This window comes from Pseudomonas sp. (genome assembly GCF_033723075.1).
Taxonomy (GTDB): domain Bacteria; phylum Pseudomonadota; class Gammaproteobacteria; order Pseudomonadales; family Pseudomonadaceae; genus Aquipseudomonas.
The window spans coordinates 1-97,218 of record NZ_JAWVXU010000017.1; the positions used below are offsets into that span (position 1 = coordinate 1).

General features: G+C 60.9%; 72 protein-coding genes, 2 tRNA genes, 1 other RNA gene, 2 pseudogenes and 1 riboswitch. Of the genes and pseudogenes, 42 read left to right on the forward strand and 35 right to left on the reverse strand.

The annotated features are described in order from the left end of the window. Positions 1 to 148 (forward strand): annotated as a pseudogene (locus R3355_RS18700) (formyltetrahydrofolate deformylase); the annotation flags it as partial. 72 nt (positions 149 to 220) lie between these two features. Here R3355_RS18700 and R3355_RS18705 read toward each other — a convergent pair. The 9 genes from R3355_RS18705 to glaH all read right to left on the reverse strand — a co-directional run bounded on the left by R3355_RS18705 (position 221) and on the right by glaH (position 13,842). Beyond that, positions 221 to 1,180 (reverse strand): helix-turn-helix domain-containing protein, encoded by a 960-nt coding sequence (locus tag R3355_RS18705; RefSeq protein ID WP_318962571.1) that lies wholly within the window; start codon positions 1,178 to 1,180, stop codon positions 221 to 223. Between the two features lie 96 nt (positions 1,181 to 1,276). Then, positions 1,277 to 3,367 carry a hydantoinase/oxoprolinase family protein gene (locus R3355_RS18710; RefSeq protein WP_318962572.1) on the reverse strand — a complete coding sequence of 697 codons (2,091 nt, stop codon included), beginning with the start codon at positions 3,365 to 3,367 and terminating at the stop codon, positions 1,277 to 1,279. 20 nt (positions 3,368 to 3,387) lie between these two features. Further along, positions 3,388 to 5,133 carry a hydantoinase B/oxoprolinase family protein gene (locus R3355_RS18715; protein ID WP_318962573.1) on the reverse strand — a complete coding sequence of 582 codons (1,746 nt, stop codon included), beginning with the start codon at positions 5,131 to 5,133 and terminating at the stop codon, positions 3,388 to 3,390. Positions 5,134 to 5,472: 339 nt separating this feature from the next. Continuing rightward, the gene (locus tag R3355_RS18720; protein ID WP_318962574.1) at positions 5,473 to 6,651 is read right to left on the reverse strand and encodes a porin; all 1,179 of its coding nucleotides are present in this window, start codon (positions 6,649 to 6,651) and stop codon (positions 5,473 to 5,475) included. Between the two features lie 144 nt (positions 6,652 to 6,795). Then, a complete protein-coding gene (locus R3355_RS18725) occupies positions 6,796 to 8,157 on the reverse strand; it encodes an allantoin permease (protein ID WP_318962576.1) in 1,362 nt (453 codons plus the stop codon). A 311-nt stretch (positions 8,158 to 8,468) separates the two neighbouring features. Further along, the gene (gene gabD, locus R3355_RS18730) at positions 8,469 to 9,917 is read right to left on the reverse strand and encodes an NADP-dependent succinate-semialdehyde dehydrogenase (protein WP_318962578.1); all 1,449 of its coding nucleotides are present in this window, start codon (positions 9,915 to 9,917) and stop codon (positions 8,469 to 8,471) included. 76 nt (positions 9,918 to 9,993) lie between these two features. Further along, on the reverse strand, positions 9,994 to 11,361 hold the full coding sequence (locus tag R3355_RS18735) for an aspartate aminotransferase family protein (protein WP_318962579.1): 1,368 nt from the start codon (positions 11,359 to 11,361) through the stop codon (positions 9,994 to 9,996). 169 nt (positions 11,362 to 11,530) lie between these two features. Next, complete coding sequence (lhgO, locus tag R3355_RS18740) at positions 11,531 to 12,772, reverse strand: L-2-hydroxyglutarate oxidase (RefSeq protein ID WP_318962581.1); 1,242 nt, start codon at positions 12,770 to 12,772, stop codon at positions 11,531 to 11,533. 92 nt (positions 12,773 to 12,864) lie between these two features. Then, a complete protein-coding gene (glaH, locus tag R3355_RS18745) occupies positions 12,865 to 13,842 on the reverse strand; it encodes a glutarate dioxygenase GlaH (protein ID WP_318962582.1) in 978 nt (325 codons plus the stop codon). Between the two features lie 169 nt (positions 13,843 to 14,011). On the opposite strand from glaH, the gene csiR reads away from it, so the two are divergent. Then, positions 14,012 to 14,722 carry a DNA-binding transcriptional regulator CsiR gene (csiR, locus tag R3355_RS18750; RefSeq protein ID WP_318950613.1) on the forward strand — a complete coding sequence of 237 codons (711 nt, stop codon included), beginning with the start codon at positions 14,012 to 14,014 and terminating at the stop codon, positions 14,720 to 14,722. Between the two features lie 212 nt (positions 14,723 to 14,934). On the opposite strand, the gene R3355_RS18755 is transcribed toward csiR, so the two are convergent. From R3355_RS18755 to R3355_RS18780, 6 genes are all read right to left on the reverse strand, one after another. Beyond that, the gene (locus R3355_RS18755; protein ID WP_318962583.1) at positions 14,935 to 17,904 is read right to left on the reverse strand and encodes an SPOR domain-containing protein; all 2,970 of its coding nucleotides are present in this window, start codon (positions 17,902 to 17,904) and stop codon (positions 14,935 to 14,937) included. Between the two features lie 15 nt (positions 17,905 to 17,919). Beyond that, a complete protein-coding gene (locus R3355_RS18760; protein WP_318962585.1) occupies positions 17,920 to 18,789 on the reverse strand; it encodes a molecular chaperone in 870 nt (289 codons plus the stop codon). A gap of 85 nt (positions 18,790 to 18,874) precedes the next feature. Further along, on the reverse strand, positions 18,875 to 19,345 hold the full coding sequence (locus R3355_RS18765) for a DUF4402 domain-containing protein (RefSeq protein ID WP_318962587.1): 471 nt from the start codon (positions 19,343 to 19,345) through the stop codon (positions 18,875 to 18,877). Between the two features lie 121 nt (positions 19,346 to 19,466). Then, on the reverse strand, positions 19,467 to 20,021 hold the full coding sequence (locus tag R3355_RS18770; RefSeq protein ID WP_318962589.1) for a DUF4402 domain-containing protein: 555 nt from the start codon (positions 20,019 to 20,021) through the stop codon (positions 19,467 to 19,469). A gap of 140 nt (positions 20,022 to 20,161) precedes the next feature. Continuing rightward, positions 20,162 to 20,249, reverse strand: a riboswitch (cyclic di-GMP riboswitch). Between the two features lie 314 nt (positions 20,250 to 20,563). Beyond that, positions 20,564 to 21,142: a plasmid pRiA4b ORF-3 family protein gene (locus R3355_RS18775; protein WP_318962591.1), complete on the reverse strand. Its 579-nt coding sequence runs from the start codon at positions 21,140 to 21,142 to the stop codon at positions 20,564 to 20,566. Between the two features lie 9 nt (positions 21,143 to 21,151). After that, entirely contained in the window at positions 21,152 to 22,027 is an 876-nt protein-coding gene (locus R3355_RS18780) for a helix-turn-helix transcriptional regulator (RefSeq protein ID WP_318962593.1), read from the reverse strand. 139 nt (positions 22,028 to 22,166) lie between these two features. On the opposite strand from R3355_RS18780, the gene R3355_RS18785 reads away from it, so the two are divergent. From R3355_RS18785 to R3355_RS18820, 8 genes are all read left to right on the forward strand, one after another. Next, entirely contained in the window at positions 22,167 to 22,835 is a 669-nt protein-coding gene (locus R3355_RS18785; RefSeq protein ID WP_318962595.1) for an OB-fold protein, read from the forward strand. Positions 22,836 to 23,066: 231 nt separating this feature from the next. Continuing rightward, positions 23,067 to 25,037, forward strand: a complete 1,971-nt coding sequence (locus R3355_RS18790) for a class I SAM-dependent DNA methyltransferase (protein ID WP_318962596.1) — start codon at positions 23,067 to 23,069, stop codon at positions 25,035 to 25,037. Beyond that, on the forward strand, positions 25,027 to 26,430 hold the full coding sequence (locus R3355_RS18795) for a restriction endonuclease subunit S (RefSeq protein WP_318962597.1): 1,404 nt from the start codon (positions 25,027 to 25,029) through the stop codon (positions 26,428 to 26,430). The genes R3355_RS18790 and R3355_RS18795 overlap by 11 nt, the downstream gene beginning before the upstream one ends. Continuing rightward, on the forward strand, positions 26,427 to 29,804 hold the full coding sequence (locus tag R3355_RS18800) for an AAA family ATPase (protein WP_318962598.1): 3,378 nt from the start codon (positions 26,427 to 26,429) through the stop codon (positions 29,802 to 29,804). The genes R3355_RS18795 and R3355_RS18800 overlap by 4 nt, the downstream gene beginning before the upstream one ends. Then, entirely contained in the window at positions 29,801 to 31,096 is a 1,296-nt protein-coding gene (locus R3355_RS18805; RefSeq protein ID WP_318962599.1) for an McrC family protein, read from the forward strand. The genes R3355_RS18800 and R3355_RS18805 overlap by 4 nt, the downstream gene beginning before the upstream one ends. Before the next feature lie 37 nt (positions 31,097 to 31,133). Next, positions 31,134 to 35,921, forward strand: a complete 4,788-nt coding sequence (locus R3355_RS18810; protein ID WP_318962600.1) for a DUF3320 domain-containing protein — start codon at positions 31,134 to 31,136, stop codon at positions 35,919 to 35,921. 75 nt (positions 35,922 to 35,996) lie between these two features. Further along, positions 35,997 to 36,980, forward strand: coding sequence for a Fic family protein (locus tag R3355_RS18815; RefSeq protein ID WP_318962601.1), 984 nt, complete (start codon positions 35,997 to 35,999; stop codon positions 36,978 to 36,980). 94 nt (positions 36,981 to 37,074) lie between these two features. Continuing rightward, on the forward strand, positions 37,075 to 40,236 hold the full coding sequence (locus tag R3355_RS18820) for a type I restriction endonuclease subunit R (protein ID WP_318962602.1): 3,162 nt from the start codon (positions 37,075 to 37,077) through the stop codon (positions 40,234 to 40,236). Between the two features lie 197 nt (positions 40,237 to 40,433). On the opposite strand, the gene ssrA is transcribed toward R3355_RS18820, so the two are convergent. Then, positions 40,434 to 40,821, reverse strand: a transfer-messenger RNA (tmRNA) gene (gene ssrA, locus R3355_RS18825). A 150-nt stretch (positions 40,822 to 40,971) separates the two neighbouring features. Between ssrA and R3355_RS18830 the strand changes: the two genes are divergently transcribed. Further along, a complete protein-coding gene (locus R3355_RS18830) occupies positions 40,972 to 43,887 on the forward strand; it encodes an ATP-binding protein (RefSeq protein WP_318962603.1) in 2,916 nt (971 codons plus the stop codon). A gap of 7 nt (positions 43,888 to 43,894) precedes the next feature. On the opposite strand, the gene R3355_RS18835 is transcribed toward R3355_RS18830, so the two are convergent. The 4 genes from R3355_RS18835 to R3355_RS18850 all read right to left on the reverse strand — a co-directional run bounded on the left by R3355_RS18835 (position 43,895) and on the right by R3355_RS18850 (position 50,108). Next, a complete protein-coding gene (locus R3355_RS18835; protein WP_318948503.1) occupies positions 43,895 to 44,140 on the reverse strand; it encodes a hypothetical protein in 246 nt (81 codons plus the stop codon). 115 nt (positions 44,141 to 44,255) lie between these two features. Further along, entirely contained in the window at positions 44,256 to 47,063 is a 2,808-nt protein-coding gene (locus R3355_RS18840) for an FAD-binding and (Fe-S)-binding domain-containing protein (protein WP_318962604.1), read from the reverse strand. A gap of 91 nt (positions 47,064 to 47,154) precedes the next feature. Beyond that, positions 47,155 to 48,300 (reverse strand): FMN-dependent L-lactate dehydrogenase LldD, encoded by a 1,146-nt coding sequence (lldD, locus tag R3355_RS18845; RefSeq protein WP_172151637.1) that lies wholly within the window; start codon positions 48,298 to 48,300, stop codon positions 47,155 to 47,157. A 113-nt stretch (positions 48,301 to 48,413) separates the two neighbouring features. Next, positions 48,414 to 50,108 carry an L-lactate permease gene (locus tag R3355_RS18850; RefSeq protein WP_318948505.1) on the reverse strand — a complete coding sequence of 565 codons (1,695 nt, stop codon included), beginning with the start codon at positions 50,106 to 50,108 and terminating at the stop codon, positions 48,414 to 48,416. A 314-nt stretch (positions 50,109 to 50,422) separates the two neighbouring features. On the opposite strand from R3355_RS18850, the gene R3355_RS18855 reads away from it, so the two are divergent. Further along, positions 50,423 to 51,205 carry an FCD domain-containing protein gene (locus R3355_RS18855; protein WP_318948506.1) on the forward strand — a complete coding sequence of 261 codons (783 nt, stop codon included), beginning with the start codon at positions 50,423 to 50,425 and terminating at the stop codon, positions 51,203 to 51,205. A gap of 72 nt (positions 51,206 to 51,277) precedes the next feature. Here the strand turns inward: R3355_RS18855 and smpB are convergent, their stop codons facing one another. Further along, positions 51,278 to 51,760 (reverse strand): SsrA-binding protein SmpB, encoded by a 483-nt coding sequence (gene smpB / locus R3355_RS18860; RefSeq protein WP_172151651.1) that lies wholly within the window; start codon positions 51,758 to 51,760, stop codon positions 51,278 to 51,280. Between the two features lie 109 nt (positions 51,761 to 51,869). Here smpB and R3355_RS18865 point away from each other — a divergent pair, with 109 nt between their 5' ends. The 3 genes from R3355_RS18865 to R3355_RS18875 are packed head-to-tail and all read left to right on the forward strand — an operon-like array spanning position 51,870 to position 54,055. Further along, on the forward strand, positions 51,870 to 53,273 hold the full coding sequence (locus R3355_RS18865; RefSeq protein ID WP_318962627.1) for a sodium-dependent transporter: 1,404 nt from the start codon (positions 51,870 to 51,872) through the stop codon (positions 53,271 to 53,273). A gap of 34 nt (positions 53,274 to 53,307) precedes the next feature. Next, the gene (locus R3355_RS18870) at positions 53,308 to 53,742 is read left to right on the forward strand and encodes a type II toxin-antitoxin system RatA family toxin (RefSeq protein ID WP_318948508.1); all 435 of its coding nucleotides are present in this window, start codon (positions 53,308 to 53,310) and stop codon (positions 53,740 to 53,742) included. After that, the gene (locus tag R3355_RS18875; protein ID WP_318962605.1) at positions 53,735 to 54,055 is read left to right on the forward strand and encodes an RnfH family protein; all 321 of its coding nucleotides are present in this window, start codon (positions 53,735 to 53,737) and stop codon (positions 54,053 to 54,055) included. The genes R3355_RS18870 and R3355_RS18875 overlap by 8 nt, the downstream gene beginning before the upstream one ends. A 62-nt stretch (positions 54,056 to 54,117) precedes the next feature. Here the strand turns inward: R3355_RS18875 and R3355_RS18880 are convergent, their stop codons facing one another. After that, positions 54,118 to 54,636, reverse strand: a complete 519-nt coding sequence (locus R3355_RS18880) for an outer membrane protein assembly factor BamE (protein WP_318948510.1) — start codon at positions 54,634 to 54,636, stop codon at positions 54,118 to 54,120. A gap of 97 nt (positions 54,637 to 54,733) precedes the next feature. Here R3355_RS18880 and fur point away from each other — a divergent pair, with 97 nt between their 5' ends. Continuing rightward, complete coding sequence (gene fur, locus R3355_RS18885) at positions 54,734 to 55,138, forward strand: ferric iron uptake transcriptional regulator (protein WP_318962606.1); 405 nt, start codon at positions 54,734 to 54,736, stop codon at positions 55,136 to 55,138. 164 nt (positions 55,139 to 55,302) lie between these two features. On the opposite strand, the gene recN is transcribed toward fur, so the two are convergent. After that, a complete protein-coding gene (gene recN / locus R3355_RS18890) occupies positions 55,303 to 56,976 on the reverse strand; it encodes a DNA repair protein RecN (RefSeq protein ID WP_318962607.1) in 1,674 nt (557 codons plus the stop codon). 154 nt (positions 56,977 to 57,130) lie between these two features. Here recN and grpE point away from each other — a divergent pair, with 154 nt between their 5' ends. From grpE to R3355_RS18930, 8 genes are all read left to right on the forward strand, one after another. Next, the gene (gene grpE, locus R3355_RS18895; protein ID WP_318962608.1) at positions 57,131 to 57,700 is read left to right on the forward strand and encodes a nucleotide exchange factor GrpE; all 570 of its coding nucleotides are present in this window, start codon (positions 57,131 to 57,133) and stop codon (positions 57,698 to 57,700) included. Positions 57,701 to 57,799: 99 nt separating this feature from the next. After that, positions 57,800 to 59,716 carry a molecular chaperone DnaK gene (gene dnaK, locus R3355_RS18900; RefSeq protein WP_318962609.1) on the forward strand — a complete coding sequence of 639 codons (1,917 nt, stop codon included), beginning with the start codon at positions 57,800 to 57,802 and terminating at the stop codon, positions 59,714 to 59,716. A gap of 184 nt (positions 59,717 to 59,900) precedes the next feature. Continuing rightward, positions 59,901 to 61,034, forward strand: coding sequence for a molecular chaperone DnaJ (gene dnaJ, locus R3355_RS18905; RefSeq protein ID WP_318951366.1), 1,134 nt, complete (start codon positions 59,901 to 59,903; stop codon positions 61,032 to 61,034). Positions 61,035 to 61,123: 89 nt separating this feature from the next. After that, positions 61,124 to 61,927: a 4-hydroxy-tetrahydrodipicolinate reductase gene (dapB, locus tag R3355_RS18910; protein WP_318962610.1), complete on the forward strand. Its 804-nt coding sequence runs from the start codon at positions 61,124 to 61,126 to the stop codon at positions 61,925 to 61,927. A gap of 210 nt (positions 61,928 to 62,137) precedes the next feature. Next, the gene (gene carA, locus R3355_RS18915) at positions 62,138 to 63,286 is read left to right on the forward strand and encodes a glutamine-hydrolyzing carbamoyl-phosphate synthase small subunit (RefSeq protein ID WP_318951368.1); all 1,149 of its coding nucleotides are present in this window, start codon (positions 62,138 to 62,140) and stop codon (positions 63,284 to 63,286) included. A 35-nt stretch (positions 63,287 to 63,321) separates the two neighbouring features. Continuing rightward, a complete protein-coding gene (carB, locus tag R3355_RS18920) occupies positions 63,322 to 66,543 on the forward strand; it encodes a carbamoyl-phosphate synthase large subunit (protein ID WP_318962611.1) in 3,222 nt (1,073 codons plus the stop codon). Next, positions 66,540 to 67,016, forward strand: a complete 477-nt coding sequence (gene greA / locus R3355_RS18925; RefSeq protein WP_318962612.1) for a transcription elongation factor GreA — start codon at positions 66,540 to 66,542, stop codon at positions 67,014 to 67,016. Before carB ends, greA begins: the two co-directional genes overlap by 4 nt. Beyond that, positions 66,994 to 67,428 (forward strand): DUF4149 domain-containing protein, encoded by a 435-nt coding sequence (locus tag R3355_RS18930; protein WP_413243538.1) that lies wholly within the window; start codon positions 66,994 to 66,996, stop codon positions 67,426 to 67,428. The genes greA and R3355_RS18930 overlap by 23 nt, the downstream gene beginning before the upstream one ends. Positions 67,429 to 67,472: 44 nt before the next feature. On the opposite strand, the gene R3355_RS18935 is transcribed toward R3355_RS18930, so the two are convergent. Continuing rightward, positions 67,473 to 67,784 carry a YhbY family RNA-binding protein gene (locus tag R3355_RS18935; RefSeq protein ID WP_318962614.1) on the reverse strand — a complete coding sequence of 104 codons (312 nt, stop codon included), beginning with the start codon at positions 67,782 to 67,784 and terminating at the stop codon, positions 67,473 to 67,475. 103 nt (positions 67,785 to 67,887) lie between these two features. On the opposite strand from R3355_RS18935, the gene rlmE reads away from it, so the two are divergent. The 16 genes and pseudogenes from rlmE to R3355_RS19015 all read left to right on the forward strand — a co-directional run. Continuing rightward, positions 67,888 to 68,511 carry a 23S rRNA (uridine(2552)-2'-O)-methyltransferase RlmE gene (rlmE, locus tag R3355_RS18940; protein WP_318947908.1) on the forward strand — a complete coding sequence of 208 codons (624 nt, stop codon included), beginning with the start codon at positions 67,888 to 67,890 and terminating at the stop codon, positions 68,509 to 68,511. A gap of 196 nt (positions 68,512 to 68,707) precedes the next feature. Next, entirely contained in the window at positions 68,708 to 70,621 is a 1,914-nt protein-coding gene (gene ftsH / locus R3355_RS18945) for an ATP-dependent zinc metalloprotease FtsH (RefSeq protein WP_318962615.1), read from the forward strand. Between the two features lie 8 nt (positions 70,622 to 70,629). Next, complete coding sequence (gene folP, locus R3355_RS18950; protein ID WP_318962616.1) at positions 70,630 to 71,481, forward strand: dihydropteroate synthase; 852 nt, start codon at positions 70,630 to 70,632, stop codon at positions 71,479 to 71,481. A 20-nt stretch (positions 71,482 to 71,501) separates the two neighbouring features. Then, positions 71,502 to 72,839 (forward strand): phosphoglucosamine mutase, encoded by a 1,338-nt coding sequence (gene glmM, locus R3355_RS18955; protein WP_318962617.1) that lies wholly within the window; start codon positions 71,502 to 71,504, stop codon positions 72,837 to 72,839. Positions 72,840 to 72,902: 63 nt separating this feature from the next. Then, positions 72,903 to 73,658 (forward strand): triose-phosphate isomerase, encoded by a 756-nt coding sequence (tpiA, locus tag R3355_RS18960; protein ID WP_318962618.1) that lies wholly within the window; start codon positions 72,903 to 72,905, stop codon positions 73,656 to 73,658. 4 nt (positions 73,659 to 73,662) lie between these two features. After that, positions 73,663 to 74,043 (forward strand): preprotein translocase subunit SecG, encoded by a 381-nt coding sequence (secG, locus tag R3355_RS18965; RefSeq protein WP_318947901.1) that lies wholly within the window; start codon positions 73,663 to 73,665, stop codon positions 74,041 to 74,043. A 25-nt stretch (positions 74,044 to 74,068) separates the two neighbouring features. Beyond that, positions 74,069 to 74,154 (forward strand) — tRNA-Leu (locus tag R3355_RS18970). 97 nt (positions 74,155 to 74,251) lie between these two features. Beyond that, positions 74,252 to 74,328 (forward strand) — tRNA-Met (locus R3355_RS18975). Between the two features lie 129 nt (positions 74,329 to 74,457). Continuing rightward, a complete protein-coding gene (rimP, locus tag R3355_RS18980; protein ID WP_238042397.1) occupies positions 74,458 to 74,916 on the forward strand; it encodes a ribosome maturation factor RimP in 459 nt (152 codons plus the stop codon). A gap of 47 nt (positions 74,917 to 74,963) precedes the next feature. After that, positions 74,964 to 76,445 (forward strand): transcription termination factor NusA, encoded by a 1,482-nt coding sequence (nusA, locus tag R3355_RS18985; protein WP_318947897.1) that lies wholly within the window; start codon positions 74,964 to 74,966, stop codon positions 76,443 to 76,445. A 26-nt stretch (positions 76,446 to 76,471) separates the two neighbouring features. After that, the gene (infB, locus tag R3355_RS18990) at positions 76,472 to 78,961 is read left to right on the forward strand and encodes a translation initiation factor IF-2 (protein WP_318962619.1); all 2,490 of its coding nucleotides are present in this window, start codon (positions 76,472 to 76,474) and stop codon (positions 78,959 to 78,961) included. A 119-nt stretch (positions 78,962 to 79,080) separates the two neighbouring features. Continuing rightward, positions 79,081 to 79,488, forward strand: a complete 408-nt coding sequence (gene rbfA, locus R3355_RS18995) for a 30S ribosome-binding factor RbfA (protein ID WP_318947893.1) — start codon at positions 79,081 to 79,083, stop codon at positions 79,486 to 79,488. 4 nt (positions 79,489 to 79,492) lie between these two features. Beyond that, the gene (gene truB, locus R3355_RS19000; RefSeq protein WP_318947891.1) at positions 79,493 to 80,410 is read left to right on the forward strand and encodes a tRNA pseudouridine(55) synthase TruB; all 918 of its coding nucleotides are present in this window, start codon (positions 79,493 to 79,495) and stop codon (positions 80,408 to 80,410) included. Positions 80,411 to 80,558: 148 nt separating this feature from the next. Continuing rightward, a complete protein-coding gene (rpsO, locus tag R3355_RS19005) occupies positions 80,559 to 80,828 on the forward strand; it encodes a 30S ribosomal protein S15 (protein WP_318947889.1) in 270 nt (89 codons plus the stop codon). A gap of 174 nt (positions 80,829 to 81,002) precedes the next feature. After that, positions 81,003 to 83,108, forward strand: coding sequence for a polyribonucleotide nucleotidyltransferase (pnp, locus tag R3355_RS19010; RefSeq protein WP_318962620.1), 2,106 nt, complete (start codon positions 81,003 to 81,005; stop codon positions 83,106 to 83,108). An 879-nt stretch (positions 83,109 to 83,987) separates the two neighbouring features. Then, a pseudogene (locus R3355_RS19015) lies at positions 83,988 to 85,316 on the forward strand (sigma 54-interacting transcriptional regulator); the annotation flags it as partial. Between the two features lie 126 nt (positions 85,317 to 85,442). Here R3355_RS19015 and R3355_RS19020 read toward each other — a convergent pair. The 6 genes from R3355_RS19020 to R3355_RS19045 form a co-directional block, all read right to left on the reverse strand. After that, entirely contained in the window at positions 85,443 to 86,702 is a 1,260-nt protein-coding gene (locus R3355_RS19020; protein WP_413243539.1) for a hypothetical protein, read from the reverse strand. Between the two features lie 39 nt (positions 86,703 to 86,741). After that, positions 86,742 to 87,470 (reverse strand): hypothetical protein, encoded by a 729-nt coding sequence (locus R3355_RS19025; RefSeq protein ID WP_318962621.1) that lies wholly within the window; start codon positions 87,468 to 87,470, stop codon positions 86,742 to 86,744. Between the two features lie 38 nt (positions 87,471 to 87,508). Continuing rightward, entirely contained in the window at positions 87,509 to 88,204 is a 696-nt protein-coding gene (locus R3355_RS19030; protein ID WP_413243540.1) for a C39 family peptidase, read from the reverse strand. 68 nt (positions 88,205 to 88,272) lie between these two features. Beyond that, positions 88,273 to 89,064, reverse strand: a complete 792-nt coding sequence (locus R3355_RS19035; RefSeq protein WP_318962629.1) for a hypothetical protein — start codon at positions 89,062 to 89,064, stop codon at positions 88,273 to 88,275. A 46-nt stretch (positions 89,065 to 89,110) separates the two neighbouring features. After that, positions 89,111 to 89,689: an adhesin gene (locus R3355_RS19040; RefSeq protein WP_318962622.1), complete on the reverse strand. Its 579-nt coding sequence runs from the start codon at positions 89,687 to 89,689 to the stop codon at positions 89,111 to 89,113. A gap of 1 nt (position 89,690) precedes the next feature. Then, positions 89,691 to 90,206, reverse strand: a complete 516-nt coding sequence (locus tag R3355_RS19045) for a hypothetical protein (protein ID WP_318962623.1) — start codon at positions 90,204 to 90,206, stop codon at positions 89,691 to 89,693. A 545-nt stretch (positions 90,207 to 90,751) separates the two neighbouring features. Between R3355_RS19045 and R3355_RS19050 the strand changes: the two genes are divergently transcribed. Then, positions 90,752 to 91,117: a BON domain-containing protein gene (locus R3355_RS19050; RefSeq protein WP_318947878.1), complete on the forward strand. Its 366-nt coding sequence runs from the start codon at positions 90,752 to 90,754 to the stop codon at positions 91,115 to 91,117. Positions 91,118 to 91,307: 190 nt separating this feature from the next. Next, on the forward strand, positions 91,308 to 91,505 hold the full coding sequence (locus tag R3355_RS19055) for a CsbD family protein (protein WP_318947876.1): 198 nt from the start codon (positions 91,308 to 91,310) through the stop codon (positions 91,503 to 91,505). A gap of 56 nt (positions 91,506 to 91,561) precedes the next feature. On the opposite strand, the gene R3355_RS19060 is transcribed toward R3355_RS19055, so the two are convergent. The 5 genes from R3355_RS19060 to R3355_RS19080 all read right to left on the reverse strand — a co-directional run. After that, complete coding sequence (locus R3355_RS19060; RefSeq protein ID WP_413243541.1) at positions 91,562 to 91,879, reverse strand: DUF2845 domain-containing protein; 318 nt, start codon at positions 91,877 to 91,879, stop codon at positions 91,562 to 91,564. Positions 91,880 to 91,915: 36 nt separating this feature from the next. Further along, a complete protein-coding gene (locus tag R3355_RS19065; protein ID WP_413243542.1) occupies positions 91,916 to 92,212 on the reverse strand; it encodes a DUF2845 domain-containing protein in 297 nt (98 codons plus the stop codon). Between the two features lie 10 nt (positions 92,213 to 92,222). Further along, complete coding sequence (locus R3355_RS19070; RefSeq protein ID WP_318962624.1) at positions 92,223 to 95,147, reverse strand: DUF748 domain-containing protein; 2,925 nt, start codon at positions 95,145 to 95,147, stop codon at positions 92,223 to 92,225. Between the two features lie 102 nt (positions 95,148 to 95,249). Further along, complete coding sequence (locus R3355_RS19075; RefSeq protein ID WP_318962625.1) at positions 95,250 to 96,266, reverse strand: class I SAM-dependent rRNA methyltransferase; 1,017 nt, start codon at positions 96,264 to 96,266, stop codon at positions 95,250 to 95,252. Positions 96,267 to 96,395: 129 nt separating this feature from the next. Further along, positions 96,396 to 97,218 (reverse strand): acetyl-CoA C-acyltransferase (locus tag R3355_RS19080; protein ID WP_318962626.1); only part of this gene is annotated, 823 nt, incomplete at its 5' end.

The window sequence follows — 97,218 nt, forward strand, 5'->3', positions numbered from 1 at the left end:
GGAGTCGGTGGACCACGCCCACTACCCCGAAGACCTGGTCGCCAAGGGCCGCGACATCGAGTGCCAGACCCTGGCCAAGGCGATCGCCTACCACCTCGAACGGCGGGTGTTCCTCAACGCCAACCGCACCGTGGTGCTGCACGCCTGAATCCTAGGGTGCGTGGCCGCATAGGCTGTGCGCACCGATGATGAAGCGCGATGCCGGTGCGCACGGCGCACCCTACTTGGCGGACAGCCTTGCACGGACTTCGCTGGCGGTGCAGCCGAAGTGCTGGCGAAAGCTGCGGGTGAACTGCGCCTGGTCGCTGAAACCCCAGTGCAGCGCCAGTTCACCAATCGACAGGTGGCAGTGCGGGTCGTGCAGGCGCCGGTTGATGGCTTCCAGGCGCTGCAGGCGGATCCACTCGCCGAGGCTGTACGGGGTGCCGGTGAACAGCTTGTGCAGATAGCGCACCGACAGGCCGCAGGCGGCGGCGACCTGCTGCGGGGTCAGGTCGGACGAGCACAGGTGTTGCTCGACGTAGTGTTCGATGCGCTGCAGGTGCAGGGCGGCCAGGTTCGAGCTTTCGCTGTTGAGCACCCGTTCGTCCTGGCGCAGGGCCATCAGCAGGGTCGACAGGGCCTGTTCCAGCAGCATGTGGCGGGCGGCCTGGTCGCACTCGTCGAAGCGCGCCGCGCACATCGCCAACTGGTCGACGAAGATCCGCCCGAGGCTGCGCTTGGCATCGAAGCAGAAGCGCGTATAGCGCTCGGCGCCGCGTAGCTGGCCATGCAGGGCGCGTTCGGGCAGCTTGAAAACCCAGAGGTCGTTATCGCTGGCGTAGTGGAAACGGTAGGGCGCATCGCCGCGCTCGAAGATGAAACCGCCGGGCTGGCAGTGCAGTTCGCGGCCGTCCTGCTCGAAATGTACTTCGGCGCGACGCGGCACTGTGACCAGGTAGCAGGCTTCGCGGTCGTCGCTGACCTGGGCCTTGCTGCGCGAGTAGCCGAGCTGGCTCGAGCGCAGGCGCGACAAGGTCAGGGAGGTGCTGTTGGTTTCCCAGATTCGCAGGCTGCCGCTGAAACTGGCGTTGGGGGCGAATTCCAGCGACAGCGGGAAATAGGTGCTGCCGATCGCCTCGGCCCAGCGCGGTTGGCGTTCACTGTCGGGCCAATAGCGAGTGGAGAGTTGGTGTGCCATGGCCGGCCCTCGTGTGTTGTTATTGTGAGGACGGCGCCGATCAGTAGAACTGCCGGCGCCGCTGATTTGCCATCATTTGCCAATGCTTACCAAGGGTCAATCGCCGGGTGTCAGCCGGTAGGTGGCCGAGGGCGCCAGGGTGGCCTGCCAGCCTGGAGGCACGACGATGTTGGTGGTCGCTTCCTCGATCACGCAGGGGCCCTGGATGGTCTGCCCAGCCTGCAACCGGTCGCCGTTGTACACCGGGGTGTCCTGCCAGTCGTCCTGGGCGCTGAACAGCATCGGCCGGTGACCGGCCGGGCTGGCCGCGGACGGTTCGGCCGGGATGACCAGCTCCGGCATGGGCGGCCGTTGCAGGCGGGCGATCACCGAGCACTCGAGGTTGACCAGCTCGATCGGGCTGTCCGGTTCGCTGTAGGAAAACAGCGCCTTGTGCCGCTGGTGGAAGGCTTCGCGCAGCGCCGCCAGACTGCTGCGGTCGAGTTGCTCGCAGCTCAGCTCGACGTTGCATTCGTGGATCTGCCCGAGGTAGCGAATCTCCAGGTTGTACTGGCAGTCGACCCGGTTGCCGGTGCTGAAACCGTCGTCGCGCAGGTTGGCCATGCCGCGCTCGCGCAGGTCGTGCAGGGCCAGGTTGAGCTGCTCGAGGTCGACGTGCGCATCATCCAGGCGCATCGGCAGGGTGGTCAGTTGGTCGTAGCGGATGTCCGAGAGGATCTGGCCGAAGGCGCACAAACCGGATGCCACCTTGGGGATCAGCACCACCTTGCTGCCGATTTCCTCGGCCAGGCGCATCACGTGCATGCCCGCCGCGCCACCGGCGCCGATCAGGGCGAAGTCGCGCGGGTCATAGCCGCGCTCCACCGACACCCGGCGGATGCCGCTGACCATGTTCAGGTTGACCAGGGTGATGATGCCGATCGCCGCGCGCTCGACGCTGATGCCCAGCGGTTCGGCGATCTTGCTCCGAATCGCGTTGATCGCGGCCTGGCGGTCGAGGCGGATGCTGCCGCCGAGCAATGCGCCGTCGGCCAGGTAGCCGAGCGCCAGGTTGGCGTCGGTCACGGTTGGCTCGCTGCCGCCCTTGCCGTAGCACACCGGGCCGGGCGTGGCGCCGGCGCTGCGCGGGCCGACCTGGAGCATGCCGAAGTCGTCGAGGTGGGCGATCGAACCGCCGCCGGCGCCGAGGGTTTCCACCTGGATCATCGGCACGCCGATGCGGTAGCGCAGGAAGTCGCTGTCCTTGCTGAAATTGGTGCGCCCGCCCTTGCTCAGGGTGATGTCGAACGAGGTGCCGCCCATGTCGACGGTGATCACGTTGTCGATGCCGAAGGGTTGCGCCACGCACAGACCGGCCTGCGGTGCCGAGGCGGGCCCGGAGTTGATCGCATTGACCGCGCGCTCGCGCATCACGGCACCGGGCGCCAGGCCGCCGTTGGACTGGAAGTAGCGGGTCGGCTGCTGCGCGCCCAGCTCCTCGAACAGCGCGTCGATGCGCTCGATATAGCGGCCCATCACCGGGCTCAGGTAGGCGTTGACCACGGTGGTGGAGGTGCGGGTGTATTCGCGGATCTGCGGGAACACCTCGTGGCCGCTGCAGACGAACACGTCCGGCAGGGCAGCGCGGACCATTTGCATGGCGCGCTGTTCGTGGCTCGGATTGCGCACCGACCAGACGAAGGAGATCGCCACCGCCTGCACCTGTTGCTCGCGGAAGTAGTCGATGGCGGCCAGGATCGCCGCCTCGTCCAGCGGGCTGTACTCGCGGCCGTCGCTGAGCACGCGCCCGCCGATCGGCCGGCGCAGGTGGCGCGGCACCAGCATGTACGCCGGCGGATAGGTGGCGTCGTAGCGGTGGCCGTCTTCCTTGTGGCCGAGGCGGATTTCCAGGCTGTCCTCGTGGCCGTCGGTGCACAGCAGGCCGACCTTGACCCCGGTCTTCTCGATCAGCGCGTTGAGCGCCACCGTGGTGCCGTTGATGCACAGATCGCAGTCGGCAATGATCTCGGCCGGGCTGCGGCCGATGGCATCGGCGATCTGCGCCAGGCCGTTGCGGATCGCCAGGGTGCCGTCATGCGGGGTGGATGGCGCCTTGAACAGCTGCACGTTGCCGTTGCGGTCGGCGAGGATGAAATCGGTGAAGGTGCCGCCGGCGTCGATGCCCAGGCGATATTGTTGCTTAGTCATGCTCTGATCCTCTGCTGTGCTCATTGCGCGGCGCGCTGGGCGCGGGTGGCGGCTTCGTCGAGTTGGCCCTGGCTGTCGATGACCACGCCGTATTCCAGGCGCGCGCCTTCGCGCGAAACCAGGCCATTGCGCACATCGGCCAGTACCGCGGCCAGCGGCCGGCGCAGCGGGTCGCCATAGCCACCGCCGCCCGGGTTGACGTTGATCACCCGTTCGCCCGGCTGGGCGGTCAGCAGGGTGTTCTGGATGTAGTGGGTTTCCTCGCCGTCGGCATGCCGGTGGATCAGGCGGCCGAGCTTGGGCTCGAGCAGCACGTTCTTCGCCCCGGCCGCACCGGCAGTCGGCAGTTGGCGGCCTTCGCCGAAACCGACCACGGTCATGGCGTGTTCGAGCGGTTCGATTTCCAGGCGGGTGCCGGAGCCGCCGCGGAATTCGCCGGCGCCGCCACTATCGGCCATCAGGCTGTAGCGGTGGATCAGGATCGGGTAGGAATACTCCAGCAGCTCGATATCGCCGGACATCAGCGCGCCGAAGCAGCACAGCGGGCCGCAGGCTGGCCAGCCGTCCATGGCCTGGTTGGCGCCGGCGCCGGAGATGATCGAGGCGAGGACCATGGTCACGTATTCGTCGTTGCCGTTGCGCGGGTCGTGGCCGGCGATGTTGATCCCGCTGGCATGCCCCCAGGAGGCGGTCACCCGCTCCGGTGCGGCCTGCTCCAGGGCCAGGCGTACGGCGTCGGCAAGGGTTTCCATCGGCGTGGTGGTGCTGTTGACGTGCGGCGCCGGTTCCTGGGCGTTGCACAGCGTGCCGGGTGGGCCGAGGTCGACACTGATGCAGCGGTACAGGCCTTCGTTATAGGGCGGTGGCACCTGGGCGAACATCATCAGGCCGAGGTAGACGCCGGAGATCGAGTTGCCCTCGTAGGAGTTGATGAAGTAGGGCACCTGGGGCGGGCTCTCGATCAGCACATGGGCTTGGTCGCCACGGATTTCCACCCGCGCGGTGATTGACAGTTCGCCCAGGCCGTGGCCGGAGTCTTCGAGTACCGCGGTACCCGAGTAGCAGCCGTCCGGTACCTCGCGCAGCAGGGCGCGCATGTGGCGGTCGGCCATGTCCTTGAGTTCGCCGATGCAGGCGCGCACCTGCTCGACGCCATAGCGCTCGAGCAGCTCGATCAGGTGACGTTCGCCGACGCTGCAGGCGCCGTACTGGGCATTCAGGTCGCCTTCCTGGTAGGCGCGGGCGCGCATGTTGGTCAGCAGCAGGTTGACTACGTCCTCGCGGCGCTTGCCCTGGGCCCACAGCTTGACCGGTGGGATGCGCAGGCCTTCGGCGTAGATTTCCTTGGCATCCGGGTTGTAGCCGGCCGGCACCGGGCCACCGATGTCGGTGAGGTGGCCCTTGCAGACGGTCCAGAACACCAGTTCGCCCTGGTAGAACACCGGCTTGTACATGCAGCAGTCGAGGATGTGACTGCCCTTGTAGGCCGGGTCGTTGTGATAGATGACGTCGCCCTCGGCGATGTCATCGCCGAAGAAGCCGGCCACGCATTTCATCGCCGGGATCAGCGAGCCGAGGTGGATCGGGATGTCCTGGCCTTGTAGGATCATTTCCGGGAGATGGTCGAAGAGGGCGTTGGAATAGTCGTGGGCGAGGTTGAACACGCTCGAACGACTGGTCTTTTCCAGCGTCAGGGTCATTTCTCGCTGGGCGGTTTCGAGCGCACCGCGCACGACTGCCAGGGTGATCGGATCTACTGTGTTCATGGGTCACCACAAATCTTGTTTTTGTCCGGGTGAGGGCCGTGACGGATGTCTTGCCCACGTCACTAAAGCTACGCGCCGGCCTGGCGCCTGGCTTGTCGCCGGGTGCACCGTTTATTGGCGTGCAGTGCACTGTCCGCGCGGGATCAGGCGGCGGTGCGGGTGGGGTGTTCTCCTGCAAAAGCAGCCTGCCACGTGCCCGGTTCGGGTAGGGTGCGCCGTGCGCACCGCTGACAGCCTGCACGGCGGCGTCACCCCATCCGAGCTGGGTCCAGGTCACAAAAAAGGCCAGCACTAGGCTGGCCAAGACAGGAACGTGAGCATTCGTCCTGTGAGATGTCCTTAGAAGTAGTAACCGATGTTGGTGTACAGCTGGTTCTCCCAGCGGTCGCTGCCGCCGGCGCCCAGGCTCTGGGTGTAGCTACCACCGCCGATATAGGGGTCGTGCTTGCCGTGCAGCCATTCGACGGCGATCCACAGGTCTTTCAGCGAGAAGGAGGTGCCGAGGATCAAGCGCTGGGAATCCTCGAAACTGGACTCGTCCTTGTCGAACAGGCTGTAGTTGCCATAGACCTTGGCCCCGGAGAACCAGCCGAAGGTGCCGGCAATGTCGTAGCTGAGGTCGGCCACGTACAGATCGCCCTTGGCCGCGACGTTGAAAGTGCCGTCGAAACTGCCGAAGCTGACCAGTTCGTCGCTGCCGGGGTTTTCCGGCGTCATCTCCTGGCGGGTGGCCTGCAGTTGCACGCCCCAGGGGCCGTTCTTGCCCAGGTAGTGCACGGCCAGGGCGTTGCGTCGGCCGCTGTCGCCGGTGTCCTGGTTTTCCAGCGACGAGGTCAGCAGCGAGGCGCCGATCTCCGATTGCCAGGCACCGAGCTTGAGGTTGCGCGCCAGGCGTCCGACCAGGATATCGCGCTCGTGGTTGTCGCTGCCATCGACCACATAGTCGTCGGCCGTGGCGACGCTGGTGGCATAGGTCCGGCCGCCGCGGCTGGTGCCCTGGCCCTGGTCGGCGGGGCGTAGGTAGTAGCCGAGCTGGAGGTTCCAGTCACCCTGCTGCTGGATGTATTTGACGCCCAGATCCTGGATGTCTTCGAGGCCGATGACGTTGCCCAGCGACTCGAAGAAGGTGCTGCCGAAGTAAGGCTGCAGGCCAAAGGGGATCTTGTTCAGGCCGACCTGGAGCTGGCGCGACTCGTCGAACTTGTAGCCGATCCAGGCGTATTCGGCGAAGGAGATATCGCCGATCTTGTCGGTGTAGTCGTAGGGATAGGCATCGCCGTAGAAGCGGTACTTGGCCGCGCCTATCCAGCTGTCGGAGTTGTAGCTGGCGGTGAGGAAGGCGGTATCGAAGCTGAGCTTCTCGATGTCGCGGTCGGGGTCGTAGTCGACGCGCGCGCGCACCGCGCCGCCGATATCGAGGTTGTCGTTGATCGCGACCGCGCCGGCCGGCAGGGCGATGACTGCCAGCAGCGGCAGGGCGCCGAGGGCGGGGAGGGTGCGGTGGTTGAACAGGTTCATGGAGCTACTCCTTTGCGTTATCTGTCTTGTTTTTTTGCAGCGCAGCGCCAAGCCGCGGCGGGGTGCCGAGGCTTGCGCTGAATCGGTGAGTTCGCTGCCGCGAGCGGCCAGGGCAAGCCCCGGCAGCTATGGACGAGCGTGGTGTCAGCTGCAGCTGGCGCGGATGAACCAGCTGCGTTTGGCGTTGCCCAGCAGCAGCCAATAGGCGCCGAAGGCGCTGATGAAGGTCACCGGCGCCGAGTAGGACGCCAGCGCCGCACCGTCGACGTTGAGCAGGACGATGCCCAGGCCGGCGGCGAAGAACCAGGCGGTCAGGCCGCAGGGGTTGAACGAGGTGACGCGATCCGGCTGGTACTCCAGCTTGCCGTCGAACAGCTGGTCGTACTTCGGCGAGAAGATGTGGGCCAGGGCGATCGCCACCCAGGCCACTACGAAGATGCTCTGGTAGGCCAGGGCTTGCAGGATGTAGCTGAACACGTTGAGCAGCATCAGGGCGTACACCACCATGCCGACCACCACGGCCCAGACCATGTAAGGCACGCCGGCCAGGCCAAAGCGGCTGAAGAAGGCCTGCATGTTGCTGGCCGCCATGAAGAAGTTGGCGGTGTTGATGCGGGTCTGGCTGACCCAGACGAACAGCAGGCCCCAGATGCCCATCAGCTCGACGATGGCGAGCACCACCGAGACCTCCGAGAGACCACCCTGAGTCGGGATGGTCGCGGCGAGGAAGATGCCGACCAGACCGTTGATCAGGAAGGTGAAGATGTAGAACGGCAGGCCGAAGTTGAAGCTGGCGTGGTAGCCGGCATCTTCCTGGCGGCCGAAGCGGGCATAGTCCCAGGTGTACATCATGAGAATCCAGACGCCCATGAAGTAGGTGAAACAGTCCCACCAGCCATTGCTCACCGGCCCGCTCTCAGGCCCCATTTCCAGCCAGGCGGAGCTGTAGCCGTATTCGCCGACCGCCATTACCACCACGGCGATCAGGCCGAGCAGGTAGAGCGGCAGCAGCACGCCGTTGAACTTGTCCAGCCAGGTCTGCACGCTGCCGAACACCAGCGGCACGCTGTACAGCACCACCAGCAGGTAGGCCTGGTTGAGCGTGAGGCCGGACACATAGTTGTGGATGGCGATGGCGATCACCGAGCCTTCGAACACGCTGTAGTAGATCGCGGTGGCGAAGAAGATCAGGGTGGCCAGCGCCGCGCCGGTACGGCCGAACAGCACGCGGGAGAACAGGGCGACCGACAGCCCGGTCTTGATTGCATAACGGGCGATGACGCCGTTGATGGCCGCATAGGTGATAACGGACAACAGCAGGCCGATGATGGCGTTCTGCGTGCCGAAGTTCATCGCCAGGGTGGCGGACACCACCAGCCAGAACATGGCGCTGCAGATGGCCCACCAGGCCATGGTTAGCGAACCTTTGCTCATGCGTTGATTGTCGGGGACCGCCACGAGGGCGCAGTCGGCGCTGTCGCCGTGCTTCTTGATATTTCCGGCCATGACTCTTCTCTTGTTGTTGTGCGAGGGGGTGGAGTCATGATGGTAGGGAGGCGGGCGGATAAAGAATTGCTGCTGGCGGCCCTGTCTTTTGTCATCCAGTGAACTGGCTGTGTCGCCGCCCAGGGTGTGCCGGAAAAACTGTAGGGTGCGCCGTGCGCACCAAGGTGAAAGGAGCAAGTGCGTAACCAGGATGCAATTTGGGAAAGTCTGGTACCTGAATAACCGCTCCCGGATTGCATCCGGGCTACAAAAAATGCTGCTCACCTGGTCAGGTGAGCAGCATCGCGGGTGAAGCCGTGACCAAGGTCAGCTCAGATACCGAGGCACAGGTACTTCAGTTCGAGGTAGTCCTCGATGCCGTACTTGGAGCCCTCGCGGCCCAGGCCGGACGCCTTGACCCCGCCGAACGGCGCCACTTCGGTGGAGATCACCCCGGTGTTGATACCGACCATGCCGTACTCCAGCGCTTCCGCCACGCGGAACACCCGACCCAGGTCACGAGCATAGAAGTAGGAGGCCAGGCCGAACTCGGTGTCGTTGGCCATGGCGATCACCTCGGCCTCGTCCTGGAAGCGGAACAGCGGCGCCAGCGGGCCGAAGGTCTCTTCCTTGGCCACGGCGGCATGCTTCGGCACGTCGACCAGGATGGTTGGCTCGAAGAAGCTGCCGCCGAGGCTGTGCGGCTTGCCGCCGGCCACCAGCCTGGCGCCTTTGCCGAGGGCGTCGGCGATGTGTTCCTGGACCTTGGCCACCGCCTTGGCGTCGATCAGCGGGCCGGTGGTGGTGCCGTGTTCCAGGCCGTTGCCGATCTTCAGCTTGGCCACGGCCGCTATCAGCTTGTCGACGAAGGCATCGTACACACCGTCCTGGATATACAGGCGGTTGGCGCACACGCAGGTCTGGCCGTTGTTGCGGTACTTGGAGATCAGCGCGCCTTCCACGGCGGCATCCAGGTCGGCGTCGTCGAAGACGATGAACGGCGCGTTGCCGCCCAGCTCCAGGGACACCTTCTTGATATCCTGGGCGCATTCGGCCATCAGCTGGCGACCGATTTCGGTGGAGCCGGTGAAGGTCAGCTTGCGCACGATCGGGTTGCCGGTCAGCTCGCTGCCGACTTCGCCGGCGCTGCCGGTGACCACGCTGAACACGCCGGGCGGAATCCCGGCCTTTTCCGCGAGAGCCGCCAGCGCCAGGGCGGAATACGGCGTCTGCGAAGCGGGCTTGAGCACCATGGTGCAGCCGGCGGCCAGGGCCGGACCGGCTTTACGGGTGATCATCGCCGAGGGGAAGTTCCACGGGGTGATGGCCGCGGTGACGCCGATCGGCTGCTTGAGCACGATGATGCGCTTGTCCGGCTGGTGGCCGGGAATGGTGTCGCCATAGATGCGCTTGGCTTCTTCGGCGAACCACTCGAGGAAGGAGGCGGCGTAGGCAATTTCGCCCTTGGCTTCGCTCAGCGGCTTGCCCTGTTCGATGGTCATCAGGCGGCCGAGGTCGTCCTGGTTTTCCATCATCAGCTCGAACCAGCAGCGCAGCTTACTCGCCCGTTCCTTGGCGGTCAGTGCGCTCCAGGCCGGCAGGGCGCGCTCGGCAGCCTCAATGGCGCGACGGGTTTCCGCACGGCCCATCTTCGGTACCGAACCGATGATCTCGCCGCTGGCCGGGTTGTTCACGGCGATGGTCTGGCCACTGTCGGCGTCGAGCCATACCCCGTCGATATAGGCTTGCTGGCGAAACAGGTGGGCGTCTTTCAGTTGCATGGCGGGCTCCGGTTGTCGGTGGCTGCGGTCTATTGTTGTAGTCGCTTCGATAGGCAGGCCTGCGGCCTGCCCGGGTTCAGCGGATCCATTGGCTGGTGTCGTCGAGGGCCTTGGCGAAGCGCTGCAGGATCAGGCCGATCTCCGCTTCGCTGACGATCAGCGGCGGGCAGAAGGCCACGGCATCGCCCATGGCGCGGGTGATCATGCCGTGCTCCTGAGCCCGGGCGGCCATGTGCCGGCCGAGGGTGCCGAGGCTCTGGTACGGCGCCTTGCTGGCGCGATCGCTGACCAGTTCGACCGCGGCGATCAGGCCGCAGCCGCGGATCTCGCCGACCAGCGGGTGGTCGGCAAACTGCTGCAGGCCGCTGTGCAGCAGCTGGCCCATCTGTGCGGCGTGTTCGACCAGGCACTCTTCTTCGATGATCTTGAGGTTTTCCAGGGCCACCGCGGTGGCCACCGGATGGCCGCTGCCGGTGAAGCCGTGGCCGAGGGTGCCGAGGTTCTGGCTCTGGTCGGCGATGCCCTGGAACACCCGGTCGTTGATCAGGATCGCGGCGATCGGCTGGTAGGAGGACGACAGCTGCTTGGACAGCACCATGATGTCCGGCTGGATGCCGAAGGTCTGGCTGCCGAACATCTGCCCGGTCCTGCCGAAGCCGCAGATGACTTCGTCGGCGATCACCAGGATGTCGTGGCGGCGGCAGACCCGCTGGATCTTCTCCCAGTAGGTGCGCGGCGGCACTATCACACCGCCGGCGCCCATCAGTGGTTCGCCGATGAAGGCGGCAATGGTCTCCGGGCCTTCGGCGAGGATCTTCTGTTCCAGTTCGGCGGCCAGGCGGTCGGCGAACTGCTCCTCGCTCTCGCCGGGCTGGGCGCAGCGGTAATGGTGCGGGCAGCCGACATGCAGGAAGCCCGGCAGCGGCAGGTCGAAGCCGCGCTGGTTGCCGGGCAGGCCGGTCAGGCTGGCGCTGGCCACGGTGATGCCGTGGTAGCCGTTGACCCGGCTGATGAACTTCTTCTTGGCCGGTCTGCCAAGGGCGTTGTTCAGGTACCAGACCATCTTGACCACGGTGTCGTTGGCTTCGGAGCCGGAGTTGGTGAAGAACACCTTGCTCATCGGCACCGGCGCCATCTCGATCAGTTTTTCGGCCAGCTCGATGCTCGGCCGGTGCGACTTGTGGCTGAACAGGTGATAGAACGGCAGGCTGCGCAGTTGCTGCTCGGCGGCGGCGATCAGGCGCTGGTTGCTGAAGCCCAGCGCCGCACTCCACAGGCCGGACATGGCCTCGATGTAGCCCTTGCCCTGGTCGTCATACACATAGATGCCTTCGCCGCGTTCGATGATCAACGGGCCGACCTCCTGGTGCAGGCGGGCATTGGTGTAGGGATGCAGTTGGTACTGGATGTCTTTTTCCGGCAACGAGGAAACTGGCTGGTTCATGGCACGCTCTCGAGGTGAGTGGCCAGGCGCGGCTGGCCTGGCGATCAAGTGGTTTGGTTGTTCTTATGAGTGCCCGCGGGCAGGCGCATGAGCCACAGGCTACGTGGCGGAAGGGGCGCCTGGATTGTCGCTGGGTGCAGCGTTTTTTCGCTCCTGGTGTACTGCCGGCCTAGGCGTGTGCCGCCGGTTCTTGCCGGGTCTTGTTGAAACCCGGCAGGGCCAGCAGTTGCGCGTCGACCTGTTCGATGATGTAGGCGCCGATCGGCAGCGCCGAGGTCGCCGCCGGCGACGGGGCGTTGCAGACGTTGACGCTGCGTCGGGTGTTGCGGAACAGGAAGTCCTCGATCAGCTTGCCGTCCCTGGACACCGCCTGGGCGCGCACCCCGGCCGGGTAGGGCTGCAGATCCTTGACGGTGAGGCTGGGGCAGTACTTGCGCACTTGCTGCAGATAGCCGCGCTTGAACAGCGAGTTCTTCATCTCGCTCAGGCCGGGGCGCAGGTTGTCGCGCAGCACCTTGCGGATGCCCGGGTCGCCGAGCATGGCCAGGGTGTCGGCCAGGGAGAAATCGCGCTTGCGGTAGCCCTCGCGCTTGAGTGCCAGCACCGCGTTCGGGCCGACGGTGACGCTGCCGTCGATCATGCGGGTCAGGTGCACGCCGAGGAACGGCATGGACGGATCCGGGATCGGGTAGATCAGGTGGTTGACGATGCGGTTGTGCTGTTCCGGCAGGCGATAGTATTCGCCGCGGAAGGGGCAGATGCTGAAACCCGGATCGAGCCCGAGCAGGCGCACCATGCGGTCGGCCATCAGCCCCGAGCAGGTGATCATCAGGCGGCAGCTGAAGTCGCCGGTCGCGGTCTGCACCAGCATTTCCGTGGGGCGCTCCTGCAGGCCGACGACCTCGCAGGCATAGCGGATTTCGCCGCCGCGCTGCTGGAACTCTCGGGCCATGGCGGCGGTGACCTCGGCATAGTCGACGATGCCGCTGGAGGGCACGAATATGCCGCCGATGCCGCTGATGTTCGGTTCACTCTCACGCAACTCGCCGGCGCTCAGCCAGTGCCGCTCCAGGCCATTGGCCGCGGTGCGTTGCCACAGCGCCTGCATGCGCTGCATTTCCAGTTCATTGGTCGCCACCAGCAGCTTGCCGCAGGCGTCGTAGCGAATGCCCTGCTGATCGCAGAAGGCCTTGGTCGCGCGGTTGCCCTCCAGGCAGAACCTGGATTTCAGGCTGCCCGGCGTGTAATACACGCCGGCGTGGATGACGCCGCTGTTGTGGCCGGTCTGGTGCATGGCCGGCGCCGTTTCCTTCTCCAGCAGCAGCATGCGGCTGTCGGGATAGGCCTGGATCAGCTGCATGGCGGTGGACATGCCGATGATGCCGCCGCCGATGATGATGAAGTCGTACATGCCGTTGCCTGCGATCTTGGGGTGGTTGTCCGAGAGTGCCGGCCTTGCGGCCGGCAGGCTCCCGACAGAACAGCGGGGTGACGGGCGCCGATTCACTGGCGCGGGTTGCGCAGCACCTTGGCGTGGGTGAAGTAGCCGCGCTGGCGCATCAGTTCCCGGCGCAGGCCGGGGTGGGCGGTGAAGCGGTCGCGGCCGTGCAGCCAGAAGTGGTTGTTGATCAGCAGGAAGCTGCCCACCGGCACCGGGACCGACAGCTTGTGCTGGCTGGTTTCCAGCGATTCGCACAGATCGGTCAGCCAGTTGCCTTCCTCGAAGTTGCGTGGCTGCACGAACTGGTCGATGTAGCTGATGATCGGCCGGCCCTGGTTGTCGGTGTCGAACACCGCATGGAACACATCCTTGTCGACCTTCTTGCTCGGCGGCGCGGTCCAGCGCATGTCGCGCCGCGCCAGCGGGTGGCTGTTGAAGGCCTGCAACTGCTCCCAGTCATCCAGGTGCAGCAGCAGGGAATTGCCACCCTCCATGTGCTGCTCGTCGATCTTCATCATCAGCACGTAGTCGGTGTCCTGCTCGACGAAGGTGCCGTCGGTGTGCAGTTCCATCACCCGGTGCGGCTGGCGCAGGTAGCTGTCGGAGTTATCGACGTTCTCCACCACGAAGCGTGCGTAGTACTGGCCGCTCATGGCGTCGTAGTTGGAACGGCCGAACAGGTGGGCCACGGCCGTGGCCAGTTTCACCATGTCGTCGGCCTGCTCCACGCTATCCAGGCCGTGCGGGGTGATCAGCAAGCCACCGCTGTCGCGATCGACCAGGGTGTTGATCAGCAACGGCTGCAGGGTGCCTTCGCACAGTTCGTCGAGCAGCTTGGCCGCGCGGAAACGCAGGAACGACTTGTACTCCAGGGCCTGCACCGGCCATTCGGCCATGGCCGCGAGAAAGGCCTCGACCGTGGAGTGGCTGAAGGTCAGTTGCAGCAGGCGCGGCGAGTACTGGCTCGGGGCGAGGGTGAAACCCTTGAGCTCCTGCGGCAGCGGGACAACTAGATCTTTGACGGGAACAAAGCTGGTCATGGCGATTCTCCTGGGCGGGGAGTGCGGCGGTGTGGACGACGTAATGTCGATTAAGATTGAAAATATCGACATTTTAAAAATGTGTCAATAAAAGTGTGGCATGCGGATGCAAGCAGCTCTTGTCGATTGATTCGGTATGATGGCGGGGTATGCCAAAGGGGCTGTTCAGATGGAAGCACCAGTTTTTCGGGAAAACTTCGCCGTGCGTGGCTATGACGTGCTCAAGCGGGACATCATTCGCGGGCTGTTCAAGCCCGGCGAAAAGCTGCTGATGAGCGGTTTGAAGGAGCGCTACGGGCTGGGCGTCGGACCGTTGCGCGAGGCCTTGTCACAGCTGGTGGCCGAGCGCCTGGTGGTCGCCATCAGCCAGCGCGGCTATCGGGTCGCGCCCATGTCGCTGAGTGAGTTGGCGGACATCTACGACGCCCGCGCCAACCTCGAGGCCATGCTCCTGACCCTGGCGATCGAGCGCGGCGACGACAGCTGGGAAGCGGAAATCCTCGCCCGCGCACACACCCTGGGCAAGGTCGTCGAAGTGCGCAACGCCGAAGAAATGCTCAGCCTCTGGGATGCCCGGCACAAGGCCTTCCACGAGGCCATAGTGGCGGGCTGTGGCTCGCCGCACCTGTTACAGGTGCGTGCGTCGCTGTTCGATCAGGCCGAGCGCTATCGCCACCTCTGGTTGCAGCACACGGTATTTTCCGAACAGGCATTGCAGGCCAAGCGGCATGAGCATGCGGTGCTGGTCGAGGCGATCCTGGCGCGCGATGCTGAACGGGCCAGCCGCATCATGCGCGAGCACCTGCTCGGCCCGGTGCCGATCATCAGCGAACTGATGCAGGCGCAGGGGCTGGCGGGCCAGCAGGCCAGATCGGCATAGCGCACCGCCTAGCGGCAGGCGGCAGAATTTCCCCCTTTCTAGCCTTCCGCTGGCGCCTCTGGCACGAGAGCGGTCTCGCGCCAGCTACCGCCGAGCGCCTGGTGCAGGTTCACTACGCAAGTCGGCGCTCAGGTCGCCAGGTCGTCGAGGCTGTCGGGCAACGCGGTGGTTTGACGGCGACTCGCAGATGGGGCTCCGGCCAGTTCGGCATGTCACTGTATTTCAGCGTACTGCCGCAGCCAGGGTGAGGCGGTGGCCAGGGCCGGGGGGAGTTGTTGCAGTGCGGCCCGGGCCTGCCGGTCGCTGGTAAAGCTGCCATAGACGACCGAGTACCAGGGCGAGCCGCGGTGCTGGCTGCGAAAGTAAGCCGCTGTATCCGTCAGGTCATGGCGCTCGATGTAGTCTTGTACCGCTGCTTCTGAGCTTGCCGCCATCAGCTGGATAGTGAAATTCGTAGCGGGTTGCCCCTGCACCCAGGATTCGCTGTGCAGCCGCGCTTGACCCCTGGGTTGTGCCGCACCCTGGGGATTTCGCGGTGCGGGCCGGATCGGCTGCGACTCTGACAGAGGCTGAATTATCAGATCCATACCGCTGATAAAGGCGCCGTCGCCCGACACGCTCAGTTGGCGGCTGCCCGTCGTGTCCGTCAGGCCCAGACGCTGCAGTTGTTGGGGGGAGATTCTCAACCGGTAATCCCCTGCGACCACCCCGGTGACGATATAGAAGCCGTCCCAGCTGCTGGTTGCCTCGGCCACTGTCTCCTGCTGGTCGTTCAGCAGTTCCAGCTTCAGGTCGCCGATACCGCGCTCGACACCGCTCTCCAGAAGGTAAACCGTGCCGTCGATCTCCGTGGTCATGCGCACCGGAAACTCCAGGCGGGCCACGCCACCCGGGCGTGGCAGCAGGCGCATACCGCCGATCTCCGGCGCCCATTGCGGGTCGATCAGCGTCGCGGTGTCTACCCCGATGTCGACATATTGCCTGACCGGCAAGTGATCGATGTGGGCAATGCCGGCTGCATCCGTGCGGGCCTGATGCCTGCCGCCGTTGACCGTGAAGCCTGCCCCCGGCAGCGGCTCTTCGCCCGGGTCCATCACGCCGTTGTTGTTGTCATCGAGGAACATGCGTACCGACGCCGCGCCGCTGTTGGCCATGGGCCGGGCGTCGAACAGCCAGTCGGAGCGGCGCGGATCCCGGCCCATGGCGATAAAGAATTGAGCGCCGACGACGATCTCGCCGGTGTCCAGATAGCTGGCATTGACGCCCAGCCCGTAGCGGCCCAGGCTTTTGGTAAAGCCAGCGCTGTACTGCGTTTGCGGTGACTCGAAGGCGTGCGCCACGCCCAGGGTCAGGCGGTAGCCGTCTGCCAGGTATTTATCGGCGGAGAGTGCCAGCGTCGAGATATCCCCGCCGGAACCCAGGGTGTAATCGACCTGGCCGCGTAAACCCATATCGCGCACACGGCGGCTGATCTGCAGGCTGCCCAAGGCCTGCTCGACGTCGCCGGAGGCGCGCCAGCTCAGGGTGTTGGTGAGCGCCGTGTGGTAGATGTAGGCGGAAATACGGGCGCTGACATCGGTATCGGTCATGCCGGACTCCCGTTCGTCCCGCGTTGCCGTCAGGGCCACCGGCAGGCGCGAGCGCGACCCTAGCGGCACGGAACTGCTGAGCCGGAGTTCGTCGCGGGTGCGAATGGGGTCGCTATAGTCGAGAAACACCTCGCTGTTGAAATCGTTCAGCTGTGTGCGGCTGGCATCCACCGCCACGCCGCGGATGCGGGTCTGTAAGCCGAGCTCGGCCAGCGAGCCGCCGTCCTGCGCCTGGACAAAGTCACCGCTGATACTCATGGCCTGCCAGAATGTGCGTAGCCCAAAGGTCGAGTACTGTTCGTCCACGCTACCGGCCGGTGCGCGGATGAATCCGGCCGATGCGGACAACGAACGCGTGAGGCCCAGGTCGAACTGGCTAATAGAGCGCGCTTGCCCGTCGTCATCGCGGTGCTCGGTAAGGCTGTACTGGAACTCGCCGGGCTTAACCATGGATTGATCCAGGGAGAAACTCTGCTGTTCCACCCGGGTCTGGCCCAGCGGACCGTTGAAGACCAGGCGGAAGTCATTGCGGCCATAACTCAGCGGCTGGTCTTCGAATCGATAACGACCCTCGGCGTCGGCCCGCTGGAACTCAATCAGGGCATCGTTGTAATAAAGCTCCACGTCCCAGCCCGGCGGTAGATCCCCTTCAAAGGTTTGACGGTCAAAGCTGGTTGGCCGTGTCAGCGGACGATTGCTCAGGCTCACGCCCTCGCCACTGCTACCTCGGCTGATATTTTCTACACTCGGCGTCGAGAGACTACCGAAACTGAAAGAGCGGGCATGCAGTGGGCCCAGCAGGTTGCCGGCGGGGTCGTGGCGGCCGAACGTGGCCCGCACATCGGGGCTCGGCTCCTGTTTGCTGCTGGAGAAATACAACGATGACTCCATGCCCAGCAGGTCGCCGGTGAGAAAGGCCGTGTAGCGCGCGTCGGTCTGGGTGCTTGCATCGTTCTTGCGCAGTTCGGTGGCGAAGGTCTGATCCACAAAAGGCATGCCCAGCAGCCGGTAAGGCTGCTCATGATGCGGATAGCCGGGATCCTGATAACCACTGCCCATGCCCACCTGCTCGCCGAGGTGTTCGCGCTTGAGGCGGGACTGCAAGGGCAGGGGTTCGAGAGCTTGAACGCGCAGGGAGAGGCTGGAATGGTCGATCTCGAGCTCAAGCGGTAGCCAGCGCTCGAGCAGGGATTCGGCCACATACAAATCATCCGGCTCGACCCGCACCAGCGCCGGATCGAACGTCTCGCCGATCCCGGCCCGGGTAACCCTGGCTTCGCCCAGGTTCAGGCTGAACGCGCGGTCTTCGTTGAGGATAAAGCCGCTGGCGGTGCCTTTTGCGGGCTGGGTCTGGATCGCAATGGTCAGCAGCCTGACCAGCTCACCCAAAGGCAGCAGGGTATGCTCGCCGACATCATAGGCGGGGATGGCGCTGGACAGTATCGACTGATCCAGGCGCACCTCGAGCAGCAGGAAAGTCGCCTCCGGGTCATGCTCCTGGGCCAGCAAAGCCCCGCTAAGGACGAGGCCAGCGAGGATCAGCAACAGCGCGACCAGCCGGCGCGTCCAGTGGCCGGCTGCTGCCGACGTCACGTCGGACGGCACGCGTCAGGGAAGCTGGAGAACCGCCTCGGCCAGCAGTGCGCCACCGTCCTCCGCCTGTTCCCGGTAGCTGACCCGCAACGCGCCGTCGGTTAAGCGCTGGTCATTCGGCCGTTGCAGCGCAATGCTCGCTCGCCGCATGAGGTTTGGGCTATAGACCGCAACGCCATTGGCCCGCGCGATGACCTGCTCGGCACCGCGTGCTGGGATCAAGCTGACGGTCAGGTCGCCGTAAACGGACTGGCTGCCGCTGCGCTCCATCTGCAGCGCCAGAGTCGGCGCTTTGCCAGATGGTTGCTGAAGGTCGAGATGGGTCAGCGACACGCTGGCGTCGGTGTTGCCATGACGCACGATCACCGGGATAGAGATGCCGACCAGGGTGGTCAGCTTGATGCCGATCTCATTCTTGGCGGCGGGATCGCGGTCTTCGATGCTGGTGCTGCCGCGGGCTTCGGGTTGTTGCGCGAACAGCAGGTGCGAACGGTACTCGCCGGTCGCCAGGTTGGCAGGCTTGCGTACCATGATCCGCACCGCTTGCCCGGTCCCTGGCTCAAGCGTGACCTGGCGCGGCGAGTAGCGCAGCAGGTCGTCGGCGAATTGTTCGCCGGGCAACGGCGTATCGATCTCGCTGAAGGCGCCCGTTTCGCTCATGCGCCGGTTCACCAGGGAAATGCGATAAGTCGCTCGCTCGCTGCCATTGTTGATCAGTTCAAGCTGGGCCGCGCGCTGGTTGCCGGCAAAGACAATGCGGGTCGGGTACAGCATCAGTTCGGCCCCTGCATGGCTTGCGGGCAGCAAAAACAGCAGGGCGCTCAGGGTGAGACGGTGGAGAAGGTTCTCCGCTCTGGTGTTTCGCGGCGAGGTTTCAGGGGGCATGGCTAAATCCTTTTATGGCTTTGTTCGGCGTACTGGACGGGACTGGGCGCGCTGTTGGTGACGCCGGCGTGCTGCTCGCGATTGCTCAGTTGTAGTCAACGGTCACGTTGAAGCTACCAGAGTATTCCCCGGGAGACTGGCCACTGGCGACATTCAGTGTCCCACCGACCGACAGGCTCTGGGAGCCGCCCGCACTCAGTTGCCCGGCGGCCCCGGAAGGAGAGCTGACAAAGTCATTGATGAGCATATCGCCGCCCGGACCCGACAGCTTCACGAAGTCGTTACCCGGCAGTTGAATCGTATAGGTCGCATTGGCATCGCCGCTAACCGTGAACTGTGCGGCTGCGCCGGCGCTTGAAGGTATCAGCAGCACACTGCCACTGGCGCTGCGCGCGCCGCTGGTGCCGACCGTGACGGAACCGCCAGTGCCGGCCACGAAGCTGCCGAACGACAATTCCTGGTTGTTCTGGATCGCCATCTCCAGCGCCCAGCTGGCGGGCGCCGCCAGGGCGGCGAGGGCAGCGCCGGCCAGGAGTTTCGGCAAATACGGCTTCATCGCGGCGCTCCTGGTTATGGCATCGGTGCGGAGGCGATGTCGCTAGCGCCGGTACTGCCAGTGGCGCTACGCGGAAAAGGGGTTGCCGGACCAGGGCCCGGCTCTATAGGCCAGCGGATGGTTAGTTGTATTCGACCGTTGCCGTCACTATGCCTTCATAGACTCCTACAACCTGAGCCGCGTCCACCGTCAGCACACCACCCAGGTATATGGATTGCGCGCCTGCGGTCAGCGTGCCACTTGTCACTTCGCCACTGATTGCACCGGCGGCGGTAAGCTCACTTATTCTGGTTAACGCCATGGTCTCCGCACCCACTCCGGTCGTGTTGGTCAGCTGGGTAACACCGGACCATGCGATGCTGTAGGTCGAGGTACCCTCGCCGGTAACGTCGAATCTGGCCGCGCTTGGGGTGGCACCGGCGGTCGACAGGATAGTGCCGGATGCCGTCCGGGCACTGCTGGTGGAAACGGTGACAGTGCCGCCAGCGCCGGGGGCGAAGCTGCCGAAGACCAGCTCCACCGGCGTTGTGATCCCAATCGGGGTGATTACGGTGGCGGTCGCCGTGGTTGACGATGCAGCGGCAAAGCCGTTGGATGCCCCGAAAGCGCCAAGGGCGACGACCGAAGCCAGCGCGGCACGGCGAAAGTTATTGCGGGAAAAAATAACTGCGTTCATGTTGAATATCCCCTGTAAGCCCTGTCGCAGGCGTGCTCGCCGTTGACAATCACTTGAGCTGATACCGATCAGGGAGGATCCGATAACACAACGATGTGAGTTGAGTACGGAGAACCCGTACCCGGGAAACCACATGAAATGCCGGCGGTCCCGCTGTCATGGGGTTTTACACCCGTTAGACCGGTGACTTTGCGTCCCCACCTTTCGACGGGTTTGCCTTTGCGTACGGCTTCAACGTAGGCGACGGGGTGTTTTATAGCAAGCAAAGTATTTTTTTATTGTCAATCCCGGAAAGTGCTATATGGGACACAAAATTAGTATTCGCCCGGCCAGCAAAGTGCTGTACCAAAACCTTACGCACGAAAAGCTTACAGATCGCCGAACCGTGGCCGATTAACTTAGTGTGAATCACCACCTTCAACTGCGCGATGAGGTTTGCCATGCTGATGATGAGTTCGCTGACTGACGTAGTCGTTTTCCTAGCCCTGTTACCCGTGTTTGCCGGGCTGGCTCGTTTGGCTTATGGGGGTGAGCAATAAGGCTCACCCCCACAGGTTATTGCAGATGCGCTGCACCGACGCGTTCGCCGCGCGGTGGTCGAACAGCTCGGCATCGAAGCTACCGCCCACCCATTCCAGTGCGGCCCGTCCATCCTCGTCGAGAGGGCGCTGGCTGATTGATTCGAGAAAGCCCTGATAGCCAGGCACGCCGCCGATATCCTCGGGCGGGCAGGCGCGGGCGCCGGCTAGTACCTCGCACCAGGTGCCCTCGACTTCCGCCGGCTCGACTGCTTCCACGGCGATCACGTGCTGCCAGCGATCGCCGAAGTCGTATAGGTAACGCAGTCGGTCAGCCTGTTTGAGCAGGCGCCGCAGCTTGTGCTTGCGATCATCCAGTACGCCAGGTTCAGGAAAGTCGAGGTCGGGCGGCATAAAACGCTGCTCGCCCAGGCTGAATTCATGCAGATGGCAGCTGCTCCAGCCCATGGCCGCCTGGATGAAGTGGTGCAGCTTGCGCAACGTGCAGTCGCCACTGACGCGGATGCGCCGCCAGATCGGCGGATCCAGCTGTAGGGGTTCCAGTTGGATGTGCAGGGTGATGAGCACCGGGTTAGTCGCCATCATTGTTCCTTACTGATAGAGCCATTGCTTTAGGTCATCCAGGTTCGACACCACGATCTGTTGCGCGGTGGCTTTCGCGTGAACCTTGTTGGGATCGATCTGGTAGCGCTGCAGCACGTACTGCACCAGGGCGCCGTGGGTGTCGATCACCAGTTGGCCATCCAGCATGCCGTAGTCGCTCTCGATGATGGCCTGTTGTTCCGGCTTGAGGCGCGAGTCGGCTTCGATGATCACCTGTACGGCGGTATTCCAGCCATCATCGCCGTCGCGGCCGTGCTCGGAGTCGTCTGCCATCAAATCCGGAGTCCCTCGGAAGCGGCTCAGCACGAAGTCCCGATACTCGCGATTGCGCTCACAGTAGGCGCGCACGTGCCAGCGCATGCCGGTGTAGACCAGCGTGTGCGGTGCGATCAGGCGCGTCTCGCCGTTCGGCGTGCTGAAGGACACATAGTCACATTCCAGACGCAGGCCTTCACGGCAGGCTTTCAGCAGTGGCCTGAGGACTTCGGGACGTATTGAACGATCCGGCACCTGCAACACCTCAGTGTGTGCGTAAGCCAGGGCCAGCCCCTCAATATAGTGCGCGCGTTCATGGTTCTGGTTCAGCAGGTGCAGATAGGCGCTGGCGCTGTCATCGATGAACAGCGGGGCGAACTGCGCGTTGGGGACGTAGCCCTTGATTCGCTTGTCGTACACCAGGTTTTCAGGCGCATGTTGATTGATGTAGGTGTTGATGTCCTTGGATGCCTGCTGCCGGCTAATGCCGAAACTCTGCATCAGGTGGCCGGTGGTCAGCCGTCCTTCCCACCAGGCTACCGTCTCTATCAGGCGGTAGCGCAGAGCCAGATCCCAGCGGACAGATTCGATCGATTGTGCGCGTTTCATTGCCCCTCCATCTGCTTGAAAACTTTACCTGTTCAGGTAAACACTCTAGATATGTCTAGCGATGCTACATATCTTGAATTCCGCAAACAAGCCGGATTGATCCCGGTCGGGTGCGCAATTCAGCTCAAGGAGTAGCAACATGGCATTGATCGATTGTGGCGAATGCGGGCGTATGGCGAGTGATCAGGCCGCGGCTTGTCCGCACTGTGGGGCGCCCGTCGCGCCAAGCCCGGTAAGCCCGCAGTTGGCTTACGCTGACCTTGCAGTTGCGCAGCGTTCGGTAGGTTTCTGGCTGGGACTGGGCATCTTTCTGCTGCCGATGATATTTGCCTGGTTGCTGTTGAGGCAGGGGCACAGCACACACAGTCGCTTCATTGGTGTTGCCTGGCTGCTCTTTACCCTCGTCGCTGTTCTTGGGCAACAAGGCAAAGACCTGGCGCCATCCACCGCAGCGCCGAATCAACCGACACAGGTTGTTCAACAGGCGCAGCCACTGCCTGAGTACAGTGCCCAGCAAATAGCGGCTGACTACGAGCGCAACAGCGTTGCTGCCGATCAACGCTACAAGGGCCAGCGCTTCAAGGTCAGCGGCGTGGTGGCCTCGATCAATACCAGTCTGTTCGGCAATCCCTATGTCACGCTACGCGGCGGGGTCAATCAGTTCATGGAGCCGCAGTTCGAGCTAGACAGTGCTCATCGCAACTACGCCGCCGGTCTTCAGCAGGGCATGCGTATCAGCCTGGCCTGCAGAGGGCGTGGCGATGTAGCCAAAACGCCAATGTCAGACGAGTGCGTGCCGGTTAACTGACCCGAACGGCAAAATACATCGGCATTGCTTTACCCATGCCCGGCCAGTGGATAAGGTGACGAGCATCACAGCACTGCAGGCCGCGGTATTCCAGGGACGGCTCTGCGCCTGTACTTACCGCTTGGTAAGCGCCCGTCGCAATGCTTCCCTCGGTTTCCAGCAAGCCAATGTCGCCATCTTCGTTTGAGTATCTGCGTGCCTGCCGTATGTGGGCCGCATGAGGAGTTATGCATGAGTGATCCGGCCCTGTTATCTCAGGCCCTGCTCGCGGCCGTACCTGCTGCCGGCAGTATCGGCAATCAGTCGTTGCTGGAGCGCTTGCGCGGCCAGTTTCCGCAGTTGAGCGAGGATCAGTTCTGGACGGCGCGTGACGCGCTGATCGACGCCGGCGAGCTCGCCAAGGGCCGCGGGCGCGGCGGTGCGGTCAAACGCATCCAGGCCGAGGAGGGCGTCAGCCTGAGCCTGGCGCAGCAGACCCTGAACAAAGCCCGCGAGCGCTTTGAGCCGGCCAGTGTGGCCGAAGCTTCCGGCACTTACCTGGCCGAGGCCGTGGCCGTCGTGCGCAGCCCGGCCAAGCAACAGGCCAGCAGCACCCTGCAAGACCTGGAGAAAACCCTCTGGGCCACCGCCGATAAAATGCGCGCTAACATGGACGCCGCCGAGTACAAGCACATCGTGCTCGGGCTGATCTTCCTCAAGTACATCTCCGACAGCTTCGCCGGCCGGCGTACCGAGCTGGAACGCAAGCTCCGCGACGAGCACGACGACTACTACCTGGGCAGCAATGACCCAGAGCTGATCAATGCCGAGCTGGAAGACCGCGACTACTACAAAGAGGTCAACGTGTTCTGGGTGCCGGCCGTGGCCCGTTGGGAATCCTTGCGCGCCGCCGCCAAACAGGTGGATATCGGCAAACGCATCGACGACGCCCTGAGCGCCATCGAAGCGGAAAACCCGCGGCTGAAGAACATCCTCGACAAACGCTACGCCCGCGCCCAATTGCCCGACGGCAAGCTCGGCGAGCTGGTGGATCTGATTTCCACCATCGGTTTCGGCGCGGACGCCAACAAGGCCCGCGACCTGCTCGGCCAGGTCTACGAATACTTCCTCGGTCAGTTCGCCAGCGCCGAAGGCAAGAAGGGCGGGCAGTTCTACACGCCGGCCAGTATCGTCAAAACCCTGGTGGCGGTGCTCAACCCGCACCACGGCAAGGTCTATGACCCCTGCTGCGGCTCGGGCGGTATGTTCGTGCAGTCCGAGAAGTTCATCGAAGCCCACGGCGGCAAGCTCGGCGATGTGAGCATCTACGGTCAGGAGTCCAACCCCACCACCTGGCGCCTGGCGGCGATGAACCTGGCGATTCGCGGTATCGACTTCAACCTGGGCAAAGAGCCGGCCGACAGCTTTATCCGCAACCAGCACAGCGATCTGCGCGCCGACTTCGTGTTGGCCAATCCGCCGTTCAATATCAGCGACTGGTGGCACGGCAGCCTGGAAGGCGACCCGCGCTGGGTCTACGGCAATCCGCCGCAGGGCAATGCCAATTACGCATGGTTGCAACACATGCTCTACCACCTCAAGCCCAACGGCCGTGCCGGCATCGTGCTGGCCAACGGTTCCATGAGCTCCAGCCAGAACAGCGAAGGCGATATCCGTCGCGCCATGGTCGAGGCCGATGTGGTGGAAGTGATGGTGGCGCTGCCCGGCCAACTGTTCTTTAACACCCAGATTCCCGCCTGCCTGTGGTTCCTCAGCAAAGACAAATCGCTCCCCTCTACCTCTGGGAGAGGTGCCGGGGGTGAGGGGCGCTCGCGCAAAGGCGAAGTGCTGTTTATCGATGCGCGCAAGCTCGGCAGCAACGTCAGCCGCGTACAGATCGAACTGACTGATGCTGATATCGAGCGTATCGCCCAGACCGTCGCCAACTGGCGCGGTGAGCCATTGGATGTGGGCGGTGAGATTGCCGAGTACCAGGATATTGCCGGCTTCTGCCGCAGCGTCAAACTTAGCGAAATCGCCGAGCACGGCCATGTGCTGACCCCGGGGCGCTATGTCGGTGCCGAAGCGGTGGAAGACGACGACGAAGCCTTTGCCGACAAGATGCAGAAACTCACCGCCCAGCTCGGCGAACAAATGACCAAGGGCGCGGAACTCGATCAGTTGATCCGGCAGAAGCTGGGAGGGCTGGGGTATGAGTGCTGAGTGGCAAATTGCGCGCATTGAAGATATTGCTGCAAAGCGACCTAGCGCTATGGCCACAGGCCCCTTCGGCTCAAGTATCAGTGCTAAATACTTTCAAAAAGAAGGTGTCCCGGTAATTCGGGGCTCCAATTTGAGCCCAGACATTCAGACCAAGTTGGATGATTCGGGCTTGGTATTCGTTTCGGATGAAAAGGCACGTGAGTTTGACCGTTGCTTGGTTGGAAAAGGGGACCTTGTTTTTACCTGTTGGGGCACGATCAATCAGGTAGGTTTGATTGACAGAGATGCAGCCTATGAGAGCTACATCATCTCCAATAAACAAATGAAGCTTACTGTGGATGAGCAATACGTAGATCCACGCTTCATCTACTACGTTTTTTCAGGACCTGAAAAGCAAGCAGAGATTATTGACAATGGAATTGGTAGTTCAGTGCCTGGATTCAATCTAGGGCAGTTGCGTAAGCACAAGGTGCTTCTACCCTCCCTGCGCGAGCAAAGGGCTATAGCTGATACGCTCGATCTATTCACCAACCGTATCACCCTGTTACGCGAAACCAACGCCACCCTGGAAGCCATCGCCCAGGCGCTGTTCAAATCCTGGTTCGTTGATTTCGACCCCGTGCGCGCCAAGGCCGAAGGCCGCCAACCGGAAGGCGCTATGCAGGGAAGTACGAGTGCAGCTGAACGCAAGATGCCGAAAGCGGCCCTGGCCCCCGCCACCGCAGCCCTGTTCCCCGATAGCTTTGAAGAGTCCGAACTGGGCTTGGTGCCGAAGGGCTGGAAAGTAATGCCATTCCTTGATGTTTGTGATCTTCAAGGTGGTGCGCAGCCCCCAGCCTCAACGTTTGTTGATGAGCCACGCGATGGGTATGTGCGTCTTTTGCAAATACGAGACTTTTCCACTGATGCTCATAAAACCTACATCCCTGATACTCAAAAGCTAAAAAAAGTAACGGAAGACGATGTTCTTATTGGACGCTATGGTTCTGCTAGTGGTGATAAGGCCAAGGACTCACTCGGGCGAGTATGTCGAGGGTTAAGCGGGTCTTACAATGTGGCTTTGATGAAGTTATGCCCCATCAAGGTTGGTAGAGAGTTTGCGTTTCAACTAGTTAGCGATCCCTCTTTCTATGGTTATTTGCAGGGGGTTAGCTCAAAGGCTGTTCAGTCTGGTTTTTCTAAAGGTGAGCTGGGTCAGTACAAGGTTGCGGTTCCTCCTCGTGAGCTTGTTGAAATTTACGAACAGTTTGGTGGCTCCGTATGGGCACGTGTTAAGTCGAATCGGCAGCAAGCCCAAACCCTCACTCAGCTCCGCGACACCCTCTTGCCCCGCCTGATCTCCGGCCAACTACGCCTGCCGGAAACTGAGGTATTGCTAGAGGAGGCGGTATGACCCTCAGTACCAATGGCAACTTCGCCCGGCTGATCAGCCATCTGCAGGAGCAGGGTGCAGCCGCACACCAGCGCACTCAAGACACGCAGGAATACCACGACTTTCTCGCGGCCTATCCGCTTGAGCGGCTGAACCAACTGACACTGGACGAATACTGCGTCGGCAAGGGTGAAGGCGCGTCGTTCTGCTGGTGGATCGAGCGTGGCTTGGTGCCGGTGCTAGGTCGCTATATGCCGGGAACCGCGAAGGGGCACATCCTGTATTTTCAGGCCGATGGCAGCCTGTACAAGAACCGCCGGTTGGCTGACCTCAGCGATGAGGAGGCACTGCGCTACACCCTGAAGATCCAAAGCACCATTGCGGCTGCAGACCCTGCCGATATGCTGTGGGTGGATGACGACAAGGATATCTACCGCCGCACCGGGGTGGAGCCGCGTGTCACGGTTGCACCGGGTCGCAAGCTGCGTCTGTTGGCCTGCTATCACCCAGCGCACACACTGCCGATTTCCTCCAGCGATCATCTGGGGCACTACCTGCAGGTGCTGGGTTGCCCCGAAGAGCTCATCCCTCCCGCCAATCATCCGGTGGCGCGCATGCTCAAGTTGCGCGAGTACTATCTGCTGGCTAGCGAGTCCGTCCCCGGTCTAAGCCCTTATGGATTCATGCGCGGGCTGTACAGCGATGAGCTTGGGTTCCGGCCGGCCAAGCCCGAGTCCGAGCAGGATGCACAGCCGGGTGAACCGAGCTATTTGCTCACCTGGAACCCTGAGCATGTCAACCTCGGTGGGGACGCCGGGGTGGCGCTAGGTGAGGAGGTGGACTGGAGCTGCCATTCCAAGCAGCCGCAGCCGGGCGATGTGGTCTATCTGGCGCGGCTGGGCCAGGATCCTCGTGGCATCGTTGCGCGAGGGGTGGTGACCCAAGGGGCGCATGATGCACCCGACTGGAAAGATACGAACCAAACGCGCAACTACATACGTTTTCGCATTGATGAGCATCGGCCCGACTGTGCACGCGGGCTGCTGCCGATGCTGCTGCTCAATAAGGCCTTGCCCAGGCAGCGCTGGAATCCGCAGAGTTCCGGTATTGAAATCCCTCCTGCCACCGCCGCTCGTTTGGAGTTGCTCTGGCAGACGGGAGAGGGGCAGCACAGCCTGAAGCAGTACGTGGCTTGGAGCTCGGTGGATCGTAAGGAGTCGCACCCCGGCTGGCTGAAGCGTTATCAAGAGCTTGTCGATCTGGCCAGTGCCTTGCGCGGCGGCCAGGCCCCACTGGATCTGCCGGCGCTAGAGCGCTTGTGGCTGGACCGTGACAACGGGGTGTCGAGCTTGCGGCAGGGGGTCTTTTCGCGCAAAGAGCTGATTGCGCAACAGGCCGCAGTCATGGAAATCACACAAAGCATCATGGCCGCGCCTACGGAGCAGACGCATGCGCAGGTCATGCGGGATTGGCATCTGGCGGTCGAGAACGAGCAGTTCAGCGCCAACCGGCCGGCGATGGTCAATCGCGTGTTTGCCGCATTTGCGCCTGAGCGGTTCACCTCCGTGCTCAAACCCGATGATTGTCAACGACTCTTGCAGGGCTTGCGGGAGCAGTTTCAGCTGCAAGTGCCCAGTGATCGGCAGAGTTGGTGTGGGTTGAACGAGCAGATCATGGCTTGCATGAGCCAGGCCGGGCTGGATACAGATGCCGTGCTGCCAAACAACATTGCCATGTGGCAATTGCTGGAGGCGCTGCAGGGTGTGAAAGGCGAAGAGCCGGACGAGATGTCAGAGGGAGATGCCCTGATGGCCGACAAGAACATTCCGCTGAACCAGATTCTTTTCGGGCCGCCCGGAACGGGCAAGACCTACGCCACTATCGAGGCGGCGCTGGAGATTCTTGATCCAGAGGCATTGCTGGGCGAGCGTGCCGAGCGCAAGGTGCGCTTCGATGAGCTGACGCGCGAGGGGCGTGTACGATTTGTCACCTTCCACCAGAGCTTCAGTTACGAGGACTTTGTCGAAGGTCTTCGAGCAGAGCCCGCTCCTGCGGATGCAGAAGGTGCTTCGTCAGGTGTTCAGTATCGGGTTGAGGCGGGCGTTTTCCTGCGCTTGTGCAGGGAGGCTGTGCGTAATCGTGCTTTCGAGCAGCGAGTCGGCGTGCGCGACGACGCAAAGATCTGGAAGATATCGATTGAGGAGGCCAGCAGCACTGGCCTGACGCGCAAGTACTGTTTCGAGCACGGGGAGGCCCGCATCGGCTGGTCTGGCGTAGGTGATATCCGTAAGGCAAACCTCTCGGACCCATCTCTCAAGCTCGGTACCAATGATCAAAGTTCTCTGGCTAATTTCGGTTTGAATGTTGAGCCAGGCGATGTAGTGGTATGTCTGTCCACAACCCGTGAGATCAGTGCTGTTGGTGTTGTAACAGGTGAGTACGAATACAGTCCGACGGTGCCAGTGGGAGTGCGAAAGGACTACGTTCATCGTCTACCGGTGCATTGGTTGGCTACTGGGCTGAATTTCGATATCACCGGCCTGAATCAGGGCGTCAAGCTTACGCTGAAAACGATGTATGAGCTTTGGCGCATCAGTTGGCCGGCACTGCAAAGCGTATTGCTTCGCGAAGGTATCGCCTTGGCTGGTGAGTTCGTTCAGCCAGAGGAAGCTGCAAATCAGCCTTATGTCCTCATCATCGACGAGATCAACCGCGGCAATGTTTCGCGCATCCTCGGCGAGCTGATCACCCTGATTGAGCCGTCCAAGCGAGCTGGGGCCAAAGAGGCGCTGTCTGTGGTGCTGCCGTACTCCAAGCAGCGCTTCAGCGTACCGGACAATATCTATTTGATTGGTACCATGAACACCGCAGACCGGTCGCTGGCGGGTTTGGACATTGCCTTGCGCCGGCGTTTTGTATTCCACGAGATGCCACCACGGCCTGAGCTGCTGGATGACGTGCAGGTGCAGGGGCTGAACATTGGTCAACTGTTGCGGGTGATGAACCAGCGCATCGAAGTGCTGCTGGATCGCGACCATTGCCTGGGGCATGCCTACTTTATGCCGCTTAACGCTGAGCCGAGCCTGGAGCGCCTAGAGTCGATCTTCCGCAATCAGATTTTGCCGCTGTTGCAGGAGTACTTCTTCGAGGATTGGCAGCGCATTCAATGGGTGCTCAATGACCATCGCAAGCTTGCTGCCAATCGCTTTGTCGAGCAGGACAAGCAAGAGCTCAGCTTGCTGTTCGGTAGCATCAGCGTGCCGGCACAAGGTGCTGTTTGGCGAATCAAGGATTCGGCGTTTAAGCGGATCTCCGCGTATGCGGGTGTGATCGCGGTGAACGCTGAGGCTGAAGCCGAGGCGCCAGCAGAGGCGCTTGAGGAACTGGGCGCTTGAGCGTGCTTGTCACAGTTCGTGAATACGCCAGGCTGACGACGGCTGTCGTCGCGCCCGGCAATCTAGACTGTGCGCAGATTTCCGTAAGCGCCTTCGATTGGCTGTGTGAGCTGAGCGCCAGCTTCTATCGAGGCGGCGCGACCTTGTTGCAGGTGGAAGGGCGGCGCTCGCTGAAATGGGACAGCTATGTCGGCGTGCTGGAAACGCCCTGCGGTACGCGCCTGGAAATTTTGCCCAAGCATTTTGAGCAAGGCGATTGCGTCAAACAGAGCCGGGCATTGCTGCGCAAGCTTATCCAGGCAGCTCTGTCGCTCAAGCCCCGGCAGGTTTCAGTAACAGGCTTGGAGTTGTTCGATGCACCTCTCACCGAGTGGGTCATGGCGCAGTTCCTCAATGAGCTGGATCACCTGGTCAAGCGCGGTATTCGCTTTGACTATCAACGCATCGAGGAAGAGCAGCGCTTCCTGCGCGGCCAGCTCAATGTCGTGGCACAGATGCGCCAGCCGCCTGGGCGGCAGCATCACTTCCAGATTCGCCATGATGTGTTTCTGCCTGACCGGGCCGAGAACCGCTTGCTTAAGTTGGCGTTGGAGCAGGTGGCTAACGCCACTCAGGATGCCGCGAACTGGCGATTGGCTAACGAGTTGCGCTCCATTCTGGCCGAGATACCCGCTAGCCGACAGGTGCAAGCAGACCTTCGAGCCTGGAGCCGTGATCGGCTCATGGCCCACTACCAAGCGATCAAACCGTGGTGTGAGCTAATCCTGAATCAACAAATGCCGATTGCCGTGACGGGTGAGTGGCAGGGCATGAGTCTGCTGTTCCCCATGGAAAAGCTGTTCGAACGCTATGTCGGGGATTGGTTGCGCCGCAATCTGCAAGCGAGTGCCACACTTGCAGCACCTGCAAGAAGTCAGCCTCTCTGCCAGCATATGAACAAGCCAATTTTCCAGCTGGAGCCTGACTTCCTGGTGCGGCAGGGCGATGCATCGTTTGTATTGGATACCAAGTGGAAGCGTTTGGATGAGCTGGACCGCCAGAGCAAATACGGCCTCAGTCAGAGCGATTTCTACCAGTTGTTTGCATACGGTCAGAAGTATCTGGGCGGGAAGGGTGAGATGGTGCTGATCTACCCACGTAGGGCGAAGTTCAAACAGGCTTTACCACTGTTCCAGTTCAGCGATCAATTACGGCTGTGGGTGTTGCCTTTTGATTTGGATGAAGAACGCCTCTATGGCGTGGAGCTCTTGGGATTGCCTCTGAGCAAAGATACCTTGCGTCAGGCAAGTTAAGGGCGTCTGACGTTTTGCCAACTATGAAGAGAGACCTATGAGCGCAGGGATCAGCCAGAAGCTGCAAAGCAGCCGCAAAGAGCTGCTGGATATCGGGCTTCGCAACAACATGCTCAACTTCCGCAAGACAGCCAAAACCCTGGTAGTGGTGGATGAGCTGTCGGAGGAAGTTTTCAATATTCTCTATCGCCAGGAAAAGGCGATGACCTTCGCGCCAATGGCCCGGAAAAAACTGGCGGAAATGGCCAGGTCGGTCAATCCGGATGCGTTTGCGGATGACGAGTCGGCGAGCGATGAACAGCTGCTGCACGAGCTGGACAGCCTGGATTGGTCTAATGCCGCCGCCGATGACGATGCGGATACTGCTACCGGTAAAGCACGCCGCCACCTCGACACTCGGCTACAGACTGCGTTGGATGACGAGCGGCTATTTCTGCAACTGTTGAAAGTACATACCGAGGCCAAGGGTTTTATCGAGGAGCAGGGCGTTAATACCCTGTTTCTGGCCCTGGGTTTTTTGCATTGGTACGAAGCCGACAGCTCGGACATGCTGCGCAAAGCCCCCTTGTTGCTGCTGCCGGTTAGCCTGGAGCGCAGCGGGGCTAAGGACGGTTTCGCACTGAAGTATTCAGGCGATGACCTGGTGGAAAACCTGTCGCTGGTGGCCAAACTCAAAACTGATTTTGGCCTGGATATGTCGGCTTGCAGCTTGACTGCGGTGGCGGAGGCTACCGAAGGCGAAGCCCTGAGTGCGTTCTTTGCCGATGTCGGTGATGTGATCAGCAAGCAAAAGCGCTGGAAGATCGTGCCCAATGAGATGGCCCTGGGGTTCTTCTCGTTTGGCAAATTCTTGATGTTCAAGGACCTCGACCCGAAGAGCTGGCCAGAAGAAAAGCAGCCTGGCGAGCATGGGGTGATGAAGCGTTTGCTGGGTGGCGGTTTTGGCGACCAGCGCAGTGCTTATCCAGAAGAGGTCAACATCGACTCGGTGATCAATCCCGGCGATGTGCGCTTTGTTAAGGATGCCGACAGCAGTCAAACCGAAGCGATTCTGGAAATACGTGCCGGCTCGAATCTGGTGATCCAGGGGCCGCCGGGTACGGGTAAATCCCAGACCATCACCAACGTGATCGCGGAGTTGATTGGCCAGAAGAAGACCGTGCTGTTTGTCGCCGAAAAAATGGCCGCCCTTGAGGTGGTTAAGCGACGCCTGGATGAGTGCCACCTGGGCGACGCGGTGTTTGAGTTGCACAGCCACAAGTCGACCAAACAGTCGGTGCTTAAAGAGCTGGCACGTACGCTTGATCAGGGCCGGCCACTGACCAAGGTAGGCGTGGAAGACCTGGCCAGCTTGAAAGAGCTGCAAGATGGCTTGAACCTTTACTGCGAGGCAGTCAGTTCGCTGGCCGGTGCCAGTGGATTGGTTTTTGTCGAGGTGCTGGGCAGTTACCTGAAGCTGAAGCGCACCAAGCCTGGCTTGCCGGTTTTAGCTTTTGCGCCCATGGCCACCTGGAGCCATGCCGAGCAGTTGAGGCGCCGTGAGCTCGTGAAGGAGCTGGTGCTGCATCTCGAGGAGATGGGCCGCCCCGACCAAAGTGTGTTCTGGGGTACGCAGCGCACCTACTTTTCACCTATCGAGCAAAATAGCGCTACCGATGCGTTGCAGCAGGCGAGTGCCCATTTGGCCGCCTTGCAGTCAGCGGCCAGTGCTCTTTCTCAACGATTAATGCTGACCCACCCAGCGACTCTGGCAGATGTAGACGTTATTTGCCGCGCGGCTCGCCGCGCTGCAGAGGCACCGCGCCTGGAAGGGGTGCAGTTGTCTACCGGCGACTGGCAAGTGCGCCGCGATGTCATTCGTGAGTTGCTACAGGCCGGGGAGCAGATGTCGGCCTGTCGTAACCAGCATGACAGTGTGCTGATCGATGCGGCTTGGGAGCAGGATCTGCTGGAGGTTCGCCAGTGTTTACTGGCTTACGGCGATAAGTGGTGGAAGGTGTTCTCCGGGCGTTTCCGTGCAGCGCGTACACGCCTGCAGGGCTTGGCTCGAGAGGCTCTACCGAAAACCAACCCCGAGCTGTTAGCGCTGGTGGATTCGGTATTGACCTACCAACAGGGCAAGAAGATCTACGATCAGCATGAAGCCTTGGGCAGTGCTCTGTTCGGTGCCCAGTGGCAGCGGCAAAAATCTGATTGGGCCGTGCTCGAGCGGTTGAGCAGTTGGGTTATCAAGCTGCATGACGATTTAGGCAATGGTGAAATCCCGCAGGGGATTATTAGCTTCCTGGCCGGCCATGCGGATGCCAGTGGGCTAGGCGATGCTGTCGCTGGCATCGAGAAGCATGTGGTCGGCTTGGACCAGGCACTACGCAGTTCGCTGGATGTCACCGGAATGCAGTCGCAGAAAGACCAAGACAGTATCCGGGCGCTGGGCCTCGAAGCCCTTGGGGCGCGGTTAGCGCAGTGGCTGGATAACCTGACGGCGCTTTACCAAATGTCCCGCTGGAACGTTCTTGCAGGGCAACTGCGCGCTGAACGTCTCGACGAGCTTCTGCAGCTTGCATCGGTCAGCGATGAACCGGCGCTATTGACCGATATTCTCGATCTTTCCTGGTACTCAGGGCTGGTGCAGCGGGTCTATGCCGATAAGCCTGCTTTGCAGCAGTTTGATCGAATCAAGCATGAGCATCAGATCAGTCGTTTCCGCAATCTTGACCTCGCCTCTTTACGCCATGCGCAAACCAGCCTGGCTAAGCAGGTTTGGGAAAGCATGCCGAATATCAATCAGCCGGGCGAGATGGCCATCTTGCGTGGTGAGCTGAACAAGAAGCGGCGGCATATGCCGATTCGCCAGTTGATCGATAAGGCTGGTCGCGCGATTCAGCAGATCAAGCCGGTGTTTATGATGAGCCCGATGTCGATTGCCAACTTCCTGCCGCCGGGCAAGCTGGAGTTCGATGTGGTGGTGTTCGACGAAGCCTCGCAGGTGAAGGCGGTTGATGCGTTTGGCGCGATCATGCGGGGCAAACAGGTCGTAGTGGTCGGCGATACTCGGCAGATGCCACCGACCGACTTTTTCAGCCGTGAAGTTGAAATGGATGATGAAGACAGTGCCACGGGTGATATCGAAAGCATTCTGACCATGTTCAAGGCCGCGGGTAGTCAGGAGCGCTACTTGCGCTGGCACTACCGCAGCCGGCATGAATCATTGATTGCCGTTTCCAACGTCGAGTTTTACGACAGTAAGTTGGTGGTGTTCCCGTCTGCGGGTCAGCATCCACATGCTAAGGGCGTGAGCTTTGACTATCTGCCGACGGCGCTTTTCGATCGGGGCCGTACGCGGACCAACAAAGACGAAGCCAAGGCAGTCGCTCGCGCAGTGATGGAGCACGCCATCCGTACTCCTGAGCTGTCTTTGGGGGTTGCCGCATTCAGCGTGGCGCAGCGGGATTTAATTCAAGTCGAAGTCGAGCTGCTGCGCAGGACAACGCCAGAGGCCGAGGTGTTCTTCACAAGCGAAAGCAGCGAGCCCTTCTTCACTAAAAACCTAGAAAACATCCAGGGTGATGAGCGCGATGTGATCTTTATCAGCGTTGGTTACGGACGGAATGAGTCTGGCCGTATCGCCAAGAACTTTGGCCCGTTGAACTCCAAAGGTGGGCATCGCCGGCTTAATGTTCTGATCACTCGCGCGAAAATGGCCATGCGAGTGTTCTGTAACTTCAGGGGCGATGAGCTTGAGTTGGATGCTGATGCAAGCCACGGCTTGAGGGCACTGCGTAATTTTCTCAAGTTTGCCGAAACCGGCGAGTTAGAGGTGGCAAAGGAGACTGGGAAAGCGGCGGATTCGCCTTTTGAGCTTGAGGTGATCGAAGCGCTGCGTGAGCGCAACTATGTGATTGAGCCGCAGGTGGGTACGGCGGGTTACTTCATCGATATCGCCGTCAAAGACCCAGAGTACCCGGGACGTTATGTGCTGGCGATCGAGTGCGATGGTGCCGCTTACCATAGCTCGCGCTCCGCCCGTGACCGTGACCGTTTGCGTCAGGGCGTGCTTGAAGGGCTTGGTTGGAATTTCCATCGAATCTGGAGCACGGACTGGTTCCGAAACCCGCAGCAGGAAATTACCCGTGCCGTAGCGGCTATTGAGGCTGCACGGCAGAAACTTGCCGAGCAGCGAGACATGGCGGTGCCTGACGTGACCGCGCCTGAGCAAAAGCATGAAATTGTGCGCGGGCAACCGGCCGAGGAAAAACTACCAAGTTCGAGCCGACCCTATATGCAGGCACGGCTGAGCCCGGTGATGGATCCTGGCGTGCAGCTTCATCAGGAGAAGCCCGAGCGATTGATTCGAATGATCAGCACGGTGGTCGAGGTGGAGTCGCCTGTTCACGAGAGTGACATCACGCGTCGCCTTATGGAGGCTTTTGGGGTTGGTCGTGCGGGTTCGAGAATTACCACGGCAGTCGAGGAGGCGATTCGGCTTGGTTGCCGGCAGCAACAGTTTCGTCAGCGTGATGGATTTGTCTATTCCGTTAACGGGCAAGGCGTACAGATTCGAAATCGCGCTCAGCTGGACGCCAGTGAACGCAAGATTGAACTGGTAGCGCCCGAGGAGATGGATCTGGCACTGCTAGAAACGGTCACTCTGGGCTTCTCAATGGCGAGTGAAGACGCCGTTTCTGGAGCGCTGTCTCTGCTTGGCTTCGGCCGGGCAACAGCGAAAATCTCCGGGGTACTTGAGGCTCGTCTGGATAAGCTAACCAGTACAGGGCGTTTGGCGGCCATAGATGGAGTGCTGAGCGCTGTTGCACAACCGGCCTGATAAGCATCGGGATTGAGTGCCATGGGGTACTTTTGAACGTGCGGATGTATCTGTTTGACTTTACCGAGCTAAAGCATGAGCCATTACCAGCCACCGTTAACCCTTACCGCTGCCATGCTGGCCCTGGTTGCCGATATCAGTGAGCTGGTCGGTCGATTGTCGGCTTTGCGCGACACCGCGCTGACGCCGCAACTGCGTCGAGGCAACCGCATTCGCACCATCCAGGCATCGCTGGCCATTGAGAACAACACCCTGAGTCTGGAGCAGGTAACGGCGGTGTTGGACGGCAAGCAGGTGCTGGGCCTGCCGCGCGAGATTCAGGAGGTGCGCAATGCCTTTGCCGCCTATGAGGAGATGCCGGGTTGGCAGTTGTCTGCTCGTGCCGATCTGCTAAAGGCTCATGGGTTGTTGATGCAGGGCCTGATCGACGATGCCGGGCAATTCCGCCAGAGTGGCGTGGGTATTTATCGCGGTGAGCGCTTGTTGCATATGGCGCCACCGGCCAATCGTGTTAGCCCGTTGGTGGATGATCTGCTGGGCTGGTTGGCGCGCACCGATCTGCATCCGCTGATCGCCAGTTGCGTGTTCCATTACGAGTTCGAATTCATTCATCCCTTTGCCGATGGCAACGGGCGGATGGGCCGTTTGTGGCAGACGCTGATTCTGAGCCTGTGGCGGCCGGTGCTGGCTTACTTGCCAGTGGAAACGGTGATTCGTGAGCAGCAAGAGGCGTATTACGCGGCGTTGCAGGTGTCTGATCAGCAGGCTGAAGCGACAGCCTTTGTCGAGTTTATGTTGCATGCACTGAAGCAGGCGTTGGTAGAGGCTGCGTCAGTCAATACCCTTGGCGGTACGGAACAAAGTTCGGAATTAGGTTCGGAAGAAATACCGCTATTGCGCTTGCTCAAATCCAAGCCGCAACTTACGGGTAAGCAGGCTGCCGAGCAGCTGGGCATTTCCCAGCGGGCGGTGGAAAAACAGTTGGCCAAGCTCAAGGCTGCTAGGCGCCTAGAGCGTATTGGGCCGAATAAAGGCGGATATTGGCGGGTATTCGAGTGAGGCTGCTGCATTAGATGTAGCCACTAGCACGTTTGCTTAGGGCGAGGTGAGCGCAGTGCTGCCCGTCATTGAATGAATCAAGGAACGAGTCGGCATGACCGAAGACCAGCTGGAACAAGAAGCACTCGAATGGCTCGCCGAGCTGGGTTACACCCATGTGTACGGCCCCGATATCGCTCACGATGGCGACAGCCCTGAGCGAGAGAGCTATCGCCAGGTGGTGTTGGCGGGGCGGCTGCGGGCGGCGATTGCCAGGCTCAACCCTACGGTGCCGCTGGCCGCGCGTGAGGATGCTCTCAAGCAAGTGCTGGAGCTGGGCGTGCCAGTGCAGTTGTCGGCCAACCGGCTGTTCCATCGCTTGCTGGTCGGCGGGGTGCCGGTGCAGTACCAGAAGGATGGCGAAACCCGTGGCGACTTCGTCCGGCTGATCGATTGGGTGCAGGTCAAGGCCAACGACTGGCTGGCGATCAATCAATTCAGCATCCAGGGGCCCAAGCACACGCGGCGGCCGGACATCATCTTGTTCGTTAACGGCTTGCCGCTGGTGCTGCTGGAGTTGAAGAACCCGGCGGATGTGCATGCCAATATCTGGAAGGCGTTTGACCAGATCCAGACGTACAAGGAGCAGATCCCGGATGTGTTCCAGTACAACCAGATCCTGGTGATCTCTGACGGCAGTGAGGCGCGCATGGGCTCGCTATCGGCCGACGGTGAGCGCTACATGAACTGGCGCACCATCGACGGTCTCAGCATTGATCCGCTGGGGCAGTTCAATGAACTGGAAACCTTGCTGCGTGGGGTGATGGCACCTGCGTTGCTGCTGGATTACCTGCGCTACTTCGTGCTGTTTGAGGACGATGGTCGGCTGGTGAAGAAGATTGCCGGCTACCACCAGTTCCATGCCGTGCGTGCGGCGATTGAGCAGGTGGTAAAAGCCTCCCGTCCAGGCGGTACGCACAAGGGCGGGGTGGTGTGGCATACCCAGGGCAGCGGCAAGAGCATCACCATGACCTGTTTCGCCGCGCGGGTGATGCAGGAAGCGGCGATGGAGAACCCGACCATTGTGGTGATCACCGATCGCAATGACCTGGATGGCCAATTGTTCGGGGTGTTTTCCCTGTCGCAGGATCTGTTGCGCGAGCAGCCGGTGCAGGTGGAGTCCCGTGGCGATTTGCGCAGCAAGCTGGCCAATCGCCCCAGCGGCGGCATCGTGTTCGCCACCATTCAGAAGTTCATGCCGGGAGTGGATGAAGACACCTTTCCGGTGCTCTCCGATCGTTCGAATATCGTGGTGATCGCCGACGAAGCACACCGCACCCAGTATGGCTTCAGTGCCCAGTTGAAGGCCCCAGGTAGGAGCCAGCTTGCTGGCGATCCCAAGAGCGCCACCTTCAACCCGGAATCAGGCGCTTATTTGCACGCCGCCGAAAGCAGCGCGCGCTATCAGGTCGGTTACGCCCAGCATCTACGTGATGCCTTGCCCAATGCCACCTTCGTGGCCTTCACCGGTACGCCGGTATCCAGCGAAGACCGTGATACGCGCTCGGTATTCGGCGAATACATCCACGTCTACGACATGCAGCAGGCCAAGGAAGATGGCGCCACCGTGGCCATCTACTACGAATCGCGGCTGGCCAAGTTGTCGCTCAAGGACAGCGAGCTTTCGCATATCGACGACGAGGTCGATGAGCTGGCCGAAGACGAGGAGGAAGACCAGCAGTCGCGGCTGAAGAGCCGCTGGGCTGCGCTGGAAAAGGTGGTGGGTGCCGAACCGCGGATTCAGAGCGTGGCCAAGGATCTGGTCGAGCACTTTGAAGAGCGCAATCAGGCCCAGTACGGCAAGGCCATGGTGGTGGCCATGAGTCGTGAGATTTGCGTGCACCTGTACAACGAGATCATCACTCAGCGTCCCGATTGGCACGACGAAGACCCAGAGAAGGGCGCGATCAAGGTGGTCATGACCGGCAGCGCCTCGGACAAGGCATTATTGCGTCCGCATATCTACAGCCACCAGGTGAAAAAGCGCCTGGAGAAACGCTTCAAGGACCCGCAAGACCCGCTCAGGCTGGTGATAGTGCGTGACATGTGGCTGACCGGCTTCGATGCGCCCTGTGTACACACCCTGTACGTCGACAAGCCGATGAAGGGCCACAACCTGATGCAGGCCATCGCCCGGGTAAACCGCGTGTTCAAGGACAAGCAGGGCGGCCTGGTGGTGGATTACATCGGCATCGCCAACGAGCTGAAAGCGGCACTCAAGGAGTACACCGCCAGCAAGGGCCGTGGCCGGCCAACGGTGGATGCCCATGAGGCGTATGCGCTGCTGGAAGAAAAGCTCGATGTGCTGCGCAGCCTGCTGCATGGCTTCGACTTCAGCGATTTCCTCACCGGTGGCCACAAGCTGCTGGCCGGCGCCGCCAACCATGTGCTGGGCGAGAAGGATGGCAAGAAGCGCTTCGCCGACAACGCCCTGGCCATGAGCAAGGCCTTCACCCTGTGCTGCACCCTGGATGAAGCCAAGGCAGTGCGCGAGGAAGTGGCGTTCTTCCAGGCGATCAAGGTGATGCTGATCAAGCGTGAAGTCAGCGCGCAGAAGAAGACCGACGAAGAGCGCGAGTTGGCCATCCGCCAGATCATCGGCAATGCTGTGGTATCGGGCGAGGTGGTGGACGTGTTCCAGGCAGTGGGGTTGGACAAACCCAATATCGGCCTGCTGGATGAGGATTTCCTCGCCGAGGTGCGCAACCTGCCAGAGAAGAACCTGGCGGTGGAGCTGCTGGAGCGCTTGCTCGAAGGGGAAATCAAGAGCCGCTTCAGCAGCAACCTGGCGCAAGAGAAGAAGTTCTCCGAGTTGCTCGACAGCGTGATCAAGCGCTACCAGAACCGCTCCATCGAAACCGCCCAGGTGATCGAAGAACTGATCGAAATGGCCAAGAAGTTCGCCGCCGCCAGCAAGCGCGGCGATGCCCTGGGCCTGAACGATGACGAGCTGGCCTTCTATGATGCCCTGGCCAACAACGAGGCCTCGGTGCGTGAGCTGGGCGATGAAACCCTGGCCAAGATCGCCCACGAACTGACCGACAGCCTGCGCAAAAACGTCAGCGTCGACTGGAGCAGCCGCGACAGCGTGCGGGCCAAGCTCAGGCTGCTGGTCAAACGCATTCTGCGCAAATACAAATACCCACCGGATCAACAGGAAGAAGCGGCGCAGCTGGTACTGGATCAGGCCGAAACGCTGTGTGAGGCGTGGATGTAGTGGATGGCCTGAGCAGGGGCGCTGTTTGACGAGCGACGGGTTGAGCGAGCTGATGAGCGTTTTATGCCCCCATATATGCCCCCGTCAACCGAGGGATGCCCTGGGATCAGGTGGAAAAACGTGGGCAACAAAAAAGCCGTAAAGCTTTGATTTCTCTAGGCTTTACGGCTTTTTTGAACCTTCCTGGGAAGGGTATTTGGTGGAGCCGGGGGGATTTGAACCCCCGTCCGCCAGTTCTCCGCTGTTGGTTCTACATGCTTAGCCGTGTCTACTGAGTTAACCCTTGGCCGCCCGACGGGCAGGGTGCTTTGGGCGAGTTGTGTAATTTTTAGCCACTTCGTCCACAACGTACTACGCGGCGATTCTGTTCTATATGACAATCATTTCGGGTTTACAGACATCCCCTAATGATTGCTGGAGCCGAAGCTACCAGAAGTGCGACTAGGCTGCTTACGCAGCTAGTTGAGCACCGTAATTGTCATCATTGGCAATTATGGAGGTTTGCAACAGTTTATTTACGAGTTCTGTTACCAACTCGGCATGCCCCTCGAGTTTTGCTACCGGCGTCGAATCCTAATCGGCCCCAAAGCTGTGTAACTTGAAAGGTTCGACGCTAGTGTACGGCAAAGGTTCCGTAGCGTCGACCGGGCAATCTTCAGGCGGACGCTGAAGGTCATCTGCAGCTATGCTTGCGACTTGAAGTGGGTGCAATGTCTTTGGGAAGAGACCTGAATTATGCCGCGAGTATCGCGTTACCCCGTGCGCCAGTGGATTTGGCGCGCCTTTGTGCAGAGTGCCTTGATTCCGCTGATCCTGGTGGAGTCGGTGTTGATTACCGTGTATTTGCTGAGCAATGCGGCCATTCGCGATGCGCAAGTCGGTCATCTGCAGCAGAGCGCTCTGGCGGATTTGTCCTCGGCTGTGGCGCGCGAGGGCCAGGTGATCGACAGCCGTTTGCGCTCGGTTGAGGCGCAGGTGCGGATTTTTCGCGATGCGGCAAATCATGCGCTGCAAAACACTGACTTCCGGCCTGACGCACTTGAGCTCGCACGGCATGTATCGACTGCCAATGGGGTGTTTTACAGCCGTAGCGACGATGACCGTGCTGCGTCGTTCTACGCCAACAGCACGCCACCGCTGCAGCAGGATCACGCCAAGGCCTTGCGGTTGTCACAAATCGATCCGCTGATGCGCTCGATCCGCGACGCCAACCCGTTGGTCAGCGCGCTCTATTTCAACAGCTGGGACAGCTATAACCGCATTTATCCGTTCTTCATGACGCCCGAGCAGTATCCCCATGACATGGTGATACCCGATTACAACTTCTATTACCTTGCCGACGCTCGGCATAACCCCGAGCGCGACGTGGTGTGGACCGATGTTTATCTCGATCCGGCCGGGCAGGGCTGGATGATGTCAGCAGTGGCGCCGGTGTATCGCGGTGATTTCCTCGAGGGGGTGGTCGGCCTGGATATCACCGTCGGCCAGATGCTCAGCGAAATTGGTGAGCTGGATGTGCCTTGGCAGGGCTATGCCATGTTGGTCAGTCGCGACAACAACATCATGGCGCTGCCGCAGGCCGGCGAGGAGGATTTTGCGCTGAGCGAGTTGACTGAGTATTCCTATGCCGAGGCAGTGCGTCGCGAAGTACTCAAACCGGAGGATTTCAGCCTGAACTCGCGCGCCGACATGCAGCCGCTGTTGCAGGCCATGGCGGTCGGTCAGAGCCATGTGCAGGAGGTGCTGCTCGGGGGGCGCAAGCAGCTGGTGGCCTGGAGCGAGATTCCGCAAACGGGCTGGCGCCTGCTGCTGGTGGTGGATGAGGAAAACATCTTCAGCGAGACCAACCGCCTGGCCGAGCGCTACTTGCAGATCGGCTATTTGTTGATTGTCGGCCTGGCGCTGTTCTACCTGCTGTTTTTTGCCTGGATGTGGCTGCGTTCGCGGCGCTTGAGTGATCAGCTGGCTCAGCCGATTGCCGGTATCGTCGGCATGATGCGCCGGCTAGGTCAGGGCGATTATCACCCCAGTGCGCCGTCCAGCCAGATCGATGAGTTGGTCAGCATGGCCCAGGCCGTGCAACAGACCGGGGAGCAGTTGCAGGCCAGCGAGAGCGAACGCTACGAGACGCAGCGCATTTTGCAGCTGGTGCTGGAAAGTACCACCGAGAGCCTGTGGGAGGTGGATGCGCCAAACATGCTCATCAAGCTCAGTGATCACTTCGTCAAGCGCTTCGGCCTGAGAACCGAGAGCATGAGTTTCAGTGAGTTCAACCTGCGCGTGCACCCCGATGACCTGGAGCGCATCCGTCATCTGCGTCAGCTATTCGCCGTCAGTGGTGAGGATCAGTTCGAGGGGGAGTACCGCTATGCCGATGCCAGTGGTGAATACATCTGGCTGCTCAGCCGCGGCAAGGTGCTCGAACGCGACAGCAATGGCGGCGCCTTGCGCATCGCCGGTACCCATGTCGACATTACCCGGCTCAAGCAGGTGCAGGAGGAGCTGCGCCGAGCCAGCCTGCAAGCGCAGTCTGCCAGCCAGGCCAAGAGCCGTTTTCTATCAAGCATGAGCCATGAACTGCGCACGCCGCTGAATGCCATCTATGGCTTTGCCCAGTTGATCGAGCTGGAGGCGCAAGACAAGCCGGAGGCCCAGCAGGAAGCGGATTATGCCCGCGAGATCGTGAATGCCAGTCGCCATCTGACGGCATTGGTCGATGACATTCTCGATCTGTCGAGCATCGAGAGTCGCCGCCAGCAGTTGCAGTTGCAGGCGGTGGAAGTCGGCGCGTTGCTCAATGGCTGCGCCGAACTGGTACTCCCTGAAGTACAGCAGCGGCGCCTGCAGCTGCAGGTGCTGGCCGAGGTCGACGCTGGTTTGTATGTCCAGGCGGATATGCGTCGTCTGCGTCAGGTGATTCTCAATCTGCTGTCCAACGCGATCAAATACAACAGCCCACAGGGCATGATCAGCTTGGGCTATGAAGTGCGCTCGGACTGCGTACGCTTGTGGGTCGAGGACAGTGGTCCAGGCCTGGCTCGCGAACAGCAGGCCCAGTTGTTCCAGCCATTCCAGCGTCTGGGGCGAGAAAACTCAAGCATTCCTGGTACCGGTATCGGCTTGGTGTTGTGCCGTGAACTGGCCAGTCTGATGGGCGGTGAAATGGGGTTTAGCAGCACGCTCGGCAGTGGTAGTCGTTTCTGGATCGACTTGCCCAGCGCCGCGGCACCCGAGGCGGTCGCTCCGGCTGCACCGCTGGTTGAGGCGGTGCAACCAAAACCTAAAGCCGCAGTGCTGTGCGTCGAGGATCACCCGGCATGTGTGAAGGTGGTGCAGGAAGCGTTGCGTGAGTTCGCCGATGTACGCGGGGTCGGTTCGGTGCAGCGGGCGTTGGCCGAGCTGGAGCGCTGCACGCCGACTCTGCTGTTGCTCGATCTGGATTTGCCCGACGGCGACGGCTTGCAGGTGCTGGATGCCATGCGCAGCGATTCACGCTTGCGTGCGGTACCAGTGTTGGTGATCAGTGCGACAGCCGATGAGGCGGTGTTTAGCGAGGCTCGCCAGCGCGGGGCGCAAGCGTGCCTGGCCAAACCTATCGATCTGGCTCAGGTACGCCGGCTGGCCCTGACCCTGTTGGGTCAGGGCCTCTGATTCGGGCCTATTCGCTGGCCTCGAGCAATTGTAGGGCTTCGCCGAGTACTTTCACGGACTCGCTGTGATTGCCTGCATTGTGCAACTCTTCGCCTTCGGCGCGGAGCTTTTGCACTTGCGCCAGGACGGTCGCGTCTCCGGGGGGATTGCTTTGCAGCATGGCATCTATTTTTGCCATATCGGCAGGGCAGTGCATGGCCCACAGCGAAGTGCTGAGCAGTGCCATGGTGAAAAAAGCGGCTAAACGTCGCATGGAGATGCTCCTTTAGACAGCTGGGACTTTCAGTATAGAAGCATCGTTGGCGGCGTTGAGCCGTTGGTCTGTTTTCCCGCGGGAATAAAAAGCCCCGCAGGGCGGGGCAAGGTGATCAGGGCTTGGCATGGGTCACTCTGTCCACCAGGTAGACCAGCCCGTGGTAGTCGATACCACCGTGCTGGCTCAGGCCGATCTCGCAGGTGCGGCTGGTGCTGATGCCTTCCTCGCAGATCTGCACCGCGTCCTTAAGACCGCGCAGCGAGTGGGCGTTGAGTTGCGGGGTGGTGAAGCCCTTGTCGCCGGCGAAGCCGCAGCAGTGAATGCCTTCCGGAACCACCACCTCGCGGGTGCAGCGACGCACGATATCGATCAATCCCTGGGCTTCGCCCAGGTGCTGGGTGCTGCAGGTGACGTGCACCGCCACGGGCTTGTCCTGGGGATGGAATTGCAGGCGATCGACCAGCTGCTCGCGAATGAATTTCACCGGGTCATGCAGTTTCAGGCGCGGGTCGAGGCCGTCCTGCAGCAGGCGCAGGGTACAGGGGCTGGTGTCGCAGTAGATCGGGTCGAGGCCGCCGCGGCTGGCCTTGAGTAGCGCGTCTATGAGTTGCTGGCGCTTGCTGTCGGCTTGCGCGGGGTAACCCTTGGAGGCGAATGGCTGGCCGCAGCAGAGGTTGTCCAGATTGTCCGGGAACACCACCTGGAAGCCGCCTTTCTCCAGGAGCGCGCGGGTCTTGTCGAGCAGCGGCATCTGCTCGGCATCGCTTGCGGCCGGGCCCATGGCGCGGGATACGCAGGCGGCGAGGTAAACCACCCGCGGGCGCTGATCGTCAGTGGCCACGGGCAGTTGCAGTCGGTGCACCGGTTGCGGCATTGCCGCTGTCCACTGCGGCACGCGACCCCGGCTGGCCTTGCTCAGGGCGGCAGAGGTGCGGCTGAGCAGCGGGGCGCCCATGAGCAGGCGGGCACCGTTGGCCACGTGCAGCAGGACCCGGGTGCCTTGCATGGCGCGCCGGAAATTGTTCGCCAGCCAGTCGGCGCCGCGTTGATTATGGGCATCGCGGGCACGCAGTTTGCGCACCAGATCGCCGGTGTTGATGCCAACCGGGCAGCGCTGGGCGCACAGGCCGGTGGCGGCGCAGGTGTCGATGCCCTGGTACTGGTAGTCGCGCTCCAGGGCGGCGGTGTCGATGCCGGCGCGCTTCTTTGCCTGGATATCGCGCCAGATGACGATGCGCTGGCGCGGGCTGAGGGTCAGCCCCTTGGACGGGCAGACCGGCTCGCAGAAACCGCATTCGATGCACTTGTCGACGATCTCGTCGGCGGCGGGCAACGGCTTGAGGTTTTTCAGGTGAATCTGCGAGTCGTCGCTGAGCACCACATCCGGGTTGAGAATGCCGTGCGGGTCGAGCAGGCGCTTGAGCTGCCACATCAGCTGGTAGGCATCCGCGCCCCATTCCAGCTCGACGAACGGCGCCATATTGCGCCCGGTGCCGTGCTCGGCCTTGAGCGAGCCGCCGAACTCGACCGCCACCAGTTGCGTCACGTCCTGCATGAAGGCTTCGTAGCGGGCCACCTGCAGCGGGTCGTCGAAGCCCTGGGTGAAGACGAAGTGCAGGTTGCCCTCCAGGGCATGGCCGAAAATGATCGCCTCGTCGTAGTGATGCTTGTCGAACAGCGCGAGCAGGCGATTGACCCCTTCGGCGAGCTGTTCGATGGGGAAGGTCACGTCCTCGATGATCACCGTGGTGCCGGTCTGGCGCACTGCGCCGACAGCGGGGAAGGTGTCCTTGCGGATCTTCCACAGCAGGTTGTAGACCGTCGGGTCTTCGCTGAAGTCGACCTGTTTTTCCAGGGCAAACTCGGCAATCGACGCCATGATCAACGCTAGTTGCTCATGCAGCAGGCTCTGGCTGGCGGCGCGCGATTCGATCAGCAGGGCGCAGGCACCATTCGACAGGCTCTTCACCCAGTCCGGCATGCCGGGTTTGCTTTCGACCGAACGCAGGCTGCGCCGATCCAGCAGTTCGACGGCGGACACCGGCTGCAGCTTGAGTACGGTGACCGCGCGGCAGCAACTCTCCACATCGGGGAATACCAGCAGGGCGCTGGCCTTGTGCGGGTGGTCGGGCACCGTGTCGTAGGTCACCGCGCTGATAAAGCCCAGGGTGCCTTCGGAGCCGACCATCAGGTGGCTGAGGATATCCAGCGGCCGGTCGAAGTCGACCAGGGCATTGAGCGACAGGCCGGTGGTGTTCTTCAGCCGGTATTTATGCCGGATTCTGGCGGCCAGCGCGGCATTGGCGCGGGTCTGCCGGCCCAGTTCGGCCAGTTGCCCGAGCAGTTCTGCGTGGCTGGTTTCGAATGCCGCCACACTCAGCGCGTCTTCTGTATCCAGCACCGTGCCGTCGGCCAGCACCAGGCGCATGCCGGCCAGGGTGTGATAGGTATTGTGCGCTGTGCCGCAGCACATGCCGCTGGCATTGTTGGCGACGATGCCGCCGATCTTGCAGGCATTGATCGAGGCCGGGTCGGGGCCAATCTTGCGCTGGAAGGGCGCCAGCACGGCGTTGGCCTGGGCGCCGATCACCCCGGGTTGCAGGCGAATCTGGCGGCCCTGGCCACGGATTTCTCGGCCGTTCCAGTTATCGCCCAGCACGAGCAATACCGAGTCGCTGATCGCCTGGCCGGAAAGGCTGGTGCCGGCGGCGCGGAAAGTCACCGGCACTTGTTCGGCGCTAGCCAGCTTGAGCAGGTCGACCACTTCCAGCTCGGACTCGACCCGAATCACCAGCTGCGGAATCAGCCGGTAGAAGCTGGCGTCGGTGCCGAAGGCCAGGGTCGAGAGGGCATCGTCGAAACGGCGCTCGCAGGGGATCAGGCGCTCGACGGCGGCGAGGAAGGCGACGGGCAGGCTCATGCAGGCTCCGGAAATTGTCGGTTATCTTTTACTGGTAGGACACGGCAAGGGCTAGGCGTCCCCCTGACTCCTACAGTGGCATGGTGCAGGCTCAGCGACCCAGCTCACGTACCAGCGAGTCGGCGCTGATTTCGCTGATCGACTTGGCACCGGTCAATACCATGGCCACGCGCATCTCTTTGTCGATCAGGTCGAGCAGGTTGCTCACGCCCGCGCCGCCGGCGACGGCCAGGGCGTAGATGAAGGCGCGTCCGAGCAGTACCGTGTCCGCCCCAAGGGCGATCATGCGCACCACATCCAGGCCGGTGCGAATGCCCGAGTCGGCGAGGATCGCCAGGTCGCCCTTGACCGCGTCGGCGATGGCCGGCAGCGCCCGTGCACTCGACAGCACGCCGTCGAGCTGGCGGCCGCCGTGGTTGGAGACGACGATACCGTCGGCACCAAAGCTCACCGCGTCCTTTGCGTCCTGCGGATCGAGGATGCCCTTGATCACCATCGGGCCGTCCCAGAATTCGCGGATCCATTCCAGGTCCTTCCACGAGATCGACGGGTCGAAGTTGGCGCCGAGCCAGCCGATGTAGTCAGCTAGGCCGGTGCGGCTGCCGCGGTAGGCGGAGATATTGCCCAGGTCGTGGGGCTTGCCGAGCAAGCCCACGTCCCAGGCCCAGCTCGGATGCGTCATGGCCTGCAGCATCCGCCGCAGCGGTGCATTAGGCCCGCTCATGCCGGAGTGGGCGTCGCGGTAGCGGGCGCCCGGTACCGGCATGTCGACGGTAAACACCAGGGTGGTCACGCCGGCGGCCTTGGCCCGCTCCAGCGCATTCTTCATGAAACCGCGGTCCTTGAGGACGTAGAGCTGGAACCACATCGGCCGGTCGATTGCCGGCGCCACCTCTTCGATCGGGCACACCGACACTGTCGACAGGGTGAAGGGAATGCCCTTGGCTGCGGCGGCCTTGGCTGCCTGCACTTCGCCGCGGCGCGCGTACATGCCGGTCAGGCCGACCGGTGCGAGTGCCACGGGCATCGACAGGGTTTCGTTGAACAGGCGGGTTTCCAGGCTCAACTCGGACATGTTGCGCAGGACCCGCTGACGCAGGGCGATGTCGGCCAGGTCCTCGACGTTGCGCCGCAGCGTGTGTTCGGCGTAGGCGCCGCCGTCGAGGTAGTGGAACAGGAACGGCGGCAGCTTGCGTTGTGCCGCCGCGCGGTAGTCGGTGGAGGCGGAAATGATCATCGGATTCATCCTTTGCCAGGAGCAGGCTGTTCTCGCCCGGGTAGCCGGCCCTCAACTATTGAGGGGCCGGCTACCCGGGTATACGGGAGTCGTGAATGGCTAGCGTCGGTCGGTCAGCCAGCGAGCAGCGGATCGCCGACGCCCAACAGGTAGATCGCGATCAGGGCGATCAGGCCGGTAAAGAGCACGTAGTACAGGGTAGGCCAGATGGTCTTGCGCAGGATGCTGCCTTCGCGGCCGAGCAGGCCGACCGTGGCAGAGGCGGCGACCACGTTGTGGATGGCGACCATATTGCCGGCGGCGGCACCAATTGCCTGTACCGCAACGATCAGTGCGCTGGAAATACCCAGGTTGGTGGCCACGCCGAACTGGAACTGGCTGAACATCATGTTGCTGACGGTGTTGGAACCGGCGATAAAGGCGCCCAGAGCACCGATGCTCGGTGCCAGCAGCGGGTAGATGCCACCGACGCTGTCAGCCACCCAGCGCGCCATCAGGATTGGCATGCTTGCCAGGTCGGCGCCGTTGACCCCCGAGTTGATCAGGATACGCACCATCGGCACGGTAAACAGCAGGACGAAACCGGCGCTGAGCAGCACCCCGGAGGACTCCTTGACCGCCAAACCCAGGTCGCGCAGTTTCATGCGATGGAAGAAGAAGGTGGCGATGACTACCGCAACCAGTATGCCGCCCGGCAAATACAGCGGCATGAAGTTGGCGCTGACCCCGGTTTCACCGAGCAGGTCGGGGAAGTTGACCACCACCGCTTTCAGGGCGGCGCCGACTTCCGGCACGACCCGGCTGATCACCAGCAGGGCGCCGACCAGCACATAGGGCAGCCAGGCGCGCAGGGAACTCATGGGCTTGGCGGTCAGTTGGTCCAGCTTCATTTCGATGGTGCCCAGCCATTCGCTCGGCCACTTGTCCGCCGGGGCGAAGTCCCAGGTGTTTTTCGGCAGCAGAAAGCCCAGGCGCGCGGCGCTGGTGACAATCGCCAGGCCGATCAGGCCGCCGGCCAGCGACGGAAATTCCGGGCCGAGGAACACCCCGGTGAGGGCGTAGGGGATGGTGAAGGCCAGACCGGCGAAAATTGCGAACGGCAGGACTTCGAAGCCGGCTTTCCAGCTCTTTTCGGTACCGAAGAAGCGCGTCAGCATCAGCACCATGATCAACGGCATCACGGTGCCGACGATGGCGTGGATGATCGCCACTTCACTGGTGATCAGCTGCAGGAACTGCGCCCAGGAGGAGCCTTGCTCAACCAGTTGTGCGCCGATAGTGGCCGAATCCAGTCCGGTACTGACCCCGACGATGATCGGCGTGCCTACAGCGCCAAAGGACACTGGCGTGCTCTGCACCAGCATGCCAAGCATGACCGCAGCCATGGCCGGGAAGCCGATGGCCACCAGCAGCGGTGCGGCGATCGCCGCCGGCGTGCCGAAGCCTGAGGCGCCTTCGATAAAGCAGCCGAACAGCCAGGCAATGATGATCGCCTGAATCCGCCTGTCAGGGCTGATGGTGGCGAAGCCGGCGCGGATCGCGGTGATGCCGCCGGAGTGCTTGAGGGTGTTGAGTAGCAGGATGGCGCCGAAGATGATCCACAGCAGGCCCAGGGTAATCAGCAGGCCTTGCAGGGTCGAGGCGAGTACGCGGTTGAAACTCATCTCCCAGGCGAACAGGCCAATGGCGGCGGTGACCAGGTAGACCAGCGGCATGGCGTGCTTGGCCGGCCAGCGCAGGCCGACCAGCAGAATGGCTGCCAGCAGGATCGGTGAAAAAGCGAGTAGGGCAAGAAGACCAGATGACATGTCGGTCTCTCCTTAGCAGCGCGCAATGCGCATGGGTGAATGCGGATGCAGCGGTGCGGCAAGTGGTTTGGCGATGACCGGCATGGGAGACCTCATGAGCTTCTTGGAATTGTTTTAGATTTGGGTAAATTGGTAATACCAATTTACAATGTGGCGCGGCCAGAGTAAAAGTGGATGCTTGCCACTGTCAATTAGCAGGCTTACTACTTTGGTCGAATAACCTTGTCTTGTAAGGGCTTAAGTGCCGCTATAGGCTTGCTCTACAAGTCCCTGAGGAGGGCGTTTCAGGTGGTAAAACCAGTGAGGTTGGGGTTATGGAGGTAGGGCAGGTGCGCCAGCGCCGTTTGTCGGACGATATCGTCGTTCAGCTGGAAACCATGATCCTGGAAGGCACGTTGCGAGCGGGCGAGCGGTTACCTGCCGAACGTGCGCTGGCCGAGCGCTTCGGCGTGTCGCGGCCGTCATTGCGAGAGGCGATTCAGAAACTGGCGGCCAAGGGCCTGCTGGTCAGTCGTCAGGGCGGCGGCAACTATGTCGCCGAATCACTCGGTTCCACCTTCAGCGATCCGTTGTTGCAGCTGTTGGAGAGCAATCCGGAAGCCCAGCGCGATCTGCTGGAGTTTCGCCATACCCTGGAAGGTTCCTGCGCGTTCTATGCGGCGCAGCGCGCCACCGAACTGGATCGCCAGCGCCTGAGTGAGGCCTTTGCCGCGCTGCAGGACTGTTACAGCCGCAGCGGCAAGGTGACCCGCGCCGAAGAGGGCGCGGCCGATGCGAGCTTTCACCTGGCCATCGCCGAAGCCAGTCATAACGCCGTGTTGCTGCACACCATTCGCGGGTTGTTCGATCTGCTCAAGCGCAACGTGGTGACCAATATCGGCGGCATGTACGCCCAGCGTGACGAGACCCGCGACATGCTGATCGAGCAGCATCGGGCGCTTTATCAGGCGATCATGGAGGGCCGCGCCGAGGACGCGCGGCAGTTGTCCAATCGGCATATCGACTATGTGCAGGAAGTGCTCGCCGAAGTGCAGCAGCAGGCGCGGCGAGAAGAAAGGGCGCAGCGCCGCGGGCCAGCGGCAAGTCCCAAGTCATAGGGCGGGTTGGCTGTCTGCAGGATGACGATCTGTCGCGCTTTGGCGGCGTAATCCGCCAGGGCCAGATCGTTATCAGTCGTCCTTGCCCTTGCTGCGCATGGCGCGCTGGACTTCACGGTCGGCGTCACGTTCTTTTTCGGTGTGGCGCTTGTCGAAGTCCTTCTTGCCCTTGGCCAGGGCAATCTCGCATTTGATCAAATGCGCCTTCCAGTAAACCGACAGTGCCACGCAGGTGTAACCCTTCTGCTGCACGGCGCCGAACAGCTTTTCCAGCTCGCGCTTGTTCAGCAGCAGCTTGCGTGTGCGGATCGGGTCGGCAATCACGTGGGTGCTGGCGGTCTTCAGTGGGGTGATGTGGCAGCCCATCAGCCAGGCCTCGTCGTCTTTCAGCAACACATAGCTGTCGACCAACTGAGCCTTGCCGGCGCGCAGGCTTTTCACTTCCCAGCCGGCCAGGACCAGGCCCGCCTCGAATCTGGATTCGACGAAATAGTCGTGCATCGCCTTTTTGTTCTGGGCGATGGTGCCTTGAGGGTGTTTCTTTTGTTTAGCCATAGGGCGCGCATTATAGGGAGTCGTTGGCCTGCTGGCGACAGCCTGATCTTGAGAGAGGAGGGCTAAACCCGGACAATGCGCGTCTTTTTCACATATCTCGGGCGTTTTCATAGTGAGTGACAAGGTTTCGATCCACGGCGCCTGGGCCAGTCGCTGGGTGTTTATCCTGGCGGCAACCGGTTCGGCAGTGGGGCTCGGCAATATCTGGAAGTTTCCCTACATGGCCGGCATGTATGGCGGTGGGGCCTTTGTCATCATGTACCTGCTGTGCATTTTCCTGGTCGGCTTGCCGATCATGCTGGCGGAAACCCTGATCGGGCGCCGCGGCCGGCAGAGTCCGGTGAATGCGCTGGGGGCGCTGGCGCTGGAGTCTGGGGGCTCGCCAAGGTGGTCGTGGGCCGCGCTGATGGGCATGGTCGCCGCGTTGCTGATCCTGTCCTTTTACAGTGTCATCGCCGGCTGGTCGCTGGACTACATCGTCGCCATGGGTGGCGGCCGATTCGAGGGCGTCAGTGCCGATGGGGCGGGGGCTGCGTTCGGTGCGCTGACGGCCGATCCCTGGCGTCTGCTGCTGTGGCACACACTGTTCATGCTGTTGACCGGCTTCGTCATCGCTCGCGGCGTGGTGGCAGGCCTGGAGCGCAGTTTGCGCATCATGATGCCGCTCTTGTTCATTCTGCTGCTGGTGTTGCTGGGTTACAGCATGACCACCGGGCACTTTATGCAGGGATTTCACTTCCTTTTCGATTTTCAGCCCGACAGATTGCTCGATGGCGTGCTGGCTGCGCTGGGGCATGCCTTCTTCACCCTCAGCGTTGGCGTCGGGTCGATCATGGTCTATGGCGCCTATATGCCCAAGCGGGCTTCGATTGGCAGCACGGTGCTGGCCGTTGGCATTCTCGACACCCTGGTGGCCCTGACTGCCGGACTGGCGCTGTTTCCTATCGTGTTTGCCGCCGGCATGCAGCCAGGTGCCGGGCCCGGGCTGATGTTTGTTACCTTGCCGGTGGCCTTTGGCAGCATCGCCTTCGGTCAGGCCATGGGTACGTTGTTTTTCGTTCTGGTGCTGATTGCCGCCTGGAGCTCGTCGATCTCGATGCTGGAACCGGCAGTCGCGTATCTGGTCGAGCGTACCCGGCGCAGCAGGACGTTGGTTACCAGCGTGTTGGTGCTGTTGTGCTGGATGGTGGGCATGGGTACGGTGTTGTCCTTCAATGTTGGCGCCGAGGCCAAGTTCTTCGTCTTTGCTGCCGATGGCTTTCACCTGTTTCAGTGGGGCGCCGAAGGTGGGCGAAATTTCTTTGACAGCATCGACTACCTGACCAGCCGCATTCTATTGCCGGCGGGAGGCCTGGCCTTCGTGCTGTTCGCCGGTTGGGTACTCAAGCGCGAAGTCGTGCGCGAGGAGCTGGCAATCAACAATCCGCTGCTGTTTGGCTTGGTCTATTGGCTGATTCGTGTGGTCGCGCCGCTTGGTGTATTGATCGTATTTGTTGCAGAGTTGGCGAAATGACTGCAGCCATCCTACTGAATGAAGTTACCTGCCTATGAGTACCCATATTCAGCGCTCGGCATTGTTGCCGTACCCGGCGTCAGCCCTGTTCGATCTGGTCAATGACGTGGCGCGCTATCCGGAATTCCTGCCCTGGTGTGCGGCCAGCGAGGTCCTTGATGTCAGTCAAACCCACATGCGCGCCAGTCTGGCAGTGGCCAAGGGTGGGGTTAGTCAGCGCTTCATTACCCGCAATGCGCTGGTCTGGGGGCAGTCGATCGAGTTGCACCTGGAGGAGGGGCCGTTTAACAAGTTGCATGGTCAGTGGGTGTTCAAAGCGCTGGGTGACCAGGCCTGCAAGATCAGTCTGGATCTGACCATCGATTATGCCGGCCCCCTGGTGCGGGCGACCCTGGGGCCGCTGTTCAATCAGGCGGCGAACACGCTGGTGGACGCTTTCTGTCAAAGAGCGAAGCAGCTATATGGATAACAAGATGATCGTGGTCGAGGTGGTCTATGCCTTGGCGGACAAGCAGAAATTACTGCGTCTGAGCGTGCCTTGCGGTACTACGATGCGCCAGGCTGCCGAGCAGTCGGGCATGCAGGCGCATTTTCCCGGCCTGGATCTGGCGAATAGCCCGCTGGGGATCTTCGGCAAGGCGGTTGCCAAGCCGCAAGAACGGGTGCTGGAGGATGGCGAGCGGGTGGAGATTTATCGGCCGCTGATTGCTGACCCGAAAGAGGTGCGCAAGCAGCGTGCGGCCAAGGCGGCGAAAGCCAAGGTCGGCAAAGAGGGCGACTGACGTTAAATCGGCACGCGCATAAAAAAGCCCGGTAATCTCCGGGCTTTTTTGCGCTTGTCTGGTTACTGCGGCGAACTGTCCAGCGGTTCCGGGGTCGGTACCGGCACGCTCTGTACTTCGTCGACTTCGCGTTGGATCTGCTCGAGCAGGGAGCCTGGCGCCGGTGGCTCTTCAGCTTGCGGTTGCGCTGTGGTTTGCGGCGCCACGCTGGAGTCGTCCTGGCCAAGAATGGCCTCGTCGCGACTGACGCCGGGCATGAAGTCGCCTGACAGTCCGGCCAATTGTTCATTGCCGTCGAAGATCACGCTGACGCGCTCTTGCAGGCGTTTACCGCCACCTGGCTGAATGCTGTACAGGTAATCCCAGCGATTGGCGTGGAAGGTGTCGGTCAACAGCGGGTTGCCCATGATAAACCGCACTTGGCTGCGGGTCATTCCGGGGCGCAATTGATCTATCATGTCTTGAGTAACGACATTGCCCTGTTGGACGTCGATTTTATAAACCCCGGGGAAAGAACAGCCGGCGAGTGCGAGGAGTCCCATGAAGGTGAGACTGGTCAGCAGGAGCTTGGTTTTTTGCATCGGAGGGTGACTTCCACTATCTTGGCTGGGCAACGTAAACCCCGATCATACCCGCAATAAAGGAAGCTGCGAAGCCGCTTCCGCGAGAAAGCAGACCATGGTTGAAAATAGCGAACTACGCAAAGCTGGCCTGAAAGTGACCCTGCCGCGGGTCAAGATTCTGCAGATGCTCGATTCCGCCGAGCAACGCCACATGAGTGCAGAGGATGTTTACAAGGCCCTGATGGAAGCGGGCGAAGATGTCGGCCTGGCCACCGTGTACCGCGTACTGACTCAGTTCGAGGCAGCAGGGCTGGTGGTGCGGCATAACTTCGATGGTGGTCATGCCGTGTTCGAGTTGGCCGATGGCGGTCATCACGACCACATGGTCTGTGTCGATTCGGGTGAGGTGATCGAGTTCTTCGATGCTGAAATCGAGAAGCGGCAGAGGGAGATCGTGCTCGAGCACGGCTTCGAGATGGTCGACCACAACCTGGTGCTCTACGTGCGTAAAAAGAAGTAAGCGCACGCGCGTCATGCACAAAGGCGACCCTCGGGTCGCCTTTGTTGTATGAGTAATTCGTCAGGGGTTGTGAAAATATCGAGCGCCGTCGCGAGAGCGTCTTCAGGCGTTCGCGACAAGACGCCTGGCGACGGTCGCGGCAGGCGGGAGTTTTTACCGTCTCCTCAGGCCTGGGCGCTGCCGACCATTTGCCGGGCATGAGCCAGGGATTCTTCGGTCAGGTCGACGCCGCCGAGCATGCGGGCGATTTCCTCGACCCGCTGGTTGCTGTCCAGTTTGCTCACGGCCGTGCGGGTGGCATCGTTGCCGCGCACCTTGTGCACGAACAGGTGCTGATGGCCCTGGGCGGCCACTTGCGGCAGGTGAGTGACGGTTAGCACCTGGCCGCGCTCACCGAGACGGCGCAGCAGTTGCCCGACCACTTCGGCGGTAGGGCCGCCAATGCCGACGTCGACTTCGTCGAACACCAGGGTTGGCACGCGAGAGGTTTGCGCGGTGATTACCTGAATCGCCAGGCTGATGCGTGACAGCTCGCCGCCGGAGGCGACTTTGGCCAGGGTCTTGAGCGGTTGGCCGGGGTTGGCGCTGACCAGGAATTCCAGCTGCTCGAGACCGTTGGGCTGTGGTTCGCTGTTGTTGTTCGCGTTCAGTCTGATGCTGAAGCGCCCTCCCGGCATGCCCAGGTTCTGCATTTCCAGTTCTACCGCTGTACCCAGTTCGCTGGCCGCGCGGTGGCGCAGGGCGCTGAGTTCGCCGGCTTTGTCCTGGTAGTGGCGTTCGAAGGCGGCCAGTTCATCGTTCAGGCGTTCGGCGGCCTGGTCGTCGGCGTTGAGGCTTTCCAGTTCTTCGAACAGCTGCTGTTGCATGGCAATCAGTTCGCCCGGCTGAATCCGGTGCTTGCGTGCCAGGGTATAGATCGCGTCCAGGCGCTCTTCCATCTGCTGCAGGCGCTCGGGGTCGGCGTCGAAATGGTCGAGAAAGCGATTGAGTTCGCCGACGGCTTCTTCTACCTGGATCTGGGCGCTGGCCAGCAGGTTGGTCGCCTCGCTCAAGGCACTTGGCTGACCCTGGAAGGCGCCCAGGCGGTTGAGGCTTCCGGTCAGGGTCGAAAGCACATTGCCGGCGTCATTCTCGCTGCATTGCTCGATCACCAGGCGGCAGGCGCTGAGCAGGCTTTCGGCATTGGTCAGGTTCTTGTGTTCCTGCTCCAGCTGTTCCAGTTCGTTTTCGCCCAGGGCCAGGCTGTCCAGCTCTTCAAGCTGATAGCTGAGTAGCTGATGGCGTGAGCGTTGTTCGTCGCCGAGGCTGGACAGGCGCTGCAGCTCACTGCGGGTCTGTTTCCAGCGCTGTGCCGCGAGTTGCACCTGGCGTGCCAGTTCCTGGCTGCCGGCGTATTCGTCGAGCAGGCGGCGATGGGTGTCGGGCTTGAGCAGGGACTGGTGTTCGTGCTGGCTGTGGATGTCGATCAGCAGCTCGCCGAGGGCCTTGAGGTCGCCCTGGGGGCAGGGTGAGCCATTGATGTAGCCGCGCGAGCGGCCTTCGGCGGTGATCACCCGGCGGAGGATGCACGGGCCGTCGTGGTCCAGATCGCGTTCGGCCAGCCAGGTACGGGCTTCGGGGATGTCACCAAGGTCGAAGCTGGCCAGGATGTCCGCCTTGTCGGCGCCGGGGCGGACCACGCCGCTGTCGGCACGATCGCCAAGGCACAGGCCGAGGGCATCGAGCATGATCGATTTGCCAGCGCCGGTTTCGCCGCTGATAACGCTCATGCCGCTGTCCAGCTCCAGGTCGAGGTGTTCAACGATGGCGTAGTTGTGTACGGACAGGTGCACCAGCATGGCGAGGCCTCTCAGGTCTTTGGTGTGTATATTTATACAGTGTTTGTTTCTCGGCTGACAATCCTTGCGCAGCACTTGAACCTGCAGAATTTGTCCCCATATAGGCGGCAGAGCGCGAGTTTAGGCTTGCGTCGAATTTTTAGAGGAGAAACGCATGGCTGACGAACAGACCCGCGACAACCAGCTGCCAGAGGTTGCCCCTGGTGCCGAAGTGGAGGCGAGCGATCAGTTGGACGCGCGCATTCAGGTGCTGGAGGAAGAGCTGGCTGCCGCTCAGGATCAGGCTCTGCGCATGGCGGCGGACCTGCAGAACGTGCGTCGTCGCGCCGAGCAGGATGTAGAAAAAGCGCACAAATTCGCTCTGGAGAAGTTCGCCAATGACCTGTTGCCGGTTGTCGACAGCCTGGAGCGCGGTCTCGAGCTGTCGAATCCGGATGACGAGGCAATCAAGGCCGTGCGCGAGGGGCTGGAACTGACCCTCAAGCTGTTCCAGGACACCCTCAAGCGCTATCAGCTGGAGGAGATCGACCCGCACGGTGCGCCCTTCAATCCGGAGCACCATCAGGCCATGGCCATGCAGGACAGCACCCATGTAGAGCCGAACAGCGTGCTCAAGGTGTTTCAGAAGGGCTATCTGCTCAACGGTCGCCTGTTGCGTCCGGCGATGGTGGTGGTCAGCAAGGCGCCGGCCGAAGTTCCGCCTTCTATTGATGAGCAGGCTTGAAATTCGGCGATCGGCCCCCATTTATGAGTCAAGCGTTTTAGTGCTACCGCGGCTGTCAGAGCGTAGCGGCGGAAATATCAAAGTTTCGGGAGAATGATGATGGGCAGAATTATCGGTATCGACCTGGGGACCACCAACTCGTGCGTCTCCATTCTGGAAAACGGCAGCGTCAAGGTCATCGAGAACGCTGAGGGTACTCGTACCACGCCGTCGATCGTTGCGTATGCCAACGACGGTGAAATCCTCGTCGGTCAGTCGGCCAAGCGCCAGGCTGTGACCAATCCGCACAACACCCTGTATGCGGTGAAGCGCCTGATCGGTCGTCGTTTCGAAGAAGACGTCGTGCAGAAAGACATTCAGATGGTCCCTTACAAGATCGTCAAGGCTGACAACGGTGACGCCTGGGTCGAAGTGAACGGCCAGAAGATGGCGCCGCCGCAGATCTCGGCTGAAATCCTCAAGAAGATGAAGAAGACCGCCGAAGACTATCTCGGCGAGCCAGTCACCGAAGCGGTGATCACGGTTCCTGCGTACTTCAACGACAGCCAGCGTCAGGCCACCAAGGACGCCGGGCGCATCGCCGGTCTGGACGTCAAGCGCATCATCAACGAGCCGACTGCAGCCGCTCTGGCTTACGGTATGGACAAGGCCAAGGGCGACCACACCGTGATCGTCTATGACCTGGGTGGCGGTACTTTCGACGTCTCGGTGATCGAAATCGCCGAAGTTGATGGTGAGCACCAGTTCGAAGTGTTGGCCACCAACGGCGACACCTTCCTCGGTGGTGAAGACTTCGATATCCGTCTGATCGATTATCTGGTCGACGAATTCAAGAAAGAAAGCGGGATGAACCTCAAGGGTGACCCGCTGGCCATGCAGCGCCTGAAAGAAGCCGCCGAGAAGGCCAAGATCGAGCTGTCCTCGAGCCAGTCGACCGACGTCAACCTGCCGTATATCACTGCAGATGCCACTGGTCCCAAGCACCTCAACGTGAAGATTTCCCGCGCCAAGCTGGAATCGCTGGTTGAAGATCTGGTGCAGCGCACCATCGAGCCGTGCCGCATCGCCTTGAAAGACGCCGGTATCGACGTGGCCAAGATCAACGACGTGATTCTGGTCGGTGGTCAGACCCGCATGCCGCTGGTGCAGAAGCTGGTTACCGATTTCTTCGGCAAGGAAGCACGCAAGGACGTCAACCCGGATGAAGCCGTCGCCATGGGTGCTGCCATCCAGGGCGCGGTACTGGCCGGCGACGTCAAAGACGTGCTGCTGCTCGACGTATCGCCGCTGACCCTGGGTATCGAAACCATGGGTGGGGTGATGACTGCGCTGATCGAGAAGAACACCACGATTCCGACCAAGAAGTCCCAGGTGTTCTCCACTGCCGACGACAACCAGGGGGCGGTGACCATTCACGTGCTGCAGGGCGAGCGTAAGCAGGCCTCGCAGAACAAGTCCCTGGGCAAGTTCGATCTGGCCGAGATTCCGCCAGCACCACGTGGCGTGCCGCAGATCGAAGTGACCTTCGATATCGATGCCAACGGCATTCTGCATGTCGGCGCGAAGGACAAAGCGACGGGTAAGACTCAGTCCATTGTGATCAAGGCCAACTCCGGTCTGTCCGAGGAAGAAATCGAGCAGATGGTGCGTGACGCCGAGGCCAATGCCGAGGAAGACCGCAAGTTCGAAGAGCTGGCCACTGCCCGTAATCAGGGCGATCAGCTGGTGCACGCCTCACGCAAGATGCTCACCGAGGCAGGCGATAAAGCCACCGCGGACGAGAAAGCCGCCATCGAAAAAGCCTTGAGCGAGCTGGAAGTGGCGATCAAGGGTGACGACAAGGAGGCTATCGAAGCCAAGATCAATGCCTTGTCCGAGGCCACCACCCCGTTGGCGCAGAAGATGTATGCCGAGCAGCCGCAACCGGGTGCTGATGCCCAGGGTGCCGATGAGGCTCAAAGCGCTGGCGACGATGTGGTCGACGCGGAGTTTGAAGAGGTCAAGGAAAACAAATAGGCACAAACAGGCGCAAGCTTGTGGCCCGCAGGGATGCGGGAAATGTAGCGGTCTCCCATGGGGCACCGCTGCCTGCCACTCCAGGCGGTTGCAGCCCAGGCTGCGAGCGTCATGATCCGTCGCGCGGGAGCTTGCTCCCGCGTTGGCGCGTCTGGAGGATACGATTTAAGGGTGTTAAGGACTTATGGCTAAACGTGATTATTACGAGGTGCTGGGTGTCGAGCGCGGCGCCAGCGAAGCGGAGCTGAAAAAGGCCTACCGGCGCCTGGCGATGAAGCATCACCCGGACCGCAATCCCGACGACAAAGCGTCGGAAGATATGTTCAAGGATGCCAACGAGGCCTACGAAGTATTGTCCGATGCCGGCAAGCGCGCGGCCTATGACCAGTACGGGCATGCCGGTGTGGATCCGAGCATGGGCGGCGCGGGTGGCGCCGGCTTCGGCGGGGCGAATTTCTCCGATATTTTCGGCGATGTGTTCAGCGATTTCTTCGGTGGCGCGGGCGGTCGTGGCGGCCAGCGTGGCGGCGCCCAGCGTGGCAGCGATTTGCGCTACACCCTGGAGCTGGATCTGGAAGAGGCCGTGCGCGGTACTACGGTCAACATCCGGGTGCCGACCCTGGTCAATTGCAAGATCTGCGAAGGCTCCGGGGCGAAGAAGGGCACCTCTCCCGTAACCTGTACCACCTGCGGCGGTATTGGTCAGGTGCGCATGCAGCAGGGTTTCTTCTCGGTGCAGCAGACCTGTCCGCGTTGCCATGGCAGCGGCAAGATGATTACCGATCCGTGCGGTTCCTGCCATGGTCATGGTCGGGTGGAAGAGCATAAGACCCTCTCGGTGAAGGTTCCGCCTGGTGTCGATACCGGTGATCGCATTCGCCTGTCCGGCGAAGGCGAGGCGGGCGCGATGGGTGGTCCGGCGGGCGATCTCTATGTGGTGGTCAATGTGCGCGAGCACTCGATCTTCCAGCGTGATGGCAAGCATCTGTACTGCGAGGTGCCGATCAGCTTCGCCGATGCGGCGCTGGGCGGCGAGCTGGAAGTGCCGACCCTGGATGGCCGGGTCAAGCTGAAGATTCCAGAAGGCACTCAGACCGGCAAGCTGTTCCGTCTGCGCGGTAAAGGCGTGGCGCCGGTGCGTGGTGGCGGTGCCGGTGACCTGATGTGCCGGGTTGCGGTGGAAACCCCGGTCAGTCTGGATCGGCGTCAGCGCGAACTGCTCGACGAGTTCCGCAAGACGCTGCAGGGCGATACCCGTCATTCGCCGAAGGCCAGTGGCTGGTTCGAGGGTGTGAAGCGCTTCTTCGGCGATGTGTAGGTCAAATAGCTGCAAGCCATAAGCGCCAGGCTGCAAGTCGGTGGTGCTTGGCCTTGCGGCTTTAAGCTTGAGGCTTGGAGCTGATTTTTATGCAACGAATAGCAGTGATGGGCGCCGCTGGGCGCATGGGCAAGACCCTGATCGAGGCCGTGCAGCAGGCTGATGGCGTCAGCCTGACTGCGGCGATCGATCGTGCCGACAGCAGTCTGGTCGGCGCCGATGCCGGCGAACTGGCGGCGCTGGGCAAGATCGGTGTCAGGCTGTCGGGCGCTCTGAGCGAGGTGCTTGATCAGTTCGATGTGCTGATCGATTTCACTCACCCTTCGGTGACCCTGAAAAACCTGGAAATTTGTCGGCAGGCTGGCAAGGCCATGGTGATTGGCACTACCGGCTTCAGTGTCGAGGAAAAACAGCTGTTGGCCGATGCCGGCCGGCAGATCCCCATCGTGTTTGCCGCCAACTTCAGCGTGGGCGTCAACCTGTGCCTGAAATTGCTGGACACCGCGGCCCGGGTGCTGGGCGATGAGGTGGACATCGAGATCATCGAAGCCCACCACCGGCACAAGGTTGATGCGCCATCAGGCACTGCCTTGCGCATGGGGGAAGTGGTGGCCAATGCCCTGGGGCGTGACCTGCAAAAGGTCGCGGTCTACGGTCGTGAAGGCCAGACTGGCGCCCGCGCCCGCGAAACCATAGGGTTTGCCACGGTAAGGGCGGGCGATGTGGTCGGCGATCACACCGTGCTGTTCGCCGCCGATGGCGAGCGGGTGGAAATCACCCATAAAGCCTCAAGCCGTATGACCTTCGCCAAGGGGGCGGTGCGTTCGGCCTCATGGCTGAAAGGGCGCGAGCCTGCGCTGTACGACATGCAGGATGTGCTGGGCCTCAATTGATGCGCTTCGTCGGAAGCGGGTGTTCCGGCTCGGAGTTGGTCGCATCTGGCGGTGGACCAAAAAGGCACTTTCCTGTAGGCTTCCCGCTTTAGTGTGTCCACTAAAAGTTGCGCAGAATGAATCATATAAAAAAGCGGGATGACGGTCGGTACGTCATCCCGCTTTTTTACAATCTGCGTTTGCTTCAAGCTTTGATCTACGGAGGTTTTCTTGAGTAAGCCAGCCCTTAAACCTGCCATCCTGGCCCTTGCTGATGGCAGTATTTTTCGCGGCGAGGCCATCGGTGCCGATGGCCAAACTATTGGAGAGGTGGTTTTCAACACCGCCATGACCGGCTATCAGGAAATCCTTACCGATCCTTCCTATGCCCAGCAAATCGTCACCCTGACCTATCCGCACATCGGCAACACCGGCACCACGCCGCAAGACGCCGAGTCCAATCGGGTCTGGGCCGCCGGTTTGATTATTCGCGATCTGCCGCTGATCGCCAGCAACTGGCGCAGCAAGCAGCCGCTGGATGAGTACCTGAAGGAAAACGGCACGGTTGCCATCGCCGGCATCGATACCCGTCGCCTGACCCGCATCCTCCGTGAGAAGGGTTCGCAGAACGGCTGCATCCTGGTGGGCGACGACGCCACCGAAGAGCAAGCCCTGGAACTGGCGCGCAGCTTCCCCGGCCTCAAGGGCATGGACCTGGCCAAGGTGGTTAGCTGCAGCGAGTCCTACGAGTGGCGCTCCAGCGTGTGGAACCTGCAGGATGACAACCATCCAGAAATTCCAGCCAGCGAGCTGAAGTACCACGTGGTGGCGTATGACTACGGGGTCAAGTGGAACATCCTGCGCATGCTGGTCGAGCGCGGCTGCCGGCTGACCGTGGTGCCGGCGCAGACGCCCGCTGCCGAAGTGCTGGCGCTGAATCCCGATGGCGTATTCCTGTCCAACGGTCCGGGCGACCCCGAGCCTTGCGACTACGCGATCCAGGCGATCAAGGACGTGTTGGAAACCGATATTCCGGTGTTCGGCATCTGCCTTGGCCACCAGCTGCTGGCTCTGGCCTCCGGTGCCAAGACCCTGAAAATGGGCCACGGTCACCATGGTGCCAACCACCCGGTGCAGGATCTGGACAGCGGCGTGGTGATGATCACCAGCCAGAACCACGGTTTCGCCGTGGATGAAGCCAGCCTGCCGAGCAATGTGCGGGCGATTCACAAGTCGTTGTTCGACGGCTCCCTGCAGGGCATCGAGCGTACCGACAAGGACGCCTTCAGCTTCCAGGGTCACCCCGAAGCGAGCCCCGGCCCTGCCGATGTGGCGCCGCTGTTCGACCGTTTTATCGAAGCCATGGCCAAGCGCCGTTAAGCCAGCCGACTGACCCAGGATTCGAGAGAGAGAAAATGCCAAAGCGTACAGACATTAAAAGCATCCTGATTCTCGGTGCTGGCCCGATCGTCATCGGCCAGGCCTGCGAGTTCGACTATTCCGGTGCCCAGGCCTGCAAGGCCCTGAAAGAAGAGGGCTACCGCGTCATTCTGGTGAACTCCAACCCGGCCACCATCATGACCGATCCGGCCATGGCCGATGCCACCTACATCGAACCGATCAAGTGGTCGACCGTGGCCAAGATCATCGAGAAGGAGCGCCCGGACGCCCTGCTGCCGACAATGGGCGGCCAGACCGCGCTGAACTGCGCGCTGGATCTGGAAAAGCACGGCGTGCTGGAGAAGTTCGGTGTGGAAATGATCGGTGCCAATGCCGACACCATCGACAAGGCCGAAGACCGCTCGCGCTTCGACAAGGCGATGAAGGACATCGGTCTGGCCTGCCCGATTTCCGGCATCGCCCATAACATGGAAGAAGCCTACGTCGTCCTCGAGAAAGTCGGCTTCCCCTGCATCATTCGGCCGTCCTTCACCATGGGCGGCACCGGTGGCGGCATCGCCTACAACCGTGAAGAGTTCGAGGAGATCTGCGCCCGCGGTATCGACCTGTCGCCGACCAACGAGCTGCTGATCGACGAGTCCCTGATCGGCTGGAAGGAATACGAGATGGAGGTGGTCCGCGACAAGAAGGACAACTGCATCATCGTCTGCGCCATCGAGAACTTCGATCCGATGGGCGTGCACACCGGCGACTCGATCACCGTGGCCCCGGCGCAAACCCTGACCGACAAGGAATATCAGATCCTGCGTAACGCCTCGCTGGCGGTGCTGCGCGAGATCGGCGTGGAAACCGGCGGCTCCAACGTGCAGTTCGGCATCTGCCCGAACACTGGGCGCATGGTGGTGATCGAGATGAACCCGCGGGTGTCGCGTTCCTCGGCGCTGGCTTCCAAGGCCACCGGCTTCCCGATCGCCAAGATCGCCGCCAAGCTGGCGGTGGGTTACACCCTCGACGAGCTGTCCAACGACATCACCGGCGGTCGCACTCCGGCGTCCTTCGAGCCGGCCATCGACTACGTCGTCACCAAGATCCCGCGTTTCGCCTTCGAGAAATTCCCCAAGGCCGATGCCCGCCTGACCACCCAGATGAAGTCGGTCGGTGAGGTCATGGCCATCGGCCGTACCTTCCAGGAGTCCATGCAGAAAGCCCTGCGCGGCCTGGAAGTCGGGGTTTCCGGCTTCGATCCGATGCTCGATCCGAATGACCCGGATGCTGAAAGCACCCTCAAGCGCGAGCTGACCGTGCCGGGTGCCGACCGCATCTGGTACCTGGCCGACGCCTTCCGTGCCGGCAAGACCGTTGCCGAAGTGTTCGAGCTGACCCGCATCGACGAGTGGTTCCTGGTGCAGATCGAAGATCTGGTCAAGGACGAGGAAAAGATCAAGACCCTGGGTCTGGTCAGCATCGACCGCGACCTGATGTACAAGCTCAAGCGCAAGGGCTTCTCCGATATCCGCCTGGCCAAACTGCTCGGCGTTTCCGAGAAGAGCCTGCGCAGCCACCGTCACAAGCTGAAAGTGCTGCCGGTGTACAAGCGCGTCGACACCTGCGCCGCCGAGTTCGCCAGCGACACCGCCTACATGTATTCGACCTACGAGGAAGAGTGCGAGGCGGCGCCGTCGGGCCGCGACAAGATCATGATCCTCGGTGGCGGGCCGAACCGCATCGGTCAGGGCATCGAGTTCGACTACTGCTGCGTGCACGCTGCATTGGCGCTGCGCGAAGACGGTTACGAGACCATCATGGTCAACTGCAACCCGGAAACCGTCTCCACCGACTACGACACCTCGGACCGCCTGTATTTCGAGCCGGTAACCCTGGAGGACGTGCTGGAAATCGTCCGAGTCGAGCAGCCGAAAGGCGTGATCGTGCAGTACGGTGGGCAGACCCCGCTGAAAATCTGTCGCGCGCTGGAAGAGGCCGGTGTGCCGATCATCGGCACCAGCCCCGAGGCCATCGATCGCGCCGAAGACCGCGAGCGTTTCCAGCAGATGGTTCAGCGTCTGGGCCTGCGCCAGCCGGCCAATGCCACGGCGCGCAGTGAAGATGAGGCCCTGGCGGCGTCCAAGGTCATCGGTTATCCGCTGGTGGTGCGTCCGTCCTATGTGCTGGGCGGCCGGGCGATGGAAATCGTCTACCAGGAAGAAGAGCTCAAGCGCTACATGCGCGAAGCGGTGAAAGTGTCGAATGACAGCCCGGTGCTGCTCGATCACTTCCTCAACTGCGCCATCGAAGTCGATATCGATGCCATTAGCGACGGTGAAACCGTGGTGATCGGTGCGATCATGCAGCATATCGAGCAGGCAGGCGTGCACTCCGGTGACTCGGCCTGTTCGTTGCCGCCGTATTCGCTGCCGGCGCATATTCAGGACGAGATCCGCGACCAGGTCAAGAAAATGGCCCTGGAGCTCGGCGTGATCGGCCTGATGAACGTGCAGATGGCGGTGCAGGGCGAGGACATCTTCGTCATCGAAGTCAACCCGCGCGCCTCGCGCACCGTGCCGTTCGTCTCCAAGTGCATCGGCATCTCCCTGGCGATGCTCGGTGCCCGGGTGATGGCCGGCAAGACCCTGGCCGAAGTCGGTTTCACCGACGAAATCATTCCGAACTTCTACAGCGTCAAGGAAGCCGTATTCCCCTTCTCCAAGTTCCCGGGCGTGGACCCTATCCTCGGCCCGGAAATGAAGTCGACCGGTGAAGTGATGGGCGTCGGCGACACCTTCGGCGAAGCGTTTGCCAAGGCGCAGTTGGGCGCCAGTGAAATCCTGCCCAATAGCGGCTGCGCCTTTATCAGTGTGCGCGATGACGACAAGCCCCTGGTGGCCGAGTTGGCGCGTAATCTGATCGAGCTGGGGTTTGACGTGGTTGCCACCTCGGGTACCGCCAAGGTGGTCGAGGCGGCCGGCTTGCCGGTGCGTCGGGTCAACAAGGTGACCGAGGGGCGTCCTCACGTGGTCGACATGATCAAGAATGACGAAGTCACGCTGATCATCAATACCACCGAAGGTCGTCAGTCGATTGCTGACTCCTATTCCATTCGCCGCAATGCGCTGCAGCATCGAATCTGCTGCACCACCACGCTGGCCGCTGGTGAGGCGATTTGTGAGGCGCTCAAGTTCGGTCCAGAAAAAACGGTGCGCCGTTTGCAGGATCTCCATGCAGGAATCAAGGCATGACTAAATACCCAATGACCGTCCAGGGCGCGCGCGCCCTGGAAGAGGAGCTGGCTCACCTGACCAAGGTGATGCGGCCCAAACTCAGCCAGGACATCGGCACCGCGCGTGAGCTGGGTGACCTCAAGGAAAACGCCGAATACCATGCCGCCCGCGAGCAGCAGGGCATGGTCGAGGCGCGCATCCGTGATATCGAAGGTCGCCTGCAAAACGCAGTGGTCATTGATGTCACCAGCATTGCCCACACCGGCAAGGTGATTTTCGGCACCACCGTGGAGATCGCCAACGTCGAGACCGACGAAAGCGTGACCTATCAGATCGTTGGCGAAGACGAAGCCGATATCCGGCTCGGTAAGCTGTCGGTGGGCTCGCCCATCGCGCGCGCCCTGGTCGGCAAGGAAGAAGGCGATGTGGTGGTGGTCAAGACCCCCAGTGGCGTCGTCGAGTACGAGATTGTCGAGGTTCGCCATATCTAGGCCCGGCAGCCAAAATGCTGGGACAATAAGCTGGCTGCTGGCCCAGACCTTCTGGGTCGGCGGTCTGTGGTTGTTGCATTTTCTGCTGTTGCCGGCGATCGCCAAGCTGGGCTTGGCGCCGTTGCTGGTCGAGGAGATCGCCGGCAGCGTTCGCCCGCTATTGGTGGGTCTGGCAGGGGTTTGTGCGGGGTTGCAGGTTCTGGTGCTGATCCGTGCCGAGCGTTTAGTCAGCCTGTGGCGCGATATGCGCGGGCAACTGCTGTTGACGGTACTGATGATGGCAGCCAGTTACTTTGCCGTGCGCCATTTCTGGCCTGCTGGCGGGCTCTGGCTGATGTTCAGCTACCTGGTGATGGCATTTTGCGGTTTGTTGCTGGTATTGCAGCCGGTACCTGGCAGCGGTAAGCGATAAGCTGCAGGCTTCAAGTAAGGCAAGAAGCGTGCAGCTCGCAGCTATCAGCCGTGATGGCGGTGGACGTTGGACAGGTTTTTATTGGCCTTGGGGTTCTTGCGGTAGATCAGCGCCATTTTGCCGATGACCTGCACCAGGTCGGCATGGCCGGCTTTGCACAGCTCGTTAATGGCCGCAAGGCGACTGTCGCGCTCGACGATGCGCAGTTGCACTTTAATCAGCTCATGGTCGCTCAGGGCGCGCTCCAGTTCGGCCAGAACGCCTTCGGTCAAACCATTGTCAGCCACGATCAATACGGGTTTCAGGTGGTGGCCGATAGATTTGAATTGTTTCTTCTGCTCTTGAGTGAGCGGCATAATCTGATTCCTGCATTTAATCTGGTAAAAAACGGCGATCAGTTTACCCGAGCGCCTTGGTTGCCGCCCAGATATTCATGCTCTGCACAATTCGAGGTATTGCGTGGCCCGTTCCAAGACCAGTCAAGGTTGGCTGAAAGAGCATTTCAACGACCCTTACGTCAAAATGGCGCAAAAGGATGGCTATCGCTCGCGTGCGAGCTACAAGCTGCTGGAGATCCAGGAAAAGGATCGAATCCTGCGGCCGGGTATGACTGTGGTCGACCTGGGAGCTGCGCCAGGTGGCTGGTCGCAGGTGACCAGCCGCTTGATCGGCGACAAGGGCACCCTGATCGCCTCCGATATTCTGGAGATGGACAGCATTCCCGATGTCACCTTCATTCAGGGTGATTTCACCGACGATGCGGTGTTCGCGCAGATCCTCGAGGCGATTGGCGGTAATCCGGTAGACCTTGTGATTTCCGATATGGCCCCCAATATGAGTGGGGTAAGGACTGCCGATCAGGCGCGCACCATGTATCTGTGCGAATTGGCCCTGGATTTGGCCGGGCGCGTGCTGCGTCCGGGAGGCGACTTCCTGATCAAGATTTTCCAGGGCGAAGGTTTCGATCTTTACCACAAGCAGGTGCGCGAAATGTTCGACAAGGTGCAGATGCGCAAGCCTTTGTCCTCGCGTGATCGCTCGCGCGAGCAATACATGCTTGGGCGCAGCTTTCGTGGTGGCTAGATGAATGCAACCTAGGGCTGGCGTGCCAGTCTTATGCAATAGAGTGCTGCGGCTTATGAGCGCCTAAATAAAGGGTTACAGACGGCGTCTGCCAGGAGTGGGCGTTGTGTAGTAAGTTAGATCGGTACATAACTGGTCGTCATGCGAAGTGCGCTTCGGCACGGGGCCTGCTTCAGAGGGTAGCTAATTGAACGACATGGCAAAGAATCTGATCCTGTGGCTGATCATCGCGGCAGTCCTGGTGACGGTGATGAACAATTTCTCCAGTCCGAGCGAGTCCAACAAGCTCAGTTACTCGGAGTTTATCCAGCAGGTTCAAGATGGCGCGGTTCAGCGGGTCACTGTTGATGGTTTCATCATCAGCGGCATGCGTGGCGATGGTTCCTCCTTCGAGACCGTGCGCCCGGCAATCCAGGATAATGGCCTGATCAAGGACCTGATCGACAACAACGTGCAGATAGTCGGCAAGCAGCCGGAGCAGCAGAGCATCTGGACCCAGTTGCTGGTAGCCAGCTTCCCGATCCTGGTGATCATTGCGGTGTTCATGTTCTTCATGCGCCAGATGCAAGGTGGTGCCGGCGGCAAGGGCGGGCCCATGAGCTTTGGCAAGAGCAAGGCGCGCCTGCTCTCGGAGGATCAGGTCAAAACCACCTTTGCTGATGTTGCTGGTTGTGACGAGGCCAAGGAAGAAGTCAGTGAATTGGTCGAGTTCCTGCGTGACCCGGGCAAATTCCAGCGCCTCGGCGGGCGTATTCCGCGCGGCGTGCTGATGGTCGGTTCGCCGGGTACCGGCAAGACCTTGCTGGCCAAGGCGGTTGCCGGTGAAGCGAAAGTGCCGTTCTTCACCATTTCCGGCTCGGATTTCGTCGAGATGTTCGTCGGTGTCGGTGCGTCCCGCGTGCGCGATATGTTCGAGCAGGCGAAGAAGCATGCACCCTGCATCATCTTTATCGACGAAATCGACGCCGTCGGTCGCCATCGTGGCGCCGGCATGGGCGGCGGTCATGACGAACGTGAGCAGACCCTCAACCAGTTGCTGGTGGAGATGGACGGCTTCGAAATGAATGATGGTGTCATCGTCATCGCCGCCACCAACCGTCCAGATGTGCTCGATCCGGCGCTGTTGCGTCCCGGTCGATTCGATCGTCAGGTGGTGGTCAGCCTGCCGGACATTCGTGGCCGCGAGCAGATTCTCAAAGTGCATATGCGCAAGGTGCCGATGGGCGAAGATGTCCAGCCGGCGATGATTGCTCGCGGTACCCCGGGCTTCTCCGGTGCCGATCTGGCCAACCTGGTCAACGAGGCCTCGTTGTTTGCCGCGCGTGCCGGCAAGCGTCTGGTCGAGATGAAAGAGTTCGAGCTGGCCAAGGACAAGATCATGATGGGCGCCGAGCGCAAATCCATGGTCATGTCGGACAAGGAAAAGCTCAATACGGCGTTCCATGAAGCTGGTCATGCCATTGTCGGGCGCCTGGTGCCCGAGCATGATCCGGTCTACAAGGTGTCGATCATCCCCCGCGGTCGTGCCCTGGGTGTGACCATGTTCCTGCCGGAAGAGGATCGCTATAGCCTGAGCAAGCGCGCCCTGACCAGTCAGATCTGCTCGCTGTTCGGTGGCCGTATCGCCGAAGAAATGACCCTGGGCTTCGATGGCGTGACCACTGGTGCCTCGAATGACATCATGCGTGCCACTCAATTGGCGCGCAACATGGTGACCAAGTGGGGCTTGTCCGAGAAGCTTGGTCCGCTGATGTATGCCGAGGAGGAGGGCGAAGTCTTCCTGGGCCGCAGTATGGGCAGCCAGCACACCAATGTATCGGCTGACACGGCCAAGGTGATCGATCAGGAGGTGCGCAGCATCATCGATCAGTGCTATGGCACCGCCAGGCGACTGCTGGAAGAGAACCGCGCTAAACTCGATGCCATGGCTGAGGCCTTGATGAAGTACGAAACCATTGATGCCGAGCAGATCGAAGACATCATGAATGGTCGTGCTCCGCGCGAGCCGAGTGACTGGAACGGTGGCGGTGATGCCGGTATCCCGGTCGCTAGTCTCGATGAAAAGGATCGCCCAGAGAAACCTATCGGCGGTTCTGCTGCCGAGCATTAAGGACCGCGATGTCTGTAGTGCATCCTCCTGACCGGCTGCCTTGTGGCAGCCGGCTTCTTGATTTAACCCGTCCGCAGGTGATGGGTATCTTGAATGTCACCCCCGACTCCTTTTCCGATGGCGGCCGTTTCGGTCAGCGTGATGCAGCCCTGCGTCATGCCGAGGCGATGTGGCGGGCCGGTGCCAGCCTGATCGATGTTGGTGGTGAGTCCACGCGCCCCGGGGCACGTGCGGTGTCACCGGTTGAAGAGCTTGAGCGCGTTGCGCCGGTTGTCGAGGCTATAGCTGCCGAGCTGGATGTGATCATCTCGGTGGATACCTCGACGCCCGCCGTGATGCGTGAGGCTGCGCGCCTCGGGGCCGGCCTGATCAACGATGTGCGTTCGTTGCAGCGTGACGGTGCGCTGGATGCCGCGGCCGATAGCGGTCTGCCGGTATGCCTGATGCATATGCGCGGTGAGCCGACCACCATGCAACAAAGTCCTCAATACGCCGATGTGCTGGTCGAGGTGCGCGACTTTCTGGTCGAGCGCATGGCGGCCTGTACGGCCGCGGGGATTGCGCTCGAACGGCTGATCCTCGACCCTGGCTTTGGCTTCGCCAAGACCCAGGAGCACAATCTGAGGTTGTTCAAACATCTGCACTCGTTGCATGAGTTGGGCCGGCCACTGCTGGTCGGTGTCTCGCGCAAGAGCATGATCGGTAGGGCGCTGGGTCACGAGGTTGGTGGGCGTCTATATGGCAGTCTTGCCCTGGCGGCCTTGGCAATCACCAAGGGCGTACACATCCTGCGGGTGCATGACGTGCCTGAGACGGTTGATGTGGTGCGCATGCTGGCTGCAGTCGAAGCAGCTGAATAAGTAATCAAGGAATCCTGGTTATGGCTAGAAAATATTTTGGTACCGACGGTATTCGTGGGCGTGTTGGTGAGTTTCCCATTACTCCGGATTTCATGCTCAAGCTCGGCTGGGCAGCCGGCATGGCATTTCGCAAGCAGGGCAAGTGTCGAATTCTGATCGGCAAGGACACGCGGATTTCCGGCTACATGTTCGAGTCGGCGCTGGAGGCCGGCTTGTCTGCGGCAGGTGCCGACGTCCTGTTGCTGGGGCCGATGCCGACTCCGGCAATCGCCTATCTGACCCGGACCTTTCATGCCGAGGCCGGGATTGTCATCAGCGCCTCGCACAACCCGCACCACGACAACGGCATCAAGTTTTTCTCGGGGCAGGGCACCAAGCTGCCTGACGAGATCGAGCTGATGATCGAGGAGCTGCTCGATGCGCCGATGACTGTGGTCGAGTCGGGGCAGTTGGGTAAGGTGTCGCGGATCAACGATGCGGCGGGGCGCTATATCGAGTTCTGCAAGAGCAGTGTGCCGAGCAGTACCGATTTCGCCGGGCTGAAGATCGTGGTCGATTGCGCCAACGGAGCGGCCTATAAAGTCGCGCCGAGCGTGTTTCGCGAGCTCGGTGCCGAGATTTCGGTACTCTCGGCTCAGCCTGACGGCCTGAATATCAATGATGACTGTGGCTCGACTCATGTCGAGGCCCTGCAGGCTGCGGTGGTGGCTCAGCAGGCCGATCTGGGTATCGCCTTCGATGGTGATGCGGACCGCGTGCTGATGGTCGATCATACGGGCGCCTTGGTCGATGGCGATGAGCTGCTGTTCATCATTGCGCGTGATTTGCAGGAGCGCGGCAAGCTGCAAGGCGGTGTGGTCGGCACCCTGATGAGCAATCTCGGCCTCGAGCTGGCGCTGGCCGATCTGGGGATTCCCTTTGTTCGCGCCAAGGTTGGTGATCGCTACGTGGTGGCCGAGTTGTTGGCGCGCCACTGGCAGATCGGGGGCGAGAATTCGGGGCATTTGGTGTGCTTTCAGCACACCACGACGGGCGATGCGATCATCGCCGCGCTCCAGGTGTTGCTGGCGCTCAGGCGTCGAGGGCATAGCCTGGCCGAGGCGCGCCAGGGGTTGCGCAAGTGTCCGCAAGTGCTGGTCAACGTGCGTTTTGCCGGCGGTGTCGACCCGCTCGAGCACCCTGCGGTGCAGGATGCCAGCGCGCGGGTGACCGAGAAAATGGCGGGGCGTGGCCGCGTTTTGCTGCGCAAGTCCGGTACCGAACCCTTGGTGCGAGTGATGGTCGAGGGCGACGATGAGGCCCTGGTGCGCGGCTATGCCGATGAATTGGCTAAGGTTGTTGCTGAAGTCTGTGTTTGATCGCTTGCCAGTCCCGGTGCCGTTGGGTAACATCTGCGCCCTCTTTGACCGATGAGGTAAAGCATGCGTCGCCCCTTGGTAGCTGGTAACTGGAAAATGCACGGTACCCGCGCCAGCGTCGCAGAGCTGATCAACGGTTTGCGTCAGCAGGCGCTGCCTGCTGATGTCGAGGTTGCGGTCTTTCCATCCTGTCTACACATCGCTCAGGTTCTGCTGGGTGTGGCAGATGGGACTGTGACGGTCGGCGCGCAGAATTGTGCAGTCGATCCCGGGCAAGGCGCTTTGACCGGTGAGGTCGCAGCTAGCCAGTTGCAGGATGCAGGTTGTACCCAGGTGTTGGTCGGTCATTCAGAGCGGCGTCTGCTGCTTGGTGAGGTCGATGCCGAGGTGGTGCGCAAGTTCGCCGCTGCGCAGTCTTGTGGTTTGACTCCGTTGCTGTGTGTGGGTGAAACCCTCGAGCAGCGTGAGGCGGGCAAGACTCTGGAAGTGGTTGGGGCACAGTTGGCCAGTGTGGTCGACGCGCTGGGTATCGAGGTCTTTGCTCGGGCAGTGGTTGCCTATGAGCCGGTCTGGGCCATTGGTTCGGGTTTGACGGCGTCACCCGAGCAGGCGCAGCAGGTGCATGCCGCTATTCGTGCGCAGTTGGCCGCGCACAGTGCCGAAGTGGCCTGTGCGGTAAGAATTCTATATGGCGGCAGCGTGAAGGCCGCCAATGCAGCCGAGTTGTTCGGTATGCCGGATATCGATGGGGGGCTCGTTGGTGGGGCTTCTCTGAATGCGGATGAGTTCGGTGCGATTTGTCGCGCCGCAGGAAGCTGACAAAATGCTTGAAACAGGCGTAGTGGTTTTTCATCTGCTGGGTGCGATCGGTGTAGTTGCGCTGGTTTTGTTGCAGCAGGGCAAGGGTGCGGATGCAGGTGCGTCTTTTGGTTCCGGTGCTTCAGCTACCGTATTCGGTAGTCAAGGTTCCTCTACCTTTTTGAGTCGTGTTACTGCTATACTCGCCACCGCTTTTTTCTTAACTAGCTTGGGCTTAGCGTTCTTTGCTAAAGAAAAGGCTGATGCGCTGACTCAGGTTGGTTTGCCTGATCCGGCGGTGTTGGAAGTACAGCAGGCCAAGCCCGCTGTTGAAGATGTGCCCGTGCTCGAAGAACAAAAGCCGGCTGGTGAAGCGGTTGATGTGCCTCAGGTTCCAGAGCAGTAACAAGCAGTACGCAATACGTGATTTTGCCGAGGTGGTGGAATTGGTAGACACGCTACCTTGAGGTGGTAGTGGCCATAGGCTGTAGGGGTTCGAGTCCCCTCCTCGGTACCAATTTACAAGCAGGCCCGCAGTATGCGGGCTTTCTTGTTGCTGAAGCGTTGGTTGACCCTTGTGTGGGTTCGGTCGTATACTTCGGCCCCAGCTTTGACGCGGGGTGGAGCAGTCTGGTAGCTCGTCGGGCTCATAACCCGAAGGTCGTTGGTTCAAATCCAGCCCCCGCAACCAGCAGCAGCGGAGCCCCTTTTCAGGGGCTTTTTGCTAGCTGGGAGACAGGTTTGCCGGTCTTTAGAGGCCGGTTGAAGGGATGGGCGTTTCGCCCATTTTTCATTTGCACAGCATGCGCGAGGGGCTCAGGTGTCGAGCAAGCTAGAACAGTTGCAGGCCTTGGTGGCCCCGGTAGTCGAAGCACTCGGCTATGAATGCTGGGGTATCGAGTTCCTGTCGCAAGGGCGGCATTCTTTGCTGCGAATTTATATCGATCATGCCGATGGCGTTCTCATCGAAGATTGCGAGAAGGTCAGTCGGCAGATCAGTGGTGTCCTCGATGTCGAGGATCCGATCAGCGCGGAGTACACCCTGGAGGTGTCTTCGCCCGGTATGGATCGGCCGCTGTTCACGTTGCAGCAGTTCGCCAGTCATGCCGGCGAGCAGGTAAAAATCAAGCTGCGTTCGCCTTTCGAGGGGCGCCGCAACTTTCAAGGTCTCCTCCGCGGCGTGGAGGAGCAGGACGTGGTGGTGCAGGTGGATGACCATGAGTTCCTGTTGCCGATCGACATGATCGACAAGGCCAATATTATCCCCAGGTTTGATTGAGACGCGGATCCCGCGGATCCAATGGATTGCGAAAGGCGAGGCGTACGATGAGCAAAGAAGTACTGCTGGTTGTTGAGTCGGTGTCCAACGAAAAGGGCGTACCGGCAAGCGTGATATTCGAAGCGTTGGAGCTGGCTTTGGCCACTGCCACCAAAAAGCGTTTTGAAGACGAAGTCGAGTTGCGTGTGGAGATCAATCGCCAGACCGGAAACTACGAAACTTTCCGTTGCTGGACAGTGGTTGAAGAAGCCGATTTCGATGACCCTGCGCATCAAGTCACCGTCGATATGCCGCGGGCGGTTGAAGCCAATGCGAAGGTCGGTGATGTGCTCGAGGAAAAGATCGACTCCATCGAGTTCGGTCGCATTGCTGCGCAAACCGCCAAGCAAGTCATCGTGCAGAAGGTTCGCGAGGCCGAGCGTGCTCAGGTGGTCGAAGCCTACCGTGAGCGTTTGGGCGAAATAATTTCCGGCACCGTGAAGAAGGTGACTCGCGATAATGTGATCATCGATCTGGGTAACAATGCCGAGGCGTTGCTGGCCCGCGAGGACATTATTTCGCGCGAGACTTTCCGCGTCGGTGCCCGGGTGCGTGCCCTGCTCAAGGAAATCCGTACCGAGAACCGCGGTCCGCAGTTGATCCTCTCGCGTACCGCGCCGGAAATGCTGATCGAATTGTTCCGCATCGAAGTGCCGGAGATCGCCGAAGAGCTGATCGAAGTCATGGCCGCTGCGCGCGATCCTGGCTCGCGCGCCAAATTGGCCGTGCGCTCCAAAGACAAACGTATCGACCCGCAAGGCGCCTGTATCGGCATGCGTGGGTCACGCGTACAAGCAGTATCCGGCGAGTTGGCTGGCGAACGTGTGGATATCGTGCTGTGGGATGACAATCCCGCGCAGTTTGTGATCAACGCCATGTCGCCAGCGGAAGTTGCCGCAATCATTGTCGATGAGGATGCCCATGCCATGGACATCGCCGTCGGCGAAGACAACCTGGCGCAAGCCATTGGCCGTGGTGGTCAGAACGTTCGTTTGGCCAGTCAATTGACTGGCTGGACGCTGAACGTGATGACCGAAGCAGACATCCAGGCCAAGCAGCAAGCAGAAACCGGCGACATCCTGCAGCATTTCATCGACGAGCTGGAAGTCGACGAAGAGCTGGCCCAGGTGCTGGTCGAAGAAGGCTTCACCAGCCTGGAAGAAATCGCTTATGTGCCGATGGAAGAGATGCTCAGCATCGATGGTTTTGATGAAGAAATCGTCAGCGAGCTACGGTCACGGGCAAAAGATCGCCTGTTGACCAAGGCCATCGCCACAGAAGAAAAACTGGCAGACGCCCACCCGGCCGAAGACCTGCTCTCTCTCGAGGGTATGGACAAAGGCTTGGCGCAGGAACTGGCAGTACGCGGTGTGGTTACCCGCGAAGACCTGGCCGAGCAGTCGATTGATGACCTGCTCGACATCGACGGCATCGACGCAGAGCGTGCCGGCAAGCTGATCATGGCCGCCCGAGCCCATTGGTTCGAGTAAGTTTTACGGCCTGAGGAGAGAAGTGCATGACGCAAGTCACGGTGAAAGAACTGGCCCAAGTGGTCGACACACCGGTAGAGCGCCTGCTGCAGCAGATGCGTGAGGCGGGTTTGCCGCACAGCAGTGCCGAGCAAGTTGTTACCGATAACGAGAAGCAGGCTTTGCTTGCCCATCTCAAAAACAGCCACGGCGTCAAGGTTGAAGAGCCGCGCAAGATTACCTTGCAGCGCAAGACCACCAGTACGTTGCGAGTGGCTGGCAGCAAGACCATCAGTGTGGAAGTGCGCAAGAAGAAAACCTTCGTCAAGCGCAGCCCTGAAGAGATCGAGGCCGAGAAGCAGCGTGAGCTGGCCGAGCAGCGTGCGGTCGCCGATGCGGCGCGTCTGAAGGCCGAAGAAGAGGCCAAGCAGCGCGCGGCGGAGCAAACCCAGCCTGCGGTCACTGGAGTCGCGAGTGACGCGGTCGCAGCTGCGGCACCGGTCGAGGCGCCGATCGAGGCGTCAGCGGTCGCTGCGGCAATTGCAGAACGCAAGAAAGACGAGCAGCGCCGCCCCGACAAACCGCGCAATGAAGATGCCGACCGTCGTGGTGATCGCAAGACCACCCAGCATCGTCCCGCGGTCAAGGAAAAGGCTCCGGCCCCCCGTGTGGCGCCGCGCAGCATCGAAGAAGAAAGGGACAGCCACCGTCGTGGTGGTGGCCGTGGCAAGTCCAAGCTGAAGAAACGCAATCAGCATGGCTTCCAGAGCCCGACTGGTCCGGTCATTCGTGATGTCGCCATTGGCGAGACCATCACCGTCGGTGAGTTGGCTCAGCAGATGTCGGTTAAAGCGGCTGAAGTCATCAAGTTCATGTTCAAGCTGGGCACTCCGGTGACCATCAACCAGGTACTGGATCAGGAAACTGCCCAGTTGATCGCCGAAGAGTTGGGCCACAAGGTCAAGCTGGTCAGCGACAACGCCCTGGAAGACCAGTTGGCCGAGTACCTGAAGTTCGAAGGCGAGACCTTCTCCCGTGCGCCGGTGGTGACCGTAATGGGTCACGTTGACCACGGTAAGACCTCGCTGCTCGACTATATTCGTCGCGCCAAAGTGGCCGCTGGCGAAGCCGGTGGTATCACCCAGCACATCGGTGCCTACCACGTGGAAACCGATCGCGGCATGGTCACCTTCCTCGACACCCCGGGTCACGCGGCGTTTACCGCCATGCGTGCCCGTGGTGCCCAGGCGACCGATATCGTGATTCTGGTGGTTGCAGCGGACGACGGCGTGATGCCGCAGACCATCGAAGCGGTTCAGCATGCCAAGGCCGCCGGGGTTCCGTTGGTCGTTGCAGTGAACAAGATCGACAAGCCGGGTGCCGATCTCGATCGCATTCGTAGCGAGCTCTCTGTTCAGGGTGTGACTTCGGAAGAGTGGGGCGGCGACACGCCGTTCGTGTCGGTCTCGGCGAAAGTCGGTACCGGCGTCGACGACTTGCTCGAAGCCGTATTGCTGCAAGCTGAAGTGCTCGAGCTGAAAGCCACTCCGTCCGCCCCTGGGCGTGGTGTGGTGGTCGAGTCGCGTCTCGATAAGGGCCGCGGCCCGGTTGCCACCGTGCTGGTGCAAGACGGTACCCTGCGCCAAGGCGATATGGTCCTGGTCGGCTCCAACTACGGCCGCATCCGCGCCATGCTCGACGAGAACGGCAAGTCGATCAAGGAAGCTGGCCCGTCGATTCCGGTCGAGATCCTCGGCCTGGACGGTACCCCGGAAGCGGGTGACGAGATGAGCGTGCTGACCGACGAGAAGAAGGCTCGCGAAGTGGCGCTGTTCCGCCAAGGCAAGTTCCGCGAAGTCAAACTGGCCCGTGCGCATGCTGGCAAACTCGAGAACATCTTCGAGAACATGGGTCAGGAAGAGAAGAAGACGCTCAACATCGTCCTCAAATCCGACGTCCGTGGTTCCCTGGAAGCGCTGCAAGGCTCGCTCGGCGGCCTGGGTAACGACGAAGTGCAAGTGCGTGTGGTCGGTGGCGGCGTCGGTGGTATTACCGAATCCGATGCCAACCTGGCGCTGGCCTCCAACGCTGTACTGTTCGGCTTCAACGTGCGTGCCGATGCCGGCGCACGCAAGATCGTCGAGCAGGAAGGTCTGGATATGCGTTACTACAACGTGATCTACGACATCATCGAAGACGTCAAGAAAGCCCTGACCGGCATGCTCGGCAGCGATGTTCGCGAGAACATCCTGGGCATCGCCGAAGTGCGTGATGTGTTCCGTTCGCCGAAGTTCGGCGCGATCGCCGGTTGCATGGTGACCGAGGGTGTCGTGCACCGTAACCGTCCGATCCGCGTACTGCGTGATGACGTGGTGATCTTCGAAGGCGAACTGGAATCCCTGCGCCGCTTCAAGGACGACATGTCCGAGGTGCGTGCCGGCATGGAATGCGGTATCGGCGTGAAGAGCTACAACGACGTCAAGCCTGGCGACAAGATCGAAGTGTACGAAAAAGTCCAAGTGGCTCGCAGCCTGTAACAGGTATGTAGCAGCGAGTTGCAATATGCAGCGCCCGGCCCCGTTTATTCGCGGCCGGGCGTTTGCCGCTTTTAGGTCCGCTGCTTTTGTGGGCATCGTGACGAGTGAAGGTAGTAGAAATGGCCAAAGAATTTAGCCGTGCCCAGCGCATCGGCGACCAGATACAGCGCGAGCTGGCACAGTTGATTCGCATGGAAATCAAGGATCCGCGTCTTGGCGGCCTGGTGACCATCACTGCGGTGGAAGTCAGCCGCGACTCCAGCCATGCCAAGGTGTTTGTCACCGTCATGGGTGGCGAGCCGGAAGAGGGTGTCGATCCTGTGGCGCAGAGCATCAAGGTGCTCAACGATGCCAGCGGCTTCCTGCGCATGCAGTTGGGCAAGGCGATGAAGCTGCGCAGCGTGCCCAACCTGCGGTTCCATTACGACGAAAGCGTCATCCGTGGGGCCCAGTTGTCGGCGTTGATCGAGCGGGCCGTCAGCGAAGACAGCGCCCATGCGAGCGACAAGACTGAGGCCGAGGAGTAAGCGCGTGGCCCAGGTGAAACGTATTCGTCGTCCGGTCGATGGCATCATCCTGCTGGATAAGCCCCGCGGTTTCAGTTCCAACGCCGCATTGCAGAAAGTGCGCTGGTTGCTCAATGCGGAGAAGGCCGGGCATACCGGCAGCCTCGACCCGCTGGCCACCGGCGTATTGCCGTTGTGCTTCGGCGAGGCGACCAAGTTCTCGCAGTACCTGCTGGACGCCGACAAAGGCTATGAAACCCTGATGCAGCTGGGGGTGACCACCACCACCGCCGATGCCGAGGGCGAAGTATTGGAGCGTCGTCCGGTGACCGTTGGTCGCGCGGAGATCGAAGCCCTGCTGCCGCGTTTTCGCGGTGAAATCAGCCAGATACCGCCGATGTACTCGGCGCTCAAGCGTGATGGTCAGCCGTTGTACAAGCTGGCCCGTGCAGGCGAAGTAGTGGAGCGCGAGCCGCGTTCTGTTACTATTGCGCGCTTGGAATTACTCAGCTGCGAGGCGGAGCAGGCGCGCCTGGCGGTCGATTGCACGAAAGGTACCTATATCCGCACTCTGGTCGAAGATATCGGCCAGTTGCTCGGTTGCGGTGCCCATGTTGCGGAGCTACGGAGAACCAAAGCGGGCCCATTCGGGCTGGCGCAGACGGTGAGCCTGGACGCGCTGGAACAGGCCCATGCCGAGGGTGGTCATGAAGCTGTCGATCAGTTTCTACTGCCGGTGGACAGTGGCCTGCTGCACTGGCCGCTGTTGCAGTTCTCCGAGCACAGTTCGTTCTACTGGCTGCAAGGGCAGCCGGTACGCGCGCCGGAAGCGCCGAAGTTCGGCATGGTACGGGTGCAGGATCACAATGGTCGCTTTATCGGTATCGGTGAAGTGAGCGAAGACGGGCGCATCGCGCCGCGTCGCTTGATTCGGTCGGTATGACCGTGGCGTTGGTGGAGAACTTAGCTTCTCGCCAGCGTATCGAGGGTGGCTGTTAATAGGCACGGTCATTCCTCACTTGAAAACACGGGAAGCGATTCCCGGCCTATTGCAACTGTTTCGGCAGTTGCCTAACTGAGAGGAAGCCCACATGGCACTCAGCGTTGAAGATAAAGCCCAGATCGTTAACGACTACAAGCAAGCTGAAGGCGACACCGGTAGCCCGGAAGTGCAAGTTGCACTGTTGTCCGCCAACATCAACAAGCTGCAAGGCCACTTCAAGGCCAACGGTAAAGACCACCACTCGCGTCGTGGCCTGATCCGCATGGTTAACCAGCGTCGCAAGCTGCTGGATTACCTGAAGGGCAAGGATGTCAGTCGTTACAGCGCCCTGATCGGTCGCCTGGGTCTGCGTCGCTAAGCAATGCTTATGCGTAGCTGACTGCCGAAGCTGGAAGTGGGGTGTAGCCCTGCTTCCAGCTTTTGCGTTTCAGTCGTACGCGTTTAGGACAGTGCCGGGTTCGACTCCCGCTACTGCCCACGAATTCTGCAAGAAACCGCTTTCCCCAAAGGCAAAAAAGAGAAGGAAAACACCGTGAACCCGGTAATCAAGAAATTTCAGTTCGGTCAATCGACCATTACCCTCGAGACTGGCCGTATCGCCCGTCAAGCCACTGGTGCAGTACTGGTCAGCGTTGACGACGATGTCAGCGTATTGGTGACCGTGGTCGGCGCCAAGACTGCCGACCCCAGCAAGGGCTTCTTTCCCCTGGCTGTGCACTACCAGGAAAAAACCTACGCTGCTGGCAAGATCCCCGGCGGCTTTTTCAAGCGTGAAGCTCGTCCGTCCGAGAAAGAGACCCTGACCTCGCGCCTGATCGACCGACCGATCCGTCCGCTGTTCCCGGAAGGTTTCCAGAACGAAGTGCAGGTGCTCTGCACCGTGGTTTCCACCAGCAAGAAGACCGATCCGGACATCGCTGCGATGATCGGTACCTCGGCTGCCCTGGCGATCTCCGGCATCCCGTTCGACGGCCCAATCGGTGCTGCACGGGTAGCCTTCCACCCGGAGTCCGGCTACCTGTTGAACCCGACCTATGAGCAGCAGAAAGCATCGAGCCTGGACATGGTCGTGGCCGGTACCGCAGATGCCGTGCTGATGGTCGAGTCGGAAGCCAAAGAGCTGACCGAAGACCAGATGCTGGGCGCCGTGCTGTTCGCCCAGGAAGGTTTCCAGTGCGCGATCCAGGCCATCAAGGAATTGGCTGCCGAAGCCGCCAAACCAACCTGGGACTGGCAGCCGAAGCCGGAAAACACCGCACTGCTGGCGACCATTCGCAGCGAGTTCGGTACCGAGATCTCCAAGGCCTACGCCATCACCGTCAAGCACGAGCGTTATGCTCGTCTAGGCGAGCTGCGTGAGCAGATCGTCGCCAAGCTGTCTGGCGAAGAAGGTCAACCGACTGCCGCCGAGGTCAAGGCAGCCTTCGGCGAAGTCGAATACCGCACCGTGCGCGAGAACATCGTCAACGGTCAGCCGCGTATCGACGGCCGCGACACCCGCACCGTGCGTCCGCTGAACATCGAAGTCGGCGTGCTGCCGAAGACCCATGGTTCGGCACTGTTCACCCGTGGCGAAACCCAGGCCCTGGTGGTTGCCACCCTCGGCACCGCCCGTGACGCCCAGCTGCTCGACACCCTCGAAGGCGAACGCAAAGACCCCTTCATGCTGCACTACAACTTTCCGCCCTATTCGGTTGGTGAGTGTGGTCGCGTAGGTTTCACCGGTCGTCGCGAAATCGGCCACGGTCGCCTGGCGCGCCGCAGCATCTCGGCGATGCTGCCGAGCGCTGACGAGTTTCCGTACACCATTCGCGTGGTATCGGAAATTACCGAGTCCAACGGTTCCAGCTCCATGGCTTCGGTCTGCGGTGCTTCCCTGGCACTGATGGATGCCGGTGTGCCGATGAAGGCGCCGGTTGCCGGTATCGCCATGGGCTTGGTCAAGGACGGCGAGAAGTTCGCCATTCTGACCGACATCCTCGGCGACGAAGATCACCTGGGCGACATGGACTTCAAGGTAGCCGGTACCGCTAAGGGTGTGACCGCGCTGCAGATGGACATCAAGATCAAGGGCATCACCGAAGAAATCATGGAAATCGCTCTGGGCCAGGCCCTGGAAGCGCGCCTGAATATCCTTGGCCAGATGAACCAGATCCTCGCCACGTCGCGTACCGAGCTGTCGGCCAACGCACCGACCATGATCGCGATGAAGATCGATACCGACAAGATTCGCGACGTGATCGGCAAGGGTGGCGCGACCATCCGTGCCATCTGCGAAGAAACCAAGGCCTCGATCGACATCGAAGACGACGGCACCATCAAGATCTTCGGCGAAACCAAGGAAGCGGCAGAGGCTGCGCGCCAGCGCGTCCTCGGCATCACCGCGGAAGCCGAGATCGGCAAGATCTACGTCGGCAAGGTCGAGCGCATCGTCGACTTCGGCGCCTTCGTCAACATCCTGCCGGGCAAGGATGGTCTGGTGCACATCTCGATGCTGAGCGATCAGCGGGTCGAGAAGGTCACCGACATTCTGAAAGAAGGTCAGGAAGTGAAGGTACTGGTACTGGACGTGGACAACCGCGGCCGTATCAAGCTGTCGATCAAAGACGTGGCAGCAGCGGAAGCCTCGGGCGTTTAATCGCCCACGCGCTTCACGCTTATAAAAGAGAGGGTCCCTTGCGGGGCCCTCTCTTTTTTTGTGCGTCGGGAATGGACGCCAGTCGTCGGGGGAAAATGCTTGCTTGCAAGTTGGGTCGCGGCAGAGGTACAGCCTGTGCGAGCTTTAGCGCCGAGCGCGGGTGCAAAAAATCTCGGCAGTTGCGCCTGCTACAAATTCGTAGGGGGCTCGGGCGGTGATCCGTTCGGAGCGCAGCGGCAACTTGCCAGGATAGGTGCCACTTCACACGGTGCGCTGGCTGCTGCGAGTGATGATGGGACCGCCAAAACGTCCGCTGCGGCATTGCGCTCGATATTCTTACAACATCTGCGCTTATTTTTCAGCCCAATACTCGCTCGTTTATCCCGTTCGTCGTCCGCATGGCAATTCCGCGGATCTGTTTGATCTGTATCAATCAGCCTGTCACTTATCACGGTCAACAATCACTCAACCTTAGGGGATTATTGATGGTGAGGTGAATGATTGGTGTTTTGCTTGGTTCGTCCAAGAGTGACGTCATTACCGTTCCTCGCCTGCACAGGCGCTTCGCGGAGGGTTAGCTACGCTGAACCGTGTTGGTACGTTTATTTGAGAGGTTGTGAAAAACTCTCGCCTACTGCGGCCGTCTCCAAACGCCTGCTGCGGTGTTGCGCTACGTAAAAAGTGGGGGGCATTTAGTTCACTAAGCCCCCCCCACTTTTTACGCAACGAACCTTGCCGCGAACCCTTGGAGACGGCCTCGCGACGGCGCTCGATATTTTCACAACCTCTGACTACTGATGGAGAACACAGGACGCAGGGTTACGTCTGCCGCGGCTGTCACTTGCGGCGGAACTGCTTAGCTTGAGCCAAGGAGTCGTTATGTTGGATGCATTAAGGTGTTCACAGAGACGTCTTTTGATAGTTGATCCCTGTGAAGAGTGCATAGAGTTGTTGCCGCGCTTGAGAGTTGAGGGTTGGGAAGTAGAAACCTGTGCTATGGACGGCGCTCGAGAGCGGTTGTATGACGTTGGAGTGATCCGTCTGGATTCGCATCATTTGCAATGCTTGCCGGCATTGAAACAGTTGATACGCCGGAGCGGTGCCGAATGGATAGCAGTACTCAGCCCCGAGCTGTTGAGCAGCAAAGGAATCAGTGATTTTGTCGGTGAATGGTTCTTCGATTTTCATAGTTTGCCCATAGATGTCTCGCGCATGCAGTTTTCATTAGGGCGTGCATTCGGCATGGCGCACTTGCGTCGCAGAGGGGCGGGTAACCCGCAAGCACAGGATAGTGACTTGCTGGTGGGGCATAGCCCCAATATCAAGGCGCTGCGCAAACTCCTGAGCAAGCTGGCTCCAACCGACTCTCCCGTATTGATTTGCGGTGAGAGTGGGACCGGCAAAGAACTCGTAGCAAGAACCTTGCACCGCCAGTCGCGCCGTGCGTCAGCAGCATTCGTCGCAATCAATTGCGGGTCTATCTCGGAGCACCTTATTCAGTCCGAACTATTTGGCCATGAGAAGGGCGCATTCACCGGCGCCCATCAGCGCAAGATCGGCCGTATCGAGTCTGCTCATGGCGGCACCTTGTTTCTCGACGAAATTGGTGACTTACCCTTGGAGATGCAGGCCAACCTGTTGCGTTTCATCCAGGAAATGAGCATAGAGCGGGTTGGTTCCAGCAAGCCGATATCAGTCGATGTGAGAGTGCTTGCGGCTACTCACGTGGATCTTGAAGAGGCTATTCGCCAGGGGCGTTTTCGCGAGGATTTGTATTACCGGCTGAATGTGCTGCAAGTGCACACCACTCCACTGCGCGAGCGCAAGTTGGATATTCCGCTATTTGCCGATCACTTTTCAAAACTCTATGCGAGCGAAATTGGCAAGCGACCGCGATACTTCAGTGAGGCCGCTATCAGCGCGATGATGGATCATGCGTGGCCGGGTAATGTGCGGGAACTGGCTAATCGGGTCAGGCGTGGTCAGGTATTGGCCGAAGGACGACAGATTGAGCCCATCGACATCGGGCTGATGCATGAGGGGCATGCCGAGGCTCGGGGCGGCACCTTGAATGACTACCTGTTTACGGCAGAACGTCAGGCGCTCAATGATGTATTGACCCGCTATTCAAAAAACATGAGCCGTGCAGCGCGCGCCCTGGGTGTTTCCCGGCCGACGTTCTATCGACTCTTACACAAGCACCAGATTTTGCCGAATGACAAAAGAGTTAATGACTTTGCATCTCGTCTCCAGGAGTCGCTCGATGTTGGTCCTCTCTTGATCAATGCGCAGACAAACCATCGAGACAAGGCCAAATACCGAGCCTGAACGGACCTAGAAATAATAGGGAAACTTGATGCTGAATGAAAAGTCCGGCGCATCGGGGGTCAAGCCAATCGAAAGGTTCGGCACTACGGTCAGGTTATTACTGGGTGCGAATGTCATACCGATGTTGAAGTAGGCGGCATTGGCATCGCTTCCCGATACGGTTTGCCAGTTTTGGCCATTAGGTTTGACGCGACTCTTCTGGCTGATCAGTTCGGAAAAGGACATGGACAGACTCGCCCGTTCGTTCAAGGCGAATGCTACACCCAGGCCGAACTGGAACCAGTTCCCCAAGTCGACTTTACCCGGCACCTTGATTCCCCGTTCTGGACTGATGTCGCTGAAGCTTTCCTCCATATTGTAGGTATAGGAAAAATTGCCGAAGACCACGGCCGGATCCATCGTCTTGACCAGCGCAATCCCTGGCGTGATGGACCAGACACCGTTGCCTGTGGGCAGGTCGTCCGGCACGCTGAGGTTGTTGTTGCCTGGCACGGTATCGAGCTTGATGCCGTAGGGTTCGACCCCGGTGGGCGCCTTCACGCGCAGGCTCAACACGGCATCCGGCCGACCAGGGGCCTCATCGAGGAACTTGTAGGACATGCCGAGGCTTACGTCACCGAGACGCGGATCGCCGCTGACCGTTTGTTCGCTGAATTCTGCGGTTGAGCCACCGGCCCCGGCGGACTGATAGGTGGTCTCACGGTAGATCCAGGGCGTATTCACGTCGAGTTGCCAGCGTCGTGCCCAGTTATAGCGACCGGTCAGGTCGAAAGTAAAAGTATCGGCGTTGATCTGGTCTATGCCGAGGTTGCCGAGGAATATTGCATCGAGGGCAAGAAAGCCGTTGAGGAAGATCTGGCGTGAATCATAGTGGCTGTAAGTGAGGCCGGGTTCGAGGCTGAATGTGCCGCTGCCGAAAAAGCCACTGGCTTCCTGGTAGATGTTCTCGACGCTGGCAGGGGGTTCTGAGCTGTCCTTGAGCGCCGTCCCGTATCCGCTGTTCGCCGTAGCGCCACTTGCGGCGACCTGGGCGCCCGCGGCTTGCTGGCCTGCTGGTGCTCGCGAGGGCATTGGGCCTCTGCCCTCGACTTGGCGCAGACGCTGTTCGAGGATTACCAGTGCATTTTGTTGGGCCGCGTAGCGTTCTTTCAGTACTTGCAGTTCCTGGATCAGGGCTTGAACCTGAGGATCCTGGGCCGCATTCGTCGGTGATGATGCAATAGCGATAGCCAATGTTAATGGCATAAGAGCAAATAATGGTCGCATGAATCACTTCCTTGCTTAGGCTCGCAATTCCAGCCTAGTTCAATATCCACTTGGCCGCAGGGTCCTCAGTTGTTCGAGGCAATTGGTCATGTTTACAGTTCGGGGGTTGTCACGCAGTGCAACGCTCAGGGCCGTCAAGTTGCGCACATTGTTCAGCGAACCGCCGATGTTGGCGTGCTGGGCGACGCCACCACCGATCTGCTGGCTGCTATGGCCTTGGCCATTGCTGGCGTGCACTGCGATATTGAGGCCACCATTGCGTGCGCTAATCTGTACGGTTCCGGCACCGTTGCTGAAACCCTGGCTGCCATTCCAGGCTTCCCCGCTGGTGGGTACGGGCTGTTCGGCACCATTGCTGATTTGCACGCTGAGATCATTCAGGCCCGTGTTGTAATCGCCGGCCGTGCGAACGCTTTGCACAATACCCTGGACGCTGCCCAGCCCTGCGCCACCGATGATCTGGCCATTGCCTGCGCTGAGCGAGTTGCCACTGCCAGCCTGGTCGATGCGGGTCACATAGAGGGAGGGTTGGGATTGCGCGCCACTGATATTGAGGGCGACCTGGGCGCCGATGACCTGACCAGTGGCGTCTTGCCAGGAAGACGTCATCACCACGCCGAAACTGATGATGCGATCCGGCAGTACATAACGGCCACGCAACTGATCCAATTCAGGATCGCTCAGTTCGATGGGTTGAAATGGGTTGGCGGCATGCAGCGGCAGGCTGGCGACCAGCAAGCCTGCCGCTAGCCATGTTCTTGTGTTCATATCCCTGTCTCCCATAAGCCTTGCCGCATTTGGGCAGGCTAGAAGAAATCACTCTGAATGAAGCCAAACTCCATCAATTCGGCGTCTTTGACCGGACTGAAACTGTCGATACGATTTTTGGCCGTCAGTGGCTCCGGGGGCGAGAGCAGCGCATTGGCCCGGTTGTAACCAGGGCCGATCAATGCGAAGACGATGCCGTTCCAGCCCTGGCTGAACTCTTCGATGCTCATCTTCTTGTGTCCCAGCACCGGATCGCCGATGTAGACCGAACCCTTGTGGGTGCGTTGCAATACCACGAAGTGCTTGTAGCCGCGGACATCCAGCAGCACGATGCTCGGCACTTTAAGGCTTTCCAGTTTGTTGGCATCGATGCGGTACCCGCGTGCGCGCAAGCCGAGACTTTCCGCATAGCGCTTCATGTCGAGCATGGAGAAGCCCTGCGTGCGAACCACCTGGGCATCGGCCTGCTCCAGCATGCCTTTGATGATCTCTTCTTCTTCCAGATTCCAGCCATAAGCGGCATTGAGCACAGTGGCCAGTGCGGCTGCACCGCAACTGAAGTCGGTTTTCTGCTCGACCAGATTGGCGAAGCGCCGCTCGCGGAAACTTACCACCAGCTTGTAGGCGATCGCCCCATTGGGCAGCGCGGCAAATCGCACTTCAGCTGCCGTGGCAGTAGATGAGGTGGGCACAAGGATTAACGCCATCATGAGAGGCAACAGTGCACGGAGCATATGACCTCCTTTATCAAGACAACGGGGTTCAGGCGAGAACCTGAACCCCGTTGCTCATTGACCTGACATCATTGCGCGATGCAGGCGTTACAACCTGCGGCGATAGCCAGGGTGTTGCTCTGCTGGTTGCCACCACCGGCAGCGATGTTCACGCCCACATTGCCGGAAGCGTTATTCAGCGAGTTGCTCAAGCTGGCATTGTTAACCACCGGGGTTTGCGGGGTTTGCGGTGGGAACCAGCCAAAGCCGCTGGAGACGACTTGCAGGCCATCGTTGACCTCATAGACATCGCCGACGTTGTTGTGGGTATCGTTGCCTGAGGATTCCTGCAGCACATTAACCGACGCTTCGGCAGTGAAGGCCTGTTCTGACGAGGCGATGGCCATGTCGTTTTTCTGCTGGTTGAAGTTGCCAGCTGCTACGTTGATCCCGACACTGCCCTGCACATCGTTACCAGAGTCGACCACGCTGGCATTGTTCTGGGTGCCATAGTTGGTCAGGTAGTTGTCATAGGCTTGTTGCGTTACGCCGATACTGGCATTGGCTTCCAGGCCTTGACCAAAACCAAAGACGAAGAAGGCATCGGCGGTCGCAATGGCGGCGGCGTTTGCCTGCTGGTTATTGTCGCCGGCAGCCACGTTGGCGCCAACATTGCCCGCAGCGCCATTGAGCGAGCCATCAATAGTGGCGGTGTTTTTGGTTTCGTCATTCTGGACATTGTTGCCGTAGTTCATCTGGGTGTCGTTGACGACGGCAGACGCGCCGCTAGTGTTATAGCCGCCGGCAGCATAGGCTCCACCAGAAGCAATCACGGCAGTCAGTGCAAAAGCCAGAGGGCTCAGAATCATTCTAGATTTCATGGGTATTTCTCCTTGCAGATGGGTGTTGGGCGTTGTTACTTGAGGGTCATTCCACAACCCTTATGCTCAGATTATTGGCGGTTGCATTGCCAATTCCGGCACTCTGGTTCAGTTGCACCACACCACGACTACCGGCGAATGCATCGTCGCTTATTGCAACGCTGCGCTCGCCATTCTTGGGTACAGCTATCCCTGAGACGGTAGGACGAGTCACGTTCTGCGAGAGAACGCTGTCGTCCAGGCTTTCCGGCATAGCGCCGAGCGTTATGCGAAAAGCATTGATATGTTGGTTGCCGATACCGGCACTTTGATTGATCCCGATGACCCCGCTGCCCTGGCTGAAGGACGCCCCCTCGATCCGGGCGCGGGTTTGTGCTCCTGCGCCGTTGGCGGGCACAGTCTCAAGAGACTGGCGGATGGTCGATGTCGAGTTGGCACGGTCACCCGCGCTGACGACGCGGCTATTGACCTGCTGATGACTGAGACCTGCGGCCTGGTTGAGGCTGAAGTTGCCATTGAAGCGTTGCCCGCTGTCCTGGATCTGGGCATCCATTTGCGGCAGTGCCTGATCGGCCAGCAACAGAGGACTGGCAAGCAGCAGGCCGATCATCATCAGCTGGCGCATCTCAACGGTCCCCCAGTATCTGCAGGGGGCGCAAACCCTGCTGTACGCTGCGGTTGACCTGTCCAGCCACGCCGCTGGTGGCGCCACCACCGTGAGAAGCGTTGAGTCCCGGTACGGATTGATGGGCCGGCGTGCCCATGAGCGATGAGTTGCCGGTCAAGTGGTTGTGCACAATGCGGTCAGACAACGCCATGCCGGTCGACATATTGGCGAAGTCGGCATCACTCAGTTCATGTGTGCTGGATTGGACTGCAGCCCCGGGATTACTTACTCGCGGGTTTGGATCAGGCATTGTGGGCAGGCGGGTTGCAGAGCGAGGCTGAACATCACGAGAAATAATGATGTCGCCATCCTCTGCTGCAATAACGGTTAATGGTGCAGCAACGACCAGAATTGCCAGCCATGCAAAGGTCGATGTTGAAGTTGGAAGTTTCACAATGTCTTCCCCATTAAAAGTTGCAGCTTGCAAGGGAAAGAGCAGGAGTCGTGCCAGGTGAATAAAGGTCAATAACTTCAATGGCTTGGGTTTTGGTCAAGATCAAGGCATGTTTGGAAGTGTAAGTTCTGTGAGACAGTCGACTGGCTGTCAGTCGCGAATAATGTGGAAGGCGGTCATGCGTGGTTGGGCTTTTGGCGCTTTTGTCGACTGTTACGAATCCCTAACACAATTGCCGCACTCGCTCGCGCCGTGCCGAAGATAATCGAAAGCCAGGGCTATAGCGGTATCAGCATCATATTGGCTGATGTGTAAATTCAGGTCTGTATAGGAGGGAGTTATGTTGGTGATACGCCGCGTAATCCTGGCGCTCGAGCAGGAAAGTGAGCCAGGTGTTTTTGCAAGGTGCTCCCGGTGTTCGGTTTTTGAATCGTGCTATTTGCCCGAGAGAATTGAGCCGAGCATGCAGGTTGCATGCTCGTGTTGCACCTTGTAATAGTGTAAGTATTTGATAGATAAGAGTTTAAATTTAATCCAAGGATTGGCGTATGGCTTGCAAGAGTACTGGAGAGGCTGCAGCTCGAAATGGCTCGCAGTGAGTTTTCAACCTACAGGAGTGGATACCCATGAAGACCCCAGTCAATCAAATGTCCTTTGTCGCCATCGCAGCAGTTCTCAGCCTGTCGCTTGCGGGTAGCGCCTTGGCCGATAGCAGCACTGTCGTGCAACCGACTCTGCTGGCTGCCAATGCCTCCATGGACAAGGCTGAAGAGGCGGTGTCCGATACCTGGATCACCGGTAAGGTGAAGTCGGCATTGGTGGGTGATGCCAGCCTCAGCGGCCTGGATATCAAAGTTGAAACCAACAAGGGTGTGGTCTCCCTTTCCGGGCTGGTTGGCAGTGATGCCGAGCGTGACCTGGCAGTTACCAAGGCCAAGGCAATCAAAGGCGTTGCTGCGGTGTCTGCCGACGGTCTGAAATCTGCCGAGTAGGCCTGAGAGCTTGTGGAAAAACTCTCGCCTACTGCGACCTCCTCCAGACGCCCGCTGCTGACGTTGCGCTGGGCGAACGCCTGGAGACGGTCTCGCTACGGCGCTCGATATTTTCACAACCTCTGACATGAATCTCCGGGCTCGACACATTCGATTCGGGCCTGATGTCGCCACACACGAGGACAACAGCATGAATACCGACGTAATCAAAGGTAAGTGGAAGCAACTCAATGGTCGCATCAAGGAACGTTGGGGCAATCTGACCGACGACGATCTGGACGTGGTCGAGGGCCATAGCGAATACCTGGCCGGCAAGCTGCAGGAACGTTACGGCTGGAGCAAGGAAAAGGCCCAGGACGAGTTGCGTGATTTCAGCAGCAAGCTGTAAGCACCAACGTTGAACAACCAAGCCCCGCGGGTGATGCCCGCGGGGCTTGGTCGTATTCAGTTGCCGCGTTTGCTGTCGATGTCGCGCAGCCGGTTACCTTCGAAGCGCAGAAAATGGTACATGCCGTTGCGTGGGCCGTAGGTCCATTCCTCAATGGGCACTTCGTGGTGAAAACCATAGTCGTCGCGTACTTCACGGTAACCGAGGAAGTCGCGGCTACGGGGTTCGCCGCATTTGCCGAGGACTTCGCTGGCGCTGTCGTCAGTACTGATCAAGGCGCTGCCACAGCGCAAGGTCGCGGCCTCGCTGCTGCCGGCCACTAGCACAAGCAGGGTGGTGACAAGGACTTTCACAGGGCTCAACCGATTGGCCATTGATGTGGCCCAGGCTACCGCGTGGTCAGACGCTTGTCAGTGACCGCGTCGCCTTTCGATGTGTGTCAGGCGGTTGCCCTCGAAGGTCAGGATGGTCAGCATGCCGTTGCTGGGCCCGTAGACCCATTCCTCGATCTTCATTTCGCGCCGCTGGTAAGGCCCGAGGGTGTAACCGGTCAGGTCACGGAAGGCCGGCTCTCCGCATTTCTGCTCCACCTCGAAGCTGCGGTCACCGACACTCACCAACTGACTGCCGCAGCGCAGGGTTTCTGCCTGGACTGCGCTGGCAAAAGCGAGGAGCAGGGTCAGGCAGAGGTGTCTGATCGTCATCATTGGTTGGGCCTTATTCACTATCGAGGTGCAGCGCCGTGGCTACCCGGCCGTCCGCTTGCGCCTGGGCGAGGCCGACATCCAGCAGGTAGATGCGCTCGTCAGCCAGACCGCCACGGTCGACCAGGTAATCCTTGATGCTGGCGGCGCGGGCCTGGGCCAGTCGGCGTTGCAGCATCTGGCTCTTGCCCCAGAGTTGCAAGATGGCGGCGCGCAGATTGGCGGCGCGCTGCTCCTCGTCCAGCTCCTGCCACTCGGCAGGTGGCTGCTGTTTCAGACGGGCGCGGTAGATGCCTTCGAGCAGCGGGCCTTGTTCGTCGAGCGGAACCTCAAGCTGGTTGACCGCGGCGGGCACCGCATCGCCGCGGCGCTGGAGGATCTTGTAATAGGTATTCTGGTACTCGCGCTGCAGGCGCTGCTCGGCCAGTGGCGGGCCGTCACTGCTTGGCGCGCTGATGCCTTCGACTTCCAGGCGCAGCGCCGGGCGCTCCTTGAGGGCGCTGGCGAGCAGGTCCAGGGCAGTTTGCGCGCTGCTGTCGAGTTCGCTGCTGCCCGGGTCGAAGGGCACCGTGCTCAAGTCCATCTCGGCGCCGCCGCTGACCAGCCCGCCGATAAACTTGAACGGGGCTTGGGCCGCGCGCAGGATCAGGTTGCGCAGGGTTTGCCAGACGACCGGCATCACGCTGAATTCGGGGTTGTTGAGGTCGCCCTGCACCGGCAGGCTCAGGGCAATCTTGCCCTCGGTATCCTTGAGCAGGGCAACTGCCAGGCGAATCGGCAAGTCGACTGCACTGGGGCTGTCGACTTTTTCACCGAGCTGCAGCTGTTCGACCACCACGCTGTTTTCGGCATTCAGCTTGCCCTGGCTGATGCGGTAATGCAGGTCCAGATTGAGCCGGCCCTTGCGGATGCGATAACCGGCGAACTTGCCGGAGTAGGGGGTCAGGGTGGTCAGTTCGACCTGTTTGAATTGGGTGATGATATCCAGGCTGTCCAGCGGGTCGAAGGGATTGAGGCTGCCCTTGACGCTGACCGGCGCGTAGCGGTCGATCTTGCCGGCGATATCCACACTGGCCGGTTTCTGCGCGCGGCTGTCGAGAGTGCCGATACGGCCGTTGAGCTGCTGGATGGCCGTGGCAAAGTTGGGCGTCAGGCTGAAATCGGCGAAGTTGGCCGAACCGTCGTCGATGCTTACCTGGCCGATATGGATGCCCAGCGGTTGGCTGGCGGGCGCAGGCGGGGAGGCCTGCTCGGCGGGTTGCGCGCTGGCGGCGGGCGCCGGGGCGCCGGGCTGGGCGATCAGCAGGTCGCTGACGTTGGTGGTCAGGTCTTCGTTGATGATGAAGCGCGCATAGGGCTGGTTCAGTTGCACCTTGTCGATGCTCAGGCTGTCGCCGTGGCGGTAGTTGAGGCCGAGCAGGTCGAGTTGCTGCCAGCGCACGAAGTCGCGTTCCTTGAGGGTGTCGAGGGTATGCAGCTGGTTGACCTGGGCCTTGCCCGTGACGCTGAAGGCCAGCGGTTCGGTGGCGTCCAGGGCGACGTCCAGCTCGCTGTCGAGCAGGCCGCTGCGCAGCTCGATGCGCACCAGGGGGCTGAGGTAGGCCTGGGCCACGCGCAGGTCGATCGCGCGGCTGGTGACTTTCAGGCTGGCGGTGGTCGGGTTCAGTTGCGCCTGCCCCTCGGCGTGCAGGCTGCCCTGTTTGCCCAGGCCGGTGTCGAGTTTGAGGGTGAAGGGCGAGGTGCCCAGGCTGTCGAAATTCTGCAGATCGAGGTCGAGCGGACCCAGCTCAAGGGCGACATCCTGTTCCGGTACGCGGTCGGCCAGGTGCACCCGATAGTCGCGTAGCTGCACATCGCGCAACAGCACTTGCCAGGGTTTGCCCGGCGTCGCCTCGATCTGCTTCTTGCTCTCCTGCTGCGCGCTGCCGGCTGTCGCGGTGGCGAACAGTTTCTGCCAGTCCAGTTGGCCATCGGCCTCGCGGGCGGCCCAGGTTTCAAGCTGTTGGCTGCGGATCTTGCCGACCACCACCTGTTGCTTGAGCAGGTCCAGGCTGGTGTCGCTGATTTCCAGGTTGGCCAGTTTGACCAGCGGCCGGCCATCCGGCGCGTTGATGGCGAAGGGGGCGATCTTGACCTGGGTGTTGTGCAGCAGCAACTGCGTGCTATTGGCCAGGCTCAGGCTGTAGTCGGTGGTCAGGTCGATCGCGCCCTCTTCCAGTACCAGGGGCACGGCATCGCGTACATAGGGCCATAAGGCTTTGAGCTTGCCGTCGCTGATTTTCAGGTTGCCGCTGGAGCTGATAGGCACCAGGCTGATCTGCCCGTTCCAGTCGATCCGCCCACCCCTGGGGCCTGTGGCGACCAGGGTCATCTCGGCACTGTCGTCGGGCAGGGTGCTGAGGTTGTGCAGTTCGAAGCTGAGGTCGTCGTAGACAAACTCGATGGGTTCGCTCGGGCGCAGATCTTCAAAGCGCAGGTTGCCGTCGGCCAGTTTGATATAGGCGATGCGCAGCGGGAAAGGCTCACTGGGCGGCTCCTCGGTGACCGGCTCGGCACGGGGCGGCAGCTTGAACAGCTGGGTCAGATTGAGGGTTCCGTCCTTGGCGAACAGCAGCTGGGTATGTGGTTTATCCAGCTCGACTGTGCTCAGGTGCAGAACGCCGCGCCACAGGCTGTCGAGTTGCAGGTTGGCATGCAGGCGCTCGAAGGCCACTTGTTCCTGGCCGGGCTCGCCGATATGCAAGCCCCAGAAGGTGGCTTCCAGGCTGAAGGGGTTGAGCTGCAAGCGCTCCAGCCTGGCGGGCGCGTTGCTGTATTGGGCGAGTTGCTGGTTGGCGATGCGCAGACCGATGCCCGGCACAATCAGAAACCCGAGCAGGCTGTAGAGGGCAGCGGCAATCAGCAGGGCGCCAGCGGCGCGCTTTATTCCTTTAAGCATAAAAACGTCATCTATCCCGACGAGAAATGCGTTGGAGTATGGCACGCGTTCACAGTTCCAGATGACGAACGTGGTGTGTTTCCTGCGTGGCTTTGCCTTGGCCTAGAACTGCAGGATCAGGGTCTTCAGCGGCGGCTGGCCGTCCAGTGAGGGGAAGTCCGGCGCTGGCGGGAGTACCTGGCACTCGCGCACCGGACGACCCAACTTTTCGGCGCAGCGCAGCACCTGTGCACGCCAGTCGTCGAGGGCGACCTTCGCCAGGTTGTTGCAGCAGATCAGCACGCCGTCTGCGGCGGTGGCGAGAATCGCCGGTTTGAGCAGGCTCTGGTAGTCGCGCAGCAGGTCGACGGTGCCGAAGGCACTCTTGGCCCAGGCGGGCGGGTCGAGCAATACCCGGTCGAACTGGCGCTGCTGCAGGCGCGGGTAGTCGGGCAGCTTGTGCCCGCGTCGTGGGCTGATCGGCAGCCCGGCCAATTGGCGAATCGCCGGGAAATAATCCGACTGGATGAACTGCATGGGCGCAAGTTCGGGATTGAGTGCGGCATTTTCGCGCCCGACCGCCAGGTTGCCTTCGGCAAAGTCCAGGTTGGTCACTTCGCTGGCGCCGCCAGCTGCCGCGCTGAGGCCGACGCCGCAGGTGTAGGCGAACAGGTTGAGCACGGACTTGCCGGCGCTGTGCGCCTTGATCCAGCCACGGGCGTTGCGCAGGTCGAGAAACAGCAGCGGATCCTGTCCGGCATGGCGTGCGCGTACGCGATAGTTGAGGCCCCACTCGTGGCCAAGCAGATCTGCCAGGGCCTCGGGCTGGGCCTGGTAGATCGGATCACTGCGATCGATCCGCGAGTTGCCTTGGGAGCGGTCGTTGTAGACCAGCAACAGCGGCGTATCGAGGACCTGGTTGCACTGCTCGGCCAGTTGCAGCAGCTGGTCATGGCTGAGGCTCTGGTGAAAGCTTTGCACCAACAGCTGCGGGCCGTAGCGGTCGATGGTCAGGCCGCCGGCGCCTTCCTGGCTGCCGTGGAACAGGCGGTAGCAGTCGGTGCCTTGCTGGTGCAGTTCGGCGAGCAATGGTTGACGATGGGTGAGGGCGGCGCGCAGCGCCTGGTCGAGAGAAGGCATGCGCGGCGACTCGGAAAAGGGGGGCGCAGTTTACCAAGAAAAACGCCGGAGCCTGCTATGCCGGCGGTAGGGAGGTTGCAACCCGACGAGACGTGCGGGTTGCAACCTCCCCTACAGGCGGAGCGTTATTTATCCGCGCTCAATCGCCAGGGCTACACCCTGACCACCGCCGATGCACAGGGTGGCCAGGCCCTTCTTGGCATCACGCTTGATCATCTCGTGCAGCAGGGTCACCAGAATCCGGCAGCCGGAACCGCCAATCGGGTGGCCGATGGCGATGGCACCACCGTTGACGTTGACCTTGCGGGCATCCCACTGCAGTTCCTTGCCGACGGCCAGGGCCTGGGCGGCGAAGGCTTCGTTGGCCTCGATCAGGTCCAGTTGCTCGATGCTCCAGCCCGCCTTGGCCAGGCAGCGCTGGGTGGCGGAGACCGGGCCGATGCCCATGATCGCCGGGTCGACGCCGGCATTGGCGTAACTGGCGATGCGTGCCAGCACCGGCAGGCCGAGGGCCTGGGCTTTTTCCGCGCTCATCAACAGCACCGCGGCGGCGCCGTCGTTGAGGCTGGAGGCATTGCCGGCGGTGACGCTGCCGTCCTTCTTGAACGCCGGTTTCAGCTTGCCCAGCGACACTGCGCTGGTGTCGGCACGCGGCTGTTCGTCGGTGGCGAAGCTGAGCGGCTCGCCCTTGCGCTGGGGAATCAGGATCGGGGTGATTTCATCCTTGAAGCGGCCGGCCTCGATGGCGGCGCAGGCCTTGCGCTGCGACTCGGCGGCGAAGGCATCCTGGGCCTCACGGGAAATCCCGTATTTCTCGACCAGGTTTTCGGCGGTGATGCCCATGTGGTAGTCATTGAAGGCGTCCCACAAGCCGTCGCTGATCATGCTGTCGACCAGCTGGGCGTGGCCCATGCGCAGGCCGGTGCGGGCCTTGGGCATGACGTAGGGGGCC

Coding starts and splice junctions, on each gene's coding strand:
- R3355_RS18705 (WP_318962571.1), bottom strand. CDS start 1,180: ATGGCACACCAACTCTCCACTCGCTATTGGCCCGACAGTGAACGCCAA.
- R3355_RS18710 (WP_318962572.1), bottom strand. CDS start 3,367: ATGACTAAGCAACAATATCGCCTGGGCATCGACGCCGGCGGCACCTTC.
- R3355_RS18715 (WP_318962573.1), bottom strand. CDS start 5,133: ATGAACACAGTAGATCCGATCACCCTGGCAGTCGTGCGCGGTGCGCTC.
- R3355_RS18720 (WP_318962574.1), bottom strand. CDS start 6,651: ATGAACCTGTTCAACCACCGCACCCTCCCCGCCCTCGGCGCCCTGCCG.
- R3355_RS18725 (WP_318962576.1), bottom strand. CDS start 8,157: ATGGCCGGAAATATCAAGAAGCACGGCGACAGCGCCGACTGCGCCCTC.
- gabD (WP_318962578.1), bottom strand. CDS start 9,917: ATGCAACTGAAAGACGCCCACCTGTTTCGCCAGCAAGCCTATATCGAC.
- R3355_RS18735 (WP_318962579.1), bottom strand. CDS start 11,361: ATGAACCAGCCAGTTTCCTCGTTGCCGGAAAAAGACATCCAGTACCAA.
- lhgO (WP_318962581.1), bottom strand. CDS start 12,772: ATGTACGACTTCATCATCATCGGCGGCGGCATCATCGGCATGTCCACC.
- glaH (WP_318962582.1), bottom strand. CDS start 13,842: ATGACCAGCTTTGTTCCCGTCAAAGATCTAGTTGTCCCGCTGCCGCAG.
- csiR (WP_318950613.1), top strand. CDS start 14,012: ATGGAAGCACCAGTTTTTCGGGAAAACTTCGCCGTGCGTGGCTATGAC.
- R3355_RS18760 (WP_318962585.1), bottom strand. CDS start 18,789: ATGCCCCCTGAAACCTCGCCGCGAAACACCAGAGCGGAGAACCTTCTC.
- R3355_RS18765 (WP_318962587.1), bottom strand. CDS start 19,345: ATGAAGCCGTATTTGCCGAAACTCCTGGCCGGCGCTGCCCTCGCCGCC.
- R3355_RS18770 (WP_318962589.1), bottom strand. CDS start 20,021: ATGAACGCAGTTATTTTTTCCCGCAATAACTTTCGCCGTGCCGCGCTG.
- R3355_RS18775 (WP_318962591.1), bottom strand. CDS start 21,142: ATGGCGACTAACCCGGTGCTCATCACCCTGCACATCCAACTGGAACCC.
- R3355_RS18780 (WP_318962593.1), bottom strand. CDS start 22,027: ATGAAACGCGCACAATCGATCGAATCTGTCCGCTGGGATCTGGCTCTG.
- R3355_RS18785 (WP_318962595.1), top strand. CDS start 22,167: ATGGCATTGATCGATTGTGGCGAATGCGGGCGTATGGCGAGTGATCAG.
- R3355_RS18790 (WP_318962596.1), top strand. CDS start 23,067: ATGAGTGATCCGGCCCTGTTATCTCAGGCCCTGCTCGCGGCCGTACCT.
- R3355_RS18795 (WP_318962597.1), top strand. CDS start 25,027: ATGAGTGCTGAGTGGCAAATTGCGCGCATTGAAGATATTGCTGCAAAG.
- R3355_RS18800 (WP_318962598.1), top strand. CDS start 26,427: ATGACCCTCAGTACCAATGGCAACTTCGCCCGGCTGATCAGCCATCTG.
- R3355_RS18810 (WP_318962600.1), top strand. CDS start 31,134: ATGAGCGCAGGGATCAGCCAGAAGCTGCAAAGCAGCCGCAAAGAGCTG.
- R3355_RS18815 (WP_318962601.1), top strand. CDS start 35,997: ATGAGCCATTACCAGCCACCGTTAACCCTTACCGCTGCCATGCTGGCC.
- R3355_RS18820 (WP_318962602.1), top strand. CDS start 37,075: ATGACCGAAGACCAGCTGGAACAAGAAGCACTCGAATGGCTCGCCGAG.
- R3355_RS18830 (WP_318962603.1), top strand. CDS start 40,972: ATGCCGCGAGTATCGCGTTACCCCGTGCGCCAGTGGATTTGGCGCGCC.
- R3355_RS18835 (WP_318948503.1), bottom strand. CDS start 44,140: ATGCGACGTTTAGCCGCTTTTTTCACCATGGCACTGCTCAGCACTTCG.
- R3355_RS18840 (WP_318962604.1), bottom strand. CDS start 47,063: ATGAGCCTGCCCGTCGCCTTCCTCGCCGCCGTCGAGCGCCTGATCCCC.
- lldD (WP_172151637.1), bottom strand. CDS start 48,300: ATGATCATTTCCGCCTCCACCGACTACCGCGCGGCGGCACAACGCAAG.
- R3355_RS18850 (WP_318948505.1), bottom strand. CDS start 50,108: ATGTCATCTGGTCTTCTTGCCCTACTCGCTTTTTCACCGATCCTGCTG.
- R3355_RS18855 (WP_318948506.1), top strand. CDS start 50,423: ATGGAGGTAGGGCAGGTGCGCCAGCGCCGTTTGTCGGACGATATCGTC.
- smpB (WP_172151651.1), bottom strand. CDS start 51,760: ATGGCTAAACAAAAGAAACACCCTCAAGGCACCATCGCCCAGAACAAA.
- R3355_RS18870 (WP_318948508.1), top strand. CDS start 53,308: ATGAGTACCCATATTCAGCGCTCGGCATTGTTGCCGTACCCGGCGTCA.
- R3355_RS18875 (WP_318962605.1), top strand. CDS start 53,735: ATGGATAACAAGATGATCGTGGTCGAGGTGGTCTATGCCTTGGCGGAC.
- R3355_RS18880 (WP_318948510.1), bottom strand. CDS start 54,636: ATGCAAAAAACCAAGCTCCTGCTGACCAGTCTCACCTTCATGGGACTC.
- fur (WP_318962606.1), top strand. CDS start 54,734: ATGGTTGAAAATAGCGAACTACGCAAAGCTGGCCTGAAAGTGACCCTG.
- recN (WP_318962607.1), bottom strand. CDS start 56,976: ATGCTGGTGCACCTGTCCGTACACAACTACGCCATCGTTGAACACCTC.
- grpE (WP_318962608.1), top strand. CDS start 57,131: ATGGCTGACGAACAGACCCGCGACAACCAGCTGCCAGAGGTTGCCCCT.
- dnaK (WP_318962609.1), top strand. CDS start 57,800: ATGGGCAGAATTATCGGTATCGACCTGGGGACCACCAACTCGTGCGTC.
- dnaJ (WP_318951366.1), top strand. CDS start 59,901: ATGGCTAAACGTGATTATTACGAGGTGCTGGGTGTCGAGCGCGGCGCC.
- dapB (WP_318962610.1), top strand. CDS start 61,124: ATGCAACGAATAGCAGTGATGGGCGCCGCTGGGCGCATGGGCAAGACC.
- carB (WP_318962611.1), top strand. CDS start 63,322: ATGCCAAAGCGTACAGACATTAAAAGCATCCTGATTCTCGGTGCTGGC.
- greA (WP_318962612.1), top strand. CDS start 66,540: ATGACTAAATACCCAATGACCGTCCAGGGCGCGCGCGCCCTGGAAGAG.
- R3355_RS18935 (WP_318962614.1), bottom strand. CDS start 67,784: ATGCCGCTCACTCAAGAGCAGAAGAAACAATTCAAATCTATCGGCCAC.
- ftsH (WP_318962615.1), top strand. CDS start 68,708: ATGGCAAAGAATCTGATCCTGTGGCTGATCATCGCGGCAGTCCTGGTG.
- folP (WP_318962616.1), top strand. CDS start 70,630: ATGTCTGTAGTGCATCCTCCTGACCGGCTGCCTTGTGGCAGCCGGCTT.
- glmM (WP_318962617.1), top strand. CDS start 71,502: ATGGCTAGAAAATATTTTGGTACCGACGGTATTCGTGGGCGTGTTGGT.
- tpiA (WP_318962618.1), top strand. CDS start 72,903: ATGCGTCGCCCCTTGGTAGCTGGTAACTGGAAAATGCACGGTACCCGC.
- secG (WP_318947901.1), top strand. CDS start 73,663: ATGCTTGAAACAGGCGTAGTGGTTTTTCATCTGCTGGGTGCGATCGGT.
- nusA (WP_318947897.1), top strand. CDS start 74,964: ATGAGCAAAGAAGTACTGCTGGTTGTTGAGTCGGTGTCCAACGAAAAG.
- infB (WP_318962619.1), top strand. CDS start 76,472: ATGACGCAAGTCACGGTGAAAGAACTGGCCCAAGTGGTCGACACACCG.
- rbfA (WP_318947893.1), top strand. CDS start 79,081: ATGGCCAAAGAATTTAGCCGTGCCCAGCGCATCGGCGACCAGATACAG.
- rpsO (WP_318947889.1), top strand. CDS start 80,559: ATGGCACTCAGCGTTGAAGATAAAGCCCAGATCGTTAACGACTACAAG.
- R3355_RS19020 (WP_413243539.1), bottom strand. CDS start 86,702: ATGCGACCATTATTTGCTCTTATGCCATTAACATTGGCTATCGCTATT.
- R3355_RS19025 (WP_318962621.1), bottom strand. CDS start 87,470: ATGAACACAAGAACATGGCTAGCGGCAGGCTTGCTGGTCGCCAGCCTG.
- R3355_RS19030 (WP_413243540.1), bottom strand. CDS start 88,204: ATGCTCCGTGCACTGTTGCCTCTCATGATGGCGTTAATCCTTGTGCCC.
- R3355_RS19035 (WP_318962629.1), bottom strand. CDS start 89,064: ATGAAATCTAGAATGATTCTGAGCCCTCTGGCTTTTGCACTGACTGCC.
- R3355_RS19040 (WP_318962622.1), bottom strand. CDS start 89,689: ATGCGCCAGCTGATGATGATCGGCCTGCTGCTTGCCAGTCCTCTGTTG.
- R3355_RS19050 (WP_318947878.1), top strand. CDS start 90,752: ATGAAGACCCCAGTCAATCAAATGTCCTTTGTCGCCATCGCAGCAGTT.
- R3355_RS19055 (WP_318947876.1), top strand. CDS start 91,308: ATGAATACCGACGTAATCAAAGGTAAGTGGAAGCAACTCAATGGTCGC.
- R3355_RS19060 (WP_413243541.1), bottom strand. CDS start 91,879: ATGGCCAATCGGTTGAGCCCTGTGAAAGTCCTTGTCACCACCCTGCTT.
- R3355_RS19065 (WP_413243542.1), bottom strand. CDS start 92,212: ATGATGACGATCAGACACCTCTGCCTGACCCTGCTCCTCGCTTTTGCC.
- R3355_RS19070 (WP_318962624.1), bottom strand. CDS start 95,147: ATGCTTAAAGGAATAAAGCGCGCCGCTGGCGCCCTGCTGATTGCCGCT.
- R3355_RS19075 (WP_318962625.1), bottom strand. CDS start 96,266: ATGCCTTCTCTCGACCAGGCGCTGCGCGCCGCCCTCACCCATCGTCAA.